Here is an 84,758-nt window from a genome sequence, read left to right as displayed (position 1 = left end):
GTATGTCTATGTGAAAAGGTGTGGGAGGGCGTATCGATTCTGCCCTGCGTTCACCGTGTTGCAAGGCCGGCGTCGCGCGAGGGCTCGCCACACGTAACGCGCTATTCTACTCCCGACTGTCAAAGTTATCCACAGGCACGACGCTTATTTTTCTGTGGCAGGGTGGGGTGCCATGTGCATAAGAGACGACTTATCCCCCGGTTATCCCGTCACACGCAGTGCTGGCGCGGCCTGTGGCGGGGCCTTGCCGGCAGATGGGGGGCGGCGCGGAAATTTCCAGGCGATCACGGCAATCCTTGACAAGAGGGGGGCATATGCTGAATAATTCAGGGTTCCCCGCCCGTATTCCGTGTTTATTCATTTGGAACGACAATATGGACTAAGCGTGGATTAAGCGGGCGATGAGATTGGCCAGCTTGTGCCTTGGCATAAGTGCGCGATTGTCATTGGCACCAAAAACTGACGGGACGTCAGACCCGATTTTGCATTTTTTTTGTTTTTAGCGAGACCAACATGAAACGTACTTACCAACCTTCCGTCGTTCGCCGCAAGCGTACGCACGGCTTCCGCGCTCGTATGGCTACCCGTGGTGGCCGTGATGTGCTCAACGCACGTCGCGCAAAGGGCCGCAAACGTCTGGCCGTCTAGGCTTGTCGTTGACAGCTGATCGCGTGGCTAGCTGTACTCCAGTCGGCAATCAACGCGAAGGTTCACACGACTTCGCGCGCGTTCGGCGTATCGTTAAAACGGATGAATTTTCATCCGTTTTTCGTTTGCGCCCTTCGCAAAAAACAGCGCATTTTGTGCTGTACACCCGACACAATCAATTGCCGCATGCGCGGCTGGGCGTCGTTGTGGCCAAGCGTTTCGCGCCGCGCGCGGCGACCCGCAACACGATCAAGCGCGTCACGCGCGAGCTGTTTCGCAACAGCGCGATGCCGCCGGTCGACTGCGTGGTGCGTTTGTCGCGCGCCGTCAACAGCAAGGATGGCCCGGCCACCACGACCCAGCTCAAAGCCGAGCTGCGTGAGGAATTGAGCCGCCTGTTCGCGGCGCAAATCGCCGCCCAGGCCCGTTCTGTTGCAGCGTCACCACCATCCGCGCCATGAAAACCCTGCTGCTGTTCCTGCTGCGTGCTTATCAGTTGCTGATCAGCCCCATGCTGGGACAGAATTGCCGTTTCTATCCGAGCTGTTCGCATTACGCGATGGAAGCGCTGCGCGTGCACGGTACGGCCAAGGGCAGCCTGCTGGCTGCCAAGCGCCTGTGCCGTTGCCACCCCTGGAATGAAGGGGGCGTCGACCCGGTGCCGCCGGCCGATGCTAAACAATCTTCAACGACCGCTTGCGGTTGCAACCACTCCTGACAAATACCCTAATGGATATCAATAAACGTACCATCCTGTGGATCGTGTTTTCCGTCTCGCTGGTAATTCTCTGGAACGAATGGATGATCTCGAACGGCAAGCCGTCGATGTTCTCCGCGAACACGGAACAAACCGCCAAGGCGCCTGCGACCCCTGCCAAGACGGCTGCCCTGCCAGCTGCTGCAGGCGTGCCTGCCCTGCCGGGTGAGGCTGTCGATCCCGCCGCATTCAAGCGCGAAGTGATTACCATCACCACCGACGTCATCAAGGTCGATATCGACACCCTGGGCGGCCAGGTCAAGCGTCTGGAATTGCTGAAATTCAAGGGCGCGGGTAATCCGGGCTGGTTTGGCGGCTGCTTCGGCCTGTTCAAGGTATGCCAGCCGGACGATGGCAAGCAAAACGAAGTGCTGTTCGACGAAGGCGCGAACCACACCTACCTGGCGCAATCGGGCCTGGTCGGCGGTCCCTTCCCGACCCATGCGAGCGGTTTCACCGTGCAGCCTGGCGTGCGTACTTTGGCCGACGGCAAGCAGATTCAACTGGTGATGGAAGCGGTCGAAGGCGGCGTCAAGCTGACCAAGACGTTTACCTTCAAGCGCGGCGACTACGTCATCGACGTGCGCCATGACGTGTCTAACGTGGGCGCGGCACCTGTCACGCCGCAGCTGTATCTGCAACTGACGCATGACGGCAACAAGCCGGTCGGCGACTCGTTCTTCAACAGCAGCTTCACCGGTCCGACCCTGTACACGCCGCAAGACAAGTACCAGAAGCTGACGTTCGAGAAAATCGAAAAAGCGGCCGTGGAAGACGAGAAGAAGGGCAACGACAATGCCATGAAGGGCCTGCACCCGGCGACGGCGAATGGCGGCTGGTTTGCGATTTCGCAACACTTCTTCGTGTCCGCTTTCGTTCCGCCCGAGAACGCCAAGCGCGACATCTTCACGAAGAAGGTCGGCCCCAACCTGTACGCCATCGGCAACGTGCTGCCCCTGCCTACCCTGGCGCCAGGCGCCTCGGCCAGCATGGACAGCAAGCTGTACTCGGGTCCGCAAATCGCGCACCTGCTGGAAAACGTCTCGCCTGGCCTGGAACTGGTCAAGGACTATGGCTGGCTGACCATTATCGCCAAGCCGATGTTCTGGGTCATGGAACAGATCCACAGCGTGCTGGGCAACTGGGGCTGGACCATCATCGCCTTCACGATCCTGATCAAGCTGCTGTTCTTCCCGTTGTCGGCCGCCGGCTACCGCAGCATGGCCAAGATGAAACTGGTCACGCCGAAGATGCAAGCGATCCGCGAACGCTTCAAGGGCGATCCGCAAAAGATGAACCAGGCCACGATGGAGCTGTACAAGACGGAAAAGATCAATCCGCTGGGCGGCTGCCTGCCGATCCTGATCCAGATGCCCGTCTTTATCGCGCTGTACTGGGTCTTGAACGCGTCCGTGGAAATCCGCGGCGCGCCATGGATCGGCTGGATCACCGACCTGGCCCAGCATGACCCATGGTGCATCCTGCCCGTGCTGTACGCGATCTCGATGTTCATCACGACCAAGCTGAACCCGGCCCCGGCCGATCCGATGCAAGCGAAGATGATGCTGTTCATGCCACTGGCATTCTCGGTGATGTTCTTCTTCTTCCCGTCGGGCTTGGTACTCTACTGGGTCGTCAACAACGTCCTGTCGATCGGCCAGCAATGGGTGATCACCAAGAAATACGCGCCTGCCGTCAAGTAAGTCCGGCCAGCGAATCGAAAGCCCGCCGAGTGCGGGCTTTTTTTTAATCTACAATATCCCCATGAAACTCGACTCTTCCCCTATCGCCGCCATCGCCACCGCTCCCGGCCGCGGCGGCATCGGCGTGGTACGCGCCTCCGGCAAAAACCTCGCACCCCTGATGACGGCCCTGTTCGGCGCGCAGCAACTGAAAGCGCGCCACGCCACCTATTTGCCATTCACTGAAAGCGACGGCGCCATCATCGACCAGGGCATCGCCATTCACTTCAAGGGCCCGCATTCGTACACGGGCGAAGACGTGCTGGAACTGCAGGGCCATGGCGGCCCCATCGTGCTGCAACTGCTGCTGGCGCGCGTGCTGGAAGCGGGTCGTGACAGCGGCCTGCGCCTGGCCGAACCGGGCGAATTCACGCGCCGCGCGTTTTTGAATGACAAGCTTGACCTGGCGCAAGCGGAAGCCGTGGCCGACCTGATCGACGCGTCGACGGAAGCGGCGGCCAAGTCCGCTTCGCAATCGCTGTCGGGCGCGTTCTCGAACACCATCCACGCGCTGGTGGAGCAGGTGACGGGCTTGCGCATGCTGGTCGAGGCGACCCTCGACTTCCCGGAAGAAGAGATCGATTTCCTGGAAAAATCGAATGCGCGCGGTCAATTGAAAGCCGTCATCGCAGCCTTGAATAAAGTGTTTGCGCAAGCAGCGCAAGGCGCGCTGCTGCGCGAAGGCCTCAATGTCGTGCTGGCCGGCCAGCCGAACGTGGGCAAGTCGTCGCTGTTGAATGCGCTGGCGGGTGCCGACGTGGCCATCGTCACGCCGATCGCCGGCACCACGCGCGACAAGGTCAGCGAAACCATCCAGATCGAGGGCATTCCCCTCAACATCATCGACACGGCCGGCATCCGCAGCGCGGGCGACACCATTGACGCCGTCGAGCGCATCGGCATCGAACGCACCTGGGGCGAGATCGGCAAGGCCGACGTGATTTTGCACTTGCTTGACGCAGATCATGGCCCCACGTTGGCCGACGAAACCATCGTCGCCGCCTTCCCAGAAGGCGTACCCGTGGTGCGCGTGTGGAACAAGATCGACCTGTCGGGCCACAAGCCCAGCGTTGACAGCCTGCCCGACGCCACCCACGTGTATCTGTCGGCGCACGAGCACATCGGCATCGACTTGCTGCGCGCCGAGCTGCTGCGCATCGCCGGCTGGCAGCAGACGGGCGAATCGCTGTACCTGGCGCGCGAACGCCATTTGATCGCGCTCAAATCGGCCGGCAAGCACCTGGACATCGCCGCCGAACACGCGGCGCAGGACGACCAGTCGCTGGACCTGTTCGCCGAAGAACTGCGCCTGGCGCAGGTGCAGCTGTCGAGCATCACGGGTGAGTTCTCGCCTGACGATTTGCTGGGCGTGATTTTCAGCCGTTTCTGCATCGGCAAATAAGGAGGTTCGATGAAGCTGCTGCCGGTTCTGCTGTTCAGTTGCCTGCCCCTGCTGGCCGGTGCGCAGGAAAAGTTGCCGAAGGACGTGGCGCGGTTCGTCGAGAACGCCCAGATGTGCGAGCATTTTGCCGGCGAGTGGGATGACAACGACAAGGCGCGCCAGCGCGAGATCACGCAAGCCGTGGCCAGTTCGTGCGGGCAGGCGCAGCGGCAGTGGAAGCGGCTGCGCGTGAAATATGCGGGGCAGCCGGCAATTCACAAAGTCATCGACGCGCATGCGAATGATGCGGTCAGGAGCTTTCGGAAATAAGTCCGAACCGTGAAAGACCGGGGGTCAGACCCTCAACACCGCTAACACAAAGGTCATTGCTAACGTGCGAGGGGGTCTGACCCCAGGTTTTGTTACCCCTTCTTCCCCTTCGCCTGTTCTTCCCTGAACTTCTGGAACGTCTCGATATGCTCGGCCTGGCGCAGCACGCGCGAGCGCGGGTCGAGCGTGTACGTGGCGCCAGCCGGCAGGGGCAGTTCGCCAAAGCCCAGCGACATGGGAACGGTATGGATTTCCTTGCCGATACGCACTTCCACCGGCATCGGAAAGGCGATGTCAGCCGGCGTCTTCCATACCAGGCGCAAGGTGTCGCCGTCACGCACGGCGGACAGTTCCGGCAGTGCGGCCTGGTACAGATAGGTCTGGAAGAACCAGTCGTAGTTGCTGCCCGTGACTTTGTAGACGATGTCCATGAATTCCTTGGTGCTGCCATAGCGCGGCTGGAACTGGCCCGGCTGCGGCTGTTCCGTGCCGTAGACGAGCAGGCGCACGGCGCGGAAGAAGGCGTCGTCGCCGATCAGGCCGCGCAAGGTGTGCAGCACCAGCGCCCCTTTCACATAAATATCGCCGCCCGGTCCGCCCTTTTTCAGGTCATACACTTCCTCCTCGGTTTTCGGCTTGCCCGAGACCATGGGTGCCTTATTGACGATGCCGGCGCGCATTTGCTGCAACGAAGCGTAATACTCCTGTTCTCCCCGCAGATATTGCATGTACAGCGGTTGCATGTACGTGCCGAAGCCTTCGTGCAGCCACATGTCATCCCAGTTGCTGTTGGTGAGCTGGTTGCCGAACCATTCATGCGCAAACTCATGCTGCAGCAGATCGTCGTAGCCATAGCTGGTCCTGGCGAATTTGTTGCCATAGGCATTGATGGTCTGGTGTTCCATGCCCTTGTGCGGCGTTTCGGCGACACCGACTTTTTCATCGCCAAACGGGTAGGGGCCGATGACGCTTTCAAAAAAATCGAGCATGGGCGGCAATTCCGCGAACAGGGCGCCCGCCTTGGCCTCGCTTTCCGGCAGATACCAGAATTGCAGGGGGATGCGGTTGCCGTAGCGGCTCGCATACTCGCCCTGCAGGCTGCGGTAGGGTGCCACGTTGAGGGCGATGCCATAGGTGCTCGGGTGCTTGGCGCGCCAGTGCCAGGTGCGCCAGCCGTTGGCCTCATCCATGCCGAGCGCGATGCCGTTGCCGGCCGCCACCAGCGGTGCCGGCACGATGATGTGCTGGTCGATCAGCTGCGCCTTGCCCATCGGATGGTCAATGCAGGGCCAGAACAGGTCGCAGCCTTCGCCTTGCACGGCGCTGGCGATCCACGGCGCGCCATCGGCCGTGCTCGACCACACCATGCCGCCATCCCACGGCGCTTTCACGGCGACGTGCGGCACGCCGTGGTAGACGATGCGGATGGTGGTGCGCGCGCCGGCCGCCAGGGTGGCCGGCAAGGTCATGCTCAGGCGTCCGTCCGGGTTGGCATAGTCCTGCGGCGGCAGCGCCTTGCCGTCGATTTCGATGCTATCGACGGGCAGGTTGCGGTCCAGGTCCAGCGCGAAGCGCGAGATCGGTTGCGTCGCCAGGAAGGTCAGGCGCGCATCGCCGGCGATGCTGCGGCTGGCTGGGTCGATGCGCAGGGTGAGGTCGGCGTGTTCGAACACCACCGCCAATTGTTCCGGCGTGCGTTCGGCGCCCGAATTGAGGGTGTAGGCGGTGGGCGCGCGCGTGGCGCAGGCGCTGAGCAGCAAGCAGGAGAGCAGCAGGGGGATGTGTTTCATGGCGAAGGCGCAAGTGATCGGAACACTGATTGTAGTGTGAAGTGATAACGTTGTCGTTTAGAAATTTCAATACGCCGAGGGGGCAAGCGTGGCCGCCGTTGAGAAATGTCATGGGCTGCAAACTGCGCTGACGTAATCTTGCTGAGCGGCCTTGAAGTGCCGCTAGGAAAGGAAGCGCCATGGACAGCAAACAGCCCGATGTCGTGGAGTGCGAGGATGAGGTAGTGGCGCGGCCACTGCCCGCCATGCCGGAATTGATCGCCTCCTTGCCGCCAAAAGGCGCGTGCTGGTATTGCGACAAGCCGCTCGACGCCGTGCGCCGTTTCTGTTGCAAGAGTTGTGGCGTGGCGTATGCGGAAGAGGCGCAATACAACAGCTAAATGGTAGCGGGCTGAGCGCTAGCGGCGCCGCAGCAGCGCCGCCAGCGCGCCGTCGAAATCGAACTCATGCGCGGCGGCTGCCACTTCCTGGTAGACGTGCACGCCCAGGCTGGCCGCCAGCAGGCTGGCCGAGTTTTCCAGGATGTCGATGGCCGCGCCGTCGCCTTCGCGCAGATGGCTGGCCAGGCGCGCCAGCAGCAGCTGGATGGCGGGCGCGGCCGGATCGGGCGCCACGTCCTGCGCCGCCGTGTGGGTTGCCTCCGGCGTGCCCAGCATGCTGCTGACCGCGCCGAGCAATTGATCCTGGGCCAGTTCCAGCTGCAGCATCTGCCGGGCCAGGTCGGGCGCTTGCGCGCGCAGTGCGGACTCCAGGGTGGCCGCCAGGCCGTGCACGTGGCGCGCGCCGATCATGCCGGCGGCGCCTTTTAATGTATGCGCCTTCAGGCGCGCGGAAGCATAATTGCCCGTGTCGAATTCTGCGCGGATCTGGCACGGCGTGGTGCCGTGGTCATGCAGGAAGCGGCGCAGGATTTTCAGGTACAGGATGCGGTCGCCCATGATGCGGCCCAGTCCGTTCTCGACATCGAGAATCCGGACCATGTCGGATGCCGCGAGGGCGGCATCATCATCGCAAGTGGCGTGTGGTTTCATCATGCCTGGTGTGCAGAGGGCCCCAAAACTTGTCAATTGCATTCATGCAATATCTGCTATTTTACATCCAGTTGCCCTCGGTACTGCGTCCGCTTGGCAGACGCTGCCAGACTAACGCGTCGTGAATGACCAGCTGCGCGTGACGTTCGCGCCATTGACTTTGCCGATGAAACTCACGTCATAGGTGGTGGCCGCCAGCAGGGGGGCCAGCGGGATGATGGCGGCCACCGAGCGCGAGGTATTGATGGCATCGGTCTCCTTGCTGAGCAGGCGTACCGTCAGGTCCGTCGCTGCGCCACGCTGGCGCACGGTGAAGGTCGTCACGCTGAGGGTGGCGTCGAAATTCGCATGGACGCTGATGGGGTAGCCGACCACGTCCTGGTTAGGCACGGGATCGGGTTCTTCTTCATTGCTGGAGAAACTGGTGGCAACCTTGGTCTGCCCGTTGAACGGGTAGCTGACGATCTGTCCGGCCGGTAAGCCGGGGCCATAGCGGCTATTGCCGGCCAGGTCGGTGGTGAAATAGGCATAGCCGCTATTGTTGACGGCCGCGCCGGCGCCGCCTTCCTTGAAGATCGGTTCAAAGATGAGGAAGCGGTGGTACACGGCCGTGATCAGGTTTTCCGCCATGTAGAAACCGGAATTGGTCGCCACGCCCGCGATGACTTCACCCCAGACGGACGTGACGCCATAGTTCGACGCAGTCAGGCGGTCATACAGTGTTTCGCCGGTAAAGCCGGGTTTGCCTTTAACTTGATTGTGCACCACCACATTATTGCTGTTCAGATAGTTGGAGTGGCCGAGTGCCGCGTTGTCGATCAGACTATTGCGTACCAGCGGCGCCAGGCCGATCTGGCTGCGCCGGTAATTGATCCAGTTGAAACCATCGGTGGCGATATTGTTGCTGACGACGGGAGCGCCCGGCTCCTGTGTCAGCTGTCCGGCCTGGGTCGAGGTGCTCAGCGACGTCTTGCCGCCGCTATCGCCGCCGCCACAGGCGCTCAGCAGGGCTGCGCTCAGCAGGGCGGGTATCCAGTATTTCCAACGCAGTGACGAGGCAATCAAGTTGACTCCTGTATAGGTAGGCGGACAGCGGTGGGTGTCAGCGTGCTGCCCTGTGAAATGATTCTAAGGCATTTTTATATGCCGTAGAGCATCCATGACAAGATATGTCGCGCGCTCGTGCGCAGACGGTGCCGCAGCTGCGCAGGGTAGAATGAGCGTAGTGCAGCGTTTGCCGCTGCGTTGCCTCATTTCCGATTTCTTTGATTGTCCACAAATTTGAACACATTGCCCAAGTCGCGCCTGCAGCGCGCCAAGTACGCCTTGCCCAGCATGGTGACTTTGCTTTCGATAGCCTGCGGTTTTGCCAGCATCGTCATTTCCGTCGATAACGCCGCGGTGGGCGACGCGGATGCCTACCGCCTGGCGGCCGCCTTGCTGGTGCTCGCCGGCGTGTTCGATGCGCTCGACGGTTATGTCGCGCGCCTGACGAACACCAGTTCCCAGTTCGGCGTGCAGCTCGATTCCATCGCCGACGTGATGAATTTCGGCTGCGCCCCGGCCGTCCTGTTGTACTGCTATGGCTTTGTGCAGATGGGCGTGCACGATCCGCTGCTGCTGCGCTTTGGCGGCATGGCCAGCTTCTTCTTTGTTGCCTGCGGCGCCATGCGCCTGGCGCGTTTCAATGTGAACGTGGGGCGCACCGATCCCCTGTATTTTGTCGGCATGCCGATCACGGCCGGGGCCGCCTGTGTGGCGGCCGTGGTGGTGGCGTGGCCGGCGCCCATCGATTCCATGCTGCACAGCTATCTGCTGATGCTGCTGCTCGTCGGCGTGGGCAGCCTGATGGTGTCGACCTTGCGTTTCCCCAGCTCCAAGCAAAAGAAAAGCCTGGCCGCGCTGCTGGTGCTGATCGTCGCCATCGCCCTGCTGGTGTGGCTGAAGACCAGTTTCTTTGCGCTGTTCTTCGCCGTTTACATCGCCGCCACCCTGCTGCTCAACCTGGCATGGTACCTGGGCTGGCGCGGTATTGCGCTGCCGCAGGTCTTCAACGATCCGGACGAGATAGATTAGGCTACCTCGTGCCCGCGCGCGGCGCGCAGGATGGCGAACCAGTCGCTGCGGCTGAGAGTAAACTGCGTGCCTTCCACGGCTACGCCGACGGCTTCGATGCGGCCCGTGCCCGTCAGCGGCAGGGGACGGCAAGGCAGTTGCATGATCCAGGCAAACACCACGCTGGCAAACGGCCGCTGCAGCTGGTCCGCGATCTGCTTGATGACATTGCGCAAGTTCTCCACATTCGCGTCGCCGCCCTGGAACAGGCGCCCGCCGGCCAGCGGCGACCAGATCATCGGCGCCACCCCCACGTCCTGCAAGCCGTCGAAGGTTTCGTCGAACAGGGGTGCCACGTGCAGCGGTGAAAATTCCACCTGGTTCGTCACCAGCGGGAAGCGCCGGTGCAGGCACTCAAACTGGTGGCGGCTGAAATTCGACACGCCGAAGTGCAAGACCTTGCCCGCCTGTTGCAGCTGGGTGAAGGCGCCGGCGATCTCGTCGAAATCCATCAGTGGGTCGGGACGGTGGATCAGCAGCAAGTCCAGGCGGTCCGTGTGCAACTGGCGCAAGGTCTGTTCCACGGAACTGGTGATGTGCGCCGCGCTCGTGTCGTAATGCTGGATGGCATGGCCGGGGCGGTGCGGCGACAACAGCTTGATGCCGCATTTGCTGACCAGTTCCATCTTGTCGCGCAAGCCCGGCTGCAAGGCCAGCGCTTCGCCGAACAGCCCTTCGGCGCTGTAATCGCCATAGATGTCGGCATGGTCGAAACTGGACACGCCCAGCGCCAGGCATTGCTCGATGAAAGCCAGGCGCTGCTGCGCCGACATATTCCACTCGCCGATGCGCCACATGCCGGCGACGATGCGCGACAGTTCGGGACCGTTGTTGCTTAAACGGCTGCGCGGCGCTTGCAGGCTGGCAGGAAATACATGGCTCATGGGCTGGCTTTCTGATGGTGGCGTGAGGGGACTCGCCACGATTATAGCCAGCTAAGCTAGAGCATGCTGCGGATAAAGCGGCGGCGAGACAGACGAAAAAAATGCCCGCAGCATCTGCGGGCATTTTTCATGTGGTACGAGAAATAATTACTTCATCCACAGGCGCATCGAATCCCAGGCGCGGCCGAAGATCGTAGCCTGGTTGATGGTTTCCAGCGCCACGACAGGCAGTTCCAGCAGGACTTTGTCGTCGACCATCATTTTCAGTTTGCCGACCGGCGCGTTTTCAGCCAGTGGCGCGACCAGCGGGTCCTTGCGTTCCAGCACAGGTTTCATCTTGGCAGCCGTGCCTTTTGGTACGGTCACGAGCACATCGCGGGCGAAACCGATTTTCACGGTGCCTTTCGAGCCTTTCCATACTTCCGGCGTGGCCACGGCCTGGCCTTTCGAGTACAGCTTGACCGTATCGAAGTTCTGGAAGCCCCAGTTCAGCAGCTTCTGGCTTTCCTGCGTGCGGGCCTGGTCCGACGTTGTGCCCAGCACCACGGAGATCAAGCGGCGCTCGCCGGTGCCGCCCGGACGGCGTGCCGAGGCGATCATGCAATAGCCAGCCGCTTCCGTGTGGCCCGTCTTCATGCCATCCACGGTTGGGTCCAGCCACAGCAGGCGGTTGCGGTTAGGCTGGGTGATCTTGTTGTACGTAAAGCTTTTCACGGAATCGATTTTGTAGAATTCCGGGTAGTCGGCGATCACGCGCTTGGCCAGTACGGACAAGTCTTGCGCCGTGGAATAGTTATCGGGGCTAGGCAAGCCATGCGGATTGGCAAAACGCGTGTTTTTCAGACCCATGCGTTGCGCTTCACGGTTCATCAGCACGACGAACGTGCCTTCATCGCCGGCAACGGCTTCAGCCAGAGCCACGGCGGCATCGTTACCCGATTGAATCATCAGGCCGTGCAGCAAGTCGTCGATCGAGACGGGGGTGGCCGGGTCGATGAACATCTTCGAGCTGCTCGAATCGACCTTCCATGCGCGCACGGACACGTTCACTTTTTGGTCCAGCGCCAGTTTCTTTTCGCGGATGGCGGCAAACGTCAGGTAAGCCGTCATGATTTTGGTTAACGAAGCCGGCTCGATGCGGGCGTCCGGATCTTGCGAAGCAATGATCTGGCCACTGGTGGCGTCAAGCAACAGCCAGGACTTGGCGGCGATGGTCGGGGCTGGAACGCTCTGGGCGAAGGCGGCGGAAAAGAAAAATACACTGGAGGCCAGTGCCGCTAAAAGTTTTTTCATGGAGGCTGGTCTGCGAAAAAGATGAAGGCTGAGGGCCATGTCGTTGCTGCTTACATGGCCGCGTGGAAAAAACGGATCAATTATAGCTGTGGAGGCGCTAGTAAGCCCACACTTCAATGATCATCTGCTGCTATTGCGGGTTTGTCACCATGCCATAGGGCAATCACGAGGTTCTTGATGTGATTGAGCTTGCGGTGGAAAAAGTGGTCGGCGCCGGGGATCACGATCACGGGTATGTCTTGTGGACGGGCCCAGTCGAAGACTGCGGACAGGGGGATTGTGTCGTCCAGTTCGCCGTGGATCAAGATGGTGTCGGCGGGAATGTCGGCCATGGCCCACTTGCCGGCCGCGCTGCCGATCAGCGCCAGGCGCTCGACGGGCGTGCCGGCGGCGGCCAGGCGTTCCTGCAGTTTCGACTGCACGAAGGTACCGAACGAGAAACCGGACAGGGCCACGGGCAAGCCTGGATACAGGCCGCGCATGTGTTCATACAGCAATTGCATGTCGTCCGTTTCGCCCGCGCCATGGTCATGCACGCCTTCGGAAGCGCCGACGCCGCGGAAGTTGATGCGCGCCACCACGTAACCGAGGGCGACAAACGCGCGCGCCAGGGTTTGCGTGACCTTGTTATCCATCGTGCCGCCGTACAGCGGATGCGGATGGGCCACGAGGGCGATGCCGCGCGGAGTGTCTGCCGGGAAATCGAGCAAGCCTTCCATGCTGCCTGCATGGCCGGCGAGGGTAAATTTTTCCGAGTTTCTGTTCATGATGCTCATACTGGTGGCGTAGGCTTAATTTGAAGTTAAAACGTTGAAATTAAATATGCTGCTCAGATTTTCAGGCGTTCGACGATTTTGCCGCCCACCAGGTGCGTATCGATGATTTCATCGATATCGCTGGTGTCGACATAGGTGTACCAGGTCGCTTCCGGGTAGATCACCAGCAATGGGCCTTCCTCGCAGCGGTCCATGCAGCCGGCCTGGTTGATGCGGATCTTGCCCGCGCCATTCATGTCGAGTTCCTTGATGCGGCGCTTGCAATGCTTTTGCGCCGCTTCCGCGCCATGGTCGCCGCAACTGTTGCGGCCGTCTTCACGTTTATTCATGCAGAAAAAAACGTGGCGTTCAAAATACGGTGCGTCGCTCATACTATTCTCCTGCTGATTCATCAATGCGCCATGATAACGCTTATGGGTGGTCTTCGCGACGCTGGCGCTGCACATCCTCCTGCCGGTTCAGGCGGTGCGAAGGCAGGCACAGGAACCACAGGGCCATGAAGGGCCACAGCAAGGCGAGGAATTGCGCCGCGCCATTGAAGTTGAGGAACTTGCCTTGCACCCAGCCTTGCAAGGTTGACATGAAGTACGGGTTGATCGGCGTCGTATTCACCATTACCAGGCTCAGCAGCAAGGTGGCGGCCGCGATGCGGCGCTGCGCCACGTGCGGCGCGAACGCCAGGCCGCCCAGCATGATCAGGCCGATCAGGAAACCGCCCTGGGCGCCCGGCGTGATCCAGACGAAGGCGTTTTCCGGCGAAAACAGCAGCGCGCTGGCCATCGAGCGCACGGTCAAGGCGGCGGCGATGAGGATCAGCATCAAGATGGCGCGCGGCGCAGCGCGGCGCAGCAGACACAGCAAGGTAAGCACGGCGCCCGTCATGCCGCAAGCCGTGATAATGGTTTCCGAAAGCCAATATTGCTCGACGGTCAAGATCACGTCGGGGCGCAGATACGTGGCCAGGTCGATCTCCATGCCCGCCAGGCGCGACAGCCAGTCCGACAGGATGGGCAGCAGCTGGCCCAGGCCGAACAGATAGCCTTGCGGATAGATCTGCGCCAGCGGCCACAGTGCCACCAGTACCAGGCCCTGGCTGGCGTGCTGGGCAAACCAGCGCTGGCGCAAGCGGTATAAATGGCTGTGATCAAGCAGCTTGCGCGCCGTCAGGGCGCCGATGATGGAACCGATGCAGCAACCGGCCGCATTCGTATAAAAGTCGAGGTTCGACGATACGCGGCTGGGCAAATAGGTTTGCACGGCTTCCATGCTGCCGGAAATCAACATGCCGCACAGGCTGGCAACGATGACGGCAAAGAAACCTGTGATCCTTGGAAACAGCGAATACACGATCAAGGCGCCCAGCGGGATGTAGCCGACGATATTCACGCCGACATCGAAGCCCGTCCAGTAACGGGGCATGCGCGTGTTTTCCAGGAAAGTCAGCGGCGACAGGCCATTGCTGTGCCAGCCCGTGAACGGAAACCAGCTGGCGTACACGATCAGGAAGACGTAGGCGAGCAGGGTCGCGCGCGAGACGGGCGAGGAACGGACGGGCGGCAGCGGCGCCGCCGGACTGGCTGGGGATGCGGGCTCGGTCATTCTTTCGTGATATTCAGCGTGCCCAGCCAGGTCAGCAGGTCGGCGGCGATGGCGTCCGAGGCGGCCGCCAGCGCCTGCGCGCCCCCTTGCGCGTCGGCGCTGCCGGCGGGGCCGCTGCGGCTGAAGGTTTTCTGGTCGATCAGGCGGTGGCCGCGGAATACCGAGGCGCGCAGCGACACGTGGCCGCTGCTTTGTGTCTGCGTGTCGAAGTTTTGCGAAAAATCATCGACATCGATGCGCAGCAGGGGCATGCCGGCGGCCGCGTCCGTGGTCGACAGCACTTTCACGCCGCTTTGCGCCACACGCGTCTTCAGGCGCTGGCTCAGCAGTTGCAGCGGCGGCGTGTTCCAGCGGTTGTAGGCGTACGGCCGCGATTGCTGCGCATCGGCGTACAGCAAGCGGTAATACATGCGCTGGCTGTCCAGCCAGGATGGGCCGTTGGCGTCGGCGATCACCAGCACGGGCACGGCTGGCGCGGCCGGCTGCGCGGCCGCCAGCGGCGCGGCCGGGCCGAAATCGTAAAACGTAGGGACGGGACCGCGGCTGGCGCAGCCGCCCAGCAGGAATGCGGCGGCCAGGATGAGTGCGCTGAGATTGCGTGAGATAGGCATGCGATGTTCTCCTTATTTGCCCGGTGCCGAAAAACCGGGCTCGCCCGGGCCGGGCGGGATGTCTGGGGCGCCGAACAAGATGCTCTGCGGCTGTTCATTGAGCGTGCTCATGGTGGTTTTCAGGGCGCGCATCGAGGAGCGCGCCTCGCCGCTCAGCTCGATTACCTGCGGCAGCACTTCCAGCGACACGCCATTGGCCACCGTTTCCACGGAAGTGCCGACCCGGTCGACCGTGCCATTGACCTTCTCGAGCACGCCGCCGGGCGCCTGGATATCGTTGCCCAGTTTTTTCCACGTGGCCGTCAGGTCCGACACGTTCTTGCTGGCCGTACTGACGGCCGTTAAGGTTTGGCGCGTCTGTTCCGTCAGTTGCGGCAATTGCGTCAGGGTCGGCTCCAGCTGCTGCGGAATGGCGCCGAAGGCCTTGGCCGCCTTGCCCACTTCAGTGAAGGCGCCCAGCATGGCGGCCTGGTTGTCGGGGCTGAGCAGATTATTCACCTTGTTGGTGATCTGTTCGGCCTGGTCGAGAATGCGCTTGCCGCGCTTTTCCAGCTGGTCGAGCAAGCCGGCGCGCAGGGGAATCTGCGACGGCTTGTCCTTGCTGGTGCCCAGCAGTTTCGAGCCCACGTGTTCATCGTCGAGCTGGATGTAGGCGATGCCCGTCACGCCCTGGTAGCCGAGGGTGGCAAAAGTGGTATTGGTGACGGGGGTATCGGGCGCCACGCTGATGTGCACGAGGATTTGCCCCGCCTTTTGCGTGTCGAAGTCGATGGCGTCAACCTTGCCTACTTCCAGGCCCCGGTAGCGCACGGTCGCCTGCGGGTTCAGGCCCGGCACGGACAGGGTGGTGGCGAGCAGGTACGGCACCCGTTCCACGCGGTCGCGGTTGAACCAGACGCCGAACAGAATCGCGGCCACCAGCAAGGTGAGTGTAAAAAATCCCGTCATCAGGGCATGTGATCTGTTTTCCATTACTTCTCCGCTTTCTTGTCTGTGCCGGCGTCGTCGCCTGGCTGCGCCGCCTGGTCCGCCACCGCCGCCTGTTTCTCATCGAGGACGGCCAGCGCGCGCTTGCCGCGGTCGCCGAGGAAAAATTGCTTGATGAACGGGTGGTCGACTTCGATCACCTCGCGCGTGGGGCCGATGGCGATCACGTGTTTTTCCGCCAGCACGGCGATGCGCGTGGACAGGGCGAACAAAGTGTCGAGGTCATGCGTGACCATCACCACCGTCAAGCCCAGCTCGCGGTGCAGCGACTGGATCAGGGCAACAAAACTTTCCGACAGGTCAGGGTCCAGGCCCGCCGTGGGTTCGTCGAGGAATAATAGTTTCGGTTCCAGCGCCAGGGCGCGCGCCAGGGCCACGCGCTTGATCATGCCGCCCGACAAGTCCGACGGCATTTTGAGCGCATGTTCCGGGCCCAGTCCCACCATATTCATCTTTAATAGTACCGCGTCGTGTACCAGCGCTTCGGGCAGTACGCGCAATTCGCGCATGGGCTGGGCCACATTGTCGAACACGGTCAGGGCCGAATACAGGGCGCCTTGCTGGAACAGCATGCCCCAGTGGTTGCGCAACTGTTGCAGCTGGTCGGAACTTGCCTGGTTGATATCTTCGCCAAACACTTTGACGCAGCCGCGCGCCGGATGTTCCAGGCCCAGCATCTGGCGTAGCAGCACTGTCTTGCCCGTGCCTGAGCCGCCCACGATGGAAAGGATCTCGCCCCGTTCGATTTCCAGGTTCAAGTCCTGGTGCACGACGGTGCGGCCGAACTTGGTCCACAGATTGGTGATCTCCACCACGGGCGCGCTGCCGTGCAGGTTGAACTGGCCGTCCTTGCCCTCGCTCGCCTTGCAGGCGATATTGGTATCGTCCGTCATCAGTAGCCCACTCCATTGAAGACGATGGCGAACACGGCGTCAGCCAGGATCACGACGGTGATGGCCGTGACGACGGCGGTGGTGGTGCCGCGTCCCAGGCTTTCCGTGTTGGCCTTGATGCGCAGGCCGAAGTGGCACGAGACAAGCGCGATCAGCATGCCGAAAATCACACCCTTGCCCAGGCCGATCATGTAGTTGGCCAGCGGCACGGCATCGGGCAGTTTCTGGATGAAATAGCGCGCCGACAGGTTCAGTTCCACCTTGGCCGCCACCATGCCGCCGATCAGCGCGGCCGTATCCGTCCAGATGACGAGCAGGGGCATGGAAATGGCCAAGGCCAGCACTTTCGGCATGATCAGGCGGAATCCGTGCGAAATGCCCATCACCAGCATGGCGTCGAGCTCTTCCGTGACGCGCATGACGCCCAGCTGCGCCGTGATGGATGAGCCCGAGCGCCCGGCCACGAGGATGGCGGCCAAGAGCGGCCCCAGTTCGCGGATGACGCTCATGCCCAGCAGGTTGACCAGGTAAATGTCGCCGCCAAAGGCGCGCAGCTGCTGCGCCGACAGATAGGACAGCACGACGCCGATCAGAAAGCCGACCAGGGCCGTGATGCCCAGCGCCTGGAAGCCCGCATGGAAGATATTGGCGGAAATTTCACGCCAGGGGCCGCGCATCGGGTGGCGCGCGAAGCGGCCGATATCCTGCGTCACCTGGCCGACCAGGGCAATAAAACCCTTCAAATGTTCGAAAAACAGCAGGATGGCCATGCCCAGCTTCATCACGGGCGTGAGGCGGTTGGCGCGCGAGGGTGGCGTTGTCAACGGCCCCGTTTCTTCGATGCGCCGGAAAAACTCTTCTTGCGACGGCGCCAGGGTCAGTTGCGCGGGGCGTTGCTTGCCCCAGGCATTCCAGAACAGCTGGGCGCCAATATGGTCCATGCTGTCGATGGCCGACAGGTCCCATTGCACCTTGGCATCGTCCTGCAAGGGCTTGAGCTGGGCGTCGATGGCCTTGATGGCATTGTCATGCGCCAGCGCGTGCACTTGCCAGGTGCCGCTGGCAGTGACAAGGGCTCCCTGTTGGGAGCTGGTCTGGGAGAGGGTCAGTTTCGGCGATTGTACAGTCGGCATCGTGCCAGTTTAAGGGAGAATGGCGCAGACCGCCACCGCTGTTCAATCGCCGGCCCCTCAGGACGCCAGGTGGCGCGCCTGCCGCTGCGGCAGGGCGACGTCCGGGCGCAGCTTGGCGTTGTTAGTACTTACTTCGCTTGTCTTGGCGTGCGCGGCAGCTTGCGCGCCGCCCGCATAGTCGCTGGCCAGCAAGGCATTGGCTTCAAGCGCGCTCATGCCGCGCGTCTGCAGCCATTGCGCCACCAGCTTGGCCAGGCGTTCCATGGCGATGCGGTGGGTGGCGTCCGTGTGGGCGTACAGCCAGTTCGAAAAGTCCATGAAGTTTTCAAATGGCGCATCGCCGAGCATCCATTGCACCGTATTGGCGAAGCGGCCCGAGTTGGCCACCAGGTCCCAGTAGCGTGCGAAGCGCACGAGGCGCTGCATGCTCATGAAATCGAGCTGTTTATTCGCCAGGATGGTGTACGGCGGGTACGGGTCGAACACCATGCCAAAGTTTTCCGTATGGCGGATGATGGGCGTGCCGCGCAGCCGCTTTAAGATGCCGAACTGGATTTCATGCGGTTTCAAGGCCACCAGCTTGTTGAAACCAGCCGCGAAGCTCGCTTCATCCTCGCCCGGCAGGCCGGCGATCAAGTCCACGTGCAAATGGGCGTTTGATTCTTCGCAAAGCCAGCGGATGTTATCGGCCGCCTTCTGATTATCCTGCTTGCGGCTGACCAGCGATTGCACGTCCGGATTGAAACTCTGGATGCCGATCTCGAACTGCAGCGCGCCGGGAGGGAACTTGCTGATGCCTTCTTTCAAGGCGTCGGGCAAGTGGTCGGGCACCAGCTCGAAGTGGGCATAGATCGGGTCGTCCGGATTCGCCTCAATCTTGTCCAGAAAGAACTGCATGATCTTCAAGCTGGTCTTGATATTCAGATTGAAGGTGCGGTCGACGAACTTGAACAGGCGCGCGCCACGCGCATGCAAGGACTCCATTTCGGCCAGGAAGTTGTCCAGCGCGAAGGGCCAGGCCGTCTTGTCCAGCGCCGACAGGCAGAATTCGCACTTGAACGGGCAGCCGCGCGACGCTTCCACGTAAATCGTGCGGTGGCGGATATCGTCGTCTGTATACAAGGAGTAGGGCAGTTGCAGTTCCGCCAGCGGGGCTTGTACGCCCGCATGGATCTTCATCAATGGCTTCGGCCCGTTGAGGATCTCGCCGCACAGCTTGGAGAAGGTGACGTCGCCCCAGCCCGTGATCAGGTAATCGGCCAGCTTGACGATTTCCTGCTCGCCCGCCTCATGCGACACTTCCGGCCCGCCCAGCACGATGATGACCTCGGGCGCCACGCGCTTGAGCATGGCCACCAGTTTCGTTGTTTCCTCGACGTTCCATATGTATACGCCAAAGCCGATGATGCGCGGCTTGTTGACGAGGATGCGCTCGACCAGTTCCGTGGTTTTCGTGCCGATGACGAATTCCTGCAGCCGCGTCTGCGCTTGCAGCGGCCCCATATTGGCCAGCAAATAGCGCAATCCCAGCGAGGCGTGGGTGTAGCGGGCATTCAGGGTGGAGAGCAGGATGGTCATGGGAGGTGATTGAAACGGCGAAACCGCTATTTTACGCTGTCGCGTCAGCTGTGCGCTGCGGCCACAAATGCCATGTTACCATTTGTCAATAATTACTAACTTGTCAATGCTACGGCAGGGTAAAGGGATACACGGTGCTGGTGAAAAAAGTACTCAAGAAAAAAGTCCTGCTCGGGGCGCTGGCCGGCGTGGCGCTGGTTGCCGCCGCGCTGGCCGGTTACCGGGTGTTTGGCTGGGGCGCGATGGGGCCAGTCAACGGCTTGAAGCTCGATTTGTCGCGGCCCGACGCGCTGGTCCGCACGAAAAGCCTGTCGGCCTTGCCGCGCGACTTGCTGACGGTGCCGCTGGCGCGCGACGTGCTGCGCGAGGATTTCCTGTTCTATTACGAGCAGAGCGAAGACCGGCTGGGCCTGAAGGGCAGCTTGCGCCGCATCGCTTATGAGCATGAATTGGGCTGGGGCGACCAGCTGCTGCGCATGGTGCTGGACCAGCCGGCGGAAGTGGCCTTGTGGCGCGACGCCGACGGCTCGCTCAAGCACTTTGCCATTGCCGTGTCGCGCAGCCAGCTCACGCGTTTGCTGGAGGAAGCGGGCAAGATCGCCCTGAAGGATACGCAGATGCGCGTGGCCGGCAGCTTGCGCGTCGATGGCGGCCAGGTGCCCGTGTATGCGCTGAACTATGCCTACCAGCGCACCTTGCTGTTTGCCGCGCACGGCCAGCGCCTGGTCATCCTTTCCCATCCCGGCATGCTGTATGGCGGCAGCGACGGCCAGCATGGCGATGGCACGGCCGAGAAAACCGTGGCCAGCCTGTTGGCGCCAGAGCCGGCCAAACAAAACGTTTTTCATCCGCAGTTCCATCTCGACGGCGCCGCGCCCGAGGGCCACAGCATCGCCGTCAAGGCAGATTTCCTGTCGTTCGGCTACCAGCCCTTCTTTGGCGCCTTAGAGGCGCTGCGCTTCGATTTTCAACAGGGCGTCTGGCAATCGAAGGTGCTGCTCAATGCCGACAAGCTGAAGAACGGCGGCTACGACAGCAGCGCCCTGTGGCCCGTGCTGCCGCACAACCCGAGCGCCTGCTTCAGCGTGCCGGTGGACTGGACCGCGCTGCAGCCTGTGCTCAAGCGCCTGGGCAGCAAGACGTCGGAGCCCGTGGTGCCGCTGGCCGGGCACTTGCAAGGGCCTGCCGCCGCGTGCTGGTACGGCAATTCGCGCCTGCATACGCCGGTTTTTGTTGCCACGCGCAGTGCGCAGGCCGGTGATGACGCCGTCTATGGCAGCCTGTTCGAGGCGGCCATCGGCGGCAAGGACCCCGTGCGCAAAAGGACAGGCAAAGATGGTGCCACGCGTTGGGAACGCAATGTCGCCACTGCCCTGGGCCAGTCCACGCCGGCGCTGGCCGTGGCCGGCAATACCGTAGTCTTCTCGGCCGACGGCAAGCTGGTGGACCAGGTGCTGGCCGTGCGCCGCAAGCAAGCGCCGGCCGCCAGCGACCTGCTGCCCGATGGCGCGCGCACGATCGGCCTGATCGCGCCGGCGTCGCTGGCCCGGCTGATCCAGCTGGAAGCCTTCGACACCCTGCCGGCGAATAACGAACCGGTCTTGCGCGCAGCCGCCAACGAACACCTGGTGCCGCGCCTGAACGCCTTGAAAAAATATCCGCCGCTGCGCATGGTGCTCAAGCGGCAGCCAGCCAGCGGCACGTCATGGGAAACGCTGGAATGGCAGGAGACTGCGCGATGACGCTTTGGCATGGGCGGCATGGACGCCGTGCCGCCTTGCGCTGGCTGGCGGCCTGCGCCGCCACCGCGGCAATGCCTGCGTGGGCCCTGCGCGCGGTCGCCGAACCGCAAGTGCAGCTGTCGCAGGCACAGAGCCGCGCCTTCCAGGCCTGGATGCTGCGCATCGTCAACGCGCAGATCGAACGGGGGCCGTCGCCGCGCTGGACGCACCGCGATTGCGCCGGCCTGGTGCGCTTTGCCGTCAACGAAGCGCTCACCGTGCATGACGCGAAGTGGCTGCATGCGAACGGCATCGCCAGCGACCGGCGCCTGCCGCCCGAGCTGGAATTGAGCGCGTCCCAGGCTGCCCTGCGCAACCGCTGGGTGCAGACGGGCGGCAGCATCGGCCACTTCGTCACGGCGCTGGCGCTGGTGCAGCACAACAGCCGTTTCATCGCCCGCGAAATCAGCCAGGCGCTGCCCGGCGACCTGCTGTTTTTCGACCAGGGCGACGAACAGCATCTGATGGTCTGGATGGGGGCGCGCATCGCCTACCACACCGGCACAGTCACCCCCGACGACAATGGTCTGCGGACCGTCGATATCAAAGAACTTACGAGCTGGAAGGACACGCGGTGGCAACCTGTGGTCAACAATCCCAATTTCGCCGGGGTGTTCCGGCTGGCGTTTTTATCATGAGGCCGATTTTTGTCATGAAGCTGTTCTTTGCCAGCCTGCTGGCGTTGCTCCTCATTGGCGGCGCCTCGGCGCAGGAACGCGAACCGAGCAACGAGTCTAGCAACTACGCCACCTTCAAGGGCGAACCCTTTTTCCTGCTCTCGGACGCCAGCTACGGCAGTCTGGATGAAGCGCGCGTGCGCCTGGAAGTGCCGGGCCGCGACATGGGGCGCATGAACCTGGAAGCGTATTCGGGTGCCGACATCGTCGTCTACCGCGTGCCCGAACCGATGGAATTCCTGAAAAAGCAGCGCAATCTGCACCGCATCCAGGTCGAGGGCAATTACCAGGGCGAAGGCTTGGCCAACACCTTGAGCTTTTTGTGGGATCGCTGGTGGAAGCAGTCGCGCCTGGCCTGGCGCAAGCTGTTTTCCGGCGACGCGCGCCTGGCCGTTACCAAAGAGCAGCCGCAGCTGGCGACGAATGACGCCATCCGCCGGCGCACCGTGTTCGCCAATCATCCGCAGTACAAGCCGATCAAGGGTATGGAGCTGGTCGACAGCTTCCGCTATCCGATCTGGCAGGCCAAGGCCATCGCCCCGCCGAAAGGCGTCAAGCTCGATGGATCGAGCAGCGACTTCGTCGTCGCCGGCGCCGGCAACGTGATGATCCCGCTGGGCAAACGCAAGCCGGGCCTGTACCTGATCGAAGCGATTATCGGCGAACACCGCGCCACCACTCTGGTGTTCGTGTCGGACACGGTGGCCGTCACCAAGGTATCGTCCGGCCAGATGCTGGTCTGGACGGCGCGGCGCGACAACAGTGCCGCCGTGGCCGGCGCCAATGTGGCGTGGACGGACGGCACCGGCGTGTTGCAATCGGCCACCACGGGTGCAGATGGCGTCGCCTCGCTCGAGCGCGGCAGCCCGGAACACACGTATGTGCTGGGCCAGGACCGCGACGGTGGCGTGTTCGTGTCCGAGAATTTTTACTATGACAGCGAAATCTATAACACCAAGATTTATGCGGTGACGGATCGGCCCCTGTACCGGCCCGGCGACGAAGTCAACGTCAAGTTTTTGGGCCGCGAATTCACCTCAGCACGCAATTCGCAGGCGGCAAGCGCGGCGCCGATCAGCTTGAGCGTGCTCAATCCGAACGGCACGCCACTGCTGACGCAAACGCTGCAGCTGTCCGGCGACACGGGCGCGGACACGCGCTTCCGCCTGCCCACGGAAGCGACCGCCGGCGGCTATGAACTGCGCTTCAATTACAAGGATGGCGCGTATGGCGCGGCCTTCCGCGTGGCCGAATACGTCAAGCCGCACTTTGAAATCAACGTCCAGCCCTCGAAGCCGGAATTCAAGACGGGCGAGGCCGTCAAGGGCAGCATCGCGTTGCGCTACCCCGATGGCAAGCCCGTGAAAAACGCGAAGATGACCTTGTCGCTGCGCGGCCAGCAAAACACCATGGTTGAAGGCGAGCTGCGTTACAGCGGCTTATTCCCGGTGGCCTTGAAGACCGAGGAAGTGACGAGCGACGGCAGCGGCAATGTGGACTTCACCTTGCCGCCCGCCGCCGATCCCTCGCGCTACATCCTGACCGTGCTGGCGACCGATGGCGCGGCTTACCGCGTCAAGGCGACGCGCGAGCTGATGATAGAACGCTCGAGCAGCAGCTACCAGCTGAAAGCCACGCGCCAGTTTTCCGATCCGGGACAAAACGTGCATTTCGACTTGCTGGCAGACGGCCAGGGCGCGGCGAAGCCCGTGCGCTGGGAGATGGTGCAGCTGGAAAAACAGAGCAAGACCGACGGCGCGTTCGATCCAAACGCCAAGGGCTGGGACGTGACATTCCCCACCTCTGGTTCGTACCAGCTGGCGCTGCGCGACGAGCGCGGCAACCTGCTGGCCGCCGCCAGCCACTGGGTGTCTGGCGATGGCGTGCAGACGACGCCGGGGAGCATCGAGATCGTGCTGGACCGCGCCCGCTATCGTCCGGGCGACACGGCCGAAGTCCTGATCACTTTCTCCGACAAGGTAGACCAGGCGCTGTTCACGTTAGAACGCGACAAGGTGGAACAATATGGCTTGATGGCCGGCGCCGCCAGTTGGTACCAGGCGAAGCGCGTGGCGCCGCGGCAGTGGAGAGTGCGCATCCCTGTAAAAGAAGAGCATGGCCCGAACATGACGTTCTCGGTGGCGTACACGCGCAATGGCGACTTCGTCTTCGAGAACGCCGGCTTGCAAGTGATCGAGCCGCGCATCGCGCTGCAGTTCAAGAGCGACAAGGAGGTCTATCAGCCGGGCGAGAAGGTCACGCTGGACGTCAAGGCGACTCTGGACGGCAAGCCTTTGAGCACGATGGTGGCGCTGGGCGTGGTCGATGAAATGATCTATGTGCTGCAGCCGGAAATCGCGCCGGACATCGGCGACTTTTTCTATCACCCGCGCCGCAACAACGTGCGCACTACGGCCAGCCTGTCGTTCATCAGCTACGACATGGCGCAGGGACGCACGGCCGGCGCACCGGCGCGCCACAATTACAACGAGCGCGGCGTCAAGGTGCTGGAGCGTCCGCGCCGCGACAATATCGATACGGCTTACTGGGCGCCGTCGCTGAAGACCGACGCGAATGGCAATGCGCGCGTGAGTTTCACCATGCCCGACGCGCTGACCCGCTGGCGTATCACGGGCCGCGCGATGGATGAGCAGGGGCGCGTCGGCCAGCGCACCGCCTATCTGCGTTCCGATAAAAACTTCTATGCCAAGTGGACGGCCCCCGACTGGATGCGCGCCGGCGATGCGCCGCGTGCTTCGGTGGCCCTGTTCAACCAGACGGGCAAGGAGCAGGCGCTCGACGTTGTTCTCTCCGGCGGCGCAGGCGGCACGCAAGCGAAGACGGAAAAACTGTCCGCCAGGCCGGGCGTGAACTATATCGAATTCCCGCTCGCTGCCGGGGCCGGGCCGCTGCGTCTGGAAGTAAAACAGAATGGCAAACTGGTCGACGCGCTCGATACGGCCATGCAAACCTTGCCCGCCGCCTGGAGCAGCCCGCGCACGCTGGTGCTGCCGCTCGATGGCGCCACCGGTGATATTCCACTCAAGCTGCCGGCGGACGCGCGCAATATCCGCGTCTCGTTCGCTCAAGGAGCGGCCAGCCAGTTCGCGCGCATTGCCGACGACCTGATCGACTATCCATATGGCTGCGTGGAGCAGACGGCGAGCCGCTTGATCCCGCTGGCGCTGGCTACGCAAAGCCTGGGGCCGGACGCTGGAGCGGCAAGCGAGCGCCTGCAAACGCTGCTGACTGCGCAGCGTCTGCGTCTGGTGTCCATGGCCGGTCCGAACGCTGTCTTCGGCTGGTGGGGCAACGCCACGGCCGGCAATGCCCTGATGACGGCCTACGCTTATTACGCGGACTGGTATGCGGCGCGCGCGCTGCATATCGAGTTGCCATCCGAGCACTGGAACAAGCTGCTGGCCGTCTACAGCGAACATGGCTTGAAGGATGCGATGGGCGACCGCGCACTGGTACTGTGGATGGCGCGCGAGATGGGGTTACCGACGCAGACCCTGGCGGCGGGACTGGTGGACGACAGCGCCATCGCCGTCCTGGGAGGCAAGCCGCGCCAGGCGGGCGACAGCGGCAGCCTGCTGCTGGGCGGAGCCTCTGACCGCGAAGCGCAAGCGATGTCGTTAGGTCTGGTGGCGGTGGTCGCCAGCCAGAATGGCATCGCTCTGCCGCATTCGCTGCAGCTGCAAGTGGCCAGTTCGTGGCAGGTGCTGGGTGTATCGAAAGCGCCGGTGGCGCAGGCTTTGCTGATGCTGGCCGGCGAAGTGCCGTCATCGCAGGCTGACGTGGTGCTGGCCAGCGTGCGCGCCGAGATGCCGACCCTGGACCGCGCGATGACGTTGATGTGGGTGCAAAAGAAGCTGGGCGGTGCATCGTTCGGCAAGGGGCCGGCCGTCACGCTGGACGGCGCCTGGCAAAAACGCGACAGCCGCAGCGGCCAGCCGGTCTGGCGTTGGGCCGACGCCAAGGGCCTGCCCGACAAACTGCGTCTCACCGCATCGACCGCGGCGCCGGCCGGCACGGTGGCCGTGCTGCAGTACGACAGCCACGGCGCCGAAGCGCCAACCTTGCCGGTTGCCGTCGAACGTCGCATCCTGCGCATGAAGGCGGGCAAGGGCGGCTACACGACGGAGCTGGTCAAGCCGGGCGAGGCGCTCAGCACGGACGCGCTCTACCTCGATGAAATCACCTTGAAAGCGGCGCCGGGCACGAAGCACCGCTTTGGCTTGCTGGAAGTGGCGCTGCCACCGGGCGCCATGGTCGAATCGACTACCTGGGGCATGGTCATGGCAGGCGACAAGCCGGCCGCGCTGGAACGCGCGCGCCACACCGAGCGCCGCGACGGCTACGCCGTGCCGATCGAGCCTTTGGAAGGCGAAGTGACCGTGCGCCATTTGATCCGTTTTGCGCAGAAGGGCAGTTATGTGCTGCCGCCGGCGCGCTTTTACCGAATGTATCAGCCGGAGCAGAAAGCCTTCGAAGGCGGCGGCAAGACCACGCGCGCGTTGAAGGTCGAGTGATGGGCTTTGTACGTCTCGCCTTGATGGTTGCCACGCTGCTGGCGACGCCCGCTTTTTCGGCCTCGCTGGATGTGGCCTGGTGGCGTGACGGCAAAATCGAAGTGCGGCAGCTGCGCCAGGGCGGCACAGCGCCGCCACCGTTTGACGGCGCGCGGCAAGTGCCGCTGGCCAGCCTGTGGAAGCTGTTCGTGTATGTGTACGCGAACGATAACAAGGTGGCGATGCCGGACTATCGCTGCGGCGGCCGTGATCCGGAAGAAGTGTATTGCTGCGATGCGGGCCAGAGCATCGGCCACGACGCGGCGCTGGCGCAGTCCTGCGGTCCATTTTTCTCGCCCAGGCGGCTGATGATCACGGCCACGCCGTGGCGCAAATACTGGACCGGCCGCCTGGGTAGCGCGCCGGCAGGCGACTTTGCCTGGCTGTCCGACCCCGCGCAGCTGGCACCAAAGCGCACGGTACGCCTGGACAGCCTGTTGCGCGCGCTGGACAGCATCCCGGCCGCCAGCCGCGTGGACGCCGAGGCGGCGCTGCTGCGCGTGGTACTGGATGGACGCGGCGCCGGTACGGCGCGCTGGTTCGGCAGCCAGTTGCGCGTCAAAACGTATTCCTGGCACGAGCAGCGCCGGGCAGACGAACGTATCGGCGGCGCGGCCGGCTGGCTGGCCGACGGCACGCCGATCTGGTTTGGCGGCGCGGGCGGCAGCAGCAATGTCTTTGAACAGTGGGCGCCCAGGCTGGCCGCCAGCTTGCCGAAAGTGGGCGCGGCCGACGATGGCGGCTGCGTGGTGGTCGATTACTTCAAGCGCTATCCGATCCGTGCCGTGCGCGGCGAGCGTGGCGTGGCCGTAGTTGGCCCACTGAGTGGCCCGCTGAATGGCCGCTACCATGTGCAATTCGAAAATGGCCAGAACCTCGCCCTGCGCAGCAGCGGTGAACTGATGCTGGTACAAGAGAAAGGCGGCCGCCCGCAATTGCGCGGCCGCTTCGGCGTCAATGAATATGTGGCGCGCGTGCTCGATCGCGAAGCGAGTACTAATGAGCCGGAAGCGGCCAAGGCGCTGGCGATTGCCGCGCGCACGTATCTGCAGCAGAACGCAGTGACCGTGGCAGGCTGCCAGCAGATCGCCGACAGCAGCGCAACCCAGCGCGTCAGTCCCAGTCCCGCCACACCGGCGGCGCTGGCCATTGCGCGCTGGACCGACCAGCTGATCGTCGATGGCGTCACCGTGCGCTATCACAGCCACCAGGCGTCCGAGGGGACCATGGCGTGGAGCGAGGCGGTGCGCCAGGCGAAACAAGGCAAGCACTATGATGAATTGCTGGCGACGGCCTATCCTGGGGGTGCGCTGAGCACCTTTGGCAATACCGGCGCGCGTTGCCGGCGCCTGGCGCAGAACGAGGATTGGCTGGCGCGGTCCGTGCCGCGCTGGCAGCGCGTGCTGCTGCGCGAGGCTGGCTACGAGGCGCCGCCGCAAGCGCCGCTGGTCTGCGCCTTGCAGAGCGGCGCGCCGTATTCGGAGCAGTCGCGCAACCGTATCTACATGCGGCCGCTGGCCACGCGCGAAGACCGCATTACCCTGGCCCATGAATACCTGCATCTTGGCCTGCGCAACCATCCGCGCGGCCAGGACGAAGAATATGTCGAGCGGCTGGCCCGCCGGCTCGTCGACCTTAACCTGGAGGCCCTGTGAGTTTTTATATCCGTTGCGCGATTCCCCTGATGCTATTGCCACTCTGGGCGCAAGCCCAGGTCACCATTGACGCCCCCAAGAGTGGCTGGCGCAATTCGGCCGGCGCTAGCGAGGAATACACGCAAGCGGTCAACTACCCCGCCGCGTCGGTCAACCTGCAGCCGGGCCAGGCCGAAACGGCGCAGATACGGGGGCGCATCGCCGGCGCCGTCAAGGGCAAGCCCGCTACGTTGGTGGTCAATGGCGTGGCGATGCCGATGGAAGTGGGTGAGGATGGCAGCTACGGCCGTCCCTATGGCTTCGGCAGCGGCTCGAACAGCGTGGAAGTGCGCTCGCCCGATGGCAGGAGCCGCGCGCGCACCCAGTTCGTCGACAGCTACCAGGGCAAGACCCAGGCGCGCTTGCGCATCGTGCTGTCGTGGGACAGCGCCGGCACCGACCTCGATATGCACGTGGTCACGCCGGACGGTGGTCACGCCTGGTACGGCAATCGCGTCTTGAAAGATGGCGGCGCGCTGGATGTGGACGTAACCACCGGTTATGGCCCGGAGATCTTTTCCAGCGCGGCGCCCCTGAAGGGCAATTATCACGTCTACGTCAATTATTACGGCAGCGGCGAGAATACCGCCATGCTGACCGTCGCCCGCATATCGGTCATTACCAACGAAGGCACGCCGCGTGAAAAGCTGCAGAGCTTCCAGGTGCCGATGCGAGCCGCCGGCGAGCTGACCCTGGTGAAGTCATTCGTGTTGCCATAAATGGCCCTTGCGGAGCCGCGGCACCTTGGCTATAATTCGCCCCCTCGCTGAACGACGCATGTAAATGCCGAGTGAGACGAGAAAAAGAAGGAGTTGACGGATTTAGCGAAATGCTTCATACTCTTCCTTCTTCGCAGCTGACAAACACAACGCTTTGTCGATAGCGCGAAAGCAGTAACCGAATACAGTTCTTTAACAATTAACAGTCGATAAGTGTGGGCATTTGATGTAAGTGCAGCGTCAATCTTCGGATTGGCGTAAAGCTTAAAATATCAAATGTTCACAAGAAATAATGAAATAGGCGCTACGAAAGTAGTGGCCTGTCAGTTTTTTGAGTGAGCAAATCTTTTGCAGTGCAAAAGATTTGGATGGTAGTGATGCTGTCCGACCTGTCAGAAATGACATTAAACAGAGATTAAACTGAAGAGTTTGATCCTGGCTCAGATTGAACGCTGGCGGCATGCCTTACACATGCAAGTCGAACGGCAGCACGGAGCTCGCTCTGGTGGCGAGTGGCGAACGGGTGAGTAATATATCGGAACGTACCCTAGAGTGGGGGATAACGTAGCGAAAGTTACGCTAATACCGCATACGATCTAAGGATGAAAGTGGGGGATCGCAAGACCTCATGCTCGTGGAGCGGCCGATATCTGATTAGCTAGTTGGTAGGGTAAAAGCCTACCAAGGCATCGATCAGTAGCTGGTCTGAGAGGACGACCAGCCACACTGGAACTGAGACACGGTCCAGACTCCTACGGGAGGCAGCAGTGGGGAATTTTGGACAATGGGCGAAAGCCTGATCCAGCAATGCCGCGTGAGTGAAGAAGGCCTTCGGGTTGTAAAGCTCTTTTGTCAGGGAAGAAACGGTGAGAGCTAATATCTTTTGCTAATGACGGTACCTGAAGAATAAGCACCGGCTAACTACGTGCCAGCAGCCGCGGTAATACGTAGGGTGCAAGCGTTAATCGGAATTACTGGGCGTAAAGCGTGCGCAGGCGGTTTTGTAAGTCTGATGTGAAATCCCCGGGCTCAACCTGGGAATTGCATTGGAGACTGCAAGGCTAGAATCTGGCAGAGGGGGGTAGAATTCCACGTGTAGCAGTGAAATGCGTAGATATGTGGAGGAACACCGATGGCGAAGGCAGCCCCCTGGGTCAAGATTGACGCTCATGCACGAAAGCGTGGGGAGCAAACAGGATTAGATACCCTGGTAGTCCACGCCCTAAACGATGTCTACTAGTTGTCGGGTCTTAATTGACTTGGTAACGCAGCTAACGCGTGAAGTAGACCGCCTGGGGAGTACGGTCGCAAGATTAAAACTCAAAGGAATTGACGGGGACCCGCACAAGCGGTGGATGATGTGGATTAATTCGATGCAACGCGAAAAACCTTACCTACCCTTGACATGGCTGGAATCCCCGAGAGATTGGGGAGTGCTCGAAAGAGAACCAGTACACAGGTGCTGCATGGCTGTCGTCAGCTCGTGTCGTGAGATGTTGGGTTAAGTCCCGCAACGAGCGCAACCCTTGTCATTAGTTGCTACGAAAGGGCACTCTAATGAGACTGCCGGTGACAAACCGGAGGAAGGTGGGGATGACGTCAAGTCCTCATGGCCCTTATGGGTAGGGCTTCACACGTCATACAATGGTACATACAGAGCGCCGCCAACCCGCGAGGGGGAGCTAATCGCAGAAAGTGTATCGTAGTCCGGATTGTAGTCTGCAACTCGACTGCATGAAGTTGGAATCGCTAGTAATCGCGGATCAGCATGTCGCGGTGAATACGTTCCCGGGTCTTGTACACACCGCCCGTCACACCATGGGAGCGGGTTTTACCAGAAGTAGGTAGCTTAACCGTAAGGAGGGCGCTTACCACGGTAGGATTCGTGACTGGGGTGAAGTCGTAACAAGGTAGCCGTATCGGAAGGTGCGGCTGGATCACCTCCTTTCTAGAGTTTGCACGAATCAGCAATGATTCACGCATCAAATGTTCACACTTATCGGCTGTTTAATTAAGAAGAAACAGTAGTCGTAGTAGTTCCGCGTTGGGGCTGTAGCTCAGCTGGTTAGAGCACCGTGTTGATAACGCGGGGGTCGTTGGTTCGAGTCCAACCAGCCCTACCAGCTAATTAGTAAAATCTCAGGGGGATTAGCTCAGCTGGGAGAGCACCTGCTTTGCAAGCAGGGGGTCGTCGGTTCGATCCCGTCATCCTCCACCACGTTTTACTCGAAAGTACAAATGTAAGCCTGTGGGTTTAGATTTGATCTTTTAGCGATCAAAGCTGTTTCGTTCTTTAACAATCTGGAAGAAGTAAAGATTATTTATTGATCGGTTTGCCGTAAAAAGCGAATCGATGGGTAATGATTGTATGTATCAACAAACAAGCAACAACGTTGTACTTTCTTATCCCTGTAGCGCTCTTTGATTATTTAGGTAATCAGAGGCTAACGTTATAGGGACAAGCGAATAAGTGCACATGGTGGATGCCTTGGCGATTACAGGCGATGAAGGACGTAGTAGCTTGCGATAAGCTGCGGGGAGTGAGCAAACACACTTTGATCCGCAGATTTCCGAATGGGGCAACCCACCCTTTTAGGGTATTGCATACTGAATACATAGGTATGCAAGGCGAACGCGGCGAACTGAAACATCTAAGTAGCTGCAGGAAAAGAAATCAACCGAGATTCCCAAAGTAGCGGCGAGCGAAATGGGAAGAGCCTGTACGTGATAGTCGGACTGATAGAAGAATCCTCTGGAAATAGGAACCGTAGCGGGTGATAGTCCCGTATTCGAAATCAGACCGGTGGTACTAAGCGTACGACAAGTAGGGCGGGACACGTGACATCCTGTCTGAATATGGGGGGACCATCCTCCAAGGCTAAATACTCGTAATCGACCGATAGTGAACCAGTACCGTGAGGGAAAGGCGAAAAGAACCCCGGAAGGGGAGTGAAATAGATCCTGAAACCGTGTGCATACAAACAGTAGGAGCGGACTTGTTCCGTGACTGCGTACCTTTTGTATAATGGGTCAGCGACTTACATTCAGTGGCAAGGTTAACCATATAGGGAAGCCGTAGAGAAATCGAGTCCGAATAGGGCGATCAGTCGCTGGGTGTAGACCCGAAACCAAGTGATCTACTCATGGCCAGGATGAAGGTGCGGTAACACGCCCTGGAGGTCCGAACCCACTAATGTTGAAAAATTAGGGGATGAGCTGTGGGTAGGGGTGAAAGGCTAAACAAACTTGGAAATAGCTGGTTCTCTCCGAAAACTATTTAGGTAGTGCCTCAAGTATCACCATCGGGGGTAGAGCACTGTTATGGCTAGGGGGTCATTGCGACTTACCAAACCATTGCAAACTCCGAATACCGATGAGTGCGAGCTTGGGAGACAGACGTCGGGTGCTAACGTCCGGCGTCAAGAGGGAAACAACCCAGACCGCCAGCTAAGGTCCCAAAGATTGGCTAAGTGGAAAACGAAGTGGGAAGGCTAAAACAGTCAGGATGTTGGCTTAGAAGCAGCCATCATTTAAAGAAAGCGTAATAGCTCACTGATCGAGTCGTCCTGCGCGGAAGATGTAACGGGGCTAAGCCAGTCACCGAAGCTGCGGATATTGTTCTGTGATTTATCACAGATATATATGGTAGGAGAGCGTTCTGTAAGCCTGCGAAGGTGTCTTGTAAAGGATGCTGGAGGTATCAGAAGTGCGAATGCTGACATGAGTAGCGATAATGGGGGTGAAAAGCCTCCACGCCGTAAGCCCAAGGTTTCCTGTTCAACGTTCATCGGAGCAGGGTGAGTCGGCCCCTAAGGCGAGGCAGAGATGCGTAGCTGATGGGAAGCAGGTTAATATTCCTGCACCGTCGTATGATGCGATGGGGGGACGGATCGCGGAAGGTTGTCCAACTGTTGGAATAGTTGGTTTTTGGCTCATAGAAGGCGCTTAGGCAAATCCGGGCGCGGAATTCAAGGGGTTGAGACGAGTGCACTTGTGCACGAAGCAATCGGAAGTGGTTCCAAGAAAAGCCTCTAAGCTTCAGTCATACGAGACCGTACCGCAAACCGACACAGGTGGGCGAGATGAGTATTCTAAGGCGCTTGAGAGAACTCGGGAGAAGGAACTCGGCAAATTGGTACCGTAACTTCGGGAAAAGGTACGCCCCGGTAGCTTGACCACTTTACTGTGGAAGGGTGAAAGGGTTGCAATAAACTGGTGGCTGCGACTGTTTAATAAAAACACAGCACTCTGCAAACACGAAAGTGGACGTATAGGGTGTGACGCCTGCCCGGTGCTGGAAGATTAAATGATGGGGTGCAAGCTCTTGATTGAAGTCCCAGTAAACGGCGGCCGTAACTATAACGGTCCTAAGGTAGCGAAATTCCTTGTCGGGTAAGTTCCGACCTGCACGAATGGCGTAACGATGGCCACACTGTCTCCTCCCGAGACTCAGCGAAGTTGAAATGTTTGTGATGATGCAATCTACCCGCGGCTAGACGGAAAGACCCCATGAACCTTTACTGTAGCTTTGCATTGGACTTTGAACCAATCTGTGTAGGATAGGTGGGAGGCTTTGAAGCGGGGACGCTAGTTCTCGTGGAGCCAACCTTGAAATACCACCCTGGTTTGTTTGAGGTTCTAACCTTGGTCCGTTATCCGGATCGGGGACAGTGCATGGTAGGCAGTTTGACTGGGGCGGTCTCCTCCTAAAGTGTAACGGAGGAGTTCGAAGGTACGCTAGATACGGTCGGACATCGTGTTGATAGTGCAATGGCATAAGCGTGCTTAACTGCGAGACTGACAAGTCGAGCAGGTACGAAAGTAGGACATAGTGATCCGGTGGTTCTGTATGGAAGGGCCATCGCTCAACGGATAAAAGGTACTCTGGGGATAACAGGCTGATTCCTCCCAAGAGTTCATATCGACGGGGGAGTTTGGCACCTCGATGTCGGCTCATCACATCCTGGGGCTGTAGCCGGTCCCAAGGGTATGGCTGTTCGCCATTTAAAGTGGTACGTGAGCTGGGTTTAAAACGTCGTGAGACAGTTTGGTCCCTATCTGCCGTGGGCGTTGGAAATTTGAAGGGGGCTGCTCCTAGTACGAGAGGACCGGAGTGGACGAACCTCTGGTGTACCGGTTGTCACGCCAGTGGCATTGCCGGGTAGCTAAGTTCGGAAGAGATAACCGCTGAAAGCATCTAAGCGGGAAACTTGCCTTGAGATGAGATTTCCCAGAGCCTTGAGCTCTTTGAAGGGTCGTTCGAGACCAGGACGTTGATAGGCTGGGTGTGGAAGTGCAGTAATGCATTAAGCTAACCAGTACTAATTGCCCGTACGGCTTGTCCCTATAACCTTAGCAGGTACAGAGGATAAGACGGTACAACGTTGCGTGTGTGTTGATACTACTATTCATTACCCCAATCTTTGCTTCTTCCAGATTCAGGCTTTGTCGCTCCATTGAGGACAAACGCCAGTACAAGTTATGCCTGATGACCATAGCAAGTTGGTCCCACCCCTTCCCATCCCGAACAGGACCGTGAAACAACTTTGCGCCGATGATAGTGCTGCAACCAGTGTGAAAGTAGGTTATCGTCAGGCTTGTTATTTGCAGTAGAGAAAAACCCCGCCAGCAATGGTGGGGTTTTTTTTCGTCTGCTGGTTTTGCAGGTTTTACGGCGTACAGGCGTAAAAAAAGCAGCGCTGCGCGCTGCCTTTTGCATTATCACCATATGTTGTGCACGGCGGGCACCGTCATGTTCTCTTCATATTCACACTGTACGATGACTTCCATTCTCATCAAGTAAATGTGTGCATCCATGTTGGCCAAGCTTAAACTCGTCAAAACGTCCAAAGGCATCGATAGCGCCTTGATGCTGTCGGCCATGCTGATACTCTGGATCGGCAATTACAGCAACCTCGATCTCATGATCGCCGACAGTATGTTCGACGGGACGCGTGGGCAATTTGCTGGCACGGGCAGCGCGTGGGCGGGTAATTTCCAGCTCGGCATGATCTCGCTTGGCTCCGCCTTGATCAGCTTGGCCATCTGGGACACCTTGCACCCGCTGGCCTGGCTTGCTTCACGCCGCAGCGCCTTGCGCGTCGTGGCCTTGTCGGCCGTTCTGGTGCCGTTAAGTATTTATTTGCTCTCTTCTTTCAGCGATGTGCCTTGCCCCACGGATTTGTTGCGCTATGGGGGACTGGAGCCGTACACGCGCCTGCTGGAAACATTGCCGGCCAGTGCCTCTGGTATGGTCTGCCTGCCCGCCACGCAGGCGAACACTGCCTGGTGGATGCTGGCCTTGCCATTGTTCTGTCTGCCCGAACGGCCACGCACGGCGCTTCTGTTCGCTTGTGTCATGCTGTTGTGTGGTTTGGCGGCAGGCTGGCAGCAGCAATTGCATGGTACGCAATTTTTCACACACACCTTGTGGTCTGCCTGGATCGCTTCTTTCCTGATATATCTGCTGCATAAGCTGCTCCGGGACGAGGACGCGTTGGCCTGAAACACAAAAGTACGTCACAATCTGCCTGTCTAGTTGTCGTTTCATACAAAAACAGGAGCACCATGAACGAGCAGATTGCGAGAGAAGTGGTATTGGTCCGTGCTATCGAGACGGCCGACCAGAAAAAAGAAGTCCTCAGCGAGGATGACCGCATGTATGCCAGCCGCAGCGCGCGTGAGCTTGCGCAGTGGCAAGCTTCGGGCAAGCAGGCCGAAGTGACAGGTGACGATTTCCTGCAGCAGCGCTCCGAGCTGATCCTCAAGCGCATCACCGAACGCACGCCTGCCTTCGCCGCTTTCGCGAAACGCCGTAACGGCATGAAAACCCTGGCGCTGACCTTGCCCTTGCTGGCACTGCTGCTGGGCGCCGGGCTCGACCGCATCACGGATCCCCATCGCGTGGATCTGCTGTCGGCGCCCTTGTTACTAATTATTGCCTGGAATGTACTGGTCTACCTGGGCTTGCTGATCTGGCTATGCATCCCTTCGCATTCCCTGGGCTGGCCGAAAGCGGGACTGGTGCGCCACCTGAGCGTGGGCCGCCTGGCCTTGCCGCGCAAGCTGCCGCACGCCCTGTCCTCGGGATTGCTCAGTTTCATGGGAGAATGGGCGCATTTGAGCGCCAAACTGACGGCCGCGCGGTTGAGCCGCACCATCCACTTGAGCGCCGCCATGTTTGCCATCGGCGCCGTTGCCTCGCTGTATGCGCGTGGCTTCCTGTCGCAATACGCGGCCGGCTGGGAAAGCACTTTTTTGAATGCCGGCCAAGTGCACAGCCTGCTTTCGACCCTGTTCGCACCGGCCATCGCCCTGTTTCATTTGCAAGGTTTTTCGCTGGCGGAAATCGAAGCGCTGCGTTTCCCGCAAACGACAACTGTCGAAGGCGGCGCGCGCTGGGTGCATTTGTATGCGGCAACCATCTTCCTGCTGGTGGTCGTTCCCCGCCTGATCTTGGCCTTGGTCAACAACTGGCGCGCCGCGCGCTTGGCCAGGAACTTTCCGCTGGATCTCGATCAACCGTATTTCCGCAAGCTCAATGAAAGCATCGGCGTGGCCACAGGCGGCATGCTGCGCGTCTTGCCATACAGCTTTACTGTCGATGAGGCACGCCACAAGGGCCTGGGGCAAATCGCCCTCATGCTGTTCGGCGAGCAGGGTCGCATGATGCTGCGTCCGTCAACGTCGTATGGCGAAGAGCCGCAGGACGTCTTGCGCGACACGGATCTGAACGATCCACAAGTCAATATCACGGCCGTGCTGTTCAACCTGACGGCGACGCCGGAAAAGGAAAATCATGGCGCCTTCCTCGATTACCTGGCGCAATCGTCGGCACGCGGCATCGCTGTACTGATCGACGAGTCCAGCTATCTGGAGCGCGCGGGCGAGCAGGTGGATACCGGCGCGCGCCTGGCGGAACGAGTCGCCTTGTGGCAACAGTTCTGCCAGTTCCACAAAACTACGGCCACCCGGGTCAATTTGCTCAATCCTGCCTTGCACCCGCTTGATGCCGGTGTCGGGCTGAAAGTATCGGCAGCAGCATGAGTGTGAATGTGAATAAAGATGTGTGGGATGATGCGGTGCAGATTCAGTTCGCGCTGATTTCGCACACGAATAATGGCAAGACGACACTGGCGCGCACCCTGGTGGGCGTGGACATCGGCGAAGTGCGCGATGCTGCCCACGTGACCGTGTTTGCGGAATCGCATACCTTGCTGGCTACGTCGCAGGGGGATGCCCTGCAATTATGGGACACGCCAGGCTTCGGCGATTCCGTGCGCCTGCTCAAGCGTCTGGGACAATCGGGCAATCCCATTGGCTGGTTCTTGCGCGAAGTGCTGGACCGTTACCGCGACCGTCCGTTCTGGCTCAGTCAGCAAGCGCTGCGCACGGCCAAGGACTCTGCCGACGTGGTGTTGTACCTGGTTAACTCCTCTGAAAATCCCCGGGACGCGGGTTACTTGTCGGCGGAAATGAAAATCCTCGCCTGGCTGGATAAGCCGGTGGTGGTTTTGCTGAACCAGATGGGGCCGCCGCGTCCGGGTAATGAGGAGCACGGCGAGCAGACGCGCTGGCGCGAGCATTTGCAGCAGTATCCGATCGTGCGTGACGTCCTGGCGCTCGATGCCTTTGCCCGCTGCTGGGTACATGAGCGGGTGTTTTACGAAGCCGTGGGTAAATTGTTGCCGCAGTCGCAGCAAGTTGGCTATGCGCGTTTGTTTGCTGCCTGGCAAGAGCAGAATACGGCGCGTTTTCAGCAGGCCATGCACTTGCTGGCTACGCAACTGGCGGTGGCAGGGCAGGATCGCGAAGCCATTGATCCGGCGTCCAGGGGCTTGCTGAAATCGGCTTTGCAGGTAGTGGGTATCGGTAAGAATGCAGAGCAGCAACGCCAGGAAAAGGCCATGGCTAGCCTGGTGGCGCGGCTCAATACGCACAGCAGCATGACCACGCGTGAACTGTTGATCTTGCACAAACTCGACCCGACCGATGCGCATAAGATCAATAGCCGGATACGGGAAAATTTCGCCGTGCGCGCGCCGATCGACAAGGCGCAAGCGGGACTCTTGGGCGCCATGATTTCCGGTGCCGCGACGGGGCTGTCGGCCGACCTGATTTCCGGCGGCCTCACCTTGGGCACAGGCGCCTTGCTTGGCGGCGTGGTCGGTGCACTGACGTTTGCGGGCGCAGCCTGGGGGTTTAATTCCGGCACGGACCGCAACGAGCCCATCATGCAATTTACGGATGCTTTCCTGCGTACACTGGTGGTGGCGGGCGTGCTGCGTTACCTGGCGGTGGCGCACTTTGGCCGTGGCCGCGGTAACTTTGTGGAAAGCGAGGCGCCGGCCTTCTGGCAGGATGAAGTCGAGCAGGCAGTGGCACGCCATGACGCTGCTTTGGCCGAGTTGTGGAAAGAAGTGCGACGGGATAAATCGCCCGAGCAGGCTGCCGAGCGCGTCTTGCCCCTCATGTCGTCCATCACTTCCGATACCCTGGCACGTCTGTATCCGGATGTGGCGCGCCTGGTGTAGATGCCTGGTGTCGATAATCAGGCGCGAGCTTGCAGCCATTGTTGTAAAAATTGCACGCACGCCCTGACCTTGGCCGAGTTCGATAGCCGCGAGGTGGTCACCGCCCACACATCGGCAGCCTGTTGATACGCGGGCAAAATGCGCACCAGCTTGCCTTGCGCCAGGCTGCTTTCCACATCCCATGCCGAGCGCAAGATGATGCCGTGGCCGTCCAGCGCCCATTGATGGACGATCTCGCCATTGTTGGCCGAGAGCGGCCCATCGACTTTCACCGTTTCCAATCCTTGCGGTCCCTGCAGTTTCCAGCGCCGCCCATCCAGGTCGCGTTCGCGGATGACGATGCAGTCATGCTCGCGCAACTGCGCCAGGGTGCCCGGCGTTCCACGTTGTGCAAGGTAGGCGGGCGCGGCGCACAGTACGCGTTGATTGCTTGCAATGCGGTGGGCGATCAGGTCCGGTTCATGGACCACGCCGATGCGAACGTCGAGATCGAAACCTTCGCCTAGCAGATCTACAGGCCGGTCGAGTAATTCCAGCTGTATTTTCAGGTTTGGATACTGCCGTGCCAGCTGGGATAGGGCAGGACCAAGCCGGTTGCGCCCGAAGCCGGAACTGGAGCAGATGCGCAGCACGCCTTGCGGCTGCAGTTTGGACTGCGCTACCGCTTCCCCCATCTGCTCGACATCTTCCAGGATGCGCTGCGCCCATTGCCGCACGATCTCGCCGTGATCGGTGACGCTGACCCGCCGCGTGGTCCGATGCAGCAAACGTACCTGCAGCGCCGCTTCCAGCATGCTGATGCGCTTGCTGACGACCGCCTTGGAAATACCCAGTTCGAGCGCCGTGGCGGCGAAGCTGGTTTTATGGGCGACCTGGCAAAACAGGCGTAAGTCTTCCAGCAGCGGCGTATGCTTCATTGATTGACCACGAAATGTGAATACTTGGGTTATGAATTCCCTGATTGTATTCTGATCCGGCGCCAGTATCATCAACGCATCCAGCTAACATCCATCTATCACCAGGAGAATCGTATGCCCGTACACCGAATTGCAGTCATCGCCGGCGACGGCATCGGCAATGAAGTCATGCCGGAAGGGTTGCGTGTTGTCGAGGCCGCCGCGTGCCGCTTCAATATCGACCTGCAGTTCACGAAGATGGCATGGGCGAATTGTGACTACTACCTTGAACACGGCCAGATGATGCCCTCGGATTGGTTTGCCCAGCTCAAGGATTTCGACGCCATCTATTTTGGCGCCGTGGGCTGGCCGGAGAAGGTGCCTGACCATATCTCCTTATGGGGTTCGCTATTGAAATTCCGGCGCGAGTTCGATGAATACGTCAACTTGCGGCCTGTGCGCTTGATGCCTGGCGTGCCGTGTCCGCTGGCGAATAAAAAGCCCGGTGATATCGACTTTTATGTGGTGCGTGAAAATACGGAAGGAGAGTATTCATCCGTGGGCGGGCGCATGTTCGAGGGGACGGAGCGCGAGACCGTGCTGCAGGAATCTGTCTTTACGCGCAAGGGCGTCGACCGTATCCTGAAGTATGCGTTTGAGCTGGCGCAAAGCCGGCCTAAAAAACACCTGACATCGGCCACCAAGTCGAATGGCATTGCGATCAGTATGCCATATTGGGATGAGCGGGTGGAGGCGATGGGCCCGAGCTTTCCCGATGTCCGCTGGGATAAATACCATATCGACATCCTGGCAGCCCGTTTCGTGCTTAGTCCCGAGCGTTTTGACGTAGTGGTCGCTTCGAATCTGTTTGGCGACATCCTGTCCGATCTGGGGCCCGCCTGCACGGGGACGATTGCCATTGCACCATCGGCCAATATCAATCCGGAGCGCACGTTCCCTTCGGTCTTCGAACCGGTACACGGTTCCGCACCCGATATCTATGGCCAGAATATCGCCAATCCGATCGGCATGATCTGGTCGGGTGCCATGATGCTGGACTTCCTCGGTAATGGCGATACCAATTACACGGCGGCGCATGACGCGATTGTGCGCGCCATTGAACAGGTGCTTGAGCATGGTCCGCGCACAGCGGATATGGGCGGCAGCGCCAGTACGACCGATGTGGGCATGGCGGTTGCCGAATTACTCAAATAAAGCTTGCCGCCCATGGGCGGCTTTGCTATAGTTCGCCTCCCCAATGAGACGCAGTCAAATGCGGCAGTTGAGGATCACCGGAAACGGCGATGTAGCAAAAAGAAGGAGTTGACGGATGTAGTGAAATGCTTCATACTCTTCCTTCTTCGCAGCTGACAAACACAACGCTTTGTCGATGGCGCGAAAGTAGCACCGAATACAGTTCTTTAACAATTAACAGTCGATAAGTGTGGGCATTTGATGTAAGTGCAGCGTCAATCTTCGGATTGGCGTCTAACTTAAAATATATCAAATGTTCACAAGAAATAATGAAGTAGGCGCTACGAAAGTAGTGGCCTGTCAGTTTTTTGAGTGAGCGACCCATCAGCAATGATGGTGCCTGTAAAAGGGCAAAGTAACAGAGATTAAACTGAAGAGTTTGATCCTGGCTCAGATTGAACGCTGGCGGCATGCCTTACACATGCAAGTCGAACGGCAGCACGGAGCTTGCTCTGGTGGCGAGTGGCGAACGGGTGAGTAATATATCGGAACGTACCCTAGAGTGGGGGATAACGTAGCGAAAGTTACGCTAATACCGCATACGATCTAAGGATGAAAGTGGGGGATCGCAAGACCTCATGCTCGTGGAGCGGCCGATATCTGATTAGCTAGTTGGTAGGGTAAAAGCCTACCAAGGCATCGATCAGTAGCTGGTCTGAGAGGACGACCAGCCACACTGGAACTGAGACACGGTCCAGACTCCTACGGGAGGCAGCAGTGGGGAATTTTGGACAATGGGCGAAAGCCTGATCCAGCAATGCCGCGTGAGTGAAGAAGGCCTTCGGGTTGTAAAGCTCTTTTGTCAGGGAAGAAACGGTGAGAGCTAATATCTCTTGCTAATGACGGTACCTGAAGAATAAGCACCGGCTAACTACGTGCCAGCAGCCGCGGTAATACGTAGGGTGCAAGCGTTAATCGGAATTACTGGGCGTAAAGCGTGCGCAGGCGGTTTTGTAAGTCTGATGTGAAATCCCCGGGCTCAACCTGGGAATTGCATTGGAGACTGCAAGGCTAGAATCTGGCAGAGGGGGGTAGAATTCCACGTGTAGCAGTGAAATGCGTAGATATGTGGAGGAACACCGATGGCGAAGGCAGCCCCCTGGGTCAAGATTGACGCTCATGCACGAAAGCGTGGGGAGCAAACAGGATTAGATACCCTGGTAGTCCACGCCCTAAACGATGTCTACTAGTTGTCGGGTCTTAATTGACTTGGTAACGCAGCTAACGCGTGAAGTAGACCGCCTGGGGAGTACGGTCGCAAGATTAAAACTCAAAGGAATTGACGGGGACCCGCACAAGCGGTGGATGATGTGGATTAATTCGATGCAACGCGAAAAACCTTACCTACCCTTGACATGGCTGGAATCCCCGAGAGATTGGGGAGTGCTCGAAAGAGAACCAGTACACAGGTGCTGCATGGCTGTCGTCAGCTCGTGTCGTGAGATGTTGGGTTAAGTCCCGCAACGAGCGCAACCCTTGTCATTAGTTGCTACGAAAGGGCACTCTAATGAGACTGCCGGTGACAAACCGGAGGAAGGTGGGGATGACGTCAAGTCCTCATGGCCCTTATGGGTAGGGCTTCACACGTCATACAATGGTACATACAGAGCGCCGCCAACCCGCGAGGGGGAGCTAATCGCAGAAAGTGTATCGTAGTCCGGATTGTAGTCTGCAACTCGACTGCATGAAGTTGGAATCGCTAGTAATCGCGGATCAGCATGTCGCGGTGAATACGTTCCCGGGTCTTGTACACACCGCCCGTCACACCATGGGAGCGGGTTTTACCAGAAGTAGGTAGCTTAACCGTAAGGAGGGCGCTTACCACGGTAGGATTCGTGACTGGGGTGAAGTCGTAACAAGGTAGCCGTATCGGAAGGTGCGGCTGGATCACCTCCTTTCTAGAGTTTGCACGAATCAGCAATGATTCACGCATCAAATGTTCACACTTATCGGCTGTTTAATTAAGAAGAAACAGTAGTCGTAGTAGTTCCGCGTTGGGGCTGTAGCTCAGCTGGTTAGAGCACCGTGTTGATAACGCGGGGGTCGTTGGTTCGAGTCCAACCAGCCCTACCAGCTAATTAGTAAAATCTCAGGGGGATTAGCTCAGCTGGGAGAGCACCTGCTTTGCAAGCAGGGGGTCGTCGGTTCGATCCCGTCATCCTCCACCACGTTTTACTCGAAAGTACAAATGTAAGCCTGTGGGTTTAGATTTGATCTTTTAGCGATCAAAGCTGTTTCGTTCTTTAACAATCTGGAAGAAGTAAAGATTATTTATTGATCGGTTTGCCGTAAAAAGTAAATCGATGGGTAATGATTGTATGTATCAACAAACAAGCAACAACGTTGTACTTTCTTATCCCTGTAGCGCTCTTTGATTATTTAGGTAATCAGAGGCTAACGTTATAGGGACAAGCGAATAAGTGCACATGGTGGATGCCTTGGCGATTACAGGCGATGAAGGACGTAGTAGCTTGCGATAAGCTGCGGGGAGTGAGCAAACACACTTTGATCCGCAGATTTCCGAATGGGGCAACCCACCCTTTTAGGGTATTGCATACTGAATACATAGGTATGCAAGGCGAACGCGGCGAACTGAAACATCTAAGTAGCTGCAGGAAAAGAAATCAACCGAGATTCCCAAAGTAGCGGCGAGCGAAATGGGAAGAGCCTGTACGTGATAGTCGGACCGATAACAGAATCCTCTGGAAATAGGAGCCATAGTGGGTGATAGCCCCGTATGTGAAATCGGACCGGTGATACTAAGCGTACGACAAGTAGGGCGGGACACGTGACATCCTGTCTGAATATGGGGGGACCATCCTCCAAGGCTAAATACTCGTAATCGACCGATAGTGAACCAGTACCGTGAGGGAAAGGCGAAAAGAACCCCGGAAGGGGAGTGAAATAGATCCTGAAACCGTGTGCATACAAACAGTAGGAGCGGACTTGTTCCGTGACTGCGTACCTTTTGTATAATGGGTCAGCGACTTACATTCAGTGGCAAGGTTAACCATATAGGGAAGCCGTAGAGAAATCGAGTCCGAATAGGGCGATCAGTCGCTGGGTGTAGACCCGAAACCAAGTGATCTACTCATGGCCAGGATGAAGGTGCGGTAACACGCCCTGGAGGTCCGAACCCACTAATGTTGAAAAATTAGGGGATGAGCTGTGGGTAGGGGTGAAAGGCTAAACAAACTTGGAAATAGCTGGTTCTCTCCGAAAACTATTTAGGTAGTGCCTCAAGTATCACCATCGGGGGTAGAGCACTGTTATGGCTAGGGGGTCATTGCGACTTACCAAACCATTGCAAACTCCGAATACCGATGAGTGCGAGCTTGGGAGACAGACGTCGGGTGCTAACGTCCGGCGTCAAGAGGGAAACAACCCAGACCGCCAGCTAAGGTCCCAAAGATTGGCTAAGTGGAAAACGAAGTGGGAAGGCTAAAACAGTCAGGATGTTGGCTTAGAAGCAGCCATCATTTAAAGAAAGCGTAATAGCTCACTGATCGAGTCGTCCTGCGCGGAAGATGTAACGGGGCTAAGCCAGTCACCGAAGCTGCGGATATATAGCAATATATATGGTAGGAGAGCGTTCTGTAAGCCTGCGAAGGTGTCTTGTAAAGGATGCTGGAGGTATCAGAAGTGCGAATGCTGACATGAGTAGCGATAATGGGGGTGAAAAGCCTCCACGCCGTAAGCCCAAGGTTTCCTGTTCAACGTTCATCGGAGCAGGGTGAGTCGGCCCCTAAGGCGAGGCAGAGATGCGTAGCTGATGGGAAGCAGGTTAATATTCCTGCACCGTCGTATGATGCGATGGGGGGACGGATCGCGGAAGGTTGTCCAACTGTTGGAATAGTTGGTTTTTGGCTCATAGAAGGCACTTAGGCAAATCCGGGTGCGGAATTCAAGGGGTTGAGACGAGTGAACTTGTTCACGAAGCAATCGGAAGTGGTTCCAAGAAAAGCCTCTAAGCTTCAGTCATACGAGACCGTACCGCAAACCGACACAGGTGGGCGAGATGAGTATTCTAAGGCGCTTGAGAGAACTCGGGAGAAGGAACTCGGCAAATTGGTACCGTAACTTCGGGAAAAGGTACGCCCCGGTAGCTTGACCACTTTACTGTGGAAGGGTGAAAGGGTTGCAATAAACTGGTGGCTGCGACTGTTTAATAAAAACACAGCACTCTGCAAACACGAAAGTGGACGTATAGGGTGTGACGCCTGCCCGGTGCTGGAAGATTAAATGATGGGGTGCAAGCTCTTGATTGAAGTCCCAGTAAACGGCGGCCGTAACTATAACGGTCCTAAGGTAGCGAAATTCCTTGTCGGGTAAGTTCCGACCTGCACGAATGGCGTAACGATGGCCACACTGTCTCCTCCCGAGACTCAGCGAAGTTGAAATGTTTGTGATGATGCAATCTACCCGCGGCTAGACGGAAAGACCCCATGAACCTTTACTGTAGCTTTGCATTGGACTTTGAACCAATCTGTGTAGGATAGGTGGGAGGCTTTGAAGCGGGGACGCTAGTTCTCGTGGAGCCAACCTTGAAATACCACCCTGGTTTGTTTGAGGTTCTAACCTTGGTCCGTTATCCGGATCGGGGACAGTGCATGGTAGGCAGTTTGACTGGGGCGGTCTCCTCCTAAAGTGTAACGGAGGAGTTCGAAGGTACGCTAGATACGGTCGGACATCGTGTTGATAGTGCAATGGCATAAGCGTGCTTAACTGCGAGACTGACAAGTCGAGCAGGTACGAAAGTAGGACATAGTGATCCGGTGGTTCTGTATGGAAGGGCCATCGCTCAACGGATAAAAGGTACTCTGGGGATAACAGGCTGATTCCTCCCAAGAGTTCATATCGACGGGGGAGTTTGGCACCTCGATGTCGGCTCATCACATCCTGGGGCTGTAGCCGGTCCCAAGGGTATGGCTGTTCGCCATTTAAAGTGGTACGTGAGCTGGGTTTAAAACGTCGTGAGACAGTTTGGTCCCTATCTGCCGTGGGCGTTGGAAATTTGAAGGGGGCTGCTCCTAGTACGAGAGGACCGGAGTGGACGAACCTCTGGTGTACCGGTTGTCACGCCAGTGGCATTGCCGGGTAGCTAAGTTCGGAAGAGATAACCGCTGAAAGCATCTAAGCGGGAAACTTGCCTTGAGATGAGATTTCCCAGAGCCTTGAGCTCTTTGAAGGGTCGTTCGAGACCAGGACGTTGATAGGCTGGGTGTGGAAGTGCAGTAATGCATTAAGCTAACCAGTACTAATTGCCCGTACGGCTTGTCCCTATAACCTTAGCAGGTACAGAGGATAAGACGGTACAACGTTGCGTGTGTGTTGATACTACTATTCATTACCCCAATCTTTGCTTCTTCCAGATTCAGGCTTTGTCGCTCCACAGAGGACAAATGCCAGTACAAGTTATGCCTGATGACCATAGCAAGTTGGTCCCACCCCTTCCCATCCCGAACAGGACCGTGAAACAACTTTGCGCCGATGATAGTGCTGCAACCAGTGTGAAAGTAGGTTATCGTCAGGCTTGTTATTCGCAGTAGAGAAAAACCCGTCAAGCAATTGGCGGGTTTTTTTTCGTCTGGTGGTTTTTGCAGGTTTTACGGCGTACAGGCATAAAAAAAGCAGCGCTGCGCGCTGCCTTTGTCATTTATCACGCTCATTAAAAGTGATAAGCGACTTTGACGTTCATGTAATTGACGCCGCTATTCGGTTTCTTGTAGCCACCGTTCGAGAAATGCTGGATCTTCGCAGCGACTTCCCATTTGTTATTGAAAATATAGCCAACGCCGATATGGTCGCCGAACTGGAAGTGGGTCGACAGGCGGTTATCGTCGTTATCGTACAGCTTGGACAGCATGTGCACGCCAATGCCGCCTTCCGCATAGAAGCCCAGCTTGTTCGTGTTTTCAAAGCGGAACACGGGGGTAAAGCCCAGGTCCCACAGTTTTTGATGCTGGCCAGGGACATTGCGATAGCTCTTGCCATCCCAGCCGCCGATGCTGGCATCCCAGTAACCGCTCAGCTGTGTGCCATTCGATACGAACCAGGCCTTATCCCAGTTCGAGGTCACGCCGGCGCGTACCATTTGTACCTTCACGCCCTTGGCATATTCGCCGTAGACGGAGTCGATCAGTTTGTCGTCGGCGGCAAAGCCGGCGTTGGCCGCCATCAGCGCGGCAACAGCGGCGATGGATTTGAGGAGATTCTTCTTGAAGAACATAGAGGCTTTCATCGTAAAATTGGCCGATAGGCTATTGTTGTACAGGCACCTTGCTTTGATGCCGCTCTCGCCACTTGTTGATCTCAGGGGTTCAATTGACATTCTCTACAAAAATCGCATTTCTCGGTATCGGTCTGATGGGGGATCCGATGGTCCGGTGCCTGCTACGCGCTGGATATTCTGTCACAATTTGGAATCGCACGCACAGCAAGGCCCAAGTCCTGCGTGCAGCAGGGGCGCAACCCGCCGTTTCCATCACTGAGGCGGTCAATGGCGCGGATGTGGTCATCTCGATGCTGGAAGCCGGTCCCATCGTGGCAACAGTGCTGCAACAGGCGTTGCCGGCCCTGGCAGGCGGTGCGATCTGGATCGACATGAGTTCCACCAAGCAGGCAGAAGCCCAGCAATTTCATGCCACCTTGCACGCTGCAGGCCATGGTTTCATCGATGCGCCCGTCTCGGGCGGCGTCGGTGGGGCACAGGCGGGCACCCTGGCCATCATGGCCGGCGCCAGCACCGGCGATTACGCGCGGGTTGAAGTGATTCTATCGGCCATGGGACGCCCGACGCTGGTGGGGGCGGCCGGCAGCGGGCAGGTCGCCAAGTTGTGCAACCAGCTGATCGTCGGCGCGACATTGAATATCGTGGCGGAAGCCTTGCTGCTGGCCCAGGCGGCCGGCGCCGATGCGAGCGCCGTACGGTCAGCCATCCGCGGCGGCTTTGCCGAAAGCAGGATTTTGGAGGTGCATGGCCAGCGCATGCTGGAACGTAATTTTGTTGCCGGTGGCCAGGTGAAAAGCCAGATCAAGGATATGCACAATATCCTCGCGGCAGCCGAGGCGGCCCACGTCACCTTGCCGGTGACACAACTGGTGACGCAGTGCTATGAAAGCCTCGCTACCACGCACCCGACAGCCGATCACGCGGCGGCCTTGCTGGCTCTGGAAGCGTTGAATCCGGGCCAGCGCCTGGGCACCGGTCCGGATCAACTGAGCTGATTCAAGCGATGGGCAGGCTCGCTTCGGCCAGCTTGACCCAGAAACTGGCGCCGATGGGCAGCAGATTGTCGTTGAAGTCGTAGCTGCCATTGTGCAAGACGCACGGACCCAGGCCGTGGCCGCCATCGCGATGCTCGCCATCGCCATTGCCGATGAAGATGTAGCAGCCAGCCTTTTCTTGCAGGAAGAAGGCAAAATCTTCGGCGCCCATGGTCGGCTCGACATTCGCGTTGACCTTGTCGGCGCCCACCACGCTTTTCATGACTTCGACGGCAAACGCCGTTTCTTTCGTGTGGTTGACCAGCGGCGGATAGTTGCGCTTGAAGTGGAAATCGACCTCGGCGCCAAAGGCGGCGGCCGTATGCACTGCGATGTCGCGCATGCGCTCTTCGATCAAGTCCAGCACGGGCGTGGTGAAGGTGCGCACGGTGCCGACCAGGCTGGCGTCATCGGGAATCACATTGGTGGCGCTGCCCGCGTGGATTTGCGTGATCGACAGCACGGCCGTGTCGAGCGGACTCTTGTTGCGCGTGATGACGGTTTGCCAGCTTTGCGCGATTTGCACGGCCACCATGACGGGGTCGATGCCCTTGTGGGGCTGGGCCGCGTGCGCGCCCTTGCCCTTGACGGTGACGTGGAATTCATTGCTGGATGCCATCATTGGCCCTTCCACCACGCTCAGGGTACCTGTTTCCGCGCCTGGCCAGTTGTGCATGCCGTAGATGGCATCCATGGGAAAGCGGGTAAACAAGCCGTCTTCGATCATTTCACGCGCCCCCGCGCCGCCTTCCTCGGCCGGCTGGAAGACGAGGTAGACCGTGCCGTCGAAGTTGCGGTGCTGCGCCAGGTAATGAGCGGCACCGAGCAGCATGGCCGTGTGGCCGTCGTGGCCGCAGGCGTGCATCTTGCCTGGGTGACGTGAAGCGTGCTCGAAGGTATTCATTTCCTGCATCGGCAAGGCATCCATATCGGCGCGCAGGCCGATGGCACGCTTGGAGGTGCCATGCTGGATGATGCCGACCACGCCAGTGCGGCCCAGGCCGCGTACCACGGGAATGCCCCATTCTGTCAGTTTGGCGGCGACCACGTCCGAAGTGCGCTGTTCTTCGTAGCACAGCTCGGGATGCGCGTGCAGGTCGCGGCGTATACCTTGCAGCTCGGATTGAAACGCCAAGATCGGATCAACTAGTTTCATGGGACTCTCCTGTGAATGCTGGCACGCAGCAATGTATGGCGCGCCGGACCGTGCTTGTTTGATCAAAAACAGGCGCGGCTAATAGTGCATTGTAGCCCTTGTTTGCCGGGTAAATCCAGCGCACGGACGTGCTTGCCACGGCGCCAACAGCAAGCGCGCGGAATGGTTTACAGTATCGCCTTCCCCCAACGTTTTTGGATTGCCCCATGACCACCACCCAAGTGCGCGCCGCCTGCCCGCTCGACTGCCCCGATACCTGCGCCTTGCTGGTCACCGTGACCGATGGTGTGGCAACAGCCGTCAAGGGCGATCCCGACCACCCGACCACGGCTGGCGTGCTGTGCACCAAGGTGTCGCGCTTCACGGAACGCACCTATCATGCGGACCGGCTGCTGCATCCGCTGCGCCGCGTGGGCAAGAAGGGGGAAGGCAAGTTCGAACGCATCAGCTGGGAAGAGGCGCTGCAGACCATCGCGGCCCGCCTGAAACCGATCGCCGCGCGCGATCCGCAGGCGATCTTGCCGTACAGCTACTGCGGCACCATGGGCCTGGTGCAGGGTGAATCGATGTCCTCGCGCTTCTTCAACCAGCTCGGTGCTTCCCTGCTGGACCGCACCATTTGCGCGTCGGCCGGCGCCACCGGTTACCGCTACACGGTGGGTGCCAGCATCGGCACGGACCTGGAGCAATTCCAGAACGCGAAATTGATCATCATCTGGGGCGGCAACCCGATCGCCTCGAACCTGCACTTCTGGATGCGCGCACAAGAGGCCAAACGCAACGGCGCCACCCTGATCGCCATCGACCCCTACCGCTCGTTGACGGCCGAAAAATGCCACCAGCATATCGCCTTGCTGCCGGGTACCGATGCGGCCCTGGCGCTGGGTTTGATGCATGTCTTGATTGTGGAAGATTTGCTCGATCATGACTACATCGATCGCTACACTGTAGGCTACGATGCCTTGAAACAGCGCGCGCTGGAATGGCCGCCCGGGCGCGTGGCCGAGGTATGCGGCATCACGACCACGGAAGTGGTGGAACTGGCGCGCCTGTACGGCCAGGCGTGCCGCTCTGGCGAAGGCGCCGCCATCCGCACCAACTACGGCGTGCAGCGCGTGCATGGCGGTGGCATGGCCGTGCGCAATATTGCCTGCCTGCCGGCCCTGACGGGCGCCTGGCGCCATCCGGCGGGCGGCATGCAGCTGTCGAGCTCGGGTTCCTTCCCCGTCAACCGCAAGGCCCTGCAGCGCCCGGATCTATTGAAAGGCACGCCGCGCACCATCAACATGAGCACCATCGGCGACGATCTGCTGAAAACAGCGTCGCCCGAGTTCGGCCCGCAAGTCGAGGCCGTGATCGTCTACAACTCGAATCCCCTGGCGGTAGCGCCCGATTCGTCGAAAGTGGCACAGGGTTTTGCCCGCGAGGATTTGTTTACGGTCGTGCTCGAACACTTCCAGACCGATACCGTCGATTACGCCGACATCGTGCTGCCCGCCACCACGCAGCTGGAACATGTCGATGCGCATTCCACCTACGGTCACCTGTACATGATGGCGAACAACGCGGCCGTGGCGCCGCTGGGCGAAGCGAAGGCGAATACGGAAATCTTCCGCCTGCTGGCGCAGCACATGGGCTTTGATGACCCGTGCTTCCAGGAAAGCGACGATGCGCTGGCGGCCAAGGCGTTCGATACGACGGATGCGCGCGCCGTACATTTCGACTGGGAATCGCTGAAACGCACGGGCTGGCAAAAGCTGGCCATGGCCGAAGCGCCATTTGCCGAAGGTGGTTTCCCCACGCCATCGGGCAAGTGCGAGTTGTATTCCAGCGCCATGGCGCTGGCGGGACTCGATCCCTTGCCGACGTATATCGCGCCGCACGAATCGCAAGCCAGCAATCCTGCGCTGGCGGCCCGTTATCCGCTGGCCATGATTTCGCCGCCGGCGCGCAATTTCCTCAATTCCACTTTCGTGAACGTGAAAAGCCTGCGCGCGGCCGAGGGCGAGCCGCACCTCGATATCCATCCCGACGATGGCGCCGCGCGCGGCATCGCGGCCGGCGACATGGTGCGCATTTTTAATGATCGCGGCAGCTTTGTGGCCAAGGCCAGGGTGACGGACAAGGCCAGACGCGGCCTGGTGGTGGGCTTGTCCGTGTGGTGGAAGAAACTCGCCAGCGATGGCAAGAACGCCAATGAAGTGACGAGCCAGCGCCTGACGGACATGGGCCGCGCGCCGACCTTCTACGATACGCTGGTTGAAGTGGAAAAGGCAGTCTGACCATGACCCTGGCGCGCTGGCCGGCCCGCTTGCTTGTCGGCACGCTGTGCATGTTGCTGGGTGGCTGTACGCAGCTGCGCTACTACACGCAGGCGGCGCAAGGGCAATATGCGCTGTGGTCCGGCGCGCGCCCCATCGGTGACTGGCTCGATGACCCTGCCACGGAGCCGCGCCTGAAAGTGCGCCTGGCCAAGGCACAGCAAATCCGTCGCTTTGCCGTCAGCGAACTGGACTTGCCCGACAATGGCAGCTACAAGAATTATGCCTCCCTGCGGCGCCCGTTTGTGCTGTGGAACGTGGTGGCCACGCCGGAACTGTCGCTGCAGCCGCTGCAATGGTGTTTCCCCATCGCCGGCTGCGTGAATTACCGCGGCTATTACAGCAAGGAAGAGGCGCTGGCGTATGCCGACGAGTTGCGGGCCCAGCATTACGACGTGCAGGTGGGCGGCGTGCCCGCGTATTCCACCCTGGGCTGGTTCGACGATCCCCTGCTGTCGACCTTTATCAATTACAACGATGCGGAACTGGCGCGCCTGATTTTCCATGAACTGGCGCACCAGGTGGTGTACGTACCTGGCGATTCGGCCTTCAACGAGTCGTTTGCCAGTGCCGTGGAAGAGGCGGGCGTGCAGCGCTGGCTGGCGCGCGAGGGCAATGACGCCATGCGCGCCGCGTACGCCCAGTATGCGGCGCGGCGCCAGGATTTTCTCGCCTTGCTGCTGACATACCGGGGCGAACTGGACGCCGTATATGCGAGCGGCGCCAGCGAGGCGGACAAGCGCGCGCGCAAGACACAGGTATTTGCGGCATTGCAAGATGCCTACCAGGTACTGAAGCAAAACTGGGGTGGTTTTGCCGGTTACGACCGCTGGTTCGAGCAGCCGTTGAGCAATGCGCACCTGGCTTCCGTGTCTACCTACAATGAATTTTTGCCTGCCTTCAAAAAATTGCTGGAAGAAAAAAAGAACTTTCGTGCTTTTTATGCTGCAGTGCACACAATGGCCCAGATCAAGAAGCCTGAGCGCAGGCGTGCGCTGGAACAATTGTCCAGCCCCTGACCCGTAAAGATTGTCTCGCACGTCAGGGCGAACGATCCTGCAACAGTGTATTTATCATGTTGCGCTGCAGCACAAAAAGCCCCTAGAGTTACCGCTCGAATACTGTTGAAAGCGCTTGCATGGAAGCCCGGCGCCCGATAGCATCGCATTAGTAGCATAGAGCAATTGCTCGTCAGAATGCTCAAACTGACTGCAGGACGACAGAATCCGCAGCAATGATCCGCGCCGGCAGGGTGCGCCGGCTCCCCCACGATTATTTGAGACAAGAGGCACAGGATGGAAAAAATTTGGCTGAAGTCGTACCCTCCCGGCGTACCTGCCGACATCGATCCTGATCAATATCGTTCGCTGGTGCATTTGCTGGAAGAAGCGTTTCAAAAATATGCGGATCGCAATGCCTATGTCTGCATGGACAAATTTCTCACCTATGCCGAACTCGACACCTATTCGCGCCAGCTGGGTGCGTGGCTGCAAAGCCGTGGCCTGAAGAAGGGCGCCCGGGTCGCCCTGATGATGCCGAACGTGCTGCAGTATCCGGTGGCGATCGCCGCCGTCCTGCGCGCCGGCTACACCGTGGTCAACGTCAACCCGTTATATACGCCGCGCGAACTTGAGCATCAGCTCAACGATTCGGGCAGCGAAGCCATCATCGTGCTGGAAAACTTTGCCCATACGCTCGAACAAGTGCTGGGCAAGACAGCTGTCAAGCACATCGTCGTCGCCAGCATGGGCGAAATGCTGGGCGGCTTGAAGGGCATGATCGTCAATTTTGTCGTGCGCAACGTCAAGAAGATGGTGCCCGCGTATTCCTTGCCGAACGCCATGCGTTTCAAGCAGGCGCTGGCGCTGGGCAGCCGCATGAAACTCACGCCTGTCGAGCTGGGCATCAATGACCCTGCCTTCCTGCAATACACGGGCGGCACGACGGGCGTGTCGAAAGGCGCGACCTTGAGCCACCGCAATGTGATCGCCAATGTGCTGCAAAGCGAAGCGTGGTCGGGCGCGGCGCTCGACCAGAATAGCAAGGAACAGATGATCATCGTCTGCGCCTTGCCGCTGTACCATATCTTTGCGCTGACGGCGTGCGCCATGTGGGGCACGCGCGTGGGCGCCCTGAATATCCTGATCCCGAATCCGCGCGATATCCCGGGCCTGATCAAGGAGCTGGGCAAGTACAAATTCAACCTGCTACCAGCGGTCAATACCCTGTATAACGCGCTGGTGAATCACCCCGATTTCGCCAAGCTCGACTTCTCGGGCCTGAAGATCGCCAATGGCGGCGGCATGGCAGTGCAGCAAGCCGTCAACGACAAGTGGCTGCAAGTGACGGGCGTGTCCATCATTGAAGGCTATGGCTTGTCGGAAACGTCGCCTGTCGCCACCTGCAACCGCGCCGACAGCACGGCGTTCTCCGGCACCATCGGCTTGCCGATTCCGTCGACCGAGATCGCCATCCTCGACGATGACGGCAAGGAAGTGCCGCTGGGCCAGACGGGCGAAATCGCCATCCGTGGCCCGCAAGTGATGAGCGGCTACTGGAACCGTCCCGATGAAACGGCCAAGGTCATGACACCTGATGGATACTTTAAATCCGGTGATGTGGGCATCATGGACGAGCGCGGCTACGTGAAGATTGTCGACCGCAAGAAAGACATGATTCTCGTCTCCGGCTTCAATGTGTATCCGAACGAAGTCGAGGCCGTCATCGCGGCCCATCCTGGCGTGCTCGAGTGCGCCTGCGTGGGCGTGCCGGATGAGCACTCGGGCGAGGCCGTGAAAGTGTTTGTCGTGCGCAAGGATCCGAACCTGACCCAGGCAGTGCTGGCCGCGTACTGCAAGGAGCAATTCACCGGTTACAAGCGGCCGAAATACATCGAGTTCCGCGATGAGCTGCCGAAGACCAACGTCGGCAAGATTTTACGTCGCGCCCTGCGTGACGAAACGAAGACAGCAGCATAAACAGTGTGGGATGCGCCAGGAGGCGCATCCCTTTTACAGATAAAGATGAGGCGAGATGGACAAGATTTGGTTGAAGTCGTACCCGGACAGCGTTCCTGCAGAGATTGATTGCACGCAATACCGTTCCGTCACGCATTTGCTGGAAGAGTCGTTCCAGAAATATTCGGACCGCAATGCTTTCGTGTGCATGGATAAATTCCTCACCTACCGCGAGCTGGACCAGTTGTCGCAGCAGATGGGCGCCTGGCTGCAAAGCAAGGGCCTGCAAGCAGGCGCGCGCGTGGCGATCATGCTGCCAAACGTGCTGCAGTATCCGGTGGCCATGGCGGCAATTTTGCGCGCCGGCTATACGGTGGTAAACGTGAACCCGCTGTACACGCCGCGTGAATTGCAGCATCAGCTGACCGATTCGGGCAGCGAAGCGATCATCGTGCTGGAAAACTTTGCCACCACGGTGGAGCAGGTATTGCCACATACCCAGGTCAAGCATGTGATCGTCGCCACCATGGGCGACTTGCTGGGCGGACTGAAAGGCACGATCGTCAACTTCGTCGTGCGCAAGATCAAGAAAATGGTACCCGCGTTTTCCTTGCCGGGCGCCATCAGCTTCAACAAGATGCTGGCCGAAGGCGCACGCCTGAGCCTGACGCCGGTGCAGCAGGGGCATGACGATATCGTCTTCCTGCAATACACGGGCGGCACGACGGGCGTGTCGAAGGGCGCGATGTTGCTGCATCGCAACGTGATCGCCAACGTACTGCAAAACGAGGCGTGGATGTCGCCCGTGATGACGCCTGAAATGCGCGCCACCTCGATGGGATTCATGTGCGCCCTGCCCCTCTATCACATCTATTCTCTGACCGTCAGCGCCCTGATGGGCATGCGCCTGGGCGGCATGAGCGTGCTGATTCCCAACCCGCGCGACATCCCCGGTTTCGTCAAGGAATTGTCCAAACACAAGATCGTCGTCTTCCCTGCCGTCAATACCTTGTATAACGCGCTGCTGAACAATGCCGACTTCGCCAAGCTCGATTTTTCCAGCTACAAAGTGTGCAATGGCGGCGGCATGGCCTTGCAGCGCAACGTGGCCGAGCGCTGGCTGAAACTGACGGGTTGCCCGCTGATCGAAGGCTATGGCATGTCGGAAACGTCGCCCGTGGTGACGGGCAACCGCGTCGACATCACGGAATTTACGGGCACCATCGGCTTGCCTTTCCCTTCGACGGAAGTGGCGATCTTGAACGACGACGGCGTGGAAGTGCCGCTGGGCGAGCCGGGCGAGATCGCCGTGCGCGGCCCGCAAGTGATGGCCGGCTACTGGCAGCGTCCGGACGAGACGGGCAAGTCGATGACGGCCGACGGTTACTTCAAGACGGGCGACGTGGGTGTCATGGATGAGCGCGGCTACGTAAAAATCGTGGACCGCAAGAAAGACATGATCATCGTGTCCGGCTTCAATGTGTATCCGAATGAAGTGGAAGACGTGGTCGCTTCCTGCCCTGGCGTGCTGGAATGCGCGTGCATCGGCGTGCCGGATGCCAACGCGGGCGAAGCCGTGAAAGTGTTTGTTGTGCGCAAGGATCCGAACCTGACGGTGGAACAGATCCGCGAGCATTGCAAGCATGAGCTGACGGCTTACAAGAAACCGAAGTACATCGAGTTCCGCGATGAATTGCCGAAGACCAATGTCGGCAAGATCTTGCGCCGTCAATTACGCGACGAAAAGAAGGTAGCCTAGTTCGCAGCCAGGGCCGTGTCCGCCGCCAGGTTTCGCCCTGGTCTGGCGGGCAAGCCGAAGCAGGGGCGCAGCCAGTTCACCTTGCTGATCAGCAGCGACGTCCCCAGCCAGCAGGTCGCCACCGTGCCGGCCAGTACCAGCAGCGGTTCCACCACTGGCCCAAGCTTCAGGGGCACCAGCCAATAGGCCAGCAGCACGATGGCGCTCTGGTGCAATATGTACCAGGGAAAGACGGCCTGGCGCGTCCAAGGCAGCCAGGCAAACGGTTTATTCAGCAAGGTGTGCGACCAGCCAAGGATGGCGCAGATGGCCAGCCACATGTACAGGTTGCGCATGGGCCAGGAGCCGGCCGAGGCCCAGGTCAGCAGGTTTTCCGAATACACCAGGTCGTAGCCCAGATACACGGCAAACGCGCAGGGCGCCAGCAGCAGCGCATGCCAGCGCAAGCGCGCCAGTTCCTGCCACGCTCCCTTGTCATTGCCCAGCCACCAGCCATACAGGTACATGGTGAAATAGATGGCGTGTGCGTACCAGTCCTTCACCAGCGCATGGGTTTCCGGATAGCGCAATTTCAGGAAGGCCGTCGCCGCCAGCGTCGGCAGGGCGGGCAGGATCAACAGGCGCCAGCCGCGCAACCCCGTAAACAGCGGCCTTGCCCTGGCCAGCAGTGGCTGCAGCGCCACCAGCACAATGGTGTACAGCAACAAATACACGAGATACCACAGATGATTCCAGGTAAAACTGGTTTTCCAGCCCGTAAATGCGTCGGCTGGCCAGGCATGGCCGCCAAAGTAATGCAGCAGGAATTGTCCATAGCCAGGCTCGACCAAGCCGTTCGCTACACCCTCGCAATACGGCTGCACGGGTATCACCACGAGCACGCCAAACAGCAGGGGCAACAACAGGCGCTTGACCCTGCGCCGGAGGAAGGCCCCTCGGGACGTTTGCGTCATCATGGCGCAGGACACGCCGGAAATGAGGAACACGATTTCCATGCGCCAACGGTTGATAAAGACCATGGGAAAGTTCAATGTTTCCGTCAAGTAACTGCTCTTCATGTGGAAGGCGGCGCCGTCCAGGTACAGCATGGCCGTGTGGTAGAAGATCAGCAGGCTGAAGACAAGAAAGCGCAAGGCATCGATATCGTAACGGCGAGAATTGGTGGTCATGGTCGCGGAATCCGTTGGTAAGGGAAGGCCCCAGCATAGGCAGGCCGCGCAGGGCGAACCAGCGAAAAGTGACCAATTGCGGGCTGTTTGTGACGAGTGGTGATGCCGGGACGGCTTTGGGACCTTACAATCATGCAACTAATTCACCGTCCGACACCATGCGCCTGTCTTCCACCGATTTGTTGCAACGATACCAACGCTGGCGCCAGATCGCCGAACCAGCTTTCTGGATCGTCCTGTATCTGCTGCAAACGTCGCTCAACTGCTGGATCAGCTGGACCGACCGTCAGCGTGCCGGGCTCGCTACGCCTTTCTGGGAAGTGGCCGTGTGGGAGTGGAGCAGCAACCTGGTGTTGCTGGCGCTGGTACCGCTGGTGATCTTGGCCAACCAGTTGCGGCCGCTGCACCTGGTATTCCAGCGCCAGAACCTGCGCTGGCACCTGGCCGCCTCGCTCGTCTACAGCCTCGCGCATGTGCTGGCCATGGTGGCCTTGCGCAAACTGGCTTACTGGAGCGCTGGCAGCGATTACGATTTCGGTAACTGGTGGCGTGAATTGCCGTACGAATATGTCAAGGATGTGCGCACTTACTTCTCTATTTTATTGTTCACGGGCTTCTATCAGTTGCTGCTGATGCGCTGGCAAGGCGAGGCGACCCTGCTGGGCGAACCCGATGAAGGCCCGGCCGTGGAGCCGGTGCAGCAGCCGGAACGTTTCCTCGTACGCAAGCTGGGCAAGGATTTTCTGTTGCCCGCCGTTGACATCGAATGGATACAGGCCTGGGGCAATTATGTGAATTTGCACGTGCGCGGCCACGATTACCCGCTGCGCTCGACCATGGCCGCCATCGAGCGCCGCCTGGACAGCAAGCGCTTTGTGCGCGTGCATCGCAGCTACATCGTCAACCTTGCATTTGTGCAGAGCATCGTGCCGCTGGAATCGGGTGATGCGCGCGCCGTGCTATCCACGGGCGGTGAAGTGCCCGTCAGCCGGCGCTACCGCGATGCCTTGAAAAGCACGGGCTAGATGCGTTGCACGCCAGCCTTGCCGTCCTGGACGGTAAAACTGGCCAATGTCGCGATGCTCGATGCGCCGTCGCGCACATTCTCCAGGCCCTGGAACAGGGTCGTGGTTTTCTCCGGCGTGATTTCCATCAGCATATAGCCGCGCTTGTCGCTGCGGCCGTAACGGATGTGCGGGTTCATCGCCACGTACTGCTCCGTGCGCGCTTGCGGGCGGGAACTCGAGGTGATTGAGGTACCGCAAAATTCGGTCGCCAACACGGGATTATCCTTGCCGGTGGGGCGCATGGCGTTGCGGCTCAGTTCGGTGGCATAAAAGGTGTGCACGTCGCCTGACAGTATCAGTGGATTGCTGGCCTTGCTCCTGCGCAAGGCGTCGAGCAGGTGCTGGCGCGCCATCGGGTAGCCATCCCAGCCATCGGTCCAGATGCGCTCGTCGCCGGGCCGAAAAATTGGCACCTGGCTCGATTGCGCCATCAGAGTTTGCTGGGCGAGGATATTCCAGCGCGCGGGGGAGTCGTCGAGGCCGGCTTGCAGCCAGCGCTGCTGTTCCTCGCCCAGCATCGTGCGCTGCGGTTTCAGCAAATCGGGGCAGTTGCGCGTGGTGACGGAATTCGAACCGCCGCGGCCCGGTTTGGCGCACGCGTGGTGGGCGCGGTATTGCCGGTCATCCAGCACGTGGAAGCGTGCCAGGCGGCCCCAGTCATAGCGCTGGTAGATGCGCATGTCGACAAAGCCCCGCCGTCCCAGCGGTAGTAGCCGCAGCGGCATGTGTTCATAAAACGCCTGGTAGGCGGCCGCGCGGCGTTCTAGAAACGATGGCGTGAGCAACTCGTCGCGGTCATTCCCGTAATCATTGGCCACTTCATGGTCGTCCCAGGTGACGATCCACGGCGCGGCCAGGTGCGCGCCCTGCAAGTCGTGGTCGCTCTTGTATTGCGCGTAGCGGGCGCGGTAGTCGGCCAGGCTAAAGCTTTCGTGCGTGCGCACGGCCCGGCTTGGGTGCTGCAACTGGTACGGTCCCCATTCGTAGATATAGTCGCCGAGGAAGGCCACCAGGTCGGGCGCGGCCGCGGCGATGTGCCGGTGCGCCGCATACGCGCCGAATTCCCAGTGCTGGCATGAGGCGACGGCCAGTTTCAGCGAGGCAGGCATGGCGCCGGGCTCGGGTGCCGTGCGCGTGCGGCCCACGGGACTGACGGCGTCGCCCAGCATGAAGCGGTACCAGTACCAGCGCCCAGGTGTCAGGCCGCCCACGTCGACGTGCACGCTATGCGCGAGGGCGGGCGTAGCCGTGGTCTGGCCCTTGGCGGCGATGCGCCGAAAACCTTCATCGTGGGCCACTTCCCAGCGCACGCTCAAGGCGATGGCGGGTGTGGCGGCTGCGTGCAGCGGGTCGTAGCAGATGCGCGTCCACAGCACGACGGCATCCGGCAAGGGCGAGCCGGAGGCGACACCGAGCGCAAATGGATAGCCGGCGCCGTTCAGGCGCGTGGCGGCGCTGGCGCTGGAACCGGACAGCACGCCGCCGGCCGCGGCAAGCGCACCGATGCGGGCGGCGCTCCGCAGGAAGATGCGGCGCTGGCTATCCATGCCGTCTGAAAATAAAACGTGGGATTATTGCGACAATCAAGACGACAACAAGGTCTCGATCGGCGGCACCTTGCGCGGCTTGCGGTCGGAGTCCGTCGCCACATAGATCAGGGTCGCTTCCGTGACTTTCACGATGCATGCCTGCAGGCGGTTGCGCTCGGCATACACCTCGACATTGACGGTGATCGAGGTATTGCCAACCTTGACGATGTCGGCGTAGAAGGAGAGCAGATCGCCGACGAAGACGGGATTTTTGAAGACGAAGGAGTTGACGGCGATGGTGGCGACGCGGCCGTTGGCGCGCCGCGTGGCCGGCAGGGAACCGGCGATATCGACCTGCGCCATGATCCAGCCGCCGAAGACGTCGCCGTACACATTGGCGTCGGACGGTGCGGGCATCATGCGCAATTCCGGCATTTTTCCGGCGGGAAGGCCGGAGGCGAGGCAGTTGTCGGGACGGTCGGGGGAGGTGCTCATCTTTTATTCTCATGAAAGGCTACAATTGCCCCGATTGAACCATAAAAAGCCGACATTCGCCATGCGCCGTTCCCAGACTCCCCCTCCGCCCCGCTCGCCAGCCTCCGCCAGCCACAGCGATTTCGCCACCATCAAGACCTTGCTGCCATACCTGTGGGTCTACAAATGGCGGGTGCTGCTGGCGCTGCTATGCCTGGTGGGCGCCAAGCTGGCCAACGTGGGCGTGCCCCTGATCTTGAAAAAACTCGTCGACGCCATGACGATCACGGCGGCCCATCCGCAAGCACTGCTGGTGTTGCCCGTCGGCTTGCTGGTGGCGTACGGCTTGCTGCGCCTGTCGACCACCTTGTTTACGGAATTGCGCGAATTCCTGTTTGCGCGGGTCACGCAGCGGGCCGTGCGCACCATTGCCCTGCAAGTGTTCCGCCACCTGCATGCCTTGTCGCTGCGTTTCCATTTGAACCGCCAGACGGGCGGCATGACGCGCGATATCGAACGGGGCACGCGCAGCGTCGGCTCGCTCATTTCCTATACCCTGTTCAACATCTTGCCGACCCTGGTGGAAATCACCCTCGTGCTCGGTTACCTGGTCTTGCATTACGACATCTGGTTCACCGTGATCACGGCGGTGGCGCTCGTGTCGTATATCGCGTTTACCGTGCTGGTGACGAACTGGCGCACGCATTTCCGCCGGACCATGAATGACCTCGATTCAAAAGCGAATACCAAGGCCATCGATTCGCTGATCAACTATGAAACCGTGAAATATTTCGGCAACGAGGATTACGAGGCGAAGCGCTACGACGAAGGCTTGCAGCGCTATGAATCGGCGGCCGTGAAATCGCAGACTTCCTTGTCCCTGCTCAATACGGGCCAGTCCCTGATCATCGCCACGGCCGTCACCCTGATCCTGTGGCGCGCCACGGTGGGCGTGATCGCCGGCACGATGACCCTGGGCGACCTGGTGCTGGTGAACGCCTTCATGATCCAGCTGTATATTCCCCTCAATTTCCTGGGCGTCATCTACCGCGAAATCAAGCAAAGCCTGGCCGACATGGAACGCCTGTTTTCCTTGCTGAACGAGAACCGCGAAATCGCCGATACGCCGGAAGCAAAACCGCTCGTCACGCGGGGCGCAGCCGTGCGTTTTGACCACGTGAATTTCAGCTACGAAGCCAAGCGGCAAATCCTGTTCGACGTGGATTTCCAGATTCCCGCCGGCACCACGACGGCCGTGGTGGGTCACAGCGGCTCGGGCAAGTCGACCCTGTCGCGCTTGCTGTTCCGCTTCTATGAAGTCGATGGCGGCGGCATCACCATCGATGGCCAGGACTTGCGGGCCATCACGCAGGATTCCCTGCGCGCGGCCATCGGCATCGTGCCGCAGGATACGGTGCTGTTCAACGACACCATCGAATACAACATCGCCTACGGCAAGCCGGGCGCCACCAAGGACGCCATCGTGGCGGCGGCCAAAGCGGCGTCGATCCATGATTTTATTGAAAGCTTGCCAGATGGCTACAGTTCCATGGTGGGCGAGCGGGGCTTGAAACTGTCGGGCGGCGAAAAGCAGCGTGTGGCGATTGCCCGCACCTTGCTGAAAGACCCTGCCATCCTGATCTTCGACGAAGCCACCTCGGCGCTCGATTCGAAGGCCGAGCAGGCGATCCAGTCGCAGCTGAAGGACATTGCCAAAAACCGCACCACCCTGGTGATTGCGCACCGTTTGTCGACGGTGGCCGACGCCCAGCAAATCCTGGTGCTCGACCATGGCCGCATCGTCGAACGGGGCACGCATCCGCAATTGCTGGCGCTCGATGGCCTGTACGCGCAGATGTGGCAACGCCAGCAGGCAAATATGGACGACGAGGCGCAAGAGGACGAGTTGGCGGGGCTGGCACCGGCAAAATAAATCGGGAATGTGAAATCAGTAGGAAAAATGCTACAGCCGCGCCGGTTCAGGCGCGCGTATAGCGCCTATTTGCGGGCAATCGCAGAAAACGGCTGGTCCGGCGCTGAAAATGAAATAAAATTAATTCCATTGGTGGCGTCTGCACCACAGTTGTTTCGTTCGGAGTCCATCCGGTTTGTCCGCCCAGGAGAATTTATGAAATTGACCAAAATCTTCGCCACGCTGCTCAGCGTCGGTGTCATCAGCAGCATGTCGCCAGTCCAGGCTCAGGAATTGACCGGCACCTTGGCCAAGATCAAGAAAGCCGGTTCCGTCACCCTCGGTGTGCGCGACGGCTCCGTGCCCTTCTCCTATCTCGATGACAAGCAGCAATACCAGGGTTATTCGATCGACCTGTGCATGAAAGTCGTCACGGCCCTGCAAAAGCACCTGGGCCTGAGCGAACTGAAAGTGGTGATGAGCCCCGTCACCTCGGCCAACCGCATCCCGCTGATGGCCAACGGCACCATCGATCTCGAATGCGGTTCGACGACGAACAACCTGGAGCGCCAGCAGCAGGTGGCATTCGCCCCGACCATGTTCGTTATCGGCAACCGTGTGCTGTCGAAAAAATCCTCGAACATCAAGACCCTGGAAGACTTGCGCGGCAAGACCCTGGTCGCCACGGCCGGCACGTCGACCATCAAGCAGATGACCATCCTGAACAAGGAAAAAAACCTGGGCATGACGATTGCCGTCGGCAAGGATCATCCCGAATCGTTCCTGATGCTGGAAACGGGCCGCGCGGTGGCCGAAGCCAACGACGATATCCTGCTGGCCTCGCAAGTGGCCAACTCGAAGAACCCGAACGACTACGAAATCACCAAGGAAGCGCTGTCCGTCGAGCCGTACGGCATCATGCTGCGCAAGGGCGATCCAGCCTTCAAGAAAGTGGTCGATGACGCCCTGATCCGCCTGTACAAGAGCGACGACATCAACCGCATCTACGCGAAATGGTTTACCTCGCCGATCCCACCGAAAAACATCAACCTGAAATTCCCCATGCCGCCGCAATTGAAGGCCGTCTTCACGAATCCGACCGATTCGGGCGACCCGGCTGCGTATGCGGCCGTACCGGAAGCGCAGAAGACCTCGGACAAACGGAAAAAGTAACAAGAGTGCGTAACAAATCGGGGGGCGCAAGCCTCCCGTTTTAATTTACGGGATGGGTGGCCGGCTGGCCGCCATCCTCGGGCTGCATGCGAAGGATGATCATGAATTACAACTGGAATTGGCGCATTTTCTGGGAGATTTCTCCCGATGGCGTGGGCACGTATATGGACACCCTGTGGTCCGGCCTGATCTGGACCCTGGCCACGGCCGGTGCGGCGTGGATCATGGCGCTGATATTGGGCCTGGTGATCGGCACCATCCGCACCTTGCCGAACAAATGGCTTGTGGGCGTGGCCAATGCCTACGTCGAATTGTTCCGCAACGTGCCGCTGCTGGTGCAGATGTTCCTCTGGTATTTCGTCATGCCGGAACTGCTGCCGCCTGACCTGGGCGCCTGGGTCAAGTCGCTGCCGAATGCGCCGTTCGTCACGGCCGTGCTGTGCCTGGGATTCTTTACTTCCTCGCGCGTGGCGGTGCAGGTCACGACGGGTATCGAGGCACTGCCGCGCGGGCAGAAACTGGCCGGCACGGCGCTGGGCCTGACCCTGCCGCAAACCTACCGCTTCATTTTGCTGCCGATGGCCGCGCGCGTCATCATGCCGCCGCTGACCAGCGAATTTTTGAACATCATCAAGAACAGTTCCGTGGCGCTGACCATCGGCCTGATCGAACTGACGGCCAGCGCGCGCGCCATCCAGGAATTCTCGTTTCAGGTATTCGAGGCGTTTTCGGCCGCCACCATCATCTACGTCGTCGTCAATCTGCTGGTGGTGGTGCTGATGCACCTGATCGAGAAAAAGGTCGCCATTCCGGGCTTCATCGTCGCCGGCGCCAAGACGGGAGGACATTGATATGTTCGGTAATTTCGACTTCGATGTCATCTCCCGCTCGTGGGTCTACCTGTTCCAGACCGGCATGGTGTTTACCCTGAAACTGACGGCGCTGGCCATGGTCGGCGGCATCGTGCTGGGCACCCTGCTGGCGCTGATGCGCCTGTCCGGCAACCGCATCGTTTCGGGCGTGGCGTCGAGCTACGTCAACCTGATACGCTCGATCCCGCTGGTGCTGGTGATCTTCTGGTTCTACTTCCTGGTACCGTACATCGCCGCCTGGATCATCGGCGCCGATGAACCCGTGAAAGTGGGCGCGTTTTCTTCCGCGCTGATCACCTTCATCATGTTCGAGGCGGCCTACTATTGCGAGATCATGCGCAGCGGCATACAGTCGATCCCGCGTGGCCAGGTGTGGGCGGGCCAGGCGCTGGGCATGAACTACCGGCAAACCATGGGCAGCATCGTGCTGCCGCAAGCGTTCCGCAACATGATTCCCGTGCTGCTGACGCAAACCATCGTGCTGTTCCAGGACGTGTCGCTCGTGTACGTGCTGTCGATCCCCGATTTCGTCGGCGCCGCCTCGAAGATCGCCCAGCGCGACGGCCGCCTGGTGGAGATGTACGTGTTTGTCGCCGTCGTGTATTTCGTGCTGTGCTATGCCTTGTCGTTCCTGGTAAAACGCCTGCAGAAACGCGTCGCCATCATTCGCTAACCGTAAAAGAAAGAACAAGATGATTGAACTCAATAACGTCAGCAAATGGTATGGCCAGTTCCAGGTACTGACCGACTGCACCACCAAGGTCGCCAAGGGTGACGTGATGGTCATTTGTGGCCCGTCCGGCTCCGGCAAGTCGACCCTGATCAAGACCGTCAACGGCCTCGAGCCGATCCAGCAGGGTCAGATCATCGTCGACGGCATCAGCGTCAACGATCCGAAAACGAATTTGTCGAAACTGCGCGCGCGCATCGGCATGGTGTTCCAGAATTTCGAGCTGTTTCCGCATCTGTCGATCCGCGAAAACCTGACCATCGGCCAGATCAAGGTACTGGGCCGCAGCGCCGACGAAGCCAATGCCAAGGGCTTGAAATACCTTGACCGAGTGGGCTTGCTGTCGCAACAGGACAAGTTCCCGGGCCAGCTGTCGGGCGGCCAGCAGCAGCGTGTGGCGATCGCCCGCGCGCTGTCGATGGATCCGATCGCCATGCTGTTCGACGAGCCGACATCGGCGCTCGATCCGGAAATGATCAACGAAGTGCTCGACGTGATGGTGGGCCTGGCGCAGGAAGGCATGACGATGATGGTCGTCACCCACGAAATGGGCTTTGCCAAGCGCGTGGCCAACCGCATCGTCTTCATGGACCAGGGCAAGATCATCGAAGATTGCAGCAAGGATGACTTCTTCAACACGACGCGCTCGGACCGCGCGCGCGATTTCCTGGCGAAGATCATTCACTGATCCCAGGTTTTCTCGATAAAAGCGGCCGGCCTTCACCGGCCGTTTCTGCGTTCACAGTACGCTTGCGCCCGGTTTTCCTCAGGCACCCTGGCCGCTAAGGCAGCCCCGCGGCTGGTAAAATGGGGCTATTCGCAATGACCGCCTGAGAGCAGCCGCCATGTCCACACTCGATCACACCCCAGCCTCCATCACCATCACCCGTCCGGATGACTGGCATTTGCACCTGCGCGACGGCGCCGTCATGGCCAGCGTGCTGCCACACAGCGCGCGCCAGTTCGGCCGCGCCATCGTCATGCCGAACCTGAAGCCGCCCGTCACCACCACGGCCGATGCTAGCGCCTACCGCGAGCGCATCCTGGCCGCCGTGCCGCAAGGCGTGAACTTCGATCCGCTGATGGTGCTGTACCTGACGAACAACACTTCGCCCGACGAAATCCGCCGCGCGCAGGATAGCGGCATCGTGCAAGCCGTCAAATTGTATCCGGCCGGCGCCACGACGAATTCCGACCTGGGCGTGACGGATTTGAAGAATTGCTACAAGGTGCTCGAAGTGATGCAGGAAGTGGGCATGCCCTTTCTCGTGCACGGCGAAGTGACGGACCCGGAAATCGACATTTTCGACCGCGAAGCCGTCTTCATCGAGCGCGTGATGCGTCCGCTGCGCAGCGCCTTCCCGGCCCTGTCTGTCGTGTTCGAACACATCACCACCAAGGATGCGGCGCAGTACGTGGCCGAAGCGGAGGGCCCGATCGCCGCCACCATCACGGCGCATCATCTGCTGTACAACCGCAACGAGATTTTCAAGGGCGGCATCCGCCCCCATTACTACTGCCTGCCCATCCTGAAGCGTGAAGAGCACCGCCTGGCACTGATGACGGCCGCCGCCAGCGGTGACGAGCGTTTCTTCCTCGGCACCGATTCTGCGCCGCACGCGCAGGGCGCCAAGGAAATGGCCTGCGGCTGCGCCGGTTGCTACACGGCCCTGCACGCGATGGAAATGTATGCGGAAGCGTTCGAACGGGCCGGCGCGCTCGATAAACTGGAGGCGTTCGCCAGCTTCCACGGCCCGGCCTTCTACGGCGTGGCGCGCAACACGGACACCATCACCTTGAAGCGCGAAAGCTGGACCTTGCCGGCCTCGCTGCCGCTGGGCGACAGCCATGTGATTCCGCTCAACGCGGGCGAGCAGATCAACTGGAAAATGGTGTAATTACTCCATGCTGCCATCGATAGACTGGACCCGCCCCTGGTTTGCCACGGTGCTGCCGGCGCGACGGCAGCTGGACCTGCAGCGCGACACGGTGATTGCCGCGCTGAACGGACGGGCGCGGGCGCTGGACTTGCGCAATCCCACCGGCTTGCCGCTGGCCTTCGTGCCGCAAGCGGACCTGCCCGAAGGCGTGGCGTACGAGGAGTTCATCGGCGCGACGGGCGGCGTGCCCACGCGCGACAATCTGCACGATTTTTTCAATGCGCTCGTGTGGCTCACCTTCCCGCGGATCAAGCGTCAATTGAATGCGCTGCAGGCGGCGCAGATAGCCCTGTCCGGCGTCGGTAAATCGCGCGGTCCCGCGCGCGATGGCGCGACGATTTTTGACGAAAATTCCGCCTTGCTGGTGCTGCGCGACAGCGACGCGGGGCGCGCACTGGAAACGGCCTTGCGCGGGCACGACTGGCGCAGCGTGTTCATTGCGCAGCGCGATAAATTTGGCGCGGACGGTGACGCCGAGGTCTGGTTGTTCGGCCACGCGCTGATGGAAAAACTGGTAGCGCCGCGCAAGGCCATCACGGCGCATACGCGCGTGATCTTCGCCGGCGACGCCTATTTCACCCTGGACGATGCGGCACGCCGCGCCTGGCTCGACGAGAGGGTGGCGCAAGACCTGGCGCAGCAAGGTCTCACTACGGCGGACTTCACGCCGCTGCCCGTGCTGGGTTTGCCCGGCTGGTGCGAAGGCCAGGACGACGATTTTTACAATGACGCGGCGGTGTTCCGCCCGAAGCGCAAAGTGGCTGGCGCAGAAAGAGATCAATAGCATGGAAAATACCGTCCGCTGGGGCATCCTCGGCACCGGCAAGATCGCCCGCGCGATGGCCAATGGCTTGCGCGATGCGCCCGGTGCGCAACTGGTGGCAGTCGCTTCGCGCAGCGAGGCTGGCGCACAGGCTTTCGGCGCCGAATTCGACATCGGGCGTTGCCACGGTTCCTACCAGGCGCTGGCCATGGACCCGGACGTGGACGTGATCTACATCGCCACGCCGCACACCCTGCATGCCGAAAATGCCTTGCTGTGCCTGGCCGCCGGCAAGCACGTCGTGTGCGAAAAACCGTTCACCATGAATGCGCGCGAAGCGCAGGCCGTGGTCGATCTGGCACGCGACAAAAAACTGTTTTTGATGGAAGCCATGTGGAGCCGTTTCCTGCCCGCCGTGCAGGAGGCCAAACGCATCATCGCCAGCGGCGAGATCGGCGTGCCGCAGCAGGTGCAGGCCGATATCGGCTTTGTCGCCAATTTCCCGCCCGAGCACCGCATGTTCAATCCCGCACTCGGCGGCGGCGCGCTGCTCGACGTGGGCATTTATCCGCTGTCGATGGCGGCCTTCTTCCTCGGCCCCGTAACGCAGGTGCAGGCGCTGGCCGAGATGGGCGCCACCGGTGTCGATGAGCAGGTCGTGTTTTCGCTGCTGCACGCCGGCGGCGGCACCTCGTCCTGCGCCTGCAGCCTGCGCGCGCAGACGCCGACGGAAATGACCATTTCCGGCAGCCTGGGACGCATCCGCCTGCCCAGCCGTTTCTACAAGCCCGATCAGCTGATCGTCGAAACGATGGATGGCGCGCGCCGCGTTGTCGCCGCGCCGCACCTGGGCAATGGCTACGCGCACGAGGCGATCGAAGCGATGCGCTGCATCCGCGCCGGCCTGCTGGAAAGTCCCGTCATGCCGCACGCAGACAGCGTGGCGCTGATGCACAACCTTGACACCATGCGTGGCCAGATCGGCCTCGTCTACCAAGCCGACCAGGCGTCAGCAGGAACACCATGACATTGCACTCATCCCGTCCCAGCCTGAAAACTGTCCTCATCGCCAGCGGCGTCGTCCTGACCCTGGCGATGGGCGTGCGCCACGGCCTGGGCTTCTGGATGCAGCCGATCTCGCAAGCGAATGGCTGGACGCGCGAAACGTATTCGCTGGCGCTGGCCATGCAAAACCTGATGTGGGGCGTCTTCGGCCCGTTCGCAGGCATGGCGGCCGACCGTTTCGGCACCATGCGCGTCGTCATCGTCGGCGCCATCAGCTACATGGCGGGCCTCGTGTGGATGGCGCTCGTGACGCAGCCCACCCTGTTCATCGTCGGTTCCGGCATCTTCATCGGCCTGGCGCTGGCCTGCACGGCCTTTGGCGCCATCAGCGGCATCATCGGCCGCAGCGCGCCGCCCGAGCAGCGCTCGTGGGCCTTCGGCATCTCGTCGGCGGCCGGCTCGTTCGGCCAGTTCCTCATGATGCCGGTGGAGCAGCAGCTGATCTCCGCCGTGGGCTGGCAAAACGCCTTTTATGTGCTGGCAGCACTGGTGCTGCTGGCCATGATCCCGATGGCCTTCTACCTGCGCGAGCCGCCCGTCTCGCACGCCAGCGGGCCGCAGCAAAGCGTTGGCGCCGCCTTCAGCGAAGCCATCGCCAGCCGGTCGTTCTGGCTGCTGCTGGCAGGGTATTTTGTCTGCGGTTTCCAGCTCGTCTTCATCGGCGTGCACTTGCCGGCCTACCTGAAGGACCAGGGCCTGATGAATCCGAATATCGCCGTCACGGCGCTGGCCCTGATTGGCCTGTTCAACATCGTCGGCTCCTACTACGCGGGCAAACTCGGTGGCAAGATCGCCAAGCGCTACCTGCTGTCGGCCATCTACGTGACGCGCGCCGTGGTCATCACCGTGTTCCTGCTGGCGCCATTGTCGGCGTGGTCCGTGTACCTGTTCGCCGCAGGCATGGGTGTGCTGTGGCTGTCGACCGTGCCGCTGACGAACGGCATCATCGCCGGCATCTTCGGCGTGAAGCATTTGTCGATGCTGGCCGGGATGGTGTTCTTCTCGCACCAGGTGGGCAGTTTCCTCGGTGCCTGGCTGGGTGGCTATCTGTACGAGCACCAAGGCAGTTACCACATCGTGTGGATGATCACCATCGGCCTGGGCTTGCTGGCCGCGCTGATCAATCTGCCCATCGACGAGCGTGCCGTCAAGCGCGTGGCGGTGGCCGCGTAATGGCCAGCTGGCGCACATGGCTGTGGCGCCTGGCTGGCGCCGTGCTGCTGGCCAGTGTCTTCCTGGCCTATCTGCGCCCCGACTTCATGCTCGACCTGGCGAACCGCTTCTGGATGTGCATGTAGCAGGCATCCGGTCCTACACTTTTAAAAATTCCTCTTTCCCACCGAGCCAGCGCGCCAGGTGCGCTTCCACGGTGGCCGCTGCGGCCGTCGTGGTGGCGTGCAGCAAATCGTGCGCCACGTCGCGGGCCTGGTCTACTAACCATTGATCCGTTTCCAGGTCGGCGAAGCGCAGCATGGCCTGGCCGGACTGGCGCGCGCCGAGAAATTCCCCGGGGCCGCGGATTTCCAGGTCGCGGCGCGCGATTTCAAAACCGTCCGTCGTCTCGCGCATGGTCATCAAACGCTGGCGCGCCACGCCGCCCAAGGGACCCTGGTACAGCAGCAGGCAGACGCTGGCCGCCGTGCCGCGGCCCACGCGGCCGCGCAGCTGGTGCAGCTGGGACAAGCCAAAACGCTCGGCGTGTTCGATCACCATCAGCGAGGCGTTCGGCACGTCGACGCCCACCTCGATCACGGTGGTGGCCACCAGCACGTGGATAAGGCCGGCGATGAAGGCATCCATCACTTCCTGCTTTTCCGCCGGTTTCAGGCGGCCGTGCACGAGGCCCACCTGCAGCGCGGGCAAAGCCTCGGCCAGCATCATGTAGGTGTCGGTGGCCGTCTGCAGCTGCAGTGCTTCCGATTCCTCGATCAGCGGGCAGACCCAGTAGACCTGCCGGCCTTCCAGCGCGGCAGCATACACGCGGGCGATGACTTCATCGCGGCGGTTCTGGTCGACGGCGCGCGTGACGATGGGACTGCGGCCGGGCGGCAGCTCGTCGATCACCGACACTTCCAGGTCGGCGTAATATGTCATGGCCAGGGTGCGCGGGATCGGCGTGGCGGACATCATCAGCTGGTGCGGCACGGCCGCGCTATCGCCCTTGTTGCGCAAGGTCAGGCGCTGGCCCACGCCGAAGCGGTGCTGCTCGTCGACGATGACCAGGCCCAGTTTCGCGAACAGCACATTATCCTGGATCAGTGCATGCGTGCCGATCACCAGCTGCGCTTCACCTGATTCGATCAGGGCCAGCGCCGCCGTCTTTTCCTTTTTCTTCAGACTGCCCGTCAGCCAGGCCACCTTCACGCCCAGCGGCTCCATCCAGGCGGCGATCTTGCGGAAGTGCTGCTCCGCCAGAATCTCCGTGGGCGCCATCAACGCTGCCTGGTAGCCGCTGTCGATGGCCTGCGTGGCCGACAGGGCGGCGACGACCGTCTTGCCGCTGCCGACGTCGCCTTGCAGCAATCGCTGCATCGGATACGGCTGGTGCAGGTCGGCGCGGATTTCCTCGAGCACGCGCGCCTGCGCGCCCGTCAGCTTGAAGGGCAGGGCGGCACCGAAGGCATTCGATAAAGTCCCGACGATGGGCAGCGATGCGGCACCTTTCGAGCGGCGCGCGCGCTGGGCGCGTTTCAGCGACAGTTGCTGCGCCAGCAGCTCATCGAACTTCATGCGCACCCAGGCCGGGTGCGAGCGGTCCATCAGCGCGCTTTCATCGATGTCCTGCGGCGGATAGTGCAGCAGGTGCACGGCGGCGCGGAAAGGCGACAGCTGCATCTCGCGCAGCAGCTCGTCCGGCAAAGTGTCCTGCCAGTCGGTGCGGCGCATGGCGTCGGCGATCTCGCGCCGCAGCACGTGCTGCGACAGGCCTTCGCCCGATGGATATACGGGCGTGAGGGCCGTGGGCAGCGGCGCGCCTTCGTTGACCACCTTATACGTCGGGTGCACCATCTCGGCGCCGAAAAAGCCGTGTTTGAGTTCGGCGCGCGCACGCACGCGCGTGCCTTCGGCCAGCTGCTTGACCTGGCTGCCATAAAAATTCATGAAGCGCAGCAGCAAATTGCCCGTTTCGTCGGCGATCGTCACCAGCAATTGCTTGCGCGGCTTGAAATTGACTTCGCATTTGGTGACGATGCCCTCGACTTGCCACGATTCGCCGCCGCGCAGGCAGGCGTCGCGTATCGTGTAGACCTTGGTTTCGTCCTCGTAGCGCATCGGCAGGTGCAGCACCAGGTCCATATCCGTGCGCAAGCCGAGTTTGGCCAGCCGGCTTTCCGTGCTGACCACTTTTTTGACGGCTTTCGGCTTCGCGGCCGGCCTGGCTACGGGTGGAAGATCGGGCGTTGGATCGGGCATATGCAAGGTTTTAGTGCCATTAGCGCAGGTTTTTATGCCGCTAGCGTAAAATAGAGGGTTGTCCGGCACACCCTGTGCGTACCGCAGTTGTAAATTGTTGCGGCGGATTATTGTAATGCCTGTATAGGCGCACAGTATAGTGCCAGATGTTCCATTGCGCACTCCTAATCATTTTTGACGTACTTTTGAAGCAAAACGCATGTATTCGCTTTCCGATTTCGATTTTAATTTGCCGCAAGAAAACATTGCGCAAACTCCGTTGGCCGAGCGCAGCGCCTCGCGCCTGTTGCATCTGGACGGCGACGCCCTGGTTGACCGCAGCTTTGCCGACATCGTCGGGCTGTTGCAGGCGGGGGACCTGCTGGTGATGAACGATACCCGCGTACTGAAAGCGCGTTTCTTCGGCGTCAAGGAAAGCGGCGGCAAGATCGAGGCGCTCGTCGAGCGCGTACTCGATGAGCGCACCGTGCTGGCCCAGGTGCGCGCGTCGAAGTCGCCGCCGCCCGGCTGCCGCATCCGCCTGGCCGATGCCTTCGATGTGACGGTGGGCCAGCGCGCCGGCGAATTCTTTACCTTGCACTTCGAGGCCGACGTGTTCGAGCTGATCGAGGCGCATGGCCGCTTGCCGCTGCCGCCGTACATCGAGCACGATGCGGACGAATTCGACGAGACGCGCTACCAGACCGTGTTCAACAAGGTGCCCGGCGCCGTCGCCGCGCCGACGGCCGGCCTGCATTTCGACCAGGCCCTGCTCGATCAATTGAAGGCCAAGGGCGTCAACTTTGCCTATGTGACCCTGCACGTGGGTGCGGGCACCTTTCAGCCCGTGCGCACGGAAGTGCTGGCCGAACACAAGATGCACACCGAGTGGTACACCATGCCGCAGGAAACCGTCGACGCCGTGCGCGCCGCCCAACTTGCCGGGCGCGACGTGGTCGCCGTCGGCACGACCAGCTTGCGCGCGCTGGAATCGGCCTCGCAAAGCGGCCAGCTGGTGGCGGGCAGCGCCGATACGGCCCTGTTCATCACGCCCGGCTATGCGTTTAAAACGGTGACGCGTTTGATCACCAACTTCCATTTGCCGAAGTCGACCCTGCTGATGCTGGTGTCGGCCTTTGCCGGTTATGAGCCGATCCGCAGTGCCTACGCGCATGCGATCGCGCAGAACTACCGTTTCTTCAGCTATGGCGACGCGATGCTGCTCACCACGCAATCGCGCGCTCCGTTGAACCTTGATACTCCCGTGAAAGACTGACATGCTGGAATTTACATTACTCAAGACCGACACGAGCGGCCTGACCAAGGCACGCCGCGGCACCTTGAAACTCAACCATGGTGTCGTGCAGACGCCGATCTTCATGCCAGTGGGCACTTACGGCTCCGTAAAAGCCATGTCGCCGCTGGAACTCAACGAGATCGACGCGCAGATCATTTTGGGCAACACGTTTCACCTGTGGTTGCGTCCTGGCAACACCGTCATGGAAAAATTCGGCGGCTTGCATGGCTTCATGGGCTGGAACAAGCCGATTCTGACGGATTCGGGTGGCTTCCAGGTGTTTTCGCTGGGCGCCATGCGCAAGATCACGGAAGAGGGCGTGCATTTCAATTCGCCGATCAACGGCGATAAACTGTTCCTCTCGCCGGAAGTGTCGATGCAGGTGCAGCGCGTCTTGAATTCCGACATCGTCATGCAGTTCGACGAATGCACGCCGTACGAAATCCAGGGCCGCCCGGCTACCATCGAGGAAGCGGCCAAGTCCATGCGCATGTCCTTGCGCTGGGCACAGCGCTCGAAGGACGAGTTCCACCGTGGCGAGAATCCGAATGCGCTGTTCGGCATCGTGCAGGGCGGCATGTTCGAAATGCTGCGCGACGAGTCGCTGGCCAAGCTCGAAGAGATCGATTTCCCCGGCATCGCCATCGGCGGCCTGTCCGTCGGCGAACCGAAGGAAGACATGATGCGCATGCTGGCCCACGTTGGCCCGCGCCTGCCGGCCAACAAGCCCCATTACCTGATGGGCGTGGGCACGCCGGAAGACCTGGTGGCGGGCGTGTCGAACGGTATCGACATGTTCGATTGCGTGATGCCGACGCGTAACGCCCGCAATGGCTGGCTGTTTACCCGTTTTGGCGACATCAAGATCAAGAACGCCAAGTACAAGGAAGACCAGGCGCCGCTGGACGAGACCTGCAGTTGCTACGCCTGCCGCAATTTCTCGCGCGCCTACCTGCACCATCTGCACCGCTCCAAGGAAATCCTTGGCGCGCGCCTGAATACCATCCATAACCTGCATTACTACCTGGACTTGATGCGCCAGATGCGCGAGGCGCTGGACGAAGACCGTTTCCATGCATTTACCTTGCAATTCCACGCGGAACGCGCACGCGGAACTTAAGAAAACCTTAGCTTGCGTCCCGGCGGCAGTATGGCCGGAAGTTTTGTGTATTGGTGCTTGGACTGGGGCGATAAAGCATTGCATAATGCTTTTTTAGCCCCATTTAAAGTTGCCATGGCTGCAATTCGGGTTATGACGTATAGCCAATGCTAGAATACAGCGCTATTTTTTCAAACTGATTAGAACTGGAGTCACCGTGTTTTTCATTTCCAACGCTTATGCGCAAGCCCCAACCGAAGCCCTGGGCCTCGGCGGCAACCTGACCAGCTTCCTGCCGCTGGTATTGATGTTCGTGGTCATGTATTTCCTGATGATCCGCCCACAGCAAAAACGCGCCAAAGAACAACGGGCGATGATGGACGCGCTGGCCAAGGGTGACGAAGTCGTCACCGCCGGCGGCATGCTGGGCCGTGTTGTCAAGGTAGTGGACGCTTACGTCACCATCGAAGTGGCGACCGGCACCGAAGTCACGGTGCAAAAGAGCTCCATTACCACCTTGCTGCCTAAAGGCACCCTGAAGGCACTGTAATTCCTCGCTGTCATTGCCTCGGCAATGATAGACCCGGGGCGGCTATCCGCCGCCCCTCGGGACGCCTCCGACGCTCAACACTGAACGCTGAATCACTATGAATCGCTATCCTGCCTGGAAATACATCATCATCGTCGTCGCCTTATTGCTGGGCGCACTTTATACGGCGCCCAATTATTTCGGTGAATCACCGGCGCTGCAAGTAACCAGCGGCAAGTCGACCGTCAAAGTGACGGGCGATCTGATGACGCAAGTCGAGCAAATATTGACGAAAGAAAACGTCAAGTCGGAAGGTGTCACCATGGATGGCGCCGGCAACCTCGCCTCCGTGCGCGTGCGTTTCGCCGATCCCGATACCCAGTTCAAGGCGAAACTGGTGCTGGAAAAGGACCTCAATCCCGATTCCACCGATCCCGCGTACATCGTGACTGTCAACCTGCAAGCCAATACGCCGATGTGGATGCAAAAGCTGCATGCCTTGCCCATGTTCCTGGGCCTGGACTTGCGCGGTGGCGTGCACTTCCTGATGCAGGTCGATGCGAAAGCAGTACTGAACAAGAAAGTCCAGGGCGTCCAGTCCGCCGCGCGTAGCGTGTTGCGCGACAAGAATATCCGCCACGCCGGTATCGAGCGCGTGGGCGACAGCGTGCAGATCAACTTCCGCGACGCCGATACGCGCCTGAAGGCAAAGAATGTGTTGTCCGACCAGATGACGGAGCTGGCGTTTGCCGATGCGGGCGAAGGCAGCGATTTGAAACTGAACATCACCCTGAAACCGGCGGCCCTGAAAGCCACCATCGATGAAGGTGTGAAACAGAATATTTCCACCCTGTCCAAGCGCGTCAACGAGCTGGGCGTGGCCGAGCCGCTGATCCAGCAGCAAGGCCCTGACCGCATCGTGGTGCAATTGCCTGGCGTGCAGGACGTGGCCCGCGCGAAAGCCATCATCGGCCGCACGGCGACCCTGGAAGTGCGCCTGGTCGATGAAACCATCGTGCCTGGCACGGAACTGTCGAGCGCCATCCCGTTCAACTCTGAACTGTTCACCGTCGGCAAGGGCGTCCCTGTTGTGCTGGCGAAAGACGTGATCCTGACGGGCGACTATATCTCCAGCGCCACGGCCAGCTTCGACCAGAACCAGCAAGCGGCCGTGTCGATCGACCTGAACGGCGACGGCGGACGCAAGATGCGCGAAGCGACGCGCGAACGCGTCGGCAAGCGCATGGCCATCGTGCTGTTTGAAAAGGGCAAGCCGGAAGTGCTGTCGGTTGCCACCATCCAGCAGGAGCTCGGTTCGCGCTTCCAGATCACCGGCATGGGCGGCGCGGAAAACGCGAATGAATTGGCGCTGCTGCTGCGCTCGGGCGCCCTGTCCGCACCGATGACCGTCATCGAAGAACGCACGATCGGACCGCAGCTGGGCGCGGAAAACATCGCCAAGGGCTTCCACTCGACCCTGTATGGCTTCATCGCCATCGCCATCTTCATGATCGCCTACTACATGCTGTTCGGCGCCTTCAGCGTGCTGGCCCTGGCCGCCAACTTGCTGTTGCTGATCGCCTTGCTGTCGATGATCCAGGTGACGCTGACACTGCCAGGTATCGCCGCTATCGCGCTGGCGCTGGGCATGGCGATTGACGCAAACGTGCTGATCAATGAACGTATCCGTGAAGAGCTGCGCGCTGGCAATACGCCGCAAGCGGCGATCGCCGCCGGCTTCGACCGCGCCTGGGCCACGATTCTCGACTCGAACGTGACCACCCTGATCGTCGGCCTGGCACTGCTGGCCTTCGGCAGCGGTCCCGTGCGCGGCTTCGCTGTCGTGCATTGCCTGGGTATCCTGACCTCGATGTTCTCCTCCGTGTTCGTGTCGCGCGGCGTGGTCAACCTCTGGTATGGCCGCAAGAAAAAGCTGACGACCTTGTCGATCGGTACGGTGTGGGTGCCGGGCACCAGCAAATAAGCGACGCCCCGACTCACCCAATAGCGTCAACAGCGATAGCGTCCGGTGGCACAGCCGCCGGACGCACAGAATAGAACTCAGAGGATTTCATGGAATTTTTCCGGATCAAAAAAGATATTCCCTTCATGCGCCATGCGTTGATTTTCAACGTCATTTCGGCCGTGACCTTCCTTGCCGCCGTCTTCTTCCTGTTCCACAAGGGCTTGCACCTGTCCGTGGAATTCAAGGGCGGCACCGTGATGGAGGTGAAGTACCCGAAAGCGGCCAACCTTGAAGGCATACGCGGCACCTTGATCGGCCTGGGTTATGAAGAGCCGGGCGTGACCAGCTTCGATACGGCGCGCGACGTCATGATCCGCCTGCCGGTGGAAAAGGGCGTCAGCGCCGCGAACACCTCGCAACGCGTGTTTGAAGCCTTGTGCAAGGCCGAGCAAGGCACGACCAAGGGCGTCGATACCGTCACCGAAAAGGGCGAGCACGTCATCAAGAGCGCCTGCATGGACGCGGCCGGTAGCGAATCGGTCGTCTTGCAGAAAGTCGAATTCGTCGGCCCGCAAGTGGGCGAGGAACTGAAGCAGAACGGCTTGAACGCGCTGGTGATGGTGATTCTGGGCGTGATGATCTACCTGGCCATCCGCTTCGAGTGGAAATACGCTGTCTCGGCCATTATCGCCAACTTGCATGACGTGGTGATCATCCTGGGCTTCTTCGCCTTCTTCCAGTGGGAATTCTCGCTGACGGTGCTGGCGGCGATCCTGGCGGTGCTCGGCTACTCGGTCAACGAATCGGTGGTGATCTTTGACCGTATCCGCGAAAACTTCCGCAAGCAGCGCAAGGCGACCGTGCATGAAGTGATCGACAGCGCGATCACCAGCACCATTTCGCGTACCATCATCACCCACGGTTCCACCCAGATGATGGTGCTGTCGATGCTGGTCTTCGGCGGCCAGACCCTGCACCATTTCGCACTGGCGCTGACCATCGGTATCTGCTTCGGTATTTACTCGTCCGTGTTCGTCGCGGCCTCGATCGCCATGTGGCTGGGCGTCAAGCGCGAAGACTTGATCAAGCCGGTCAAGGAAAAAGACGAAACCGACGGCGCCGTGGTGTAAGCGCAGGTTTTTTTGCAGGTCGAATGAAGAACGATCACCGTTTGCGGTGGTCGTTTTTTTTATGGCGGATGATGATGAAGCGTTTTTTATGGGCAGGTGTGATGGCGGGTGTGACGGCGTTGGCCGGCGCCGCTGATTTCAGCCGCACTGGCAGTGACAGCATCGCCATGCGCGGGCCGGTCGCCGAGGGCGACGTGGACAAGCTGCGGCGGCTGGCCACGCCGGGCACCAGGCTGTTGCGCGTGAATAGCGACGGCGGCGATGCGCAGGCGGCGATGCAGCTGGGCCGCCTGGTGCGCCAACTGCGGCTCGATATCGCCGTCGACACCGTGTGCGCGGGCAGCTGCGCCCTGTATGTCTTCCCGGCCGCACGCCGCAAGCACATTGCGGCCGACGCCGTGCTGGCGCTGCAGGAGTCGGCTTTCCTGCGCGCGCAGGCGAACCAGGAGCAGATGCGCCGCAGCCTGCATGAGGCGGGCGTGGCGGCCGAGGACCTGGACAGTGAAACGCAAGCGCTGGCAGCTCAATTGGCAGAGACGGCGGCGCTGGAAGCGGCGTTTGCCGCGCAGCTGGGCTTTTCTCCCGCCTTTTACCGCGATTTCCGGCAAGTGGCGGCGCAGGCCGAGAGCGTGCGCCAGCGCTTTCCCGACCAGGAGGCGGCCATTTACTGGTGGCCCGCCGCCGCCCGCCTGCAGCGCTGCTACGGCATCGGCGGCGTGGAAGAGGGGACGCGCGCGGCGCGCATACTACCCGATGGCTACGTGTACGTGCCGGCCCTGTCGGCTCTCGTCATGGGTGACCAAGCTTTGCAGGCCTGTCCATGAGCCGCAGCGGCCGTTTGTTCCTGTTGATGGACGCCATGCGCGCAAGGCGCGTGCCCGTCACGGCGGCCCAGCTGGCGCAGCAGCTGGGTGTCTCCGAACGCACGATTTACCGCGATATCCAGACCTTGGCCGAACTGGGCGCGCCCCTGCAGGGGGAGGCGGGCATCGGCTATGTGCTGCGCCGTGGCGCCTTCTTGCCGCCGCTGATGTTTGGCGCCGATGAACTGGAAGCGCTGGTGCTGGGCGCGCGCTGGGTGCGCCGGCAAGGTGATGCGGGCCTGGCGCAGGCGGCCAGCAATGCCCTGGCCAAGATCGCGGCCGCCTCGCCGCGCGACCTGCGCGACAGCATGGCCGAGACCAGCTTGTGGGTGCCGCTGGGGCGCCCCGCCGATGGCACGCAGGCTGCCGACCGCTACGTGCAGCCCGTGCGCGAGGCGATCCGCTACGAACAGAAAATCACGCTCGCCTATCAGGATGAGCATGGCAGCGCCACCTCGCGCACGGTGTGGCCGTTTGCCCTGGCCTTTTTCGAAGGCAAGCGCCTGCTGGCCGCCTGGTGCGAGCTGCGCGGCGATTACCGGCATTTCCGCATCGACCGCATCGCCAGCGTGCAGCAGCATGAGGAGCGCTATCCCACGCGGCGCCATGTGCTGCTCGATGCCTGGCGCAAGGCGCACGAGATTGATCCGGAATCCTGATATTCGCTCCTGACAAAAACTGTCAGTAACGGCGACTACGATGGTGGCTTCTTCACTCACCGGAGCCATCCATCATGCGCCTGTACCACCACCCCATGTCCTCGAATGCCCGCCGTGCCCTGATGACGGCGATCCACCTCGGCCTGCCGCTGGAACTGGCGGAAGTCGACCTGATGAATGCGGATGACCGCCGCCGCCTGTCCGAGCTGAACCCGAACGGCAAGGTTCCCGTGCTGGCCGATGGCGCTTTCCTGCTGTGGGAATCGTGCGCCATCATGCAATACCTGGCCGAACAGGTACCGGGCCAGACGCTTTATCCGCAGGCGCCGCAAGCCCGCGCCGACGTCAATCGCTGGCTGTTCTGGGCCGCGCAGCACTTCGCGCCCGCCATCAGCGTGCTGGCCTGGGAGCGCGCCTGGAAGGGCATGACGGGCAATGGTCCGGCAGATCCGCTGGAAGAGGCGCGCGGAGAGCGCGACCTGCATGAGTGCGCCGTGGTGCTGGACGCGCATCTGGCGGGGCGCAGCTGGATCCACGCAGATGATGTGACCCTGGCCGACTTCGCCGTGGCCGCGCCGCTGATGTACAACGAAGCCGTGCGGTTGCCGCTGGCGCAGTACCAGCATATCCAGGCGTGGTTTGCCCGCGTGCGGCAGCTGCGTGCCTGGCAGGAAACGGATGTGCAGCTATTGCCGGGATAATCTGCGCGCTAAGTGTGCCAGCGCACGGAGCCGGCGCTGCGCACCGCATAAGATAGGGCTGTCTCTTTCAGGACATCCCTAGCTTTGGACTTTACCCGCTTTCGAGCGGGTTTTTTTTTGAATAGCGGCTTGATAAATTGATAATCGCTGCGCAGATGGGATGCATCCCACTTCCAGCAGGTACGCCATGTTCATGCTACGCCATCCGAAACCCCTATTGAGTACCAAGGCGGTCGCCACGCAAGTCGTCCAGCAAAAGCAGGGAACACAGGCCATGGACAAGCATGTGCTGATCGTCGACACGCTCAAGCCGGCGGCGCCGCCGCCGGTCATCAAGAACCCTGCGGTTTAGTGCACGAGCACCTTCAGCAGCGACTGCACTTCATCGTCCGATTCTTCCATGATGCTCGACAGCGTCGCATCGTCGCCGATCAGGCAATCGATGCTGCGTGCGGCGCGGGCGGCGCGCACGGCGATGGCGGCCGGGCTTTCGTTGAGGGGCGACGAGACGGGCGCCAGGTCATTCGCCAGCAGCAGGGTGTCGCCCAGCGATTCGGGCGGAATGGCGCGCAAGCCTTCCCACAGCGCACCGATGGCGCCCATTACCGCTTCCGGCACCTTCAGTTTGGCCAGTACGCCGTGGCCGATGGCCTGTTCGCCATGTTCGACCCAGTCTTCCGGTTCGCCATCGAGGATGCCGGGGAATTCGGCCGCGCGCGACAACAGATAAAAGCCGCCCACTTCATGCATGATGCCGGCAAACAGGGCCGTATCGGGATCCACCTTGGTGACGCGGCGGGCCAGAACCTGCGACAGGGCCGCCACGTGGGCCGTATGTTCCCACAGCTGGTTGGCCTTCGCTTGCAGCACGGGATCGGTGATGGTGCTGCCCAGTTGGCGCACGATCAGCGATGCCACCACCGATTGCAGGGTGCGCACGCCGAGCCGCTGCACGGCGTTGCGCACGCTGGTGATTTCATTGCCGGAACGGTTGAACGCCACGGAATTGGCAATGGCCACCGTGCGCGCGGCCAGCAGCGGGTCAGCCTGCACCAGCTTGGCGGCGGCCTCGATATGGCAGTCGGGATCGGCCAGCGCCTCTTGCAGCTTGAGCGAAGCGTCCACATTGGCAGGAAAGGTCAGCTCGCCACGAGCGGCTTGTGCGGCGATGCTTTTAAAGGCGTCGAGTCTGTTCATTGAAAAAATTATACTCGCAATATTTCCGTACGGAACTTTTTAACCATGATCTTTTCGCAAACAGCTTAGCAAAAGGCAAGCAAAGCCCCGTAAACGGAAAAAGGCATGCCGCAGATATAGCGGCATGCCTTTTTGAACGACAGCGATCGTCAAGCGTTACTACAGCGATTCACTAAATATCGCGTCGCAGCCTTCAACCAGTTCGTCGCTGTCTTCCAGCTCATCCGTCAAGCCCAGGTCGAAGAGTTCCTCGACGGCGTTCATGAAGCTGTTGTGCTTGGTGGCGCCGATCAGGCGGTAGATTTCACCGTCTTCGTTGCGCACGCCGATGATCAGTTTTTCCTGGCGTACCAGTTCCGGCGTGCTGGCGTTGAGCAGCAGGTTGCCGATGATGTGTTTATCGAAATGAGCAGGCTTTTTGCCTTCGAGCAGTGAGGTTTTCAACTTGGTTTCCTTTGTCTTGTTTGAATGTCTTTGCTTGGTGAATGGTCAGCCGTGGCCGCTGGCAATGGCGTGTTTCAAGCCTGCCAGGGTGCTTTCCAGGCGCATGAAATCGTCTTCGGTGTAGCCGTCGAACAGGCGCTGGCCCTGTTTTGTCAGCTTGGGGAACACGTCATGGAACACCTGTTCGCCCTCGCAGCTCAGGCGCACGTAATAGGAACGTTTGTCGCGTGGACAACGTTCGCGGATCACCAGCCCCTTTTGTTCCAGCCGGTCCACCACGCCCGTCAAGGTACCCTTGGTAATGAGGGTTTTCTGGCCAAGTTCCTTGTAGGACATGCCACAGGTGTTGCCGAGCGTGGCGATGATGTCGAATTGCGCATGCGTCAAGCCGTACTGGCGCACGAAGTCGCCAGAAAACCGCTCGAAGCCTTGCATGCATTCGGCCAGCAGCCGGATACTTTTTAAATATCGTTCACCCATGGGGGTGATTATATCCTTCCGCCCCGCTTTTTTCCGCCGCGCCAGGATGGACCCTTGCACGGAGGGCTGGAGAGGGCGGAAGTCCGGTATCATGTGGGCAACTCAGCCCTTGCCCCAGGCCCGCCTCGCCGATGTCCTTCGCTAATCTTTCCCGTATCGGCCTCGACAAACCGCTGCGTTTGCTGCTGGTCCATGCCGGCGATGCCGAGTCGATCACCTGGGCCGGACTGGTGCAGCCGCTGCGCTTGTGCGCGCGGGCGCTGGGATCCGGTGCCCTGCAACTGGACGTGCGCACGCCGGAACAGGTGGCTGCGCAGGGTGGCAACTGGCATATCGCGCTGCTGGTGGCCGATGAAACGGAAGCGCCGTTGCGCGCCGAGCTGTGCCGGGCTGTGATCGAACGCTGCCGCTCGGCGCCATTCTGGGGCGGCGTGGGCGCGGCCGTGCTATGGCTGGCCGACGCAGGCGTCATGGATGGCGTGCGCATCGCCTTGCCGTGGGCCCTGTACGCGGATGCGGAAGCGAAGGCGGAACGGGCCATCCTGACGCCGCACCTGTTCGATATCGACGGCCCGCACATCACGTGTTGCGGCGGCGCGGCCAGCATCGACTTTTCGCTGACCCTGATCGAGACCATCTTTGGCGCCGACGTGCAGGCACTCGTCAAGGAAGCGCTGTGCGTGGACAAGGTACGCGGCAAGGAAGAGCGCCAGCGCGTGGCCTTGCAGGCGCGTTTCGGCGTGCTGCAGCCGAAATTGTCCGAAGCGGTGACCTTGATGGAAGCCAATATCGAGGAACCGCTGTCGACCGACGACATCGCCAGCCTGGTGGGCCTGTCGCGGCGGCAGCTCGAGCGGTTGTTCAAGCAATACCTGGGCAGTCTGCCGTCGCGCTACTACCTGGAGTTGCGCCTGCAGCGCTCACGGCAACTGTTGCTCGATACACATTATTCCATCGTGCAAGTGGGCCTGATGTGCGGCTTTTCCTCCGGTTCGCACTTTTCCACGGCCTTTGGCACCCTGTTTGGCAATACTCCGCGCGAAGAGCGGCAAAGAAAGCTGATGCCGCCAGCCTAGCAGCGGCAAGGCAGCTGTGATGAATTGTGAAAATCCTTGTCGCAGATTCAAAAGAGTTTTAGCATCCCGCTTTTTATAATGCAGTACACACGTAGCTGTCGTAGCTGCGGAGTACCTAACATATTGATGGGGAAATGCTATGAATGCCAAGCTTGATTCGACCGTAACGGCTCGTCCAGTCACCCGGGAAACCTTTGACCAGGTCCTCGTTCCTACCTACGCCCCTGCCGCCATGGTGCCCGTGCGCGGTTCCGGCCTGGATCTGTGGGACCAGTCAGGCAAGCATTACCTCGATTTCACCTCCGGCATCGCCGTCAACAGCCTGGGCCACTGCCATCCGGCCCTGGTCGACGTGCTGACCAAGCAAATCAATAATTTGTGGCATTTGGGCAACGGCTACACCAATGAGCCTGTCCTGCGCCTGGCGCTGGCCCTGACGGAAGCGACCTTCGCCGACCGCGCCTTCTTCTGCAACTCGGGCGCGGAAGCCAACGAAGCGGCCCTGAAACTGGCGCGCAAGTACGCGCACACCAAGTTCGGCGCGCACAAGTCGCGCATCATCTCGTGCTTCAGCTCTTTCCACGGCCGCACCCTGTTTACGGTCTCCGTCGGCGGTCAGGCCAAGTACACGGAAGGCTTCGAGCCGCTGCCGCCATCGATTGACCACATCGCCTACAACGACATCGAAGCGGCGCGCGCCGCCATCGGCGATGACGTGTGCGCCGTGATCGTCGAGCCGGTACAAGGCGAAGGCGGCGTGGTGCCGGGCAACCCTGAGTTCCTCAAGGAGCTGCGCGCCCTGTGCGACAAGACGGGCGCCCTGTTGATTTTCGACGAAGTCCAGAGCGGCATGGGCCGCACTGGCGCGTTGTTCGCCTACATGGGCTACGGCGTCACGCCGGACATCCTGACGGCCGCCAAGGCGCTGGGCAACGGCTACCCGATCGGCGCCATGCTGACCACGAATGAACTGGCGCAGACCCTGGCCGTCGGCACCCACGGCACCACCTACGGCGGCAACCCGCTGGCCGCCACCGTGGCCCTGACCGTGCTGGAGACGATCAACACGCCGGCGTTCCTGGCGCGCGTGAAAGA

General features: G+C 60.3%; 67 protein-coding genes, 4 tRNA genes and 6 rRNA genes (1 of these 77 cut by a window edge). 54 read left to right on the top strand and 23 right to left on the bottom strand.

Going from position 1 to position 84,758, the window contains the following annotated elements; all coding sequences use genetic code 11:
- The first annotated feature begins 513 nt into the window (after positions 1-513).
- From rpmH to AC3IQ7_RS28955, 6 genes are all read left to right on the top strand, one after another.
- Positions 514-648 carry a 50S ribosomal protein L34 gene (gene rpmH / locus AC3IQ7_RS28980; RefSeq protein ID WP_010401996.1) on the top strand — a complete coding sequence of 45 codons (135 nt, stop codon included), beginning with the start codon at positions 514-516 and terminating at the stop codon, positions 646-648.
- Between the two features lie 23 nt (positions 649-671).
- Positions 672-1,109 (top strand): ribonuclease P protein component, encoded by a 438-nt coding sequence (gene rnpA / locus AC3IQ7_RS28975; RefSeq protein WP_489210558.1) that lies wholly within the window; start codon positions 672-674, stop codon positions 1,107-1,109.
- Positions 1,106-1,366 carry a membrane protein insertion efficiency factor YidD gene (yidD, locus tag AC3IQ7_RS28970; RefSeq protein WP_099380761.1) on the top strand — a complete coding sequence of 87 codons (261 nt, stop codon included), beginning with the start codon at positions 1,106-1,108 and terminating at the stop codon, positions 1,364-1,366. Before rnpA ends, yidD begins: the two co-directional genes overlap by 4 nt.
- Positions 1,367-1,377: 11 nt before the next feature.
- Positions 1,378-3,108, top strand: a complete 1,731-nt coding sequence (yidC, locus tag AC3IQ7_RS28965) for a membrane protein insertase YidC (RefSeq protein WP_099380760.1) — start codon at positions 1,378-1,380, stop codon at positions 3,106-3,108.
- Between the two features lie 61 nt (positions 3,109-3,169).
- Complete coding sequence (gene mnmE, locus AC3IQ7_RS28960; RefSeq protein ID WP_099380759.1) at positions 3,170-4,549, top strand: tRNA uridine-5-carboxymethylaminomethyl(34) synthesis GTPase MnmE; 1,380 nt, start codon at positions 3,170-3,172, stop codon at positions 4,547-4,549.
- Positions 4,550-4,558: 9 nt separating this feature from the next.
- The gene (locus tag AC3IQ7_RS28955) at positions 4,559-4,858 is read left to right on the top strand and encodes a hypothetical protein (RefSeq protein WP_489208021.1); all 300 of its coding nucleotides are present in this window, start codon (positions 4,559-4,561) and stop codon (positions 4,856-4,858) included.
- A 92-nt stretch (positions 4,859-4,950) separates the two neighbouring features.
- On the opposite strand, the gene AC3IQ7_RS28950 is transcribed toward AC3IQ7_RS28955, so the two are convergent.
- Positions 4,951-6,648, bottom strand: coding sequence for a M1 family metallopeptidase (locus tag AC3IQ7_RS28950; protein WP_489208020.1), 1,698 nt, complete (start codon positions 6,646-6,648; stop codon positions 4,951-4,953).
- A gap of 179 nt (positions 6,649-6,827) precedes the next feature.
- Here AC3IQ7_RS28950 and AC3IQ7_RS28945 point away from each other — a divergent pair, with 179 nt between their 5' ends.
- A complete protein-coding gene (locus AC3IQ7_RS28945) occupies positions 6,828-7,028 on the top strand; it encodes a hypothetical protein (RefSeq protein WP_096238196.1) in 201 nt (66 codons plus the stop codon).
- An 18-nt stretch (positions 7,029-7,046) separates the two neighbouring features.
- Here the strand turns inward: AC3IQ7_RS28945 and AC3IQ7_RS28940 are convergent, their stop codons facing one another.
- Positions 7,047-7,682: an Hpt domain-containing protein gene (locus tag AC3IQ7_RS28940; RefSeq protein WP_489208019.1), complete on the bottom strand. Its 636-nt coding sequence runs from the start codon at positions 7,680-7,682 to the stop codon at positions 7,047-7,049.
- A 108-nt stretch (positions 7,683-7,790) separates the two neighbouring features.
- Positions 7,791-8,744 (bottom strand): CAP domain-containing protein, encoded by a 954-nt coding sequence (locus AC3IQ7_RS28935; RefSeq protein WP_322428994.1) that lies wholly within the window; start codon positions 8,742-8,744, stop codon positions 7,791-7,793.
- A gap of 225 nt (positions 8,745-8,969) precedes the next feature.
- On the opposite strand from AC3IQ7_RS28935, the gene pssA reads away from it, so the two are divergent.
- On the top strand, positions 8,970-9,755 hold the full coding sequence (gene pssA, locus AC3IQ7_RS28930) for a CDP-diacylglycerol--serine O-phosphatidyltransferase (protein ID WP_099380754.1): 786 nt from the start codon (positions 8,970-8,972) through the stop codon (positions 9,753-9,755).
- On the opposite strand, the gene AC3IQ7_RS28925 is transcribed toward pssA, so the two are convergent.
- From AC3IQ7_RS28925 to AC3IQ7_RS28880, 10 genes are all read right to left on the bottom strand, one after another.
- Positions 9,752-10,678: an aldo/keto reductase gene (locus tag AC3IQ7_RS28925; RefSeq protein ID WP_489208018.1), complete on the bottom strand. Its 927-nt coding sequence runs from the start codon at positions 10,676-10,678 to the stop codon at positions 9,752-9,754. The genes pssA and AC3IQ7_RS28925 overlap by 4 nt on opposite strands.
- A 147-nt stretch (positions 10,679-10,825) precedes the next feature.
- The gene (locus AC3IQ7_RS28920) at positions 10,826-11,971 is read right to left on the bottom strand and encodes a D-alanyl-D-alanine carboxypeptidase family protein (protein WP_099380749.1); all 1,146 of its coding nucleotides are present in this window, start codon (positions 11,969-11,971) and stop codon (positions 10,826-10,828) included.
- Between the two features lie 113 nt (positions 11,972-12,084).
- On the bottom strand, positions 12,085-12,738 hold the full coding sequence (locus AC3IQ7_RS28915; protein WP_035828394.1) for an alpha/beta hydrolase: 654 nt from the start codon (positions 12,736-12,738) through the stop codon (positions 12,085-12,087).
- Positions 12,739-12,800: 62 nt separating this feature from the next.
- Positions 12,801-13,118, bottom strand: coding sequence for a (2Fe-2S) ferredoxin domain-containing protein (locus AC3IQ7_RS28910; RefSeq protein WP_034781335.1), 318 nt, complete (start codon positions 13,116-13,118; stop codon positions 12,801-12,803).
- Positions 13,119-13,158: 40 nt separating this feature from the next.
- The gene (locus tag AC3IQ7_RS28905; RefSeq protein ID WP_099390195.1) at positions 13,159-14,346 is read right to left on the bottom strand and encodes a VanZ family protein; all 1,188 of its coding nucleotides are present in this window, start codon (positions 14,344-14,346) and stop codon (positions 13,159-13,161) included.
- Positions 14,343-14,957: an ABC-type transport auxiliary lipoprotein family protein gene (locus AC3IQ7_RS28900; protein ID WP_489208017.1), complete on the bottom strand. Its 615-nt coding sequence runs from the start codon at positions 14,955-14,957 to the stop codon at positions 14,343-14,345. Before AC3IQ7_RS28900 ends, AC3IQ7_RS28905 begins: the two co-directional genes overlap by 4 nt.
- Positions 14,958-14,969: 12 nt before the next feature.
- Positions 14,970-15,929 (bottom strand): MlaD family protein, encoded by a 960-nt coding sequence (locus AC3IQ7_RS28895; RefSeq protein WP_099380746.1) that lies wholly within the window; start codon positions 15,927-15,929, stop codon positions 14,970-14,972.
- Positions 15,929-16,837 (bottom strand): ABC transporter ATP-binding protein, encoded by a 909-nt coding sequence (locus tag AC3IQ7_RS28890; protein WP_322429000.1) that lies wholly within the window; start codon positions 16,835-16,837, stop codon positions 15,929-15,931. The genes AC3IQ7_RS28895 and AC3IQ7_RS28890 overlap by 1 nt, the downstream gene beginning before the upstream one ends.
- Positions 16,837-17,970 (bottom strand): MlaE family ABC transporter permease, encoded by a 1,134-nt coding sequence (locus AC3IQ7_RS28885; protein ID WP_099380744.1) that lies wholly within the window; start codon positions 17,968-17,970, stop codon positions 16,837-16,839. The genes AC3IQ7_RS28890 and AC3IQ7_RS28885 overlap by 1 nt, the downstream gene beginning before the upstream one ends.
- 57 nt (positions 17,971-18,027) lie before the next feature.
- Complete coding sequence (locus AC3IQ7_RS28880) at positions 18,028-19,548, bottom strand: B12-binding domain-containing radical SAM protein (protein ID WP_489208015.1); 1,521 nt, start codon at positions 19,546-19,548, stop codon at positions 18,028-18,030.
- A gap of 140 nt (positions 19,549-19,688) precedes the next feature.
- Between AC3IQ7_RS28880 and AC3IQ7_RS28875 the strand changes: the two genes are divergently transcribed.
- From AC3IQ7_RS28875 to AC3IQ7_RS28815, 13 genes are all read left to right on the top strand, one after another.
- On the top strand, positions 19,689-21,290 hold the full coding sequence (locus AC3IQ7_RS28875; protein ID WP_489208014.1) for a DUF2138 family protein: 1,602 nt from the start codon (positions 19,689-19,691) through the stop codon (positions 21,288-21,290).
- Complete coding sequence (locus tag AC3IQ7_RS28870; protein ID WP_322429003.1) at positions 21,287-21,967, top strand: DUF1175 family protein; 681 nt, start codon at positions 21,287-21,289, stop codon at positions 21,965-21,967. Before AC3IQ7_RS28875 ends, AC3IQ7_RS28870 begins: the two co-directional genes overlap by 4 nt.
- Entirely contained in the window at positions 21,964-26,541 is a 4,578-nt protein-coding gene (locus AC3IQ7_RS28865) for an alpha-2-macroglobulin family protein (RefSeq protein ID WP_489208013.1), read from the top strand. The genes AC3IQ7_RS28870 and AC3IQ7_RS28865 overlap by 4 nt, the downstream gene beginning before the upstream one ends.
- Positions 26,541-28,235, top strand: coding sequence for a DUF2300 domain-containing protein (locus tag AC3IQ7_RS28860; RefSeq protein WP_489208012.1), 1,695 nt, complete (start codon positions 26,541-26,543; stop codon positions 28,233-28,235). The genes AC3IQ7_RS28865 and AC3IQ7_RS28860 overlap by 1 nt, the downstream gene beginning before the upstream one ends.
- 29 nt (positions 28,236-28,264) lie before the next feature.
- Positions 28,265-28,993 carry a YfaP family protein gene (locus AC3IQ7_RS28855; RefSeq protein ID WP_099403830.1) on the top strand — a complete coding sequence of 243 codons (729 nt, stop codon included), beginning with the start codon at positions 28,265-28,267 and terminating at the stop codon, positions 28,991-28,993.
- Positions 28,994-29,410: 417 nt separating this feature from the next.
- Positions 29,411-30,941 (top strand): 16S ribosomal RNA (locus AC3IQ7_RS28850).
- A 98-nt stretch (positions 30,942-31,039) separates the two neighbouring features.
- A tRNA-Ile gene (locus tag AC3IQ7_RS28845) sits at positions 31,040-31,116 on the top strand.
- 19 nt (positions 31,117-31,135) lie between these two features.
- Positions 31,136-31,211 (top strand) — tRNA-Ala (locus AC3IQ7_RS28840).
- A gap of 238 nt (positions 31,212-31,449) precedes the next feature.
- Positions 31,450-34,339: ribosomal RNA gene (locus AC3IQ7_RS28835) — 23S ribosomal RNA — on the top strand.
- Positions 34,340-34,477: 138 nt separating this feature from the next.
- Positions 34,478-34,590, top strand: a 5S ribosomal RNA gene (gene rrf, locus AC3IQ7_RS28830).
- Together the 16S, 23S and 5S rRNA genes with 2 tRNA genes alongside form the textbook arrangement of a ribosomal RNA operon.
- Before the next feature lie 218 nt (positions 34,591-34,808).
- Positions 34,809-35,498 carry an acid phosphatase gene (locus tag AC3IQ7_RS28825; protein ID WP_322429429.1) on the top strand — a complete coding sequence of 230 codons (690 nt, stop codon included), beginning with the start codon at positions 34,809-34,811 and terminating at the stop codon, positions 35,496-35,498.
- Positions 35,499-35,560: 62 nt separating this feature from the next.
- Positions 35,561-37,039, top strand: coding sequence for a DUF2868 domain-containing protein (locus AC3IQ7_RS28820; protein WP_489208011.1), 1,479 nt, complete (start codon positions 35,561-35,563; stop codon positions 37,037-37,039).
- Positions 37,036-38,526: a DUF3482 domain-containing protein gene (locus AC3IQ7_RS28815; protein ID WP_489208010.1), complete on the top strand. Its 1,491-nt coding sequence runs from the start codon at positions 37,036-37,038 to the stop codon at positions 38,524-38,526. Before AC3IQ7_RS28820 ends, AC3IQ7_RS28815 begins: the two co-directional genes overlap by 4 nt.
- Before the next feature lie 17 nt (positions 38,527-38,543).
- Here AC3IQ7_RS28815 and AC3IQ7_RS28810 read toward each other — a convergent pair whose 3' ends face one another.
- The gene (locus AC3IQ7_RS28810; protein ID WP_489208009.1) at positions 38,544-39,443 is read right to left on the bottom strand and encodes a LysR family transcriptional regulator; all 900 of its coding nucleotides are present in this window, start codon (positions 39,441-39,443) and stop codon (positions 38,544-38,546) included.
- Positions 39,444-39,557: 114 nt separating this feature from the next.
- On the opposite strand from AC3IQ7_RS28810, the gene AC3IQ7_RS28805 reads away from it, so the two are divergent.
- From AC3IQ7_RS28805 to rrf (AC3IQ7_RS28780), 6 genes are all read left to right on the top strand, one after another.
- Entirely contained in the window at positions 39,558-40,637 is a 1,080-nt protein-coding gene (locus tag AC3IQ7_RS28805; RefSeq protein WP_489210555.1) for a tartrate dehydrogenase, read from the top strand.
- A 406-nt stretch (positions 40,638-41,043) separates the two neighbouring features.
- Positions 41,044-42,574, top strand: a 16S ribosomal RNA gene (locus AC3IQ7_RS28800).
- 98 nt (positions 42,575-42,672) lie between these two features.
- Positions 42,673-42,749 (top strand) — tRNA-Ile (locus tag AC3IQ7_RS28795).
- 19 nt (positions 42,750-42,768) lie between these two features.
- Positions 42,769-42,844, top strand: a tRNA-Ala gene (locus tag AC3IQ7_RS28790).
- Between the two features lie 238 nt (positions 42,845-43,082).
- Positions 43,083-45,958: ribosomal RNA gene (locus tag AC3IQ7_RS28785) — 23S ribosomal RNA — on the top strand.
- A 138-nt stretch (positions 45,959-46,096) separates the two neighbouring features.
- Positions 46,097-46,209: ribosomal RNA gene (gene rrf, locus AC3IQ7_RS28780) — 5S ribosomal RNA — on the top strand.
- Between the two features lie 135 nt (positions 46,210-46,344).
- On the opposite strand, the gene AC3IQ7_RS28775 is transcribed toward rrf (AC3IQ7_RS28780), so the two are convergent.
- Complete coding sequence (locus AC3IQ7_RS28775; protein WP_230539252.1) at positions 46,345-46,917, bottom strand: acyloxyacyl hydrolase; 573 nt, start codon at positions 46,915-46,917, stop codon at positions 46,345-46,347.
- 83 nt (positions 46,918-47,000) lie between these two features.
- On the opposite strand from AC3IQ7_RS28775, the gene AC3IQ7_RS28770 reads away from it, so the two are divergent.
- Entirely contained in the window at positions 47,001-47,903 is a 903-nt protein-coding gene (locus tag AC3IQ7_RS28770) for an NAD(P)-dependent oxidoreductase (protein WP_489208008.1), read from the top strand.
- Position 47,904: 1 nt separating this feature from the next.
- Here AC3IQ7_RS28770 and AC3IQ7_RS28765 read toward each other — a convergent pair whose 3' ends face one another.
- Positions 47,905-49,098 carry a M20 aminoacylase family protein gene (locus tag AC3IQ7_RS28765; RefSeq protein ID WP_489208007.1) on the bottom strand — a complete coding sequence of 398 codons (1,194 nt, stop codon included), beginning with the start codon at positions 49,096-49,098 and terminating at the stop codon, positions 47,905-47,907.
- Positions 49,099-49,304: 206 nt separating this feature from the next.
- Between AC3IQ7_RS28765 and AC3IQ7_RS28760 the strand changes: the two genes are divergently transcribed.
- From AC3IQ7_RS28760 to AC3IQ7_RS28745, 4 genes are all read left to right on the top strand, one after another.
- Complete coding sequence (locus AC3IQ7_RS28760; protein ID WP_099376208.1) at positions 49,305-51,380, top strand: molybdopterin-containing oxidoreductase family protein; 2,076 nt, start codon at positions 49,305-49,307, stop codon at positions 51,378-51,380.
- A 2-nt stretch (positions 51,381-51,382) separates the two neighbouring features.
- Positions 51,383-52,438 (top strand): aminopeptidase, encoded by a 1,056-nt coding sequence (locus AC3IQ7_RS28755; protein ID WP_489208006.1) that lies wholly within the window; start codon positions 51,383-51,385, stop codon positions 52,436-52,438.
- 276 nt (positions 52,439-52,714) lie between these two features.
- Positions 52,715-54,397, top strand: a complete 1,683-nt coding sequence (locus tag AC3IQ7_RS28750; protein ID WP_099376210.1) for a long-chain fatty acid--CoA ligase — start codon at positions 52,715-52,717, stop codon at positions 54,395-54,397.
- A gap of 55 nt (positions 54,398-54,452) precedes the next feature.
- Positions 54,453-56,135 carry a long-chain-fatty-acid--CoA ligase gene (locus AC3IQ7_RS28745; RefSeq protein ID WP_489208005.1) on the top strand — a complete coding sequence of 561 codons (1,683 nt, stop codon included), beginning with the start codon at positions 54,453-54,455 and terminating at the stop codon, positions 56,133-56,135.
- Here AC3IQ7_RS28745 and AC3IQ7_RS28740 read toward each other — a convergent pair.
- Entirely contained in the window at positions 56,132-57,304 is a 1,173-nt protein-coding gene (locus tag AC3IQ7_RS28740) for an acyltransferase family protein (RefSeq protein WP_489208004.1), read from the bottom strand. The genes AC3IQ7_RS28745 and AC3IQ7_RS28740 overlap by 4 nt on opposite strands.
- 182 nt (positions 57,305-57,486) lie before the next feature.
- Between AC3IQ7_RS28740 and AC3IQ7_RS28735 the strand changes: the two genes are divergently transcribed.
- Positions 57,487-58,329 carry a LytTR family DNA-binding domain-containing protein gene (locus AC3IQ7_RS28735; protein ID WP_489208003.1) on the top strand — a complete coding sequence of 281 codons (843 nt, stop codon included), beginning with the start codon at positions 57,487-57,489 and terminating at the stop codon, positions 58,327-58,329.
- Here AC3IQ7_RS28735 and AC3IQ7_RS28730 read toward each other — a convergent pair.
- Complete coding sequence (locus AC3IQ7_RS28730; protein WP_489208002.1) at positions 58,326-59,918, bottom strand: alkaline phosphatase D family protein; 1,593 nt, start codon at positions 59,916-59,918, stop codon at positions 58,326-58,328. The two genes, AC3IQ7_RS28735 and AC3IQ7_RS28730, sit on opposite strands and share 4 nt — an antisense overlap.
- Before the next feature lie 36 nt (positions 59,919-59,954).
- The gene (locus AC3IQ7_RS28725; RefSeq protein WP_223278886.1) at positions 59,955-60,320 is read right to left on the bottom strand and encodes an acyl-CoA thioesterase; all 366 of its coding nucleotides are present in this window, start codon (positions 60,318-60,320) and stop codon (positions 59,955-59,957) included.
- A 136-nt stretch (positions 60,321-60,456) separates the two neighbouring features.
- Here AC3IQ7_RS28725 and AC3IQ7_RS28720 point away from each other — a divergent pair, with 136 nt between their 5' ends.
- The 10 genes from AC3IQ7_RS28720 to AC3IQ7_RS28675 all read left to right on the top strand — a co-directional run bounded on the left by AC3IQ7_RS28720 (position 60,457) and on the right by AC3IQ7_RS28675 (position 70,127).
- Positions 60,457-62,307, top strand: coding sequence for an ABCB family ABC transporter ATP-binding protein/permease (locus tag AC3IQ7_RS28720; protein WP_322425845.1), 1,851 nt, complete (start codon positions 60,457-60,459; stop codon positions 62,305-62,307).
- Between the two features lie 195 nt (positions 62,308-62,502).
- The gene (locus AC3IQ7_RS28715; RefSeq protein WP_099376215.1) at positions 62,503-63,459 is read left to right on the top strand and encodes an amino acid ABC transporter substrate-binding protein; all 957 of its coding nucleotides are present in this window, start codon (positions 62,503-62,505) and stop codon (positions 63,457-63,459) included.
- 101 nt (positions 63,460-63,560) lie between these two features.
- On the top strand, positions 63,561-64,310 hold the full coding sequence (locus AC3IQ7_RS28710; protein WP_058051014.1) for an amino acid ABC transporter permease: 750 nt from the start codon (positions 63,561-63,563) through the stop codon (positions 64,308-64,310).
- Between the two features lies 1 nt (position 64,311).
- Positions 64,312-65,004 (top strand): amino acid ABC transporter permease, encoded by a 693-nt coding sequence (locus AC3IQ7_RS28705; protein WP_099376216.1) that lies wholly within the window; start codon positions 64,312-64,314, stop codon positions 65,002-65,004.
- 19 nt (positions 65,005-65,023) lie between these two features.
- Positions 65,024-65,749 carry an amino acid ABC transporter ATP-binding protein gene (locus AC3IQ7_RS28700; RefSeq protein WP_099376217.1) on the top strand — a complete coding sequence of 242 codons (726 nt, stop codon included), beginning with the start codon at positions 65,024-65,026 and terminating at the stop codon, positions 65,747-65,749.
- A gap of 157 nt (positions 65,750-65,906) precedes the next feature.
- Positions 65,907-66,959 carry a dihydroorotase gene (gene pyrC, locus AC3IQ7_RS28695; protein ID WP_322425846.1) on the top strand — a complete coding sequence of 351 codons (1,053 nt, stop codon included), beginning with the start codon at positions 65,907-65,909 and terminating at the stop codon, positions 66,957-66,959.
- A gap of 7 nt (positions 66,960-66,966) precedes the next feature.
- Entirely contained in the window at positions 66,967-67,785 is an 819-nt protein-coding gene (locus AC3IQ7_RS28690) for a DUF3025 domain-containing protein (protein ID WP_099376218.1), read from the top strand.
- Position 67,786: 1 nt separating this feature from the next.
- Positions 67,787-68,791: a Gfo/Idh/MocA family protein gene (locus AC3IQ7_RS28685; RefSeq protein WP_489208001.1), complete on the top strand. Its 1,005-nt coding sequence runs from the start codon at positions 67,787-67,789 to the stop codon at positions 68,789-68,791.
- Positions 68,788-70,002, top strand: a complete 1,215-nt coding sequence (locus AC3IQ7_RS28680) for an MFS transporter (RefSeq protein ID WP_081922621.1) — start codon at positions 68,788-68,790, stop codon at positions 70,000-70,002. The genes AC3IQ7_RS28685 and AC3IQ7_RS28680 overlap by 4 nt, the downstream gene beginning before the upstream one ends.
- The gene (locus tag AC3IQ7_RS28675; RefSeq protein WP_322425850.1) at positions 70,002-70,127 is read left to right on the top strand and encodes a hypothetical protein; all 126 of its coding nucleotides are present in this window, start codon (positions 70,002-70,004) and stop codon (positions 70,125-70,127) included. Before AC3IQ7_RS28680 ends, AC3IQ7_RS28675 begins: the two co-directional genes overlap by 1 nt.
- Positions 70,128-70,140: 13 nt before the next feature.
- Here the strand turns inward: AC3IQ7_RS28675 and recG are convergent, their stop codons facing one another.
- The gene (recG, locus tag AC3IQ7_RS28670) at positions 70,141-72,243 is read right to left on the bottom strand and encodes an ATP-dependent DNA helicase RecG (RefSeq protein ID WP_489208000.1); all 2,103 of its coding nucleotides are present in this window, start codon (positions 72,241-72,243) and stop codon (positions 70,141-70,143) included.
- Between the two features lie 199 nt (positions 72,244-72,442).
- Between recG and queA the strand changes: the two genes are divergently transcribed.
- The 9 genes from queA (at position 72,443) to AC3IQ7_RS28625 (ending at position 80,818) form a co-directional block, all read left to right on the top strand.
- On the top strand, positions 72,443-73,498 hold the full coding sequence (gene queA, locus AC3IQ7_RS28665) for a tRNA preQ1(34) S-adenosylmethionine ribosyltransferase-isomerase QueA (RefSeq protein ID WP_099376222.1): 1,056 nt from the start codon (positions 72,443-72,445) through the stop codon (positions 73,496-73,498).
- Position 73,499: 1 nt separating this feature from the next.
- Entirely contained in the window at positions 73,500-74,639 is a 1,140-nt protein-coding gene (gene tgt / locus AC3IQ7_RS28660; protein WP_034745502.1) for a tRNA guanosine(34) transglycosylase Tgt, read from the top strand.
- A gap of 196 nt (positions 74,640-74,835) precedes the next feature.
- A complete protein-coding gene (yajC, locus tag AC3IQ7_RS28655; protein WP_034778948.1) occupies positions 74,836-75,168 on the top strand; it encodes a preprotein translocase subunit YajC in 333 nt (110 codons plus the stop codon).
- Positions 75,169-75,265: 97 nt separating this feature from the next.
- Complete coding sequence (secD, locus tag AC3IQ7_RS28650) at positions 75,266-77,131, top strand: protein translocase subunit SecD (protein WP_489207999.1); 1,866 nt, start codon at positions 75,266-75,268, stop codon at positions 77,129-77,131.
- Between the two features lie 89 nt (positions 77,132-77,220).
- The gene (gene secF, locus AC3IQ7_RS28645) at positions 77,221-78,243 is read left to right on the top strand and encodes a protein translocase subunit SecF (protein WP_099376224.1); all 1,023 of its coding nucleotides are present in this window, start codon (positions 77,221-77,223) and stop codon (positions 78,241-78,243) included.
- A gap of 74 nt (positions 78,244-78,317) precedes the next feature.
- On the top strand, positions 78,318-79,067 hold the full coding sequence (locus AC3IQ7_RS28640) for a hypothetical protein (RefSeq protein ID WP_489207998.1): 750 nt from the start codon (positions 78,318-78,320) through the stop codon (positions 79,065-79,067).
- A complete protein-coding gene (locus tag AC3IQ7_RS28635) occupies positions 79,064-79,765 on the top strand; it encodes a helix-turn-helix transcriptional regulator (RefSeq protein WP_199534200.1) in 702 nt (233 codons plus the stop codon). The genes AC3IQ7_RS28640 and AC3IQ7_RS28635 overlap by 4 nt, the downstream gene beginning before the upstream one ends.
- Before the next feature lie 74 nt (positions 79,766-79,839).
- Complete coding sequence (locus tag AC3IQ7_RS28630) at positions 79,840-80,466, top strand: glutathione S-transferase family protein (protein ID WP_489207997.1); 627 nt, start codon at positions 79,840-79,842, stop codon at positions 80,464-80,466.
- 187 nt (positions 80,467-80,653) lie between these two features.
- Positions 80,654-80,818: a hypothetical protein gene (locus AC3IQ7_RS28625; RefSeq protein WP_489207996.1), complete on the top strand. Its 165-nt coding sequence runs from the start codon at positions 80,654-80,656 to the stop codon at positions 80,816-80,818.
- On the opposite strand, the gene AC3IQ7_RS28620 is transcribed toward AC3IQ7_RS28625, so the two are convergent.
- The 3 genes from AC3IQ7_RS28620 to AC3IQ7_RS28610 all read right to left on the bottom strand — a co-directional run bounded on the left by AC3IQ7_RS28620 (position 80,815) and on the right by AC3IQ7_RS28610 (position 82,587).
- Positions 80,815-81,663, bottom strand: coding sequence for an HDOD domain-containing protein (locus tag AC3IQ7_RS28620; RefSeq protein ID WP_099376227.1), 849 nt, complete (start codon positions 81,661-81,663; stop codon positions 80,815-80,817). The genes AC3IQ7_RS28625 and AC3IQ7_RS28620 overlap by 4 nt on opposite strands.
- 159 nt (positions 81,664-81,822) lie before the next feature.
- Positions 81,823-82,107 carry a hypothetical protein gene (locus AC3IQ7_RS28615; protein WP_034778933.1) on the bottom strand — a complete coding sequence of 95 codons (285 nt, stop codon included), beginning with the start codon at positions 82,105-82,107 and terminating at the stop codon, positions 81,823-81,825.
- Between the two features lie 45 nt (positions 82,108-82,152).
- Positions 82,153-82,587 (bottom strand): MarR family winged helix-turn-helix transcriptional regulator, encoded by a 435-nt coding sequence (locus AC3IQ7_RS28610; RefSeq protein WP_199534201.1) that lies wholly within the window; start codon positions 82,585-82,587, stop codon positions 82,153-82,155.
- A 131-nt stretch (positions 82,588-82,718) separates the two neighbouring features.
- On the opposite strand from AC3IQ7_RS28610, the gene AC3IQ7_RS28605 reads away from it, so the two are divergent.
- Together AC3IQ7_RS28605 and astC are read left to right on the top strand one after the other, a co-directional pair.
- Positions 82,719-83,663 (top strand): GlxA family transcriptional regulator, encoded by a 945-nt coding sequence (locus tag AC3IQ7_RS28605; protein ID WP_099376229.1) that lies wholly within the window; start codon positions 82,719-82,721, stop codon positions 83,661-83,663.
- Between the two features lie 139 nt (positions 83,664-83,802).
- A protein-coding gene (gene astC, locus AC3IQ7_RS28600) for an acetylornithine/succinylornithine family transaminase (protein WP_099376230.1) crosses the window boundary here: on the top strand, positions 83,803-84,758 show its 5' portion. It continues 286 nt past the right edge of the window; the window shows 956 of its 1,242 coding nt (coding positions 1-956); its start codon is at positions 83,803-83,805; its stop codon lies off the right edge, out of view.

It is taken from the genome of Janthinobacterium sp. GL_088 (assembly GCF_057837845.1).
This window is presented reverse-complemented; position numbering and strand designations above follow the sequence as displayed.

Coding starts and splice junctions, on each gene's coding strand:
- AC3IQ7_RS28705 (WP_099376216.1), top strand. CDS start 64,312: ATGTTCGGTAATTTCGACTTCGATGTCATCTCCCGCTCGTGGGTCTAC.
- AC3IQ7_RS28900 (WP_489208017.1), bottom strand. CDS start 14,957: ATGCCTATCTCACGCAATCTCAGCGCACTCATCCTGGCCGCCGCATTC.
- queA (WP_099376222.1), top strand. CDS start 72,443: ATGTATTCGCTTTCCGATTTCGATTTTAATTTGCCGCAAGAAAACATT.
- AC3IQ7_RS28825 (WP_322429429.1), top strand. CDS start 34,809: ATGTTGGCCAAGCTTAAACTCGTCAAAACGTCCAAAGGCATCGATAGC.
- secD (WP_489207999.1), top strand. CDS start 75,266: ATGAATCGCTATCCTGCCTGGAAATACATCATCATCGTCGTCGCCTTA.
- AC3IQ7_RS28610 (WP_199534201.1), bottom strand. CDS start 82,587: ATGGGTGAACGATATTTAAAAAGTATCCGGCTGCTGGCCGAATGCATG.
- AC3IQ7_RS28860 (WP_489208012.1), top strand. CDS start 26,541: ATGGGCTTTGTACGTCTCGCCTTGATGGTTGCCACGCTGCTGGCGACG.
- AC3IQ7_RS28680 (WP_081922621.1), top strand. CDS start 68,788: ATGACATTGCACTCATCCCGTCCCAGCCTGAAAACTGTCCTCATCGCC.
- AC3IQ7_RS28805 (WP_489210555.1), top strand. CDS start 39,558: ATGCCCGTACACCGAATTGCAGTCATCGCCGGCGACGGCATCGGCAAT.
- AC3IQ7_RS28885 (WP_099380744.1), bottom strand. CDS start 17,970: ATGCCGACTGTACAATCGCCGAAACTGACCCTCTCCCAGACCAGCTCC.
- AC3IQ7_RS28630 (WP_489207997.1), top strand. CDS start 79,840: ATGCGCCTGTACCACCACCCCATGTCCTCGAATGCCCGCCGTGCCCTG.
- AC3IQ7_RS28815 (WP_489208010.1), top strand. CDS start 37,036: ATGAGTGTGAATGTGAATAAAGATGTGTGGGATGATGCGGTGCAGATT.
- AC3IQ7_RS28710 (WP_058051014.1), top strand. CDS start 63,561: ATGAATTACAACTGGAATTGGCGCATTTTCTGGGAGATTTCTCCCGAT.
- AC3IQ7_RS28820 (WP_489208011.1), top strand. CDS start 35,561: ATGAACGAGCAGATTGCGAGAGAAGTGGTATTGGTCCGTGCTATCGAG.
- AC3IQ7_RS28750 (WP_099376210.1), top strand. CDS start 52,715: ATGGAAAAAATTTGGCTGAAGTCGTACCCTCCCGGCGTACCTGCCGAC.
- AC3IQ7_RS28880 (WP_489208015.1), bottom strand. CDS start 19,548: ATGACCATCCTGCTCTCCACCCTGAATGCCCGCTACACCCACGCCTCG.
- AC3IQ7_RS28740 (WP_489208004.1), bottom strand. CDS start 57,304: ATGACCACCAATTCTCGCCGTTACGATATCGATGCCTTGCGCTTTCTT.
- yidD (WP_099380761.1), top strand. CDS start 1,106: ATGAAAACCCTGCTGCTGTTCCTGCTGCGTGCTTATCAGTTGCTGATC.
- AC3IQ7_RS28940 (WP_489208019.1), bottom strand. CDS start 7,682: ATGATGAAACCACACGCCACTTGCGATGATGATGCCGCCCTCGCGGCA.
- AC3IQ7_RS28945 (WP_096238196.1), top strand. CDS start 6,828: ATGGACAGCAAACAGCCCGATGTCGTGGAGTGCGAGGATGAGGTAGTG.
- AC3IQ7_RS28605 (WP_099376229.1), top strand. CDS start 82,719: ATGTCCTTCGCTAATCTTTCCCGTATCGGCCTCGACAAACCGCTGCGT.
- recG (WP_489208000.1), bottom strand. CDS start 72,243: ATGCCCGATCCAACGCCCGATCTTCCACCCGTAGCCAGGCCGGCCGCG.
- AC3IQ7_RS28775 (WP_230539252.1), bottom strand. CDS start 46,917: ATGAAAGCCTCTATGTTCTTCAAGAAGAATCTCCTCAAATCCATCGCC.
- AC3IQ7_RS28950 (WP_489208020.1), bottom strand. CDS start 6,648: ATGAAACACATCCCCCTGCTGCTCTCCTGCTTGCTGCTCAGCGCCTGC.
- AC3IQ7_RS28700 (WP_099376217.1), top strand. CDS start 65,024: ATGATTGAACTCAATAACGTCAGCAAATGGTATGGCCAGTTCCAGGTA.
- AC3IQ7_RS28635 (WP_199534200.1), top strand. CDS start 79,064: ATGAGCCGCAGCGGCCGTTTGTTCCTGTTGATGGACGCCATGCGCGCA.
- AC3IQ7_RS28755 (WP_489208006.1), top strand. CDS start 51,383: ATGACCCTGGCGCGCTGGCCGGCCCGCTTGCTTGTCGGCACGCTGTGC.
- AC3IQ7_RS28955 (WP_489208021.1), top strand. CDS start 4,559: ATGAAGCTGCTGCCGGTTCTGCTGTTCAGTTGCCTGCCCCTGCTGGCC.
- mnmE (WP_099380759.1), top strand. CDS start 3,170: ATGAAACTCGACTCTTCCCCTATCGCCGCCATCGCCACCGCTCCCGGC.
- AC3IQ7_RS28890 (WP_322429000.1), bottom strand. CDS start 16,837: ATGACGGACGATACCAATATCGCCTGCAAGGCGAGCGAGGGCAAGGAC.
- AC3IQ7_RS28675 (WP_322425850.1), top strand. CDS start 70,002: ATGGCCAGCTGGCGCACATGGCTGTGGCGCCTGGCTGGCGCCGTGCTG.
- AC3IQ7_RS28870 (WP_322429003.1), top strand. CDS start 21,287: ATGACGCTTTGGCATGGGCGGCATGGACGCCGTGCCGCCTTGCGCTGG.
- AC3IQ7_RS28745 (WP_489208005.1), top strand. CDS start 54,453: ATGGACAAGATTTGGTTGAAGTCGTACCCGGACAGCGTTCCTGCAGAG.
- AC3IQ7_RS28915 (WP_035828394.1), bottom strand. CDS start 12,738: ATGAACAGAAACTCGGAAAAATTTACCCTCGCCGGCCATGCAGGCAGC.
- AC3IQ7_RS28905 (WP_099390195.1), bottom strand. CDS start 14,346: ATGACCGAGCCCGCATCCCCAGCCAGTCCGGCGGCGCCGCTGCCGCCC.
- AC3IQ7_RS28730 (WP_489208002.1), bottom strand. CDS start 59,918: ATGGATAGCCAGCGCCGCATCTTCCTGCGGAGCGCCGCCCGCATCGGT.
- AC3IQ7_RS28715 (WP_099376215.1), top strand. CDS start 62,503: ATGAAATTGACCAAAATCTTCGCCACGCTGCTCAGCGTCGGTGTCATC.
- secF (WP_099376224.1), top strand. CDS start 77,221: ATGGAATTTTTCCGGATCAAAAAAGATATTCCCTTCATGCGCCATGCG.
- AC3IQ7_RS28925 (WP_489208018.1), bottom strand. CDS start 10,678: ATGAGCCATGTATTTCCTGCCAGCCTGCAAGCGCCGCGCAGCCGTTTA.
- AC3IQ7_RS28810 (WP_489208009.1), bottom strand. CDS start 39,443: ATGAAGCATACGCCGCTGCTGGAAGACTTACGCCTGTTTTGCCAGGTC.
- AC3IQ7_RS28640 (WP_489207998.1), top strand. CDS start 78,318: ATGAAGCGTTTTTTATGGGCAGGTGTGATGGCGGGTGTGACGGCGTTG.
- pyrC (WP_322425846.1), top strand. CDS start 65,907: ATGTCCACACTCGATCACACCCCAGCCTCCATCACCATCACCCGTCCG.
- tgt (WP_034745502.1), top strand. CDS start 73,500: ATGCTGGAATTTACATTACTCAAGACCGACACGAGCGGCCTGACCAAG.
- AC3IQ7_RS28765 (WP_489208007.1), bottom strand. CDS start 49,098: ATGAAACTAGTTGATCCGATCTTGGCGTTTCAATCCGAGCTGCAAGGT.
- AC3IQ7_RS28685 (WP_489208001.1), top strand. CDS start 67,787: ATGGAAAATACCGTCCGCTGGGGCATCCTCGGCACCGGCAAGATCGCC.
- AC3IQ7_RS28625 (WP_489207996.1), top strand. CDS start 80,654: ATGTTCATGCTACGCCATCCGAAACCCCTATTGAGTACCAAGGCGGTC.
- AC3IQ7_RS28620 (WP_099376227.1), bottom strand. CDS start 81,663: ATGAACAGACTCGACGCCTTTAAAAGCATCGCCGCACAAGCCGCTCGT.
- AC3IQ7_RS28865 (WP_489208013.1), top strand. CDS start 21,964: ATGAGGCCGATTTTTGTCATGAAGCTGTTCTTTGCCAGCCTGCTGGCG.
- AC3IQ7_RS28725 (WP_223278886.1), bottom strand. CDS start 60,320: ATGATGCCCGCACCGTCCGACGCCAATGTGTACGGCGACGTCTTCGGC.
- AC3IQ7_RS28855 (WP_099403830.1), top strand. CDS start 28,265: ATGCTATTGCCACTCTGGGCGCAAGCCCAGGTCACCATTGACGCCCCC.
- rpmH (WP_010401996.1), top strand. CDS start 514: ATGAAACGTACTTACCAACCTTCCGTCGTTCGCCGCAAGCGTACGCAC.
- AC3IQ7_RS28920 (WP_099380749.1), bottom strand. CDS start 11,971: ATGAAAAAACTTTTAGCGGCACTGGCCTCCAGTGTATTTTTCTTTTCC.
- AC3IQ7_RS28910 (WP_034781335.1), bottom strand. CDS start 13,118: ATGAGCGACGCACCGTATTTTGAACGCCACGTTTTTTTCTGCATGAAT.
- AC3IQ7_RS28760 (WP_099376208.1), top strand. CDS start 49,305: ATGACCACCACCCAAGTGCGCGCCGCCTGCCCGCTCGACTGCCCCGAT.
- AC3IQ7_RS28720 (WP_322425845.1), top strand. CDS start 60,457: ATGCGCCGTTCCCAGACTCCCCCTCCGCCCCGCTCGCCAGCCTCCGCC.
- AC3IQ7_RS28895 (WP_099380746.1), bottom strand. CDS start 15,929: ATGGAAAACAGATCACATGCCCTGATGACGGGATTTTTTACACTCACC.
- AC3IQ7_RS28690 (WP_099376218.1), top strand. CDS start 66,967: ATGCTGCCATCGATAGACTGGACCCGCCCCTGGTTTGCCACGGTGCTG.
- yidC (WP_099380760.1), top strand. CDS start 1,378: ATGGATATCAATAAACGTACCATCCTGTGGATCGTGTTTTCCGTCTCG.